Annotated in this window: 117 protein-coding genes, 1 pseudogene and 1 riboswitch (2 of these 119 running past the window's edge); of the genes and pseudogenes, 62 read left to right on the plus strand and 56 right to left on the minus strand. The window is 64.0% G+C overall.

Annotated elements, in window-relative coordinates:
* On the plus strand, positions 1-1,276 hold the 3' portion of the coding sequence (locus FJ951_RS22470; RefSeq protein ID WP_140493152.1) for an ABC transporter transmembrane domain-containing protein. The gene continues 524 nt to the left of window position 1, outside the view; the window shows 1,276 of its 1,800 coding nt (coding positions 525-1,800); the start codon falls outside the window, past its left edge; its stop codon occupies positions 1,274-1,276.
* 18 nt (positions 1,277-1,294) lie between these two features.
* Here FJ951_RS22470 and FJ951_RS22475 read toward each other — a convergent pair whose 3' ends face one another.
* On the minus strand, positions 1,295-2,782 hold the full coding sequence (locus tag FJ951_RS22475) for a carboxypeptidase M32 (protein WP_140517545.1): 1,488 nt from the start codon (positions 2,780-2,782) through the stop codon (positions 1,295-1,297).
* 142 nt (positions 2,783-2,924) lie between these two features.
* Between FJ951_RS22475 and FJ951_RS22480 the strand changes: the two genes are divergently transcribed.
* Positions 2,925-3,278 carry a DUF1304 domain-containing protein gene (locus FJ951_RS22480; RefSeq protein WP_140493158.1) on the plus strand — a complete coding sequence of 118 codons (354 nt, stop codon included), beginning with the start codon at positions 2,925-2,927 and terminating at the stop codon, positions 3,276-3,278.
* A 77-nt stretch (positions 3,279-3,355) separates the two neighbouring features.
* On the opposite strand, the gene FJ951_RS22485 is transcribed toward FJ951_RS22480, so the two are convergent.
* The 11 genes from FJ951_RS22485 to FJ951_RS22530 all read right to left on the minus strand — a co-directional run bounded on the left by FJ951_RS22485 (position 3,356) and on the right by FJ951_RS22530 (position 11,878).
* Positions 3,356-3,781 carry a hypothetical protein gene (locus tag FJ951_RS22485; RefSeq protein ID WP_140493161.1) on the minus strand — a complete coding sequence of 142 codons (426 nt, stop codon included), beginning with the start codon at positions 3,779-3,781 and terminating at the stop codon, positions 3,356-3,358.
* Between the two features lie 250 nt (positions 3,782-4,031).
* Entirely contained in the window at positions 4,032-5,063 is a 1,032-nt protein-coding gene (locus FJ951_RS22490) for a peptidoglycan -binding protein (RefSeq protein WP_140493164.1), read from the minus strand.
* A 1-nt stretch (position 5,064) separates the two neighbouring features.
* Positions 5,065-6,090 (minus strand): MotA/TolQ/ExbB proton channel family protein, encoded by a 1,026-nt coding sequence (locus FJ951_RS22495; RefSeq protein WP_140493167.1) that lies wholly within the window; start codon positions 6,088-6,090, stop codon positions 5,065-5,067.
* 105 nt (positions 6,091-6,195) lie between these two features.
* On the minus strand, positions 6,196-6,882 hold the full coding sequence (locus tag FJ951_RS22500) for a hemolysin III family protein (RefSeq protein WP_181172271.1): 687 nt from the start codon (positions 6,880-6,882) through the stop codon (positions 6,196-6,198).
* A gap of 171 nt (positions 6,883-7,053) precedes the next feature.
* Entirely contained in the window at positions 7,054-7,854 is an 801-nt protein-coding gene (locus tag FJ951_RS22505; RefSeq protein ID WP_140493170.1) for an inositol monophosphatase family protein, read from the minus strand.
* Between the two features lie 87 nt (positions 7,855-7,941).
* The gene (gene efp, locus FJ951_RS22510; protein ID WP_140493174.1) at positions 7,942-8,508 is read right to left on the minus strand and encodes an elongation factor P; all 567 of its coding nucleotides are present in this window, start codon (positions 8,506-8,508) and stop codon (positions 7,942-7,944) included.
* Between the two features lie 112 nt (positions 8,509-8,620).
* Entirely contained in the window at positions 8,621-8,938 is a 318-nt protein-coding gene (locus FJ951_RS22515; RefSeq protein WP_140517547.1) for a UBP-type zinc finger domain-containing protein, read from the minus strand.
* 1 nt (position 8,939) lies between these two features.
* Positions 8,940-9,113, minus strand: a complete 174-nt coding sequence (locus FJ951_RS28520; RefSeq protein ID WP_181165380.1) for a hypothetical protein — start codon at positions 9,111-9,113, stop codon at positions 8,940-8,942.
* Positions 9,114-9,151: 38 nt separating this feature from the next.
* On the minus strand, positions 9,152-10,192 hold the full coding sequence (locus tag FJ951_RS22520) for a tetratricopeptide repeat protein (protein WP_140517548.1): 1,041 nt from the start codon (positions 10,190-10,192) through the stop codon (positions 9,152-9,154).
* Between the two features lies 1 nt (position 10,193).
* Positions 10,194-10,841, minus strand: a complete 648-nt coding sequence (locus tag FJ951_RS22525) for a thiamine phosphate synthase (protein WP_140517549.1) — start codon at positions 10,839-10,841, stop codon at positions 10,194-10,196.
* A 131-nt stretch (positions 10,842-10,972) separates the two neighbouring features.
* Complete coding sequence (locus tag FJ951_RS22530; protein ID WP_140517550.1) at positions 10,973-11,878, minus strand: DMT family transporter; 906 nt, start codon at positions 11,876-11,878, stop codon at positions 10,973-10,975.
* Positions 11,879-12,008: 130 nt separating this feature from the next.
* Between FJ951_RS22530 and FJ951_RS22535 the strand changes: the two genes are divergently transcribed.
* The 3 genes from FJ951_RS22535 (at position 12,009) to FJ951_RS22545 (ending at position 14,152) form a co-directional block, all read left to right on the plus strand.
* Positions 12,009-12,449: an Lrp/AsnC family transcriptional regulator gene (locus tag FJ951_RS22535; RefSeq protein WP_140517551.1), complete on the plus strand. Its 441-nt coding sequence runs from the start codon at positions 12,009-12,011 to the stop codon at positions 12,447-12,449.
* Positions 12,450-12,536: 87 nt separating this feature from the next.
* Positions 12,537-13,265, plus strand: coding sequence for a class I SAM-dependent methyltransferase (locus FJ951_RS22540; RefSeq protein WP_140517552.1), 729 nt, complete (start codon positions 12,537-12,539; stop codon positions 13,263-13,265).
* Positions 13,266-13,381: 116 nt separating this feature from the next.
* On the plus strand, positions 13,382-14,152 hold the full coding sequence (locus FJ951_RS22545; protein ID WP_140493196.1) for a sulfite exporter TauE/SafE family protein: 771 nt from the start codon (positions 13,382-13,384) through the stop codon (positions 14,150-14,152).
* A 21-nt stretch (positions 14,153-14,173) separates the two neighbouring features.
* On the opposite strand, the gene FJ951_RS22550 is transcribed toward FJ951_RS22545, so the two are convergent.
* On the minus strand, positions 14,174-14,725 hold the full coding sequence (locus FJ951_RS22550) for a DUF2269 family protein (RefSeq protein WP_140517553.1): 552 nt from the start codon (positions 14,723-14,725) through the stop codon (positions 14,174-14,176).
* A 321-nt stretch (positions 14,726-15,046) separates the two neighbouring features.
* Between FJ951_RS22550 and FJ951_RS22555 the strand changes: the two genes are divergently transcribed.
* The 7 genes from FJ951_RS22555 to ruvB all read left to right on the plus strand — a co-directional run bounded on the left by FJ951_RS22555 (position 15,047) and on the right by ruvB (position 19,397).
* Entirely contained in the window at positions 15,047-15,427 is a 381-nt protein-coding gene (locus FJ951_RS22555) for a cbb3-type cytochrome c oxidase subunit I (RefSeq protein ID WP_140493202.1), read from the plus strand.
* Positions 15,428-15,810: 383 nt separating this feature from the next.
* Positions 15,811-16,344, plus strand: a complete 534-nt coding sequence (locus tag FJ951_RS22560) for a DUF1465 family protein (RefSeq protein WP_140493205.1) — start codon at positions 15,811-15,813, stop codon at positions 16,342-16,344.
* A 92-nt stretch (positions 16,345-16,436) separates the two neighbouring features.
* Positions 16,437-16,946: a crossover junction endodeoxyribonuclease RuvC gene (gene ruvC / locus FJ951_RS22565; protein WP_140517554.1), complete on the plus strand. Its 510-nt coding sequence runs from the start codon at positions 16,437-16,439 to the stop codon at positions 16,944-16,946.
* 55 nt (positions 16,947-17,001) lie between these two features.
* On the plus strand, positions 17,002-17,271 hold the full coding sequence (locus FJ951_RS22570) for an AbrB/MazE/SpoVT family DNA-binding domain-containing protein (protein ID WP_140493211.1): 270 nt from the start codon (positions 17,002-17,004) through the stop codon (positions 17,269-17,271).
* Positions 17,249-17,668, plus strand: coding sequence for a type II toxin-antitoxin system VapC family toxin (locus FJ951_RS22575; protein WP_140493214.1), 420 nt, complete (start codon positions 17,249-17,251; stop codon positions 17,666-17,668). The genes FJ951_RS22570 and FJ951_RS22575 overlap by 23 nt, the downstream gene beginning before the upstream one ends.
* A 27-nt stretch (positions 17,669-17,695) precedes the next feature.
* Positions 17,696-18,316 carry a Holliday junction branch migration protein RuvA gene (ruvA, locus tag FJ951_RS22580; protein WP_140517555.1) on the plus strand — a complete coding sequence of 207 codons (621 nt, stop codon included), beginning with the start codon at positions 17,696-17,698 and terminating at the stop codon, positions 18,314-18,316.
* A 43-nt stretch (positions 18,317-18,359) separates the two neighbouring features.
* Positions 18,360-19,397: a Holliday junction branch migration DNA helicase RuvB gene (ruvB, locus tag FJ951_RS22585; protein ID WP_140493220.1), complete on the plus strand. Its 1,038-nt coding sequence runs from the start codon at positions 18,360-18,362 to the stop codon at positions 19,395-19,397.
* A 107-nt stretch (positions 19,398-19,504) separates the two neighbouring features.
* On the opposite strand, the gene FJ951_RS22590 is transcribed toward ruvB, so the two are convergent.
* Entirely contained in the window at positions 19,505-20,773 is a 1,269-nt protein-coding gene (locus FJ951_RS22590; RefSeq protein ID WP_140517556.1) for a cellulase family glycosylhydrolase, read from the minus strand.
* Between the two features lie 57 nt (positions 20,774-20,830).
* On the opposite strand from FJ951_RS22590, the gene ybgC reads away from it, so the two are divergent.
* The 10 genes from ybgC to ftsH all read left to right on the plus strand — a co-directional run bounded on the left by ybgC (position 20,831) and on the right by ftsH (position 31,201).
* A complete protein-coding gene (ybgC, locus tag FJ951_RS22595) occupies positions 20,831-21,301 on the plus strand; it encodes a tol-pal system-associated acyl-CoA thioesterase (protein WP_140517557.1) in 471 nt (156 codons plus the stop codon).
* A 267-nt stretch (positions 21,302-21,568) separates the two neighbouring features.
* Positions 21,569-22,279 (plus strand): protein TolQ, encoded by a 711-nt coding sequence (tolQ, locus tag FJ951_RS22600; protein ID WP_140493236.1) that lies wholly within the window; start codon positions 21,569-21,571, stop codon positions 22,277-22,279.
* A gap of 11 nt (positions 22,280-22,290) precedes the next feature.
* The gene (tolR, locus tag FJ951_RS22605) at positions 22,291-22,743 is read left to right on the plus strand and encodes a protein TolR (protein WP_140493239.1); all 453 of its coding nucleotides are present in this window, start codon (positions 22,291-22,293) and stop codon (positions 22,741-22,743) included.
* A 7-nt stretch (positions 22,744-22,750) separates the two neighbouring features.
* Positions 22,751-23,905: an energy transducer TonB gene (locus FJ951_RS22610; RefSeq protein WP_140493242.1), complete on the plus strand. Its 1,155-nt coding sequence runs from the start codon at positions 22,751-22,753 to the stop codon at positions 23,903-23,905.
* A gap of 41 nt (positions 23,906-23,946) precedes the next feature.
* A complete protein-coding gene (tolB, locus tag FJ951_RS22615) occupies positions 23,947-25,257 on the plus strand; it encodes a Tol-Pal system beta propeller repeat protein TolB (protein WP_140493245.1) in 1,311 nt (436 codons plus the stop codon).
* A gap of 37 nt (positions 25,258-25,294) precedes the next feature.
* Entirely contained in the window at positions 25,295-25,666 is a 372-nt protein-coding gene (locus FJ951_RS22620; RefSeq protein ID WP_246671772.1) for a four helix bundle protein, read from the plus strand.
* Positions 25,667-25,887: 221 nt separating this feature from the next.
* Positions 25,888-26,394: a peptidoglycan-associated lipoprotein Pal gene (gene pal / locus FJ951_RS22625; protein ID WP_140493251.1), complete on the plus strand. Its 507-nt coding sequence runs from the start codon at positions 25,888-25,890 to the stop codon at positions 26,392-26,394.
* Positions 26,395-26,606: 212 nt separating this feature from the next.
* A complete protein-coding gene (ybgF, locus tag FJ951_RS22630; RefSeq protein WP_140517558.1) occupies positions 26,607-27,725 on the plus strand; it encodes a tol-pal system protein YbgF in 1,119 nt (372 codons plus the stop codon).
* A 58-nt stretch (positions 27,726-27,783) separates the two neighbouring features.
* Positions 27,784-29,142 (plus strand): tRNA lysidine(34) synthetase TilS, encoded by a 1,359-nt coding sequence (gene tilS / locus FJ951_RS22635; protein ID WP_140517613.1) that lies wholly within the window; start codon positions 27,784-27,786, stop codon positions 29,140-29,142.
* 133 nt (positions 29,143-29,275) lie between these two features.
* Positions 29,276-31,201, plus strand: coding sequence for an ATP-dependent zinc metalloprotease FtsH (ftsH, locus tag FJ951_RS22640; protein ID WP_140493260.1), 1,926 nt, complete (start codon positions 29,276-29,278; stop codon positions 31,199-31,201).
* Positions 31,202-31,687: 486 nt separating this feature from the next.
* On the opposite strand, the gene FJ951_RS22645 is transcribed toward ftsH, so the two are convergent.
* A complete protein-coding gene (locus FJ951_RS22645; protein ID WP_140493263.1) occupies positions 31,688-32,554 on the minus strand; it encodes a hypothetical protein in 867 nt (288 codons plus the stop codon).
* Between the two features lie 368 nt (positions 32,555-32,922).
* Between FJ951_RS22645 and glmM the strand changes: the two genes are divergently transcribed.
* The 5 genes from glmM (at position 32,923) to serA (ending at position 39,438) form a co-directional block, all read left to right on the plus strand.
* Positions 32,923-34,275: a phosphoglucosamine mutase gene (gene glmM / locus FJ951_RS22650; protein WP_140493266.1), complete on the plus strand. Its 1,353-nt coding sequence runs from the start codon at positions 32,923-32,925 to the stop codon at positions 34,273-34,275.
* Between the two features lie 247 nt (positions 34,276-34,522).
* Positions 34,523-35,356 carry an outer membrane protein gene (locus FJ951_RS22655; RefSeq protein ID WP_140493269.1) on the plus strand — a complete coding sequence of 278 codons (834 nt, stop codon included), beginning with the start codon at positions 34,523-34,525 and terminating at the stop codon, positions 35,354-35,356.
* A gap of 184 nt (positions 35,357-35,540) precedes the next feature.
* Positions 35,541-36,305: an outer membrane protein gene (locus FJ951_RS22660; protein WP_140517559.1), complete on the plus strand. Its 765-nt coding sequence runs from the start codon at positions 35,541-35,543 to the stop codon at positions 36,303-36,305.
* 202 nt (positions 36,306-36,507) lie between these two features.
* Positions 36,508-37,683 carry a phosphoserine transaminase gene (locus FJ951_RS22665; protein ID WP_140517560.1) on the plus strand — a complete coding sequence of 392 codons (1,176 nt, stop codon included), beginning with the start codon at positions 36,508-36,510 and terminating at the stop codon, positions 37,681-37,683.
* Between the two features lie 156 nt (positions 37,684-37,839).
* Positions 37,840-39,438, plus strand: coding sequence for a phosphoglycerate dehydrogenase (gene serA / locus FJ951_RS22670; protein ID WP_140517561.1), 1,599 nt, complete (start codon positions 37,840-37,842; stop codon positions 39,436-39,438).
* Between the two features lie 141 nt (positions 39,439-39,579).
* Here serA and FJ951_RS22675 read toward each other — a convergent pair whose 3' ends face one another.
* On the minus strand, positions 39,580-40,482 hold the full coding sequence (locus FJ951_RS22675; protein WP_140517562.1) for a DMT family transporter: 903 nt from the start codon (positions 40,480-40,482) through the stop codon (positions 39,580-39,582).
* A gap of 213 nt (positions 40,483-40,695) precedes the next feature.
* Between FJ951_RS22675 and FJ951_RS22680 the strand changes: the two genes are divergently transcribed.
* Positions 40,696-41,994: an adenylosuccinate synthase gene (locus FJ951_RS22680; RefSeq protein ID WP_140493285.1), complete on the plus strand. Its 1,299-nt coding sequence runs from the start codon at positions 40,696-40,698 to the stop codon at positions 41,992-41,994.
* Positions 41,995-42,068: 74 nt separating this feature from the next.
* Complete coding sequence (locus FJ951_RS22685) at positions 42,069-43,739, plus strand: hypothetical protein (protein ID WP_140517563.1); 1,671 nt, start codon at positions 42,069-42,071, stop codon at positions 43,737-43,739.
* A gap of 106 nt (positions 43,740-43,845) precedes the next feature.
* Here the strand turns inward: FJ951_RS22685 and FJ951_RS22690 are convergent, their stop codons facing one another.
* From FJ951_RS22690 to FJ951_RS22705, 4 genes are read right to left on the minus strand one after another with little or no spacing between them, the layout of a single operon-like run.
* Entirely contained in the window at positions 43,846-44,007 is a 162-nt protein-coding gene (locus tag FJ951_RS22690) for a CcdB family protein (protein ID WP_318012521.1), read from the minus strand.
* Positions 44,007-44,249 (minus strand): type II toxin-antitoxin system CcdA family antitoxin, encoded by a 243-nt coding sequence (locus tag FJ951_RS22695; protein WP_140493291.1) that lies wholly within the window; start codon positions 44,247-44,249, stop codon positions 44,007-44,009. Before FJ951_RS22695 ends, FJ951_RS22690 begins: the two co-directional genes overlap by 1 nt.
* Positions 44,250-44,293: 44 nt before the next feature.
* Positions 44,294-46,111, minus strand: coding sequence for an ABC-F family ATP-binding cassette domain-containing protein (locus FJ951_RS22700; RefSeq protein WP_140517564.1), 1,818 nt, complete (start codon positions 46,109-46,111; stop codon positions 44,294-44,296).
* Between the two features lies 1 nt (position 46,112).
* Complete coding sequence (locus FJ951_RS22705) at positions 46,113-46,757, minus strand: thiamine diphosphokinase (RefSeq protein ID WP_140517565.1); 645 nt, start codon at positions 46,755-46,757, stop codon at positions 46,113-46,115.
* A gap of 88 nt (positions 46,758-46,845) precedes the next feature.
* Positions 46,846-46,961: riboswitch (TPP riboswitch) on the plus strand.
* Between the two features lie 42 nt (positions 46,962-47,003).
* Here FJ951_RS22705 and thiB point away from each other — a divergent pair.
* The 4 genes from thiB (at position 47,004) to FJ951_RS22730 (ending at position 52,356) form a co-directional block, all read left to right on the plus strand.
* Entirely contained in the window at positions 47,004-48,002 is a 999-nt protein-coding gene (gene thiB / locus FJ951_RS22710) for a thiamine ABC transporter substrate binding subunit (protein WP_140517566.1), read from the plus strand.
* A 237-nt stretch (positions 48,003-48,239) separates the two neighbouring features.
* Positions 48,240-49,853, plus strand: coding sequence for a thiamine/thiamine pyrophosphate ABC transporter permease (gene thiP / locus FJ951_RS22720; RefSeq protein ID WP_140517568.1), 1,614 nt, complete (start codon positions 48,240-48,242; stop codon positions 49,851-49,853).
* Entirely contained in the window at positions 49,853-50,635 is a 783-nt protein-coding gene (gene thiQ / locus FJ951_RS22725) for a thiamine ABC transporter ATP-binding protein (protein WP_140517569.1), read from the plus strand. Before thiP ends, thiQ begins: the two co-directional genes overlap by 1 nt.
* A 257-nt stretch (positions 50,636-50,892) precedes the next feature.
* Positions 50,893-52,356: a M48 family metalloprotease gene (locus FJ951_RS22730; RefSeq protein ID WP_140493312.1), complete on the plus strand. Its 1,464-nt coding sequence runs from the start codon at positions 50,893-50,895 to the stop codon at positions 52,354-52,356.
* Positions 52,357-52,428: 72 nt separating this feature from the next.
* On the opposite strand, the gene FJ951_RS22735 is transcribed toward FJ951_RS22730, so the two are convergent.
* Positions 52,429-53,295: an RNA polymerase factor sigma-32 gene (locus FJ951_RS22735; RefSeq protein WP_140517570.1), complete on the minus strand. Its 867-nt coding sequence runs from the start codon at positions 53,293-53,295 to the stop codon at positions 52,429-52,431.
* 322 nt (positions 53,296-53,617) lie between these two features.
* On the opposite strand from FJ951_RS22735, the gene FJ951_RS22740 reads away from it, so the two are divergent.
* The 4 genes and pseudogenes from FJ951_RS22740 to FJ951_RS22755 all read left to right on the plus strand — a co-directional run.
* A complete protein-coding gene (locus tag FJ951_RS22740) occupies positions 53,618-54,391 on the plus strand; it encodes an amino acid ABC transporter substrate-binding protein (RefSeq protein ID WP_140493318.1) in 774 nt (257 codons plus the stop codon).
* 106 nt (positions 54,392-54,497) lie between these two features.
* Positions 54,498-55,178, plus strand: coding sequence for an ABC transporter permease subunit (locus FJ951_RS22745; RefSeq protein WP_140517571.1), 681 nt, complete (start codon positions 54,498-54,500; stop codon positions 55,176-55,178).
* The gene (locus tag FJ951_RS22750; protein WP_140517572.1) at positions 55,175-55,966 is read left to right on the plus strand and encodes an amino acid ABC transporter ATP-binding protein; all 792 of its coding nucleotides are present in this window, start codon (positions 55,175-55,177) and stop codon (positions 55,964-55,966) included. Before FJ951_RS22745 ends, FJ951_RS22750 begins: the two co-directional genes overlap by 4 nt.
* 142 nt (positions 55,967-56,108) lie before the next feature.
* Positions 56,109-56,987, plus strand: a pseudogene (locus FJ951_RS22755) (patatin-like phospholipase family protein); the annotation flags it as partial.
* Positions 56,988-57,088: 101 nt separating this feature from the next.
* On the opposite strand, the gene FJ951_RS22760 reads toward FJ951_RS22755, so the two are convergent.
* The 6 genes from FJ951_RS22760 to FJ951_RS22785 form a co-directional block, all read right to left on the minus strand.
* Positions 57,089-57,670 carry a CarD family transcriptional regulator gene (locus FJ951_RS22760; RefSeq protein ID WP_006327799.1) on the minus strand — a complete coding sequence of 194 codons (582 nt, stop codon included), beginning with the start codon at positions 57,668-57,670 and terminating at the stop codon, positions 57,089-57,091.
* 368 nt (positions 57,671-58,038) lie between these two features.
* The gene (gene fdxA, locus FJ951_RS22765; protein ID WP_140493333.1) at positions 58,039-58,377 is read right to left on the minus strand and encodes a ferredoxin FdxA; all 339 of its coding nucleotides are present in this window, start codon (positions 58,375-58,377) and stop codon (positions 58,039-58,041) included.
* A gap of 204 nt (positions 58,378-58,581) precedes the next feature.
* Positions 58,582-58,965: an RNA-binding S4 domain-containing protein gene (locus FJ951_RS22770; RefSeq protein ID WP_140517614.1), complete on the minus strand. Its 384-nt coding sequence runs from the start codon at positions 58,963-58,965 to the stop codon at positions 58,582-58,584.
* 26 nt (positions 58,966-58,991) lie between these two features.
* Complete coding sequence (locus tag FJ951_RS22775; protein WP_140517574.1) at positions 58,992-62,324, minus strand: helicase-related protein; 3,333 nt, start codon at positions 62,322-62,324, stop codon at positions 58,992-58,994.
* 718 nt (positions 62,325-63,042) lie between these two features.
* Entirely contained in the window at positions 63,043-63,768 is a 726-nt protein-coding gene (phbB, locus tag FJ951_RS22780; protein ID WP_140493339.1) for an acetoacetyl-CoA reductase, read from the minus strand.
* A gap of 119 nt (positions 63,769-63,887) precedes the next feature.
* A complete protein-coding gene (locus FJ951_RS22785) occupies positions 63,888-65,072 on the minus strand; it encodes an acetyl-CoA C-acetyltransferase (protein ID WP_140493342.1) in 1,185 nt (394 codons plus the stop codon).
* On the opposite strand from FJ951_RS22785, the gene FJ951_RS22790 reads away from it, so the two are divergent.
* Together FJ951_RS22790 and phaR are read left to right on the plus strand one after the other, a co-directional pair.
* Positions 65,053-65,250, plus strand: coding sequence for a hypothetical protein (locus FJ951_RS22790; RefSeq protein ID WP_140493345.1), 198 nt, complete (start codon positions 65,053-65,055; stop codon positions 65,248-65,250). The two genes, FJ951_RS22785 and FJ951_RS22790, sit on opposite strands and share 20 nt — an antisense overlap.
* A 117-nt stretch (positions 65,251-65,367) precedes the next feature.
* Positions 65,368-65,976 carry a polyhydroxyalkanoate synthesis repressor PhaR gene (phaR, locus tag FJ951_RS22795; protein ID WP_140493348.1) on the plus strand — a complete coding sequence of 203 codons (609 nt, stop codon included), beginning with the start codon at positions 65,368-65,370 and terminating at the stop codon, positions 65,974-65,976.
* Between the two features lie 24 nt (positions 65,977-66,000).
* Here the strand turns inward: phaR and FJ951_RS22800 are convergent, their stop codons facing one another.
* Positions 66,001-67,143, minus strand: coding sequence for a citrate synthase (locus tag FJ951_RS22800; RefSeq protein WP_140517575.1), 1,143 nt, complete (start codon positions 67,141-67,143; stop codon positions 66,001-66,003).
* 91 nt (positions 67,144-67,234) lie between these two features.
* Between FJ951_RS22800 and FJ951_RS22805 the strand changes: the two genes are divergently transcribed.
* The 6 genes from FJ951_RS22805 to FJ951_RS22830 all read left to right on the plus strand — a co-directional run bounded on the left by FJ951_RS22805 (position 67,235) and on the right by FJ951_RS22830 (position 75,123).
* A complete protein-coding gene (locus FJ951_RS22805) occupies positions 67,235-68,323 on the plus strand; it encodes a citrate synthase/methylcitrate synthase (protein ID WP_140517576.1) in 1,089 nt (362 codons plus the stop codon).
* Between the two features lie 212 nt (positions 68,324-68,535).
* On the plus strand, positions 68,536-69,666 hold the full coding sequence (locus FJ951_RS22810) for a patatin-like phospholipase family protein (RefSeq protein ID WP_140517577.1): 1,131 nt from the start codon (positions 68,536-68,538) through the stop codon (positions 69,664-69,666).
* A 373-nt stretch (positions 69,667-70,039) separates the two neighbouring features.
* Entirely contained in the window at positions 70,040-70,318 is a 279-nt protein-coding gene (locus FJ951_RS22815; RefSeq protein WP_140517578.1) for a hypothetical protein, read from the plus strand.
* A 121-nt stretch (positions 70,319-70,439) separates the two neighbouring features.
* Entirely contained in the window at positions 70,440-71,615 is a 1,176-nt protein-coding gene (locus FJ951_RS22820) for an efflux RND transporter periplasmic adaptor subunit (protein WP_140517579.1), read from the plus strand.
* Positions 71,616-71,690: 75 nt separating this feature from the next.
* The gene (locus FJ951_RS22825; protein ID WP_140517580.1) at positions 71,691-74,867 is read left to right on the plus strand and encodes an efflux RND transporter permease subunit; all 3,177 of its coding nucleotides are present in this window, start codon (positions 71,691-71,693) and stop codon (positions 74,865-74,867) included.
* Positions 74,868-74,964: 97 nt separating this feature from the next.
* On the plus strand, positions 74,965-75,123 hold the full coding sequence (locus FJ951_RS22830; protein ID WP_140493366.1) for a DUF3309 family protein: 159 nt from the start codon (positions 74,965-74,967) through the stop codon (positions 75,121-75,123).
* 56 nt (positions 75,124-75,179) lie between these two features.
* On the opposite strand, the gene FJ951_RS22835 is transcribed toward FJ951_RS22830, so the two are convergent.
* A complete protein-coding gene (locus tag FJ951_RS22835; RefSeq protein WP_140517581.1) occupies positions 75,180-76,136 on the minus strand; it encodes an SDR family oxidoreductase in 957 nt (318 codons plus the stop codon).
* A 68-nt stretch (positions 76,137-76,204) separates the two neighbouring features.
* Positions 76,205-76,414 carry a DUF680 domain-containing protein gene (locus FJ951_RS22840; protein ID WP_140517582.1) on the minus strand — a complete coding sequence of 70 codons (210 nt, stop codon included), beginning with the start codon at positions 76,412-76,414 and terminating at the stop codon, positions 76,205-76,207.
* Between the two features lie 116 nt (positions 76,415-76,530).
* Here FJ951_RS22840 and FJ951_RS22845 point away from each other — a divergent pair, with 116 nt between their 5' ends.
* A complete protein-coding gene (locus tag FJ951_RS22845) occupies positions 76,531-77,445 on the plus strand; it encodes a LysR family transcriptional regulator (protein WP_140517583.1) in 915 nt (304 codons plus the stop codon).
* Here FJ951_RS22845 and FJ951_RS22850 read toward each other — a convergent pair.
* From FJ951_RS22850 to FJ951_RS22860, 3 genes are all read right to left on the minus strand, one after another.
* Entirely contained in the window at positions 77,403-78,584 is a 1,182-nt protein-coding gene (locus FJ951_RS22850; protein WP_140517584.1) for an MFS transporter, read from the minus strand. The two genes, FJ951_RS22845 and FJ951_RS22850, sit on opposite strands and share 43 nt — an antisense overlap.
* 128 nt (positions 78,585-78,712) lie before the next feature.
* Entirely contained in the window at positions 78,713-79,021 is a 309-nt protein-coding gene (locus FJ951_RS22855) for a DUF1244 domain-containing protein (protein WP_140517585.1), read from the minus strand.
* A 10-nt stretch (positions 79,022-79,031) separates the two neighbouring features.
* Complete coding sequence (locus FJ951_RS22860) at positions 79,032-79,829, minus strand: N-formylglutamate amidohydrolase (protein WP_140517586.1); 798 nt, start codon at positions 79,827-79,829, stop codon at positions 79,032-79,034.
* A 288-nt stretch (positions 79,830-80,117) separates the two neighbouring features.
* Between FJ951_RS22860 and FJ951_RS22865 the strand changes: the two genes are divergently transcribed.
* Both FJ951_RS22865 and pyk read left to right on the plus strand, forming a co-directional pair.
* The gene (locus FJ951_RS22865) at positions 80,118-80,564 is read left to right on the plus strand and encodes a DUF1036 domain-containing protein (protein ID WP_246671773.1); all 447 of its coding nucleotides are present in this window, start codon (positions 80,118-80,120) and stop codon (positions 80,562-80,564) included.
* Complete coding sequence (gene pyk / locus FJ951_RS22870; RefSeq protein WP_140493391.1) at positions 80,561-81,994, plus strand: pyruvate kinase; 1,434 nt, start codon at positions 80,561-80,563, stop codon at positions 81,992-81,994. Before FJ951_RS22865 ends, pyk begins: the two co-directional genes overlap by 4 nt.
* Before the next feature lie 15 nt (positions 81,995-82,009).
* Here the strand turns inward: pyk and FJ951_RS22875 are convergent, their stop codons facing one another.
* From FJ951_RS22875 to FJ951_RS22940, 14 genes are all read right to left on the minus strand, one after another.
* Positions 82,010-82,474, minus strand: a complete 465-nt coding sequence (locus FJ951_RS22875) for a hypothetical protein (RefSeq protein ID WP_140517587.1) — start codon at positions 82,472-82,474, stop codon at positions 82,010-82,012.
* 52 nt (positions 82,475-82,526) lie between these two features.
* Positions 82,527-83,594, minus strand: a complete 1,068-nt coding sequence (locus FJ951_RS22880; protein ID WP_140517588.1) for an alpha/beta hydrolase — start codon at positions 83,592-83,594, stop codon at positions 82,527-82,529.
* A gap of 113 nt (positions 83,595-83,707) precedes the next feature.
* A complete protein-coding gene (locus FJ951_RS22885; RefSeq protein ID WP_140517589.1) occupies positions 83,708-84,346 on the minus strand; it encodes a hypothetical protein in 639 nt (212 codons plus the stop codon).
* A gap of 108 nt (positions 84,347-84,454) precedes the next feature.
* Positions 84,455-84,580 carry a type B 50S ribosomal protein L36 gene (gene ykgO / locus FJ951_RS22890; protein WP_125004464.1) on the minus strand — a complete coding sequence of 42 codons (126 nt, stop codon included), beginning with the start codon at positions 84,578-84,580 and terminating at the stop codon, positions 84,455-84,457.
* A gap of 274 nt (positions 84,581-84,854) precedes the next feature.
* Positions 84,855-85,931 carry a 5-(carboxyamino)imidazole ribonucleotide synthase gene (locus tag FJ951_RS22895; protein ID WP_140500470.1) on the minus strand — a complete coding sequence of 359 codons (1,077 nt, stop codon included), beginning with the start codon at positions 85,929-85,931 and terminating at the stop codon, positions 84,855-84,857.
* Positions 85,928-86,425 carry a 5-(carboxyamino)imidazole ribonucleotide mutase gene (gene purE, locus FJ951_RS22900; protein ID WP_140517590.1) on the minus strand — a complete coding sequence of 166 codons (498 nt, stop codon included), beginning with the start codon at positions 86,423-86,425 and terminating at the stop codon, positions 85,928-85,930. Before purE ends, FJ951_RS22895 begins: the two co-directional genes overlap by 4 nt.
* A 94-nt stretch (positions 86,426-86,519) precedes the next feature.
* Positions 86,520-87,416, minus strand: a complete 897-nt coding sequence (locus FJ951_RS22905; protein WP_140517591.1) for an anti-sigma factor — start codon at positions 87,414-87,416, stop codon at positions 86,520-86,522.
* Positions 87,413-87,952, minus strand: a complete 540-nt coding sequence (locus FJ951_RS22910) for a sigma-70 family RNA polymerase sigma factor (RefSeq protein WP_140500476.1) — start codon at positions 87,950-87,952, stop codon at positions 87,413-87,415. Before FJ951_RS22910 ends, FJ951_RS22905 begins: the two co-directional genes overlap by 4 nt.
* 405 nt (positions 87,953-88,357) lie before the next feature.
* Positions 88,358-89,563, minus strand: coding sequence for an aminotransferase class V-fold PLP-dependent enzyme (locus FJ951_RS22915; RefSeq protein WP_140517592.1), 1,206 nt, complete (start codon positions 89,561-89,563; stop codon positions 88,358-88,360).
* Between the two features lie 24 nt (positions 89,564-89,587).
* Complete coding sequence (locus FJ951_RS22920) at positions 89,588-90,049, minus strand: RidA family protein (protein WP_140517593.1); 462 nt, start codon at positions 90,047-90,049, stop codon at positions 89,588-89,590.
* A 38-nt stretch (positions 90,050-90,087) separates the two neighbouring features.
* Positions 90,088-90,882: an amino acid ABC transporter ATP-binding protein gene (locus tag FJ951_RS22925; RefSeq protein WP_140517594.1), complete on the minus strand. Its 795-nt coding sequence runs from the start codon at positions 90,880-90,882 to the stop codon at positions 90,088-90,090.
* A gap of 2 nt (positions 90,883-90,884) precedes the next feature.
* A complete protein-coding gene (locus tag FJ951_RS22930) occupies positions 90,885-91,535 on the minus strand; it encodes an amino acid ABC transporter permease (protein ID WP_140500483.1) in 651 nt (216 codons plus the stop codon).
* A 1-nt stretch (position 91,536) separates the two neighbouring features.
* Complete coding sequence (locus FJ951_RS22935) at positions 91,537-92,202, minus strand: amino acid ABC transporter permease (RefSeq protein WP_140500485.1); 666 nt, start codon at positions 92,200-92,202, stop codon at positions 91,537-91,539.
* A gap of 90 nt (positions 92,203-92,292) precedes the next feature.
* Positions 92,293-93,174 (minus strand): transporter substrate-binding domain-containing protein, encoded by an 882-nt coding sequence (locus tag FJ951_RS22940; protein WP_140500486.1) that lies wholly within the window; start codon positions 93,172-93,174, stop codon positions 92,293-92,295.
* Positions 93,175-93,303: 129 nt separating this feature from the next.
* Here FJ951_RS22940 and FJ951_RS22945 point away from each other — a divergent pair, with 129 nt between their 5' ends.
* Entirely contained in the window at positions 93,304-94,098 is a 795-nt protein-coding gene (locus tag FJ951_RS22945; protein ID WP_140517595.1) for an IclR family transcriptional regulator, read from the plus strand.
* A gap of 2 nt (positions 94,099-94,100) precedes the next feature.
* Here FJ951_RS22945 and FJ951_RS22950 read toward each other — a convergent pair whose 3' ends face one another.
* Positions 94,101-94,304, minus strand: coding sequence for a YdcH family protein (locus FJ951_RS22950; RefSeq protein WP_140500489.1), 204 nt, complete (start codon positions 94,302-94,304; stop codon positions 94,101-94,103).
* A 240-nt stretch (positions 94,305-94,544) separates the two neighbouring features.
* Here FJ951_RS22950 and FJ951_RS22955 point away from each other — a divergent pair, with 240 nt between their 5' ends.
* From FJ951_RS22955 to FJ951_RS22970, 4 genes are all read left to right on the plus strand, one after another.
* The gene (locus FJ951_RS22955) at positions 94,545-94,724 is read left to right on the plus strand and encodes a YdcH family protein (protein WP_097571999.1); all 180 of its coding nucleotides are present in this window, start codon (positions 94,545-94,547) and stop codon (positions 94,722-94,724) included.
* A 557-nt stretch (positions 94,725-95,281) separates the two neighbouring features.
* Positions 95,282-96,532 carry a flavodoxin-dependent (E)-4-hydroxy-3-methylbut-2-enyl-diphosphate synthase gene (gene ispG / locus FJ951_RS22960; RefSeq protein ID WP_140517596.1) on the plus strand — a complete coding sequence of 417 codons (1,251 nt, stop codon included), beginning with the start codon at positions 95,282-95,284 and terminating at the stop codon, positions 96,530-96,532.
* Positions 96,533-96,537: 5 nt separating this feature from the next.
* Positions 96,538-97,386 carry a lytic transglycosylase domain-containing protein gene (locus FJ951_RS22965; RefSeq protein ID WP_140517597.1) on the plus strand — a complete coding sequence of 283 codons (849 nt, stop codon included), beginning with the start codon at positions 96,538-96,540 and terminating at the stop codon, positions 97,384-97,386.
* Positions 97,387-97,450: 64 nt separating this feature from the next.
* On the plus strand, positions 97,451-98,263 hold the full coding sequence (locus FJ951_RS22970) for a Stf0 family sulfotransferase (protein ID WP_224619784.1): 813 nt from the start codon (positions 97,451-97,453) through the stop codon (positions 98,261-98,263).
* On the opposite strand, the gene FJ951_RS22975 is transcribed toward FJ951_RS22970, so the two are convergent.
* The 5 genes from FJ951_RS22975 to FJ951_RS22995 form a co-directional block, all read right to left on the minus strand.
* Complete coding sequence (locus tag FJ951_RS22975) at positions 98,264-100,603, minus strand: response regulator (RefSeq protein WP_140500494.1); 2,340 nt, start codon at positions 100,601-100,603, stop codon at positions 98,264-98,266.
* A gap of 177 nt (positions 100,604-100,780) precedes the next feature.
* On the minus strand, positions 100,781-101,023 hold the full coding sequence (locus FJ951_RS22980) for a hypothetical protein (protein WP_140500496.1): 243 nt from the start codon (positions 101,021-101,023) through the stop codon (positions 100,781-100,783).
* A gap of 13 nt (positions 101,024-101,036) precedes the next feature.
* The gene (locus FJ951_RS22985; RefSeq protein WP_140517598.1) at positions 101,037-101,255 is read right to left on the minus strand and encodes a hypothetical protein; all 219 of its coding nucleotides are present in this window, start codon (positions 101,253-101,255) and stop codon (positions 101,037-101,039) included.
* A 207-nt stretch (positions 101,256-101,462) separates the two neighbouring features.
* The gene (locus tag FJ951_RS22990; RefSeq protein WP_140500499.1) at positions 101,463-102,218 is read right to left on the minus strand and encodes an SDR family oxidoreductase; all 756 of its coding nucleotides are present in this window, start codon (positions 102,216-102,218) and stop codon (positions 101,463-101,465) included.
* A 70-nt stretch (positions 102,219-102,288) separates the two neighbouring features.
* The gene (locus FJ951_RS22995; protein WP_140517599.1) at positions 102,289-103,206 is read right to left on the minus strand and encodes a polyprenyl synthetase family protein; all 918 of its coding nucleotides are present in this window, start codon (positions 103,204-103,206) and stop codon (positions 102,289-102,291) included.
* A 78-nt stretch (positions 103,207-103,284) separates the two neighbouring features.
* On the opposite strand from FJ951_RS22995, the gene FJ951_RS23000 reads away from it, so the two are divergent.
* The 8 genes from FJ951_RS23000 to FJ951_RS23035 all read left to right on the plus strand — a co-directional run bounded on the left by FJ951_RS23000 (position 103,285) and on the right by FJ951_RS23035 (position 109,071).
* Entirely contained in the window at positions 103,285-104,046 is a 762-nt protein-coding gene (locus tag FJ951_RS23000; RefSeq protein ID WP_140500502.1) for a transglycosylase domain-containing protein, read from the plus strand.
* A 142-nt stretch (positions 104,047-104,188) separates the two neighbouring features.
* Complete coding sequence (gene rpmF / locus FJ951_RS23005; RefSeq protein ID WP_008834724.1) at positions 104,189-104,371, plus strand: 50S ribosomal protein L32; 183 nt, start codon at positions 104,189-104,191, stop codon at positions 104,369-104,371.
* 346 nt (positions 104,372-104,717) lie between these two features.
* Positions 104,718-105,212 (plus strand): Lrp/AsnC family transcriptional regulator, encoded by a 495-nt coding sequence (locus FJ951_RS23010; RefSeq protein ID WP_140500504.1) that lies wholly within the window; start codon positions 104,718-104,720, stop codon positions 105,210-105,212.
* Between the two features lie 2 nt (positions 105,213-105,214).
* Positions 105,215-106,072 (plus strand): transporter substrate-binding domain-containing protein, encoded by an 858-nt coding sequence (locus tag FJ951_RS23015; protein WP_140517600.1) that lies wholly within the window; start codon positions 105,215-105,217, stop codon positions 106,070-106,072.
* A 101-nt stretch (positions 106,073-106,173) separates the two neighbouring features.
* Complete coding sequence (locus FJ951_RS23020; RefSeq protein ID WP_140500507.1) at positions 106,174-106,833, plus strand: amino acid ABC transporter permease; 660 nt, start codon at positions 106,174-106,176, stop codon at positions 106,831-106,833.
* A complete protein-coding gene (locus tag FJ951_RS23025) occupies positions 106,830-107,504 on the plus strand; it encodes an amino acid ABC transporter permease (RefSeq protein ID WP_140500508.1) in 675 nt (224 codons plus the stop codon). Before FJ951_RS23020 ends, FJ951_RS23025 begins: the two co-directional genes overlap by 4 nt.
* A 31-nt stretch (positions 107,505-107,535) precedes the next feature.
* Positions 107,536-108,489 carry an agmatinase gene (locus FJ951_RS23030; RefSeq protein WP_140517601.1) on the plus strand — a complete coding sequence of 318 codons (954 nt, stop codon included), beginning with the start codon at positions 107,536-107,538 and terminating at the stop codon, positions 108,487-108,489.
* A 180-nt stretch (positions 108,490-108,669) separates the two neighbouring features.
* The gene (locus FJ951_RS23035) at positions 108,670-109,071 is read left to right on the plus strand and encodes a hypothetical protein (protein ID WP_140500511.1); all 402 of its coding nucleotides are present in this window, start codon (positions 108,670-108,672) and stop codon (positions 109,069-109,071) included.
* Between the two features lie 2 nt (positions 109,072-109,073).
* On the opposite strand, the gene FJ951_RS23040 is transcribed toward FJ951_RS23035, so the two are convergent.
* The 3 genes from FJ951_RS23040 to FJ951_RS23050 all read right to left on the minus strand — a co-directional run bounded on the left by FJ951_RS23040 (position 109,074) and on the right by FJ951_RS23050 (position 110,526).
* On the minus strand, positions 109,074-109,505 hold the full coding sequence (locus tag FJ951_RS23040; protein ID WP_140500513.1) for a heme-binding protein: 432 nt from the start codon (positions 109,503-109,505) through the stop codon (positions 109,074-109,076).
* 189 nt (positions 109,506-109,694) lie between these two features.
* Positions 109,695-109,928 (minus strand): hypothetical protein, encoded by a 234-nt coding sequence (locus FJ951_RS23045; RefSeq protein WP_140517602.1) that lies wholly within the window; start codon positions 109,926-109,928, stop codon positions 109,695-109,697.
* Positions 109,929-110,004: 76 nt separating this feature from the next.
* Positions 110,005-110,526, minus strand: a complete 522-nt coding sequence (locus FJ951_RS23050) for a helix-turn-helix domain-containing protein (protein WP_140517603.1) — start codon at positions 110,524-110,526, stop codon at positions 110,005-110,007.
* 89 nt (positions 110,527-110,615) lie between these two features.
* Between FJ951_RS23050 and FJ951_RS23055 the strand changes: the two genes are divergently transcribed.
* Positions 110,616-110,686, plus strand: partial view of an alpha/beta hydrolase gene (locus FJ951_RS23055; RefSeq protein ID WP_140517604.1) — the 5' end (the start) only. Its footprint extends 814 nt past the window's final position; only the first 71 of its 885 coding nucleotides appear in the window; it begins with the start codon at positions 110,616-110,618; the stop codon falls past the right edge of the window.

A 110,686-nucleotide genomic window follows, 5' to 3' on the forward strand; every position in this document is an offset into this window, starting at 1 on the left:
CATCGCAGCCATTCCAATCATCGTGCTGCCGCTGGTCGCCTTCGGCCGCTCGGTGCGGCGCAAGTCAAGGCAGGCGCAGGACACGCTGGCCGATGCCACCGCCTATGCCAGCGAGCAGATCGGCGCGGTGCGCACATTGCAGGCCTTCACCAATGAGACGCTGGTCACCGGGCGTTTTTCGGGTGCCGTCGAGGCCGCCTTCGAGGCCGCGCGCGCCTCGATCTTCGCGCGCTCGTTCCTCACCTTCTTCGCCATCTTCACGATTTTCTCCTCGGTCGTGGCGGTGCTGTGGTTCGGCTCGCGCGACGTGCTCGACGGCAATCTGTCGCCGGGCACGCTAGGCCAGTTCCTGCTCTATTCGGTATTCGCCGCCGGTGCGCTCGGCGCGCTATCGGAGGTCTGGGGCGAATTGGCCCAGGCAGCAGGTGCCGCCGAACGGCTGACCGAAATCCTCGCCGAGGAGCCGGCGATCGTGGCGCCTGCCAATCCCAGGCCGCTGCCGGTGGCGAGCAAGGGAGCGATCAGCTTCGAGGCCGTGTCCTTTTCCTACCCGGCCCGGCCCGACCGCGCCGCCGTCCACGGCCTGAGCTTCTCGGTCAAGCCTGGCGAGACGGTGGCGATCGTCGGTCCCTCGGGAGCGGGCAAGAGCACGGTGTTCTCGCTGATCCTGCGCTTCTACGATCCGGAGACCGGCAGGATCCTGATCGACGGCGTCGACATCCGCGAAGCCGACCCCCTTTCGATACGGCAGCGCATCGCCATCGTGCCGCAGGACGTCACCATCTTCGCGGCCAGCGCGCGCGACAATATCGGCTTCGGCCGGCCGGGCGCCAGCGAGTCAGAGATCGAAGCGGCGGCAAAGGACGCGCTGGCCGACGAATTCATCCTCAAGCTCGAGAAGGGCTATGACAGCCAGGTCGGCGAGCGCGGCGTGACGCTGTCGGGCGGGCAACGCCAGCGGGTGGCGATCGCCCGCGCCATCCTGCGCGACGCGCCGATTCTGTTGCTCGACGAGGCGACCTCGGCACTCGACGCCGAAAGCGAGACGCTGGTGCAAATGGCGCTGGAGCGGCTGATGCGGGGCCGCACCACGATCGTCATCGCGCACCGCCTGGCGACGGTGCTGAAGGCCGACCGCATCCTGGTGATGGATGGCGGCCGCATCGTCGAGGAAGGCACGCATCAGAGCCTGGTGACCAAGGGCGGCATCTATGCCCGGCTGGCCAAGCTGCAGTTCGAGACCGGCGCCAGCGCCTTCAGGGGCGCGGCTGAGTAGCGGCGACGCTGGGCGTGCTCACGCGGCTCCATACCGTTTGCGCAGGTGGTCGGTGAAATAGACGGCATTGAGCTTTTCACCGGTGGCGCGTTCGAGCAGGTCGGGCGTCGACCAGCGCGATCCGTGCGACCATATGTTCTTGCGGCGCCAATCGTTGATGGCACCGAAATTCCCCATGGCAAGATCGTCATCGGCCGACGGATGCTCCCGCGTCAGCGCCGCCCATTGCTGCGCCGCCATTATCGCGCCCAGCGTGTAGGAGGGAAAGTAGCCAAAGGCGGCAGCAGGCCAATGCACGTCCTGCATCGGCCCGTCCGCGGGGTTGTCGATGGTTGAGAGGCCGAGATAGTCGCGCATCCTGGCGTTCCAGGCCTCGGGCAGTTCGGCCACCTCGAGCCTGCCGGAGACGAGCTCCTGCTCCAGTTCATAGCGCAGGATGACATGCAGCGGATACGTCACCTCGTCGGCATCGACACGGATCAGGCCGCGCTCGACATGGTGGACATGCGGCAGGATGTCGTCGAGCGACCAGATTTCGCCGAGATGCTTTTCCACGACCGGCAATGCCCAACGCCAGAAGGCGGGGTTGCGCCCGATCTGCTTTTCAACGAACAGACTCTGGCTTTCATGCACGGCCATGCCGCGCGCCTTGCCGAGCGGCCAGTGCGACCAGGCCTTCGGCAGGTTCTGCTCGTAGAGTGCGTGGCCGGTCTCGTGCAGCACGCCCATCAGCGCCGACAAGAAATCGGAAGTCTTGTAGCGGGTGGTGATGCGCACGTCGCTCGGCACACCGCCACAGAACGGATGGTGCGACACCGACAGCGAGCCGTGCGTCAGGTCGAAGCCGACCGCCGCCATCATGGCAAGGCCGAGTTCACGCTGCCTGTCGATCGCGTAGCTGCCCGCAAGCGGCTTCAGCGGATGCTTGCGCAGCCGCGCTTCCTGCGCCGCCAGCGCTTCCGGCACGAACCCCTTGAGGAAAGCCTTCAAGTCGGCGAACACCGGGGTGATGTCGGCGGTGCGGTTGCCGGGGTCGTATTGCTCCATCAGCGCGTCGTAGGGGGCGAGGCCGAGGATGTCGGCGCGCAGGGCCGCCTCTTCGCGCACCAGCGCCACCACGCCTTCAAGCGCCGGCAGGAAGCCCGCCCAGTCGTTCTTGGCCCGCAGGTCGCGCCACAGCTGCTCGCAGCGCATGCGGGCGGTCGTCTGGCGTTCGACGAATTCGACCGGCAGGCAGGTCAGGTTGGTGTATTGCCGCCACAGTTCGGCCAGCGCCGCCCGCTGTTCATCGTCAAGCGCCTCGCCTTCGGCGGCGGCGATCCAGTCCGCTATTTCCGGCGCGGTCGCCCTGGTGTGGTACATGCCGGCAAGTGCCGCCATGGCCTCGGCGCGCTTCTCGCCGCCACCGACGGCCATGTGGGTCGCTTCATCGGCGCCGAGGATGGCCAGCGCGTGCTCCAGGGCTTCGAGCTTGTGGCCGAGGTCATCGAGTTTTTGAAAGGACATGGCGGCTTCCGTGATTGGGAAGGGCGAAAAAGATACCAACGCCGGCGCGTTTGCAACCCTCACGCGCCGTCCGGCAGATGCGCCTTGCGCTGGCGAGCCGACGCGTGAAATGCTGCCCGACGATACATCACGAGGGAATACGATGATCGGCAACATCCTGGTCGGGCTGGTGGCTTTGATCCATGTCTATATCGTCTATCTGGAGATGGTGCTCTGGGATACGCCGCGCGGGCACAAGGCATTCCGGCTGACGCCGGAATTCGCCAGCGCCTCGAAGGTGCTTGCCGCCAATCAGGGTCTCTATAACGGCTTTCTCGCCGCCGGCCTGATCTGGGCCCTCTACCTCGGCACGGCCGGTTTCCAGGTCAAGGTTTTCTTCCTGCTCTGCGTGGCCGTTGCCGGGCTCTACGGGGCGGCAACGGTCGGTCGCAAGATCCTGTTCGTGCAGGCCGCGCCGGCAGCGGCTGCCTTGGTAGCGGTCTGGCTCGGCTGGTGAGGAAAAGAGGCGCCTGCGGGATTGGGTCCCGTAGACGCCAGGTGGTCCCTTCCTTTTGGGCCGCGATCAGAATGGCCTCAGCCGTTCGGATAGTTCCCGCCGTCGGCGCCGTCGCCCATCAGGAAACCGCTACCGATGTCGACCCTCAGCCGCTGGTCGACATTGTCGAGACGGCGCAGCAGGTCATGATATTGTGCGGCCGGTATCCTGCCGTGATCCGACGAGGCTATCTTCTCCGCCGCCTGACCTATGCGAGCGGTGCGCATCTCCAGGCGCTCCGCCGCGGCCGGGGTGATGTTGTTGGCCTGTCTGGCGGTGATTATGCCCTGATGCACGCCTTGAACCTGTTCAATGAGAGCCTCGACACGCGGGCCGGTCATGTCGGTTGGGTCGGTCGCGTCGAGCGCGCCCTTGTGGTGACCCGCGGCGTAGGCGCCGGCAAGCGGGGCGGCGACAAGAATCGCGGCAAGGGTTGCAGTCTTGAGAGATGCTGAAGAGCGCATGACGGCGCCTCCTTTTGCTGCGGAAAAGAACGGCTCTGCCGTTCCGCTTCCGGACGATGCGGGCCGTCCAGTTCCGTCGCGTCGCGATGGGAGGCATCGCCGGCGGTTCTCGGCCCTGCGCAGCACGCTAGGAGCGCTTTGCGGCGAAGTGTAATTAAAAAAAGATAATCTTTTCAGGCCTTGCCGGTGCACAACTGCGCCCTAGAGTTGAGCCGGCGAACAAATTCGCGTGAGATCGCGTGATGATGGATCACCGTTCGGTGAGCTTCAGTTCGATCCGGCGGTTCTTGTTGCGCGCCTCTTCGGTGTCGGCGGGATCGAGCGGCTGGAACTCGCCGAAGCCGGCGGCGACCAGCCGGTTGGCCGGCACGCCGTTCTCGATCAGGAACTTCACCACGGAAGTGGAGCGCGCCGTCGACAGCTCCCAATTGTCGCGATACCGACCGGTGCCGGACAGCGGCTTGTTGTCGGTATGGCCGTCGACGCGCAGCACCCAGTTGATCTCCGGGGGAATCTCCTTCTGCAACTCGATGATGGCGTCGGCAAGTTTCTTCATCTCGACCTTGCCGGCATCGTTGATCACCTCCGAGCCGGTCGGAAACAACACTTCCGACTGGAAGACGAAGCGGTCGCCGACTATGCGGATGTTCTCGCGGTCGGCGAGGATTTCGCGCAGGCGGCCGAAGAAGTCGGAGCGGTAGCGGTTGAGTTCCTGCACGCGCTGCGCCAGCGCCACGTTGAGGCGGCGGCCAAGGTCGGCGATCTTGGTGTTGGAATCCCGGTCGCGGGCCTCGGAGACGTTGAGCGCGTCCTCGAGCGCGCCGATCTGCTTGCGCAAGGCCGCGATCTGCTGATTGAGGATCTCGACCTGGCTCAGCGCCTGCTGGCTGATCTGGCGCTGGCTGTCGAGCTCGCCCGTCAGCGCCGCCGCGCGCTGGTTGGCCGCATCACCGGCGCCCGCACCTTGCGCCAGCAGCTGCTGGAGCCGGCTCTTCTCCGCTTCGGCCGCCGACAGCGATGCCTGCAGATTGGCGAGCGAATCCTCCTTGTCCTGTGTCGTGGAACGCTCCAGCGCCAGAAGCTGCGTCAGTTCGTTGATCTGCGAATTGAGACGCGACAGCACGGCGTCCTTGCCGGAGATTTCGCGGCCGAGCAGGAACTGCGCCAGCACGAAGACGGTGAGCAGGAACATGATGGCCAGAAGCAGCGTCGACAACGCGTCGACGAAGCCCGGCCAATAGTCGATGCGGCGGTCGGCGCGCCGGCTCCTGGCGAGCGCCATGCTAGTGCACCCCGGTCTTCTTCAGGGCGTCGGCGATCTTTTCCAGCGTGTTGCGCATCGCCTTTTGTTCATCCGACTGTGCTTCGACCCAGTCGCGCATGATCTGCTGCTCGGAGCGCATGTTCTTGACCAGGCCGGAAATGCCGTCGGCGAGATTGGCCATGGCGGTGGCGACGCGCGGATTGGAGCCGCCGCCATTCTCCTGCATGCTGCGCAGCCGCTCCGACAGCAGGCGGATTTCATCGGAAGGCTCGGTCCGGACCGCGTCGGAGACGACGATGTCGGACGACAGGTCGGTGACCGAGGAGAGCCAGTTCTCCAGTTCGGTGTAGAAGCGCGTCTGCGCGCGGCCGGCCTGCAGGTCGAGGAAACCGAGAACGAGCGAGCCGGACAGGCCGAACAGCGAGGACGAGAAGGCCGTGCCCATGCCGGCGAGCGGCGCCGACAGCCCTTGCTTCAGCGAATCCAGCACAGCGGCGGCATCGCCGGTGCCGGGATCGAGCGACTCGATGGTCTCGCGGATGGAGCCGATCGTGTTCAGCAGGCCCCAGAAGGTGCCGAGCAGGCCAAGGAACACCAGGAGGCCGACGAGGTAGCGCGAGGTGTCGCGGCTTTCATCGAGCCGCGTGGCGATGGAGTCGAGCATGGTGCGCATCGAGCTGGTCGAAAACGCCATGCTCGACGAGCGGCCGATCATCGCCTTCATCGGCGCCAGCAGCACCGGTTCGGTGATCTCGGAACCGGCGCGGAAGGAGTTGACCCAGCGCACTTCGCGAAACAGCCGCCCGACCTGGACGAAGGCCAAAAGGATGCCGACGGCAAGCACGCCGATGATCAGGCCGTTGAGCCCCGGATTGGTGACGAAGGCGGTCGAGATCTGCCGTGTCAGGATCGCTGCGATGAAGGCGACGATGGCCAGGAAGATGACCATGGTCAGGAGAAAGACCTGCGGGCTCGACAATTTGTGTGGGTCGTAGATCAGCACGTCGGAGCGCCTGCCCATGCCGAAGGATCTGAGAAAAGCCATCCGTGCCCCGTTTCCGATGCCGCTGCCGCCGATCACGTCGTCGGCGACTCTAAACGGAATTGTGACCAAATTGAATGGTGCTTGGCAATATTGCCGCCAGCAGTTTCAGAGACGGTTGATGACCAGGCAATCGACCATCGCCGCCAGATGCAGGCCTGCGCCGGTGACCACGAAACCATGCCACAGCGCGTTGTGGAAGCGCAGCCCCTTCCAGGCGAAGAAGATCACGCCGCAGGAATAGACGACGCCGCCGGCGACGATGAGCACGATCGCCGTCGTCGGCAAGGTAGCGACGAGCGGCTCGACCAGGACGATGCCGCTCCAGCCGATGGCGAGATAGAAGACGATCGCCAGCCGGTCGAAGCGGCCGGCGAAAAACACCTTTATGGCGATGCCGATAATGGCCGCGGTCCAGACCAGGACGATCATCCAGCCGGCCAGCGCCGAGCCGTCGAGCTGCGCGAGAAAGGGCGTGTAGGTGGCGGCGATGAGCAGATAGATCGCAGCGTGGTCGAAACGCCGCAAAATCCATTTCACCGGCGAAGTCACCGGCCATAGATTGTAGGTCAGCGACACCGAGAGCACGGTGAGCAGCGACACGACATAGAAGGCGGCGGCGATGTATTCGCCCGGTCCGACCCGAAAGGCGGCCAGCGCCAGCAGCGCCGAACCGGCCGCGATCGCCAGCACGATGCCGACGGCATGGACGATGCCGTCGGCGATCATCTCGGCACGCGAATAGTGCCATCGTCCGACAAAGGGGATCTCGATCTGCGGCGGCGTCTTGATCATCATCATCCTGCGTCAACCCTATCTGGGCAAGCGCCGGACAGTATTTCAAGCTTTGTTTGCGGTTTTGCGACTGCGGCGCTTCAGCGCGGCGGGGATTTGTCCTTGCCCAATTCTCCGGGAAAAGCTGCGCGCGTTCCCGGAAAGCCGCTCCGCACTTCTCCCGGAATTGCTTCAGCGGGCAGCGAGCGGCTTTTTCACGGCCTTCAGGAGGGCGCGCTGGATGATCTCGTTGCCGGCGACGACCGAACCGTTGTCGAGCATGTCCTGGCCGCCGTCCATGTCGGAGGCGAACCCTCCTGCTTCACGGATCAGCAACAGGCCGGCTGCGATGTCCCAGGGCGACAGGCCGACTTCCCAGAATCCGTCCATGCGGCCGGCGGCGACGTAAGCGAGATCGAGCGAGGCCGAACCCAGGCGCCGGACGCCGGAAACCTCGGCCATGACATTGCGTAATTCGATCAGGAAATTGCCATGCTGGCCACGCCCCAGATGCGGCACCCCACAGCCGATGACGGTGTCGATGAGCTTGGTGCGGCCGGCGACACGCAGGCGGCGGTCGTTCATGAAGGCGCCGCCGCCGCGCTCGGTCGTATAGAGCTCGTCCATGGCCGGATTGTAGATCACGCCGGCCACGATCTGGCCCTGGCGCTCGAGCGCGATCGAGACAGCGAAAAGCGGAATGCCGTGCAGGAAATTGGTGGTGCCGTCGAGCGGATCGACGATCCAGCGGTGCTGGCTGTCATCGCCGGCGATCGTGCCGCGCTCTTCCATCAGGAAGCCGTAACCGGGCCGCGCCTTCGACAGTTCGGCAAAGACAATATCCTCGGCCTTGCGGTCGGCCTGGCTGACATAGTCGCCCGGTCCCTTCATCGAGACCTGCAGGTTCTGGACCTCGCCGAAATCGCGCGACAGCGAGCGGCCGGCCTTCATTGCGGCCTGGACCATGACGTTGAGAAGGGCTGAGCGTGCCATCGTAACTCTTCCTGCTGCCCGCGCTTTAACCTTTGTCCTGATGCATGTCGGTGACCCGAAACCTGGGCCACCTCTGGGCGACATGCATCAGTCGGCGCGGCGCATATAAGTGATTTCATTGGTGTCGACGACGATGCGTTCCCCCGCGCCGATGAAGGGCGGCACCAGCACGCGAATGCCGTTTTCCAGCACCGCGGGCTTGTAGGAAGAGGCCGCCGTCTGGCCCCTTACCACCGGGTCCGCTTCGGTGATGGTCAGCGTTACCTGGTCGGGGAGCGAAATGCCGATAGGCCTTTCCTCGTAGAGCTGGACCGTCACCATCATGCCGTCCTGCAGGAAAGCGGCGCGGTCTCCGACGAAGTCCTTCGCCAGCTCGAGCTGCTCGTAGCTCTCGGTGTCCATGAACACCAGGGCGTCGCCCTGCTCGTAGAGGAAGGAAAAATCCTTGAGATCGAGCCGGATCTGCTCGACCGTCTCTGCCGAACGGAAGCGCTCGTTCAGCTTTGTGCCGTTGATGAGGTTCTTCAGTTCGACCTGGTTGTAGGCGCCGCCCTTGCCCGGCTTGACCGTGTTGGTCTTGACGGCCACCCACAGGCCGCCATCGTGCTCGATGACGTAGCCGGGACGGATTTCGTTGCCGTTGATCTTGGCCATGATGATGTGATCCGGGAATGAGATGTTCGCAAGACAGCGATTTCGGGCCTCCAAGACCACAAATCGCCCGAAGAGGCAAGCTGGCGCTGATCGGATGTCCCGTGGCGGCGGCTCAATCGAAGCGCACGATGGTGCCGAGTTGCGGCGTCTTGTCATGCGAGAAATCGAGCATGACCTCGTCGACATAGCACCAGCCCCACGTCTCGGGCGGGTCGTAGGCCTCGATGACCGGATGGCCGGTCGCCCGGTAGTGGCCGGTGGCGTGACGGTTCGGAGAACTGTCGCAGCAGCCGACATGACCACAGGTGCGGCACAGCCGCAGATGCACCCACCAGGAACCCGTCTTCAGGCACTCCTCGCAACCTTCGGCGCTTGGCGTTACCTCGAGGATGAAGCTGCCATGCGTGCATCGTTTGTCGGGCGAAGCCATTTCATTGCCTCCTTGGAGAAGCGATGCCGCGATATAAACCCTCAACCGCTCTCATCGAAACCGCGGCGACCGCTTCGGTAATGATATCGAAGACTTTTGCCAGCCGACGGATCTGCGACGACCGCATGATAGCCATCTGCATGGAAAGATCGAGGTCACTTGCCTCGACGAGCATCGCGCAATGACTTCCGCTGGATATCCGCTGATCGCGCGTCAGGGCAGGCGGTTTGCCTTCTGCAGTGCCTGCTTGGTCTGGTCGTCGCTCAATCCTTGCAGGAAATCGTCCATCTCGGGGTCGATGAGGCCGGCGCGGCGGGCGACGATGTACCAGGCGCCGGCAAGCACGAGGTCCGGCTCGGTGCCGATGCCTTGCATATAGAGTTTCGCCAGGCGGTTCTGGGCGGCGACATTGCCGCCTTCGGCGGCCTGCTTCATCCAGCCGAAGGCGGATTTCAAATCACGCCCGCCGCCGCGGCCCTCGATCATCCAGGTGGCGAGGTCGAGTTGCGCGGTGTCATAGTTTTGCCGCGCGGCCTGAGCCAGCAGGCGCCGGGCCTGAGCGTCGTCGCGCGATTTGCCGCCGACGCCGTTGGCATAGATCTGTGACATCGCATACTGGGCGTCGGCGAGGCCGGTCGCCGCGGCGCGCTCGTAATAGGTCACGGCCTTGGCGATGCCGGCGTCGCCGGGGTCCTGCTGGACCAGCATCTGCGCGAAATTGAATTGTGCCAGCCGGTTGCCCGCTTCGGCGGCGGCCTGCATCAGCGCATAGGCTTCCTTTTCGTCCTTTTTGACGTAGCGGCCGTCGAGCAGCATCAGCGCATATTGGAACTGCGATTCCGGCACCCCTTGCTCGGCGGCGGCTGCGTACCATTTCGCCGCTTCGGCCGCATTGAGGGGCACGCCCAGTCCGCGCGACAGGATCTCGGCCACCAGCGTCTGCGCCGCCGGGTCGCCGTTTTGCGCCCGCACCAGCGCGAGGTTGTAGGCGGTCTTGTAGAGTCCGCGCTGGAAAGCCCCGTAGGCCGCATCCGCCGGCTTGGCGCCGAAGCGGTCGGGATTGATCGCGTCGGCCGAAGGCAATGGCGCTGGCTCGGCGGTGGTGGCGGGCTGCGGCAACTGCTTTTCGATCGGCTTGTCGGTATGCACGCCGGCATCCGGCTTAGGGTGCGGCGAAGGAATCGTTTCGGCGGCAGCGGCCTGGATCATGACCGCAGCAAGCAGGGCCTGAAGGGGAAGCCTTGCCGAAGACACGTCAGTCCTCGAAACGCGGTGCGGTTTCATCGAGCAGCGCATTGGCCCGCGTGATCGCCGCCTTGGGATCGACGCCGTCGGCGAACACCGCACTCGACAGGGCGACGAACTCGGCGCCCGTATCTGCGACGGTTTCGATCGAAGCGAGCTCCGATCCGGCCATGACAATGCAGGGGATCTGAATCATCTGCGCCCACCATTGTCCCAGCGCCAGGTTGCGCGGATGCGGATCGGGCTTGTTGTCGTAGCCGAAGCGGCCGAAGAAAATATAGTCGGGCCTGACTTCGCCGAGTTCGAGCGCGTCATCACGTGTCTTGGCGCCGCCGGCGCCGACCATCATTTTTGCCTGGAAATGCTCGACCGTCTCGGCGAGCTCGGCCTTGGAGACCTCGACATGAATGCCGTCGGCCTGGACACGCCCGGCGATGCGCGTATCGCCGGCAATGACGACCGCGATGCCGGCCGCCTGTGCCGCCGGTACGATTTCGGCGGCGAAGGCCTGGAAGGAAGCTTCGTCCATGTCGTTCTGCGGCAGGATGAGCGAGGCGACGTCGCCGCCCTCGAAGGCCGAGACGATACGGGCGGCCGGCACGCCAGATGGCGCGATCAGCACGATGCGGCAGCGATTGGGGGGCGTTGCGTCGTTCATGGTCTTCGATCCCGGGTTTCGCCTATGCCGGGCGAAGATGGTTGGATTGCGGCATAGAGCAAAGTGCCCGCTTTGAACAGGCGGGCAGGCGGGATCGCTATTTTTGACCGCCGAAGCGCCGGCGATTGGCGTTACTCGATCGGTTGCGCACCTGCCGCGGCAGGCCTTGGCTTCCACAATTTCCAGCCGAGATTCATGCCGGCGGCCGCGATCAGGATGGCGGCGGCGCCGACGAGTTGGCTGAGATGCAGGCGATGGCCGAATGCCGTGACGTCGACCAGGATCGCAACGATCGGGTAGATGAAGGACAGCGACCCCTGCAGGTGCGTCGGCAGCTTCTGGATGGCGCCGTACATCAGGATGTACATCAGACCGGTGTGGACGATGCCGAGCGTCGCCAGCATGGCCCAGCTCCTTGCGTCGGTCGGAAGATGCGAGAGATTGGCGAAGGGCGCCAGCATCAACACGCCGACGCAGACCTGGACGAGCGCGATGAGATGCGGCGGCGTGCCCTTGAGCTTCTTGGTGACGATGGCGGCGACGGCCCAGAAGAAGGCAGCGGCCAGCGCCATGACGATGCCGGCGAAATAGTTGGTGCCGATATCGCCGGCGTCAGGGGCGGCCTCGACGATCAGCACCATGCCGGCGAAGGCGATTGCCAGCCAAGTCAATTTCGTCAGGGTCAGCCGCTCGCCGAAGAAGAGCGCGCCGAAGCCGACCAGCATGAAAGGCTGGGTATTGTAGACAGCGGTGGCGATCGAGATCGACGCGCGCGAGAATGCACTAAACAGCAGCAGCCAGTTGACGACGATAGCGGCGCCACCGAGGGCCGCGATGGCGAAAACGCGAAGCGACAGCCTGTTGCGCAACAGGCCGAGGCCGACGCAGATGAAGAGCAGCGTCACCGCGCCGAAAGCGCAGCGCCAGAACACCACATCCATGATAGGCTGGCCGGACAGGACGACGAACCATCCGATCGTTCCCAGGATCGCCATTGCGGTGGACATTTCGATCGTCCCACGTGCTGTATCGCTCACGGCAAATCTCCAGATCATTGAGCGTGCATAATCTCATGCTGATCCTGGGCTTTCCATCCAGCGAGAAAGGTGACATGCTGGTTTTGCCTATTAAAAATAGGTAAATACCCGGAAATCCTGAGAATGTGAAATGCTTGACGATCTCGACCGACGTCTCCTCGAAATCCTGGTGAAGGATGCGCGGACTTCACTGAAGGAGCTGGCCGGCCAGGTCGGGCTGTCATCGCCGAGCGTTTCGGAGCGGCTGCGGCGGCTCGAGGAGCGCGGCGTGATCAGGGCTTTCACCGTCGAGATAGACCCGCTGGCGCTCGGCTATACATTGCAGGCGATCGTGCGCATCAAGCCGCTGCCGGGCAAGCTGCACATCGTCCAGAAGCTGATCGAGGAGATCGCCGAATTCGGCGAATGCGACAAGGTGACGGGGGACGACTGCTTCGTCGCCAGGCTGTTCGTGCGTTCGATCGGCGACCTCGACGGCATCCTCGATCGGATCGCCGACAAGGCCGAGACCAGCACCGCCATCATCAAGGCGCAGCCGATCCGGCGGCGGCCGCCACCGCTCGGCGCATGACCGGTCCGCGTTTCTTGACTCTGCTTGGCGGTGGTGGAAATGCGTGGCGGCTCCGCCAGTCAGGCATATGAACAACGAGGAAAGAACATGGCGCAGAATGTCTATGATCAGCCGGACTTCTTCGCAGGCTACAGCCAACTCGGCCGGTCCGTCGAAGGGCTGGAGGGCGCCGCCGAATGGCCGGCGTTGCGCGCGATGCTTCCCGACGTCAGCGGCTTGCGAATCGTCGATCTCGGTTGCGGCTTCGGCTGGTTCTGCCGCTGGGCTCTTGAACACGGGGCCAAGGAGGTTCTGGGTCTCGACCTGTCGGAAAAGATGCTCGCCCGGGCGCGTGCCGCCGGCCCGGACGCCGGCATCGTCTACGAACGCGCCGATCTCGATGAACTCAGCCTGCCGCCGACGGCTTTCGATCTCGCCTACAGCTCGCTTGCCCTGCACTATGTCAGCGATGCCGCGCGGCTGTTCCAGACCGTGCACCGGTGCCTGGTCCCCGGCGGGCATTTCGTCTTTTCGACGGAGCATCCGATCTATATGGCTCCGACGCATCCCGGTTGGTCTGTCGATGCCGAAGGCCGCAAGACATGGCCCGTCGACCGGTATCTGGTGGAGGGACCGCGCAAGACGGACTGGCTGGCCAAGGGAGTTGTGAAACATCACCGCACCATCGGCACCACGCTCAACACGCTGATCCGGTGCGGCTTCACCATCGAGCATGTCGAGGAATTCCGTCCGACCGACGCGCAGATCGCGGCCAAGCCCGAACTGGCGGAAGAGCTCGAGCGGCCGATGTTCCTGCTGGTCTCGGCCCGGCGATAGGCAGAGCAGAATGGGCCGGCCTTGCTGTGGCGACGCCCACATTTGCTGTCGCTCCGCTCGGGAATCTGGGCTATTCAGGCGTTGACTCGCTTTCCCTCCAGACCAGTCCCTCCTCCATGTCAGGCCTGCTTTCCGATCCGTGGTTCTATGCGGCCGCCGTCCCGGCGGTCATTCTGGTCGGCCTGTCCAAGGGCGGATTTGGCGGCGCGGTCGGTTTCGTCGGCGTGCCGCTGATGGCGCTGACCATGCCGCCGGTGCAAGCGGCGGCCATCCTGCTGCCCATCCTATGCCTGATGGACATCGTTTCGGTATGGACATGGTGGGGCGTCTATAACAGGAAGATGCTGGTCGACATGATGCCCGGCGCGGTGATCGGTATCGGTCTCGGTTGGCTGACGGCCGCACTGGTCACCGAGGAGGCCGTGCGGCTGATCGTCGGCGCCGTCGCCATCATTTTCGTGCTGCGCTGGCTCTATCTGAAGTACCGCCACGGCGCCGACCATGCGGCGCAGCCCAACCGCGTCGCCGCGGCCCTCTGGGGCACGGTCGCCGGCTTCACCAGCTTCGTCGCCCATGTCGGCGGCCCGCCCTTTCAGGTCTACGCGCTGCCGATCCGGCTCGACCCGAAGGTGTTGTCCGGCACGGCGGCGATCTTCTTTGCCGCCACCAACGCGCTGAAGCTCGTTCCCTATTTCGCGCTCGGCCAGTTCGACAGCACCAATCTGACCGCGTCGGCGGTGCTGATGCCGCTGGCGCCGCTATCCACCATCGCCGGCGCCTGGCTGGTGCGCCGCATGCGTCCGGAGATCTTCTATCCCTTCACCTATGCGACGGTGGCCGTCGTCGCGGTGAAGCTTCTGTGGGACGGGATCGCCGGCCTGATGTAGCCGGGACCGTTTTCGCCTGCCTCAGGCGACGCTCGGCACCATGCGCCTTGGTCCGCCGAGCGCCAGGGTGGCGCCAGCCGCCAACACAAGCCCCATGGCGGCAAGGACCGTGAAGTCGTCGATGGTCGGCTTCAGCACCATGTCGGCGATGATGATCAGCATTACCGCATAGTCGAAGCGCGCCGCCCGCAAGATGCGCTGGCCAGAGGCAAGGGCGGCCGGCGTCACGCCATCCCTGGCGATCATCGCGCCCATGTGGTCGGCGCTCGGCTTGAAGACGAACATGCCGATTGAAAAGGTGGTGGCGTAGCCGGCAAGGCCGATCAGGATCCACAGTTGCGAGAAGCCGACCCAGAACCAGCACATGATTAGCCCGAAGGCCAATGTCAGCATCGACATCGGCGCGAAGAAGCGGTTTCCCAATTCGCCCGTAGCCCGCATTGCCTGCAGCGTTCCCTGGATGTTTCCCGACCGATCGGCGAGCGTCGCCAGCACCATCAGCGCGAAACCGCCGCCGACCCATAGGGTCGCCGAAAGAATGTGCAGCAATTTAACGATCGAATACCAGTCCATGCTTCTCCCCGGCGCCTGATGTAGCGGAAGGAGCGAATCCTCGCCTGCCGCTTCGATGGCCAAGCGTTTATCGCCGCGCCTGTTTCGGAACGATGTCGTGAAAAAACCAGTTCTGTTTCAAGTGCCGGCTAACGTAAGGAGCCACTGATATTGCGAGCGCGCCATTCGGTTTTCTGCTATTATGAGGGGCGTCCGGGGGCGCGACATCGTCCAGAAACAGTGCCGATGCTAGTGCGCCCGCGCCGGGAGCCCGGTGGCGAGAGCAATCGCCTGACGATCAACCCTTTCCCGAACACGGGAAAGGCAACTCGGGGGAAAGATATGCAAGGGGTAGCACGGAATTTCTTCACGCTGGCCGTTATCTATGCGCTGTGCGGCATGGCGCTCGGCCTGTACATGGCGATCAGCCAGGACCATGGCCAGATGCCGACCCACGCCCATACGATGGTCGCTGGCTGGCTGATGTCGGCGGTCTTCGCCTTCTTCTATCACCTGTTTCCGGCGGTCGGACAGAAGACGGTTGCCGTCGTTCACTTCTGGCTGACCGCAATCAGCGGCATCGGCCTTTTGATCGGGCTCTACTTCCTGCTTGGCGGCGATGCCGCGATCGAACCGCTGGTGGCGGCGTCTTCGATGGGTTTCTACGCGGCCTTGCTGCTGTTTGCCTTCATTGCCTTGCCGGCGGTTTGGAAAACGGCCTGAGCCGAGGCTCGGCACATCCTTCAGGAACTGTGCTGTTACGGCACAGTGGCGCGGGGTTCGCTCAAAAAACATCGGCGCCGTTAAGGGTTCATTAAGCTTTACAGGCGTTTACTATGCGCATCCAGTGATCTGGATTCTTACCGAGTGGTTGGAGCCACTTTGTTTGACGCCTCCCTGTTAAACTCCTGAGAGCCGCCTTATCCGCGGCTCTTTTTTTGTCCGCTTTCCAGCGACACGGTCCGCACCGGATCACGTTAACCTTCTGTTAAACATGTGCTTGCCTTCACCCCGGACGAGGCGCATTTTCAAGCTTCAGTTATGTAGGGTTCCGGGTGTATCGGCAGTAAGCCGAATCGGCCGGTTGCAAGTGCAGGGGCGTATCGATGAACGAGCCTTCGAAGGGCAGCGCGAAAACCGTCAAGCTGGCGGAACGTCGGGTCTTTTCGCACTCCTTCAAACCGCTCTACCAGGAAGGCATGGGGCTAGTCGAACAGGCGGCGGAGTATCTCGACGGCAAGGGCCGGGCCGAGGCCAAGAAGCTGTCGCGGCTGGCGGCCACGCTCTATGCGGCCGAATCGATGCGGCTGACCACCAGGCTGATGCAGGTCGCCTCGTGGCTGCTTCTGCAGCGCGCCGCGAATTCCGGCGAGATGACCCGCGACCAGGTCGCATCGGAAAAGTCCAAGGTGCGCCTCGACACCGCCTCCGCCCATGACGAGGCGGCCGGCTGGGCCGAACTGCCCAAGGATTTCCTCGACCTCGTCAACCGGTCGCTGCGCCTGCAGGCACTGGTGCGCCGCATGGACGAGGAGATCTACGGCGCCGGCGCGGTGGTCGACATGCAGCCCATGAGCCGCCGGCCCAATCCGGTCTCGGACCAGATCAGCCTGCTCAACACGGCTTTCGCCCGAAACTGAACTATTCTGGAACGTTCCCGGTCAGCGCGTTACTGTTTCCGGTTTGTTCACATTTCGCTGGCATCGCTGTCTCCGGGAGATAGAGTAACCGGATGAGGGACGCGATTCGCATCATCGGTATCGATCCGGGGCTCAGGCGCACCGGCTGGGGCATTGTCGAAAGCCTCGGCAACTCGCTGCGCTTCGTCGCGTCCGGCACGGTACGTTCCGAAGACAAGGCGGCGCTGGCGACGCGGCTGTGCCAGCTGCATGACGGGTTGGCTGAAATCCTGCATTCCGCCATGCCGCATGAGGCGGCCGTCGAACAGACCTTCGTCAACAAGGATGCGGTGGCGACGCTGAAGCTTGGCCAGGCGCGCGGGATCGCCATGCTGGTGCCGGCGCGAGCCGGCCTGGTCGTTGCCGAATATGCACCCAATGCCGTCAAGAAGGCGGTGATCGGCGTCGGCCATGGCGACAAGAAGCAGATCCACATGATGGTGAAGGTGCTGCTGCCGAAAGCGACCTTCGACACCGAACATGCCGCCGACGCGCTCGCCATAGCCATTTGCCACGCGCATCACCGGCAAAGCGTCGCCTATCGGATGGCACTTGCCGGTTGACGATGTTCTTGACTTGTTCCCTTGTCTGTCGTAGGTAATACTTTGAGGTATTACCATGCGCGTCACCACCAAAGGCCAAGTCACGATCCCCAAACAGATAAGGGATCACCTGGGTATCCGCCCGGGCTCCGAGGTGGAATTCGTGGCCACCGATGAGGGTGCTCGGCTTGTGGCCGTCAACGAGAATCTCCCCGAGGAGGAGAAATTGCGCAGGTTCAGTAATGTCCTTGACCGGATGGAGGGGACGTTGGATCTGGGTGGCATGACGACCGACGAGTATATGGAGTGGCTGAGGGGGCCGCGTGAAGATCTCGACGTTGATTGACACAAATGTCCTGATCGACGTTTGGGGGCCGGCCGGACCGCTGACAAAATGGTCGGCGTCTGCAATCGCCTCATGCCGCCGCGACGGCGACTTGGTGGTCAATACGATCATCTGGTCTGAACTGGCGCCGCTGATCGCCTCGGAGGCAGCGCTTCGAAAAGCGGTCGACATGCTCGAGATCGATCGCGAGTTTCTGCCCTGGGATGCGGCCTTCCTTGCAGGTGTGACGCATTCCCGTTATCGCCGTGCTGGTGGAATCCGCGAACGAACCTTGCCGGACTTCTTTATTGGCGCTCATGCGACCGTTGCCGGACATCGTCTTTTGACGCGCGACGCCGCGCGTTATCGCAGTTATTTCCCGGACCTTGACATCATTTCTCCTGAAACGCACCCATGAGGGCCTATCTTCCATGAAAGATTTGGCATGATCGGCAAGCTCAAGGGTACGCTCGACGAGATCGACGAGGACCACTGCCTCGTCGACGTGCATGGCGTCGGCTACGTCGCCTACTGCTCGGCGCGGACGCTGGCTGCGCTGCCTTCGCCCGGCGAAGTGGTGGTGCTGTTCATCGAGACCTATGTGCGCGAGGACATGATCCGGCTCTACGGCTTCCAGTCGGTGCTGGAGCGCGAATGGTTCCGGCTGTTGATGAGCAATGTGCAGGGCGTCGGCGCCAAGGTGGCGCTGGCAATCCTGTCGACGCTGGCGCCGGCCGACCTTGCCAACGCGATCGCGTTGCGCGACATCGCCATGGTTTCCCGGGCGCCGGGCGTCGGCAAGAAGGTGGCCGAGCGCATCGTTACCGAATTGAAAAACAAGGCGCCGGCCTATGCCGGTGCCGCGTCGGGCACGATCGGCTTGAAGCAGGAGCTCGGCGAAGGCGTGGCAGCCGCGCCGATCACAGACGCGGTCTCGGCCCTAGTCAATCTCGGCTATTCCCGCGACACCGCCGCCAATGCGGTGGCGGCGGCACTGAAGACGGCGGGCGAGGAGGCGGACGCGTCGAAGCTGATTCGCTTCGGGCTCAAGGAACTGGCGCGGTGAGCGCACGCTTGTCCGGTTCCCGGCCATATGCAAGGAAGGCGGCATGAGCCTTTCCCCCCGTCTGATCGCTCCGGAAAAACGCGGCGAGGATGCCGACCAGAGTTTGCGGCCCCAGACGCTTGACGATTTCGTCGGCCAGGCGGCGGTGCGGGCCAACCTCAAAGTGTTCATCGAGGCCGCCAAGGGGCGCAAGGAAGCGCTCGATCATGTGCTGTTCGTCGGGCCGCCAGGTCTAGGCAAGACGACGCTGGCGCAGATCATGGCGCGCGAGCTCGGCGTCAACTTCCGCTCAACCTCCGGACCGGTCATCGCAAAGGCCGGCGATCTCGCTGCACTCTTGACCAATCTCGAGGAAGGCGACGTCCTGTTCATCGATGAGATCCACAGGCTGAACCCGGCGGTGGAAGAGATCCTCTATCCGGCGATGGAGGATTTCCAGCTCGACCTGATCATCGGCGAGGGGCCGGCGGCGCGCTCGGTCAAGATCGATCTTGCCCGTTTCACCCTGGTGGCCGCCACCACGCGGCTCGGCCTGCTCACCAATCCGCTGCGCGACCGCTTCGGCATCCCGGTGCGGCTCAACTTCTACACGGTCGAGGAACTGGAGCAGATCGTGCGGCGCGGCGCACGCATCCTGCAAATGCCGCTCGGCGATGACGGCGCGCTGGAGATCGCGCGGCGCGCGCGAGGCACGCCGCGCATCGCCGGCCGGCTGTTGCGGCGCGTGCGCGATTTCGCTTCGGTCGCCGGCGATGGTCATGTGAACCGCTTGATCGCCGACGAGGCCTTGACCCGGCTGGAGGTCGACGCGCTCGGCCTCGATGCGCTCGACCGCCGGTATCTTTCGATGATCGCGCGCAATTTCGGCGGCGGGCCGGTCGGCATCGAGACGATCGCCGCCGGCCTGTCCGAGCCGCGCGATGCCATCGAGGACATCATCGAGCCCTATCTCATCCAGCAGGGTTTCATCCAGCGCACGCCGCGCGGCCGTGTGCTGACGGCCAATGCCTGGCGCCACCTCGGCCTCGACGCGCCGAAGGACCTGGCGCAACAGCAGATCAATTTATTCCAGGAAGAATAGCGGCCCCCGGCGGCGGCGTTCGGGCCGGCGATCAAGCGTCGCAACCGCTTTGCGGTGTGCGACCGGAGATCTTGCTGATCGATCCCGGCGGTGTGGAGCAACGGCGCTCAGTGAAGCGACCGGATCACGTCCAGCACATCGTGCTCGGCCTTTTCGCCGTTGAAAGCATCGACGATGCCGAAAGCGCCGCCGTAACTCCAGACCGACCAGGAGAAGCCATGCGCCTCGGCGCGCGCGATCATGTCCCGGACATAGGCGGCACGATAGCCGGCCGGCATCACATAGGGATTGCCGTATTCCTGGCGGATCATGCCGAACTCGCCCAGCGTGACGTTTTCCGGCCTGATGCGGTTGGCCTTCGCCCAGGCGTCGACGGCCTTGAATGGGGCGTCCATGAGACCAAGCAGCTTGGCGTCGGTGTCCATGCTGGCTACCTGCTCGTCGAGATAGGCAAGCAGCCCGCCCTGCCGCGCCCAAGGTGCCTCGGTCTTGATCCTGGCGCGGATGGCGTCGAGCGTGACGTCGAGCTCAGCCGGCGGCACCGCGGTCAGCGGGTAGGGCAGGTCGGTCACATAGGGAATGAAATCGCCGGCCCAGGTCGCGCCCTGATGGGTAAGCAGGAACGGATCGTAGGAATGGAAGGTCCAGATGACGTTGTCGTCCGGGATCGCCATCGGATCGATTTTTTCCAGCGACGACGCCGCGGAATAGCAGGCCCCGGTCAGCACAAGCGTCAATCTCGTCGCCGAAGAACGCGCCGCGGCGAACAACCTCTGCTGGCGTTGCGGCCACAGGCTGGTGCCGTCGGCGTCGCAGTCGACGATCGGTTCGTTCATCGGTTCGAAGGCCACTTGCCCCGGATCTTCCCCGGCGAGCGTGTGCGCCATCTTGCGCACCACCTCGACATAGGCATCGAATGTCACCGGGTTGTTCATCACCTCGGCCATGCCGATCTTGCGCCCACTGCCGGCGGGGATCAGATGCATGTCGACGACAACCTTCAGGCCGGCGCGGTTGATCATGCGGACAGAGTCCAGCACGCTGGCATAGAGATCCTCGCGCAAGGCCATCGTATTTTCGGAAAGGAAGGGCGAAGGATCGACCGGCATGCGCAGGAAATCGAAGCCTGCATGCTTCAGAGCCTCGAGATCGTCGTCCTTGAGAAATTTGCGCCATTCCGGGTAGGGCAGGATGGCCTTGGCGTTGCCCCATTGGTCTTCGCCCGGCCAGGTCACCCACTGGTCGAGATTGAGCCCGCGCTTCATGGAGAAGGTCGCGGCTTGGCCCGGCCGGGCCAGAGCCATAACGACGAACAGAGCCATCACCACGAACAGCGCCGTCGCCAAGGTCTTGATCATCGCCGTCAACAGTGCCATCCGATGCCATGTCACGCGCGGCACAGGTGCCTTGCCGCGACTGAAAAAGGAAGCGCAATGGACGATCATGGTGAATCCGCGACCTTGCTGGCGGGGATTTCCGGTGCGCTGACGGCGTTCGGCCATCGGCTGATGGCGCGGGTCTATTATGCCGACACCGATTTCTCCGGCGTCGTCTACCACGCCCGCTATCTCGAATTCCTCGAGCGCGGCCGCTCCGACTATCTGAGGCTGAGCGGCGTCCACCACACCGAACTTGCCGATGGCAAGCATGGCGAAAGAATAGTCTGGGTGGTGCGTCGCATGGAGATCGACTTCCGCATGCCGGCCCGCATGGACGACATCCTGACGATCGACACCCGGACCGAGGAAATCTCCGGCGCGCGCATCTTCATGGCCCAGCAGCTCAGGCGCGGCGACGAGATGCTGGTCGAGGCCAGGGTGGAGGCGGCGATCATCGGCGAGAATGGCCGGCCACGCCGCTTCCCCAGGGAGTGGATAGCAGCGTTCATACCCAAGGCAGGCTAAAAGGTCGGCCTCGTAGGTATCGCCGGTGCCGGCTTGAAGCGCGGCAATGCGCCGCGCCTGATCGACTAACCCATCCTTAACCATAACGGTTCATGAAGAGATTGGTGAAGATTGGCGCTATCCAGCGCCTTCCTTTCACCAACATTTGCCCCGAAAAGGCCGCGAAAGGCACGTTTTGGGGTTGTTCCGGTAGCTTCGCGCGAACCGACCACAAGGGATGCCAGGGGCCAGCCGCCAGCTTCGCCCGGAAATCTTAAGGACGTTACGATGGAAAATATCGCACTCGCCGAACCGGGCGCGCAATTGTCGATTTGGGCGCTGTTCATGCAGGCCAGCTGGGTGGTCAAGCTGGTCATGATCGGGCTGCTCTGCGCCTCGGTCTGGACCTGGGCGATTATCGTCGACAAGCTCGTATCCTATGCCCGCATGCGGCTGGCGCTGAACCGGTTCGAGCAGGTGTTCTGGTCGGGGCAGTCGCTGGAGGAGCTTTACCGAACGTTGGCCGACCGCAAGACATCGGGCATGGGCGCCATCTTCGTCGCCGCCATGCGCGAGTGGAAGAAGAGTTTCGAAAAAGGCGCCAAGACGCCGCTCGGCTTGCAAACCCGCATCGATAAGGCGATGGACCTGGCGCTGACCCGCGAGATGGAGAAGCTCGAAGGCCGCCTCGGCTTCCTCGCAACCACGGGCTCGGCGGCCCCGTTTATCGGCCTGTTCGGCACCGTCATTGGCATCATGACGTCGTTCCAGGCGATCGCCGGCTCCAAGAACACCAGCCTGTCGGTGGTCGCGCCCGGCATCGCCGAGGCGCTGCTGGCGACCGCCATCGGCCTGCTCGCCGCCATTCCGGCCGTCATCGCCTACAACAAGCTGTCATCGGATGCGAGCAAGATCGCGGTGCGCATGGAAGGGTTCTCCGACGAGTTCTCCGCCATACTCTCGCGCCAAATCGATGAAAAAGTAGCGCCGAAGGCCTGAGGAGTAAGCCGATGGGAATGTCCGTAGGCATGGCTGGACGCGGCGGACGCGGCCATAGGCGGCGCGGCCGCCATCATGGCCTCATCGCCGAGATCAACGTTACGCCGATGGTCGACGTGATGCTGGTGCTGTTGATCATCTTCATGGTCGCCGCGCCGCTTTTGACGGTCGGCGTGCCGATCGATCTGCCGGATACGCAGGCCAAGGCGATGAATGCCGACACCCAGCCGATCACCGTTTCGATCAATGCCGCCGGCCAGATCTATCTCCAGGAAACCGAAATCCCGATCGAGGAATTGGTGGCGAAGCTGCAGGCGATCTCGAAGACCGGCTATGACGAGCGCATCTTCATCCGCGGCGACAAGTCCACCGACTACGGCACGGCGATGAAGGTGATGGCCCGCATTTCGGCCGCCGGCTACAAGAATATCGGCCTGGTTTCACTGCAGGAACAGGATCAATAGACCCACTATGAGGACCGGCCTCACCACATCGGTGATCATGCATGCGGCGCTGATTGGCTTCGGCCTGTTCACGCTGTCGGCACCGGCCGCGCTTCCGTCGGCCGACGTCGAGTCGGTCGCTGTCGACATCGTGCCGATCGAAGCCACTGCCCAGGTGCTGCAGGGCGACAAGAAATCGGTGGTGCATGAAAAGCCGGCGCCCTTGCCCACGCAGCGTCCCGATGTGGTGCCGGACGCGCAGAAGGTCGGCGAGAACAGCGTCGATACCGACAAGCCGATAACGCCCGAGGCCAAGCCGAAGCCGGTCGACATGACGTCGGCTCCGCCGCCGGCGCCAACGCCGATCGAAAAGCCGAAGACCGAGGACGTGCCGAAGCCGCAGGAAAAGCCCAAGCCGACGCCGGCCACGGAAGTGGCTCCCGCGCCGCAGCCCAAGGAAGAGGTCAAGCCCGAGCCGGTCAAGCAGACCGAGCCGAAGCCGGCGCCGGCCAAGGAGCCGACGCCCGCACCGCCACAGGACAAGACCGCGGCCATCGAGCCGACGCCCGAGGTGAAGCCGGACGCGGTCGCCCAGGCGATCGCCAAGGACCAGCCTGACGATGCCCAACTGCCGGACTCCGCGCCCGCGCCTCAGGCGCGGCCGAAGCCGCAGCCGGCACAGGCCGAAAGCGCCAAGGCGCCGGAGCGCAAGGACGCCGACAAACCGGTCAAGGAGGCTTCATCCAAGCCGAAATCGGAGGACAAGCAGTTCAATTCCGACGAGATCTCGGCCCTGCTGGACAAGCAGAAGCCCTCCGGCGGCGGCGCCAAGCGTTCGACACAGCAGGCTTCGCTCGGCGGCGAGAAGGACCAGGGCCAGAAGCTGTCGAGATCAGAACTGGGCGCCCTGTCGGATCAGCTTGGCGGTTGCTGGACATTGCCGGCGGGGCTGGAGGGCTCGGAGAATTTCGTCGCCGTGGTCATGTTCAACCTCGACCCCTCGGGCAAGCTGGATGGCCGGCCCACCGTCGAGAAATCGAGCGGGAATCGCCAATTCGATGAAAGCGCCGTGCGTGCGGTTCAGAAATGCAACATGGCCGGCCTTCAGGTTCCGGCGGGCAAACAGGACATCTGGGCCCAGGTCCGTGTCACTTTCGATCCGAGGGAAATGCTTGGCCTTTGAGGCCTGCCCTCCGCAGAATCAGTGAAGAGAAGCGAGAAGACATGAAATTCATCCTCAAGCCGCTCCTGATGGTCGCGACAATGGCGCTGGGCTCGATGGCCGGCGCCGTCATGCCTGCGTGGGCGCTCGTCGAGATCAACGTCAACAAGGGCAATGTCGAGCCGCTGCCGATCGCTATCACCGATTTCCAGTCGGGCGATGGGCTTGGCGCGCAGATTTCCGGCATCGTCACCGCCGACCTGAAGCGCTCGGGCCTGTTCGCACCGATCGACAAAAGCGCCTTCATCGAGAAGATCGCCAATCCTGACGCAGCGCCTCGCTTCGACGACTGGAAGGTGATCAATGCCCAGGCTCTGGTCACCGGCAGCGTCAGCAAGGAGGCCGACGGGCGCATCCGCGCGCAGTATCGGCTGTGGGACACGTTCGCTGGACAGCAGATGTCGGGCGAACAATTCTTCGCCAACGACGCCAATCAACGACGCGTCGCTCACATCATCGCCGACGCCATCTACGAGCGGCTGACCGGCGAGAAGGGCTATTTCGACACGCGCGTCGTTTTCATCGACGAGTCCGGCGCCAAGAACGCGCGCAAGAAGCGCCTCGCCATCATGGACCAGGACGGCGCCAATGTGCGCTATCTCTCGGACGGCAGGGCGATCGTCTTGACGCCGCGCTTCTCGCCGAACCGGCAGGAAATCACCTACATGTCCTATGAGAGCGGCCAGCCGCGGGTGTATCTCCTGCAGATCGAGACCGGCCAGCGCGAACTGGTCGGCAATTTTCCGGGCATGACGTTTGCGCCGCGCTTCTCGCCGGATGGCCAGAAGGTGATCATGAGCCTGCTGCGCGACGACGGCAATTCCAACATCTTCGCCATGGACCTCAGGAGCCGCTCGACGACCCGGCTCACCAACTCGACCGCCATCGACACTTCGCCTTCCTATTCGCCCGACGGCAGCAAGGTGGTGTTCACCTCCGACCGCGGCGGCCGCGCGCAGATCTATGTGATGGGCGCCGACGGTTCGGGCCAGACCCGCATCTCCTTCGGCGACGGGGTCTATTCGACGCCGGTGTGGTCGCCGCGCGGCGATCTCATCGCCTTCACCAAGCAGACCGGCGGCGAATTCCAGATCGGCGTTATGAAGACCGACGGTTCGGGCGAGCGCATCCTGTCATCCGGCTTCCAGCAGGAAGGACCGACCTGGGCGCCGAACGGCCGCGTGCTGATGTTCTTCCGCGATTCCGCCGGCGGCCCGAAACTGGTTTCTGTCGATCTCACCGGCCGCAACGAGCAGTCGATCCCGACCGCGAACTTTGCCTCCGATCCGGCCTGGTCGCCGCTGCTGGAGTGAGAGGAATTGGAGAAATGAAGAAATGAAGAATTGAGGGATGGAGAGAGAAGCGGGCTACATCAAGCGCGCGAAGGATTTGGATGTCTATAGGCACGCTTATGGGGTTTCCCTCGACGTCCACAAGGCCACGCTTGTTTTTCCGAAAAACAATACGCGTTGGCTGACCAAATGCGGCGATCCAGCAAGGCGATCTGTGCCAATCTGGCTGAAGGATTTGCCAAACAGACCCATTCCAGGCCCGATTTGCGCGTTCATTTCGATGGCCATGGGATCATGCAGCGAAGTAGAGACGTGGATTTCGTATGCGTTCGACCTTGGCTACATCACCCACGCGCAGCGCGATGAATGGCTGCAATCCTATGTCCATATCTATGGAATGCTGGTGAATCTCAGGAAGAAGTTGAAATGACCCTTTTCCTCATTTCTTCAATTCCTCAATTCTCCATTTCCACCTCTTTGTCGCGTTTTGGCCGCATTTCCGCCTAGGGTCCGCGCCAACTGTGGCCCGGATCAAAGGGCTGCGGACGGGCGGCCTAAACCAAATTTTAACCGTGTTTCTTGAATGCCGGTTAACCCAAACGTGGTTACTGGGTGATCAACGAAATCACTCGAATGCGAAGGAGAGGCGGCATGAGCCGTATCGCAGCACTTACCAGAAATCCCGTCATGATCGCGCTGGTGGCGATGCTCGCCATTGCCGGTTGCGCTTCGAAGAAGACGCCCAACAGCGCCGCCGATCTCGGCCTCAACGGCGCCGGTGCCGCAACGCCCGGATCGGCGCAGGACTTCACCGTCAATATCGGCGACCGCATCTTCTTCGACACGGACTCCTCCTCGATCCGCGCCGACGCCCAGACGACGCTGTCGCGCCAGGCGCAGTGGCTGAACCAGTACAAGCAGTATGCGATCGTCGTTGAAGGCCATGCCGACGAACGCGGCACGCGCGAATACAATTTGGCGCTCGGTGCCCGCCGCGCCGCCGCCACGCGCGACTTCCTGGTCTCCAAGGGCGTCTCCGCCAACCGCCTGAAGACCATTTCCTACGGCAAGGAACGGCCGGTCGCGGTTTGCGACGACATCTCCTGCTGGTCGCAGAACCGCCGCGCGGTCACCACGCTCAGCGGCGCCGGTTCCTGACATTTTTCGCGCGTCGAGCGACGCGCGAAAAACACGACGACAAAAATGCAACACAGGTTTGCGAAAGGCGGCTGAAAGGCCGCCTTTTTCATGTTTGGTCCCTTCAAACAAAATTTGGCCGAAGTCTCGCGTCCTGCTATGAGCCGAGGGCGCTTGGCTGGTCCCATACCGATTGGAAGGCGCGAACAAGCTAACGACACGGCGAGAGGCATATGCATTTGAGATCAGTTCTGAGCGGCACGCTTGCGCTGCTGCTCCTTTCAGGCGTCACCGCGATGGCGGGTGGCTTAGGGACTGATGGCACGGGACAGCCAGCCGACAGCGGCTTCTCGTTCCATCTGCCCAGCATCGAGCTGCCTGGCGTTTTCGGCGAAAAGAAGAAGTCGGACCAGGTTCAGTTCGCGCAGCAGTCGACTGGCACAGGCGCCACCGGGCTCGAGGACCAACTGCGCCAGATGAACGGCAAGATCGAGGAACTGAACTTCCAGATCCTGCAAATGCAGGAGCAGATCCGCAAACAGCAGGAAGACAACGAGTTCCGCTTCCAGCAGCTCGAAGGCGGTACGCAGGGTGCGCAGCAGCCGGCCGGGCAGAAGTCACAGGCCGCGCCCGCCGACAGCGATGACAGCGTGGCCGAGGCGCCGGCCACGCAACCGCCTGCGAAGGCCGACAATCGGGCAGCGGCCGGCCAGTCGGCTGGCGGCGGCCAGAGCGTCGAGGACGTCATCGTCGAATCCTCTGACGGTGATCCGGGCAAGGTGATCCCCGGAACGGGAGCGCCCGAAAAGACCTTCGGCAGCATCACCGTCGACAAGAACGGCAATGTGGTCGATGCCGGCGGCAGCACGCAGGCGACCGCACCGGCGCAGGATGTCGCTCCAGCCACCGGCGCTCCGGCCAAGAGCGGCAAGTCCGACGGCACGGTGGTTGCGGCGCTGCCTTCCACGAACGATCCCGAGGAGCTCTACCGCAACTCCTACCAGTTCATCCTTTCGGGCGACTACGGCACCGCCGAACAGGGCTTTCGCGACCACATCGCGCGTTTTCCCCGTGACGCGAAAACGGCGGATGCGCACTATTGGCTGGGCGAATCGCTGCTTGGCCAGCAGAAATACCGCGATGCCGCGGAGGTCTTCCTCGCCGCCAGCAAGGACTATCCCAAGGCCAAGAAGGCCCCCGACATGCTGCTGAAGCTCGGCGTGTCGCTGGTCGGCCTGAAGCAGCACGACGTGGCCTGCGCCACCTTCAGCGAGGTCGGCAAGCGCTACCCCGACATTTCCAACACGCTCAAGGAGCGCGTGAAGCAGGAAAAGGCCCTGGCGGCGTGCTAGCCCTTCTCCTGCCTGCCGTTGCCTTGCCGTCGGAGCCGTGTTCGGGCGACATGCATTGATGCTCGACACGGAGCCTGATCTTTCGAAAGACCTTTTTTCGCACATCGACTTTACCAGCGGCGCCGTTGCGGCCGTATCCGGCGGCAGCGACTCGACCGCCCTACTTCTCCTTCTCAAACGACATCTCGACCGAACCGCGCCGTCCGCGAAGCTGCTGGCGGTGACGATCGACCACGGTTTGCGGCAGGGCGCGGCGGCCGAAGCGGAAGCGGTGGCCAGGCTTTGCGCCGCGCACGCCATCGCGCACCGCATCGTCGCCTGGTCCGGACGCAAGCCGTCGACCGGGCTGCCGGCCGCCGCGCGGGAGGCTCGCTACCGGCTGCTGGCCGAGGCGGCGCGGGAGGAAGGCCTCGGTCTGATCGTGACCGGTCATACGGCGGACGACCAGGCCGAGACGGTGCTGATGCGGCTAGTCCGAGGCAAGGGCGCCCGCGAGGACGGGCGCGGCCTCGCCGGCATGGCACCGGTCACCTTGCACGACTGGCACGAATGGATCGTGCGGCCGCTCCTTGGCATTCGACGCTCGGCTTTGCGCAACTTCCTGCGGCGCGAGCATGTCGGCTGGGCCGAGGACCCGACCAATGCCGACGCGGCCTTCGAGCGACCGCGCATGCGCGCGGCACTGGCCGGCGCTGACGGTGCGCAGCGCATCGATGACGCATTGACGCTGGCGGCGCGCGAGAGCGAGGCGCGCAGCCGGCTTGGCATCCGCGCCGCGGATTTAATCGCGCGCTTCGCCAGCCAGCCGGCGCCGGGTCTTGTCCGCCTCGATCCGACCCTGCTTTCGGCCGGCGACGATCCGGCGGCCGTCTATGCGCTGCGCATCCTCCTCGCCATAAGCGGGGGCGTTGCGTTTCTGCCGGACCAGGCGCGATGCGAGGCGCTGTTCGGTAGGCTGAAGGCTGGATTTCTTTGCGCCACATTGTCGCGGACGGTGGTCGATTCCAGGCGCGCCGGCATCTTTCTGCGCCGCGAGACGCGAGGCTTGCCGCCTGTAGTCGCGGCCACCGGCGGGCTGCTCTGGGACGACCGCCGGAACATCACGTTGGACGACGGCGGCAGTGCATTGTTGATCGCGCCGTTCGGGGCAGCGGCGGCGAAGCGTCTGGCAATCGCGGAAGGCGAGACGCCGCGCAGCCTCGTGCGCGCCGCCCTGGCCTGCGAGCCGGCATCGCGGCAAGCCGTTGAAAACCCTGGCCTGCCTCAGGGTGGGCAGGCGTCGCCGGGGTTCACGGCACAGGCCGTCGTCGCCCCCTTTGTCCGTTTCCTGCCGTCCTTCGACCTGGCGCCGGCGCGGGTCGTCGCCGAATTGATCGGCGCACCGTTGCTTCCCGCGCCGCCTTTCAAGCGGCCATAGCGCCGGTCGGTCATGGGCGAAAGCTTAACCCACACGTGCTGTTCTGCTTGGCAAGGGGGGGCGCTCTCCCTATGTTAGGCTCAAGTTTCCTCTCACGACGCGTGTCCGCCCGCGGACGCCAACGGGACAATTGATGAATCCGAACTATCGCAACCTCGCGCTCTGGGCGATCATAGCGGTCCTGCTCATCGCCCTCTTCAATCTGTTCCAGACGCCGCAGACGCGTGGGGCTTCGAGCGATGTACCTTATTCGCAGTTCCTGCAGGATGTCGCGGCGGGCCGGGTCAAGACGGTGACCATCGCCGGCGCCCGCATCTCCGGCACCTACACCGACAATTCGAGCGGCTTCCAGACCTATTCGCCCGGCGATCCGTCGCTGGTCTCGCGGCTGCAGGACAAGAACGTTACCATCAATGCGCGGCCGGAGACCGACGGTTCAAACTCGCTGTTCGGTTACCTGATCTCGTGGCTGCCGATGATCCTGATCCTCGGCGTATGGATATTCTTCATGCGCCAGATGCAGTCCGGCTCCGGTCGTGCCATGGGCTTTGGCAAGTCGAAGGCCAAGCTTCTGACCGAGGCGCATGGCCGCGTCACCTTCCAGGACGTCGCCGGCGTCGACGAGGCCAAGGAAGACCTGGAGGAGATCGTCGAGTTCCTGCGCGATCCGCAGAAATTCCAGCGGCTCGGCGGCAAGATCCCGCGCGGCGTGCTCTTGGTCGGCCCTCCGGGAACCGGCAAGACGCTGCTCGCCCGCTCGGTCGCCGGCGAGGCCAACGTGCCGTTCTTCACCATTTCGGGTTCGGACTTCGTCGAGATGTTCGTCGGCGTCGGCGCCAGCCGCGTGCGCGACATGTTCGACCAGGCCAAGAAGAACGCGCCCTGCATCATCTTCATCGACGAAATCGACGCGGTCGGCCGTCACCGCGGCGCGGGTCTCGGCGGCGGTAATGATGAGCGCGAGCAGACGCTAAATCAGCTGCTGGTCGAGATGGACGGCTTCGAGTCCAACGAAAGCATCATCCTGATCGCCGCCACCAACCGGCCCGACGTGCTCGACCCGGCGCTGCTGAGGCCCGGCCGTTTCGACCGCCAGGTGGTGGTGCCGAACCCCGACATCGTCGGACGCGAGAAGATCCTGAAAGTGCATGTGCGCAACGTGCCGCTGGCGCCCAATGTCGACCTCAAGGTCGTCTCCCGCGGCACGCCGGGCTTCTCCGGCGCCGATCTGATGAACCTCGTCAACGAGGCCGCCCTGATGGCGGCGCGGCGTAACAAGCGCCTCGTGACCATGGCCGAGTTCGAGGACGCCAAGGACAAGATCATGATGGGCGCCGAGCGCCGCTCCTCGGCCATGACCCAGGCCGAGAAGGAGTTGACCGCCTATCACGAGGCCGGTCACGCCATACTGGCGCTCAACGTGCCGTCGGCCGATCCGCTGCACAAGGCGACAATCATTCCGCGCGGCCGCGCGCTCGGCATGGTCATGCAGTTGCCGGAAGGCGACCGCTATTCGATGAGCTACAAGTACATGATCTCACGGCTTGCCATCATGATGGGCGGCCGCGTCGCCGAGGAGTTCAAGTTCGGCAAGGAGAACATCACGTCGGGCGCTTCCTCCGATATCGAGCAGGCGACCAAGCTGGCGCGCGCCATGGTCACGCGCTGGGGCTTTTCCGACAAGCTCGGCCATGTCGCTTATGGCGACAACCAGGAGGAAGTGTTCCTCGGCCATTCGGTGGCGCGCACGCAGAACATCTCGGAAGAAACCGCGCAGATCATCGACGCCGAGGTGCGGCGCCTGATCGACGAGGCCTATTCGACCGCGAGGTCGGTGCTGACCAAGAAGAAGAAGGAATGGATCGCGCTGGCGCAGGGCCTGCTCGAATACGAGACGCTGTCGGGCGACGAGATCAAGCAGCTGATCGCCGGCGAGAAGCCCGCGCGCGATCTCGGCGACGACACGCCGCCGAGCCGTGGTTCGGCCGTGCCGAAGTCGGGCCGCCGCAAAAAGGGTCCCGAGCCCGAGGGCGGCATGGAACCGCAGCCGTCGAGCTGAACTCGGCCAAGAACAAATTGAGAAACGCCGCGGTTCGACCGCGGCGTTTTTGTTTGGGGCAGGCTGCTGAGTTTCTCCGTGGCCTGCGCCTGCAAGGTTGGTTAGGCGATTGGCGGAAGCCGGCGTGGCAGCAGCCAATCTTCCCACTTTGTGGAAGATGCCGGGCAGCTCAGCGGGGGCAGCGTCCGCCGACAAATCGAGTTAGGCCTTCCGGGCTGCGGGGGAGGATCTCTCTTGCCGTTCGACGATTCCTCGAGCCACCCTCGCCCAGCTTTTCGTGAGTGCGAGGCAACCTGGCCGGGAGCAGGCAACGATCCTTCGTGCCCCCCCCCTTCTGGCCTGCCGGCCATCTCCCCCACGAGGGGAGTTTGCAGCGTCGCCGGCAACGCGCCTCTCGTCAGCGGGGATTCCTGCTGAAGCCGCGGGCAAAAAAGCCCGCGAACCCTGCGGCTCGCGGGCCTTACTTTCCTCAAATAGTGCTGTCGCTCAGCTCTTCAGCTTGGCATTGCACAGGCTGTAGAAGCCGCCGCCCTTCTGGATCCACTTCAAGCCGCCAAGCGTGTTGGCGTCCTTGTTGGCATAGTACTGCTGGAGGCAGGTATGCATGCGGGCCTTGGCCGGGGTTTCGGTGGCGAATTTCGGCGAGATTGCGGTCGGGAAACTCACGCCCTTCGGCGCAGCGACAGTCGGCTTTGCCGGCTCCTTGGTGTAGGTCGCCTCTGTTGGAGCCGGGACGGTGTCATCGTCCGAGGCGCTGGCGCCGCATTCGGCCTTCCGGAAGTCGTTCCACTTCATGCCGTTGAGCGTATTGGCGGTCTTGGCAGCCTGGTACTTGCTGCTGCAGTCGGCCATGCTCAGGCCCTTGCCCGAGCTGTCGGTCGCCGCAGCCGTGGTCGCCGCCTTGGTGGTCGCCGGTTTGGTGGCGGCGGCAGCGGATGCGCCGGCGGCAGCGGACGCGCCGGTGGCGCATTCGCTCTTGCGGAAGTCGTTCCACTTCATGCCGTTGAGCGTGCCGGCGGCCTTGGCCGCCTGGTACTTGGTGCTGCATTCCTTTGCGGTCAGGCCTTTGGCTCCGTCGTCGGCGGCGGCCGCAGCCTTGGTCGCCTTGGCCGGCTTCGTATCGGCCGCCTTGGTGTCCGCTGCCTTGGCGTCGGGCTTGGCTGTCGCGGCGGCATCAGTGCCGCACTGCGCCTTGCGGAACTGGTTCCAGGTCTGGCCGGCAAGTGTCCCCGCGTCCTTGGCCGCGTTATACTTCGTGCTGCACTCGGCCATCGTCAGCGCGTTGGCTGGCGCGGCCAGGAATAACGTCGCGACCGCAAGGCCGGTCAAAGTGGCAAGTCGGTGGATGAGCATAGCGTTTCTCCGTTGCAGCAGCCCATTATACGTCCCAGCAAATCAATAACGCTCAACGGTCGGTTGCGCCAGATGCTAAGTGGCGTATACATCGCCGAAACCCGGCTTCTGCCGGCAAGGTGATGAAATCGTTGCCTGTTGCCGGCTGGAAGACAAGAATTTGTGGGTAAATCCATGTCGAATGGTCCACAGGCATGGTATATTGTGGCGAGGCAGCGCCATCACGCTAGGTTGCGCCAGTCTGTGTGCAATGCACAACAAGGGTTTTCTAAAGGATTGGTAACAGATAATCACGAAATGTGATCGTAGTGCGCCGGCCAATTATGGCATGACGTACCGGGCAAGAACCACCGGGGACACTGACTAGCATGGCAGGAAATTATTTCGGCACGGACGGTATTCGCGGGCGCGCCAACAAGTTTCCAATGACGGCGGAAATCGCGATGAGGGTCGGCATGGCGGCCGGCCTGTCCTTCCAGCGCGGGAGCCATCGTCACCGTGTGGTGCTCGGCAAGGACACCAGACTTTCCGGCTACATGATCGAGAACGCCATGGTGGCGGGCCTCTGCGCCGCCGGCATGGACGTGTTCCTGCTCGGCCCCATCCCGACGCCGGCGGTCGCCATGTTGGTGCGTTCGCTGCGCGCCGATATCGGCGTCATGATCTCGGCCTCGCACAATCCTTATTACGACAATGGCATCAAGCTATTCGGTCCCGACGGCTACAAGCTCTCCGACGAGATCGAAGAGCGCATCGAGAGCATGCTGGACAAGGATATCGAACTGGCACTCGCCGATTCCGACGGACTTGGTCGCGCCAAGCGCGTCGATGGCGTGCATGACCGCTACATCGAGTTTGCAAAGCGCACCTTGCCGCGTTCGATGTCGCTTTCAGGTTTGAGGATCGTCGTCGATTGCGCCAATGGCGCCGCCTACAAGGTTGCCCCCGAGGCGCTTTGGGAGCTGGGCGCCGAAGTGGTGGCCATCAATGTCGAGCCCAACGGCTTCAACATCAACAAGGAATGCGGCTCGACCCATCCGGCAGGCCTGCAGAAGAAAGTGCACGAGGTGCGCGCCGACATCGGCATCGCGCTCGACGGCGATGCCGACCGTGTCGTCATCGTTGACGAGAACGGCGCGATCGTCGACGGCGACCAGATCATGGCAATGATCGCCGAGTCCTGGCACCAGAGCGGGCGGCTTGCCGGCGGTGGCGTCGTTTCGACGGTCATGTCCAATCTCGGCCTCGAACGCTTCCTCGGCGACATGAAGCTGCAATTGCACCGCACCAAGGTCGGCGACCGCTATGTCGTCGAGCATATGCGCGCGCACGGGCTCAATGTCGGCGGCGAGCAGTCGGGCCACATCGTGCTGTCGGACTTCTCGACCACGGGCGACGGCCTGGTTTCGGCGCTGCAGGTGCTGGCCTGCATCAAGCGGCAGGGCCGGCCGGTCAGCGAATTGTCGAAGAAGTTCGAGCCGGTGCCGCAACTCCTCAAGAACGTCCGCATCGCCGGCGGCAAGCCGCTCGAGGAAGCTCCGGTCAAGGCTGCGATCGAGGACGCCCGTCAACGCCTCGGCAAGGCGGGGCGGCTCGTCATCCGGCCGTCCGGCACCGAGCCGCTGATCCGTGTCATGGCCGAGGGCGACGACCCGCAGCTGGTCGAGGCCGTCGTCAACGACATCGTCGAGGTCATCTCGGAAACACGCAGCGCCGCCTAATCTCAGGAGCATCCGGAGGGCCGACGCCGCTCTGATTGCTTCGAAGCCCGCCCGTCCGGCGGGCTTTTGTTTGCCTGCGGAACTGGCTCGAGACACATGGAACCATCCGAATTCCTCAAATGCTCGAGATTCGTGGTTAATAGACAGGGTTAAATGCCTTTTAACCTTTGCAATTCATTATCCACGCCTGAAAGCCAATCTCATTCGGACGCGACCGCTGTTCCGAGGGTTTCTAGGGGTGACAAGCATGTTCAATACAGCAAGAAAGGCCCTGTTCGCCGCGCTGTTCGCGGGCCTGGCATGGCCGGTGTTCGCGGCCGACCTTCCGGAGCCGGTGGTCGAAGAGGCGCCGCCGCCGGTATACGAGCAGCCAGTCGATGTCGGCGGCTGGTACATTCGCGGCGATCTCGACTACCACAAGTCGAAAGTGCGCGGCATCGATTACACGACCTACACCATCGATCCCTGTAATTGTAACGTCATTCCCGGCGACAGGAGCTTCGATTTCGGCAAGCTCAAGGGCGGCTTCTCGCTCGGCGCCGGCGTCGGCTACAAGATCAACGATCATTTTCGTACGGATTTGACCGCCGATTACTGGTTCAAGTCGAACTTCGACGGCGGAACCTCGGACGCTTTCTCGACGTCGACCGAAGTGTCGAAAATGAGCGCCTTGCTGCTGCTGGCCAACGCCTATGTCGATCTCGGCACCTATCACGGCATCACGCCCTATGTCGGCGCCGGCATCGGCGGCGCGCATGTCAGATGGGACGATGTCAGGGACCCGAACACCACCGAGTTCAACCCCGGTGCGAAAAGCTGGCGCTTTGCCTACGCGCTCATGGCCGGCGCTTCCTACTGCCTGACCGACAAGCTGATCCTGGACGCGGGCTATCGCTACAGCCACATCCAGGGTGGCCGCATGTTCGAGTGGGATATCAGCAGCGCCGGGCCGGGCTTCGACCGCGGCATCGACACGCATGAGGTGCGCGGCGGCCTGCGGTACCAGTTCGGCGGCAACAACGGTTGCGCCGCGCCGACGGTGGCCTATCAGCCCGAACCCGAGCCGATCTACACCAAGTAACATCCGACCATCCAACGGTCCGAAACCGCCCGGCATCAGCCGGGCGGTTTTCGCTTGTCTGGCTGCCCGAAAATCATTCGCTAACGCTCTGTTAGCCTTAACCCCGACTTAACCACTATGGTTAACAATGCTTCCTGAAACGATGGCTGCCGTCTGGTGGCGCCGAAATCGGGAGCAGGGGATCATGAAACTCACATCGCGTATGGCGCCGGTGCTTGCCACATTCGCCATCATGCCGCTGACGCCTGCGCTGGCCGCCGACTATGATCCCCCGGTCTATGTCGACCAGGCGCCCGACTACGTGCCGGTCGAGGTCGGCTCGGGCTGGTATCTGCGCGGCGATGTCTCCTACCTGGTAGAGAAGAGCTTCAAGAATGAGGATTTCGCCTTCACGCCGGCGAGCTTCGACAACGAGGAAGACCCGGTCTTCGCCAGCATCGGCTTCGGCTACCACTTCAACGATTATCTGCGTGCCGATCTCAATCTGGGTTACCTGCCCGGCAACAAGATCCGCATTGGCTATGACGATTCAGCGACCGCGGCAGAGGCGACCCTGGCGTCGGCGTCCCTGAAGAACTATGCCTTTTCAGGCATGCTCAACGGCTATGTCGACCTTGGAACCTATGTCGGCATAACACCCTATCTCGGCGCCGGCATCGGCATCGTCAGGAGCACGCACAAGCTCTCGGCGAGCTATTTCACCGACAATGGCGATCCAACCGACGACTTCGGACTGAGTGACGACAAGACCAAGTATTCCTTCGCTTACACGCTGAATGCCGGCCTTGCCTATCAGGTGTCGAAGAATGTTTCCGTCGATCTCGGCTATCAGTATTTCTCGGCGCCCGACGCCGAATATGTGACGGCCGAGAGCCTGACCTCGTTTCCGGTCCACAAGGGAATCAGCAATCATCAGGTTAAGCTCGGGCTACGCTACGATCTCTGGTAGTAGGCTGGCATACATGAACCCTGGCGGCGGATCTCTTCGGTCCGCCGTTTGCGTTTGAAGCTCACGAGATCCTGATCGCGGGTCGCCAGTATCCTGCCCGCGACAAAAACTTTCCCCTTGACGCCCGAAGCCCGAGCGCATATCGCCGTCCGTGGGCCACCCCTCCCCAACGAGGGGCCACTATCTGGAAGGATAGACCACCATGACGACGCATACGAAGCCCGGACTCCGTCCGGCAAACCCCAATTTTTCCTCAGGTCCCTGCGCGAAACGCCCCGGCTGGTCGGTCGAGGCGCTGAAAGCTGCCGCGCTCGGCCGTTCCCATCGCGCCAAGATCGGCAAGACCAAGCTCGAACAGGCGATCGCGCTGACGCGCGAAATTCTCCAGGTTCCTGCCGACTACCGCATCGGCATCGTGCCGGCGTCCGATACAGGCGCCGTCGAGATGGCACTCTGGTCGCTGCTGGGTGAGCGCGGCGTCGACATGGTCGCCTGGGAGAGTTTCGGCTCCGGCTGGATCACCGACGTGGTCAAGCAGTTGAAGCTTGCCGGTGTGCGCAAGCTCGAGGCCGGTTACGGCGAACTGCCGGATCTCGGCAAGATCGATTTCGACCGCGACGTGGTCTTCACCTGGAACGGCACGACCTCGGGCGTGCGCGTGCCGAACGGCGATTTCATCCCGGCCGATCGCAAGGGTCTGACCATCTGCGACGCGACATCGGCCGCCTTCGCGCAGAAGCTCGACTTCGAGAAACTCGATGTCGTGACCTTCTCCTGGCAGAAGGTGCTGGGCGGCGAAGGCGCGCATGGCATGCTGATCCTGTCGCCCCGCGCCGTCGAGCGGCTGGAGAGCTATAAGCCTGCATGGCCGCTGCCGAAGATCTTCCGCCTGACCTCGGGCGGCAAATTGATCGAAGGCATCTTCAAGGGCGAAACCATCAACACGCCGTCGATGCTGTGCGTCGAGGACTATCTCGACGCGCTCAGCTGGGCGAAATCGATCGGCGGCCTCGATGCGCTGGTCGCCAGGGCCGACGCCAACGCGGCCGTGCTCGACCGTTTCGTCGCGAAATCCTCCTGGCTTGGCCATCTCGCCGTAGAGCCGGCGACGCGGTCGAACACGTCCGTCTGCCTGTCCTTCACCGACGGACAAGTCGCTGCACTCGACGCCGACGCACAGGCGGCCTTCGCCAAGGGTCTGGTTTCAGCGCTCGACAAGGAAGGTGTCGCCTATGACATCGGTTCCTATCGCGACGCGCCGCCTGGCCTGCGCATCTGGTGCGGCGCAACGGTCGAGACCTCCGATCTCGAAGCTCTGCTGCCCTGGCTCGACTGGGCCTTCGCCGGCCAGAAGGCGTCGCTGAAAGCGGCAGCCTGAAACTCAATAGCTATTTTCTGGAACAGCCCTCATCCGGCCGCTTCGCGGCCACCTTCTCCCACAAGGGGAGAAAGATCGGCGCCTGACCTTCTCCCCCGTGGAGAAGATGCCTGAGCGAAGCGAAGGCGGGTGGGGTAAGCAACAAGGACCAATCCCATGCCTCGCGTTCTCGTCTCGGATAAACTTTCCACCACCGCTGTTCAGATCTTTAGGGATCGCGGCATCGAGGTCGACTATCTTCCAGATCTCGGCAAGGACAAGGAGAAGCTGCTTGAAGTGATTGACCAGTATGACGGCCTCGCCATCCGCTCGGCGACCAAGGTTACCGAGAAGCTGATCAATGCCGCCACCAGGCTCAAGGTCGTCGGCCGGGCCGGTATCGGCGTCGACAATGTCGACATACCGGCGGCCAGCCGCAAGGGCATTATCGTGATGAACACGCCGTTCGGCAATTCGATCACGACAGCCGAGCATGCGGTAGCGATGATCTTCGCGCTCGCCCGCCAGATCCCGGAAGCCAACGCCTCGACGCATGCAGGCAAATGGGAAAAGAACCGCTTCATGGGCGTCGAGATCACCGGCAAGACGCTCGGCGTCATCGGCTGCGGCAATATCGGCTCGATCGTCGCCACGCGCGGCGTCGGCCTGAAGATGCATGTCGTCGCCTTCGATCCGTTCCTGTCGGACAAACGCGCCGAGGAACTCGGCGTCGACAAGGTTGAACTGGACGAGCTCTTCGCCCGCGCGGACTTCATCACGCTGCACACGCCGTTGACCGACAAGACGCGCAACATCATCGATGCCGCCGCGATCGCCAAAATGAAGGACGGCGTGCGCATCATCAACTGCGCCCGTGGCGGGCTGGTCGTCGAAGCCGACCTGGTGGCGGCGCTGAAGAGCGGCAAGGTGGCCGGCGCCGGCATCGACGTGTTCGAGGCCGAGCCGGCCGAACAGAACGCATTGTTCGGCATGGAGAATGTGGTGGCCACCCCCCATCTCGGCGCCTCGACGGCGGAGGCGCAAGAGAACGTCGCGCTGCAGGTCGCCGAACAGATGGCCGACTACCTGATCAAGGGCGCCGTCTCCAACGCCATCAACATGCCGTCGATCACCGCGGAGGAAGCGCCGCGGCTCAAACCCTTCGTCAAGCTCGCCGAAGTGCTTGGCGCCTTTGTCGGCCAGGTCACCGAGGACCCGATCAAGGAGGTGGAAATCCTGTTCGACGGCTCGACCGCGACGATGAATACGCGCGCGCTGATCAGCGCGGCCCTTGCCGGGCTGATCAGGCCGCAGGTAGCCGACGTCAACATGGTGTCGGCGCCGATCATGGTGAAGGAGCGCGGCATCATCGTCGCCGAGGTCAAGCGCGACAAATCGGGCGTGTTCGACGGCTATATCAAGCTGACGGTCAAGACCGAGCATATGACGCGCTCGATCGCCGGCACCTGTTTTTCCGACGGCAAGCCGCGCTTCATACAGATCAAGGGCATCAATCTCGATGCCGAGGTCGGCCAGCACATGCTCTACACGACCAATGCCGACGCGCCGGGCATTATCGGCCTGCTCGGCACGGTGTGCGGCGAGAACGGCGTCAACATCGCCAACTTCCAGCTCGGCCGCAACCGGCCGGGGGGCGATGCCATCGCGCTGCTCTATCTCGACGCACCGTTCCCGGAAAAAGTGCTGGAGCAGGTGCGGGCGCACAAATCGATCGATTCGGCCAAGCGGCTGCAGTTCGACGTCGGCAGCGTGTAGGGCTTGTCTGCTGGGGCAATGCCGCCCCGGCAGTCTCGTCCGACGACGTGGCGGCGGTGCGCAAGGAATTGCAGTAGTCCTGCGAATTGCCGGGCGAGCCGACGCTCTCCTTGAAGCTGACGATCGGGGCGCGAAGCGAGTTTACCGGGGCCTCGGCATGGCTGCCTTGCGGCCGCTATATTCGGCAAGCGCGATGCCGCCCAGCACGAGGACGAGCGCCAACGCCTGGTAGAGCTGGAATGTCTCGCCGACGATCAGCACCGATAGCAGGGTGCCGAAGATCGGCACCAGGTTGATGAACAGGCCGGCCCGGTTGGCGCCGATCAGCTCATTGCCCCTGATGTAGAATATCTGCGAGACGACCGAGGCGCCGATCGCGGTATAGACGATTACCGCCCAGCCGCGCGCGTCGGGAACGATGACCTTGCCGGCCGCGATTTCCCATAGGAAGAACGGCAGCGAGGTGACGAGCGCGGCGAGCGACATGGCCAGCATCAGGCTCTGCCATTGCATGGCAGGCTTCAGCCGCAACCCGACCGAATAGCCGCTGTAGAGGATGACCGCGACCAGCATGATGGCGTCGCCGAAATTGAGTTCCAATGTCAGCAGCCGGCGCGGATCGCCGTGGCAGGCGGTCAGGATGACGCCGAAGATCGTCAGCACCACGCCCGCGATCTGCGCCCAGTTCACGCGAAGGCGGAAGAAGATGAAATTGGCTACGATGATCAGGATAGGCATCGCCGCCTGCTCGATCGAAACGTTGATCGCGGTCGTGTAATTGAGCGCCGTATAGAAAATAGTGTTGAACAAGGTGAAGCCGCTGGCGCCAAGCGCGGCGAGCACGAACCAGTGCCTGCGCACGACGGGCCAATCTCTTTTCAGCGCATTCCAGCCGATCGGCAGCAGGATTGCTACTGCCAACACCCAGCGCAGGAAGACCAGCGTCATCGGTGAGACGTGATCGACCGCCAGCTTGCCGGCCACCGAGTTGCCGCCCCACAGCAAGGTGGTGAGCAGCAGGAACATGTAGGCGCTTCGGTGCATGGCGGGTCGCAGCGGGAAGAGGTGAATGGGGCGTGCCCGCCGGCCTATTGCCCGCGCCTGGACAAGTAAATGATGTCAAAGCTGAAAATTGTTGTGCCTCAGCCCATTTTCGGCGGCAAAGAAAGGTCGCATCGGCCTGCTCTTGACGTTATAGAGGCCTGTCGTTTCGAACCGTATCCAAGCCGCGCGGCGGCGCCTCGAAGGAAAAGAAACATGGCCAATGTGGTGGTCGTCGGCTCGCAATGGGGTGACGAAGGCAAGGGCAAGATCGTCGACTGGCTGTCGGAGCGCGCCGATGTCGTGGTGCGTTTCCAGGGCGGCCACAATGCCGGCCACACGCTGGTCGTCGACGGCAAGGTCTACAAGCTGTCGCTGTTGCCGTCGGGCGTCGTGCGGCAGGGCAAGCTGTCCATCATCGGCAATGGCGTCGTCTTCGATCCGCACGCATTCGTCGCCGAAGTGGCGAAGCTCAAGGGGCAGGGCGTCGAGGTAACGCCGGAGCGCCTGAAAATAGCCGAAAACACAGCGCTTATCCTGTCCCTGCACCGGGAACTGGACGGCTTCCGCGAGGACGCCGCTTCAAATTCCGGAACCAAGATTGGCACGACCCGCCGCGGTATCGGCCCCGCCTATGAGGACAAGGTGGGCCGGCGCGCGGTGCGGGTGATGGATCTGGCGGATTTGGAAACACTACCCTTGAAGGTCGACAGGCTGTTGACGCATCACAATGCACTGCGTCGCGGCCTTGGCCATGCCGAAGCCACGCATGACGCGGTCATGCAAGAGCTGACCTCGGTCGCCGGCGAAATCCTGCCCTACATGGACCGGGTCTGGAAGGTGCTCGACGACAAGCGCCGGGCCGGCGAGCGCATCCTGTTCGAGGGCGCGCAAGGCACGCTGCTCGACATCGATCATGGCACCTATCCGTTTGTCACCTCGTCCAACACCGTCGCCGGCCAGGCGGCAGCCGGTGCCGGCGTGGGCCCGGGCGCCATCGGCTATGTGCTTGGCATCACCAAGGCCTATACGACGCGCGTAGGCGAAGGTCCGTTCCCGACCGAGCAGCAGAACGAGATCGGTGAATTCCTCGGCACGCGCGGCCATGAATTCGGCGTCGTCACCGGCCGCAAGCGCCGCTGCGGCTGGTTCGACGCGGTGCTGGTGCGCCAGGCCGTCGCCGTCAACGGCATCAAGGGCATCGCCCTGACCAAGCTCGATGTGCTTGACGGGCTGGACGAGATCAAGGTCTGTACCGGCTACCGCCTCGACGGCGAGACGATCGACTATTTACCCGCCAGCCAGGGCGCGCAGGCCCGCGTCGAGCCAATCTACGAGACGCTGGAGGGGTGGAAAGGCACCACCGCCGGCGCGCGCAGCTGGAACGACCTTCCGGCCCAGGCCGTCAAATATGTCCGCCATATCGAGGAGTTGATCGGCGCGCCGGTCGCGCTCCTCTCCACCAGCCCGGAACGGGACGACACGATACTTGTGACCGATCCGTTTCAAGACTAGTTTCTCAAGCCTTTCCGGGCGTTGCGGCTGATTTGCGGAGGCCGGCCCGGAGCACAATACAGGTCGACTGACGCATGGCGAAAGATTTCGTTTCTGCTCTGAGGGATACGATAAACAATTTTGGCGATCCTACGCCGGAGCTGCGGGCCAAAGTCTACGACAAAGCGCGCTCGACGATTGCAAAGAAGATTGCCGAGCGCGAGCCGCCGCTTTCGCCGTCGGAAGCCGAAAGGCAGAAGCGCGGCCTGGAAGACGCCATATCGAGGCTCGAGCGCGAATATGCCAAAAGCGTGCCGGAGACCGATCCGCTTGCCGAACTGGAGCACATATTTTCCTCCATCGATCGCAACAAGAACCAGTCGAACCATACCAAACAGCCGGTAAAGGCGGAGCCGGCCTGGCCGGCAGCGCCTGCCTCGAAGGCTGAACCCTACAAGCCGCCGCCCCCCGCTCCGGAGCCCGACATCTCCAGGCCTGCATCGCCCGCCGCCGAGGTCGAGCCGAACTGGCAAAAGCCCGTACCGGTGCAGCCGGCCACGGAGTTCGACGACAGGGCTCAGCCTGGCATGGATGTGGGTCAGGACGACGAGCATGCCGATGTCTTTGCGAGCGACGAAGAGGCTGCGGCCGCCGACACTTTCCAGCGCTTGCGTCCGGCTGAACGCAAGCGCAGCTATGGCGGGCTGATTGCCGCTGCCGTTGCGTTGCTGGTCATTGCCGGCGGCGGCTATGGCATCTGGCTGAACAAGGATGCCTTCGGCAAGATGCTGGGTCTGGGCGGCGGCAGCAAGGTCGCGACGACCGAGCCGGTCAAATCGACACCCGCCAAGCCGGCGAGCGATGCGGCGGCAACGCCCCCGGCACCTGCGGCTAGCGGTGCCGAGCCCGAAGGGACACCGAAGTTCACTCAAAGACTGACACCGCAAGGAAGCGAGGTCGATCCTGGCCCGGCCGGCGGACAAAGCGGCGTGGGCGAGGGCGAGTCCGTCGCGGCGCTGACGACGCCGCCTTCAGCCACGACCACCCCGGCCTTGTCGGCTCCGGCAGGAGGCACGCCGGCCGCAGGCGCGCCCGCCGGGACCACGCCCCCTGCACCGGGCGCTGCGCCGGCGGCGACCGCACCCGCGGCGCCGGCTGACAACGCCGCCACGCCGCCCTCGCCTGCCGGTGCGCCGACGCAAACCTCTCTGCCGGTCGGCCAGAAGGCGATCTTCTATGAGGAGCGCACCAGCACCGCGCAGGGTTCGGCCGAGCCGGGCAACATCGTCTGGTCGCTGGTGCAGGAATCGCCCGGCGGCGACCTGCCGCCTGAGCCGGCGATCCGCGCCGAGGCGACCATTCCCGGCAAGGACATCCAGTTGCGCATGACCATCCGCCGCAACACTGACCAGACGCTGCCGGCCAGCCACATCATCGAGATGATCTTCCTGACGCCCGACGGTTTCGAAGGCGGCGGCGTCGACAACATCCTGCGCGTGGCCATGAAGAGTTCCGAGCAGGATGCCGGCAGCCCGCTGATCGGCATTCCGGCCAAGATCGCCGACGGCTTCTTCCTCGTCGCGCTCAACGACACCAAGGCCGACGAGGACGCCAACCTGACCTTGCTTCGGGGACAGGACTGGATCGACGTGCCGGTCGTCTACAAGACCGGACGACGAGCGTTGCTGACGATGGAAAAAGGCATTCCCGGCGAGAAGGTGTTCGACGAGGCGATCAAGGCTTGGCAGGCGAAGACGGCGGGCTGAGCCGACGGCAACGGTCGGCTCCGGTCAGAAGCCTTGGAACAGCATGTCGAGCGCGGCGACGATGTCGTCGTGGTGCTTGGAGAGATTTCCCTCGGCATCCGGCAATTCAGTGGCCATCAAGGCAGAGCCGGGGGCCAGGAACGGGGGCTGTGTCGGGCGGCATCAACGGAATGACGACTCTCGTGTTCAGCCTCTCAAGAAGGTCGGACTGAACATCGACAAGGTAACCACTGCCTCCGGCATTCCGATAGAGATCGTAACGGGCCATCAAAACAGCGGGCGTGTGGCCAATGGCAACCCGTTCCGCTCGACATAGGCGTTGGAGCTCACAATCGCCTCAAAGTTCTCCTCTTGCCACCGACGCGTTTTTTCCGCCGCGATGGCCTTCGCAATACCTGCCTCGGCGGCGCGCGAGAGATTGATACCCGACGCTTTGGCGTCTTTGATCAGCTGAGCGTCAATGGATGTATTGACAGACTTTCGCTGAGGTTTTGTCGTCGATTGAAGCACGGAGACAGCCCTCTTTTAAGCGCATAACGTAGCGTATACCATCCTCACCCCTCCATCTCCTCGCGCAACATCTCCAGTTCGAGCCACTCTTCCTCCAGTGCCGCCAGTGTCGCGCGCTCCTTGTCGAGGGCGGCGATGGTCTTCTGGAACGAGGCCGGATCGCGCTCGTAATAGGCCGGATCGGCGATGTTGTTCTCCAGCCGCGAGATCGAGGCTGTCACCGCCTCGATCTTCTTGGGCAGCGATTCCAGCGCGAATTTCTGCTTGAACGAGAGTTTTTTTGCCGGGGCTTTGGCGGTGGCGCTGTCCGCCTTCGCCGTCGGTACGTCGCTTGCATCCGCCTTCGCGCGCGCCTTGCGGTCGTCGAGCCTGGTACCGCCGCGCTGCGCCAGCATGTCGGAATAGCCGCCGGCATATTCGACCCAGCGACCGCCGCCGTCCGGCGCGATCACGCTGGTCACGGTGCGGTCGAGGAAATCGCGGTCGTGGCTGACCAGGATGACCGTACCGGCAAAGCCGGCGACCAGTTCCTGCAGCAACTCCAGCGTTTCCATGTCGAGATCGTTGGTCGGCTCATCGAGCACCAGCAAGTTCGCCGGCCGGGCCAGCACGCGCGCAAGGATCAGCCGTGCCCGCTCGCCGCCCGACAGCTCGCGCACCGGCGTGCGTGCCTGCTCCGGCTTGAACAGGAAGTCCTTCATGTAGGAGACGACGTGGCGCTGCTCGCCATTGATGACAAGGTTCTCGCCGCGCCCGTCGGTGAGATACTGAGCCAGCGTCTCCTGCGGATCGACCGCCTCGCGCTTCTGGTCGAGCGTGGCGATCTCCAGATTTGTGCCGAGCCGCACCGAACCGGCATCCGGCTGCAACTCCCCGGTCAGCATCTTCAGAAGCGTCGTCTTGCCGGCGCCGTTCGGCCCGACGAGGCCGATGCGGTCGCCGCGCTGGATGCGGGTCGAGAACCCCTTGACCACGGTGAGGTCGCCAAAGCTCTTCTCGATGTTCCTGGCCTCGATCACCAGCTTGCCGGATTCGGCGGCGTCGCTGGCCACCATGGTCGCGGTGCCTTCGGCGCCGCGATGGCCGCGAAAACGCTGGCGCATGGTCTGCAATTCGCCCAGGCGGCGCATGTTGCGCTTGCGCCGCGCCGTCACGCCATAGCGCAGCCAGTGTTCCTCGCGCACGATCTGGCGGCCGAGCTTGTGCTGTTCGCGCTCTTCTTCCTCAAGCACCTGGTCGCGCCATTCCTCGAAATGGCCGAAGCCCTTATCCAGCCGGCGCGTCTGGCCCCGGTCGAGCCACACGGTGGCGCGCGATACGCGCTCAAGGAAACGGCGGTCGTGCGAGATGACGATGAGGGCCGAGGAGGTGCGGACGAGTTCCTCTTCCAGCCATTCGATCACCGAGAGATCGAGGTGGTTGGTCGGCTCATCGAGCAGCAGGATATCAGGCTCGGGCGCCATGACGCGGGCAAGGGCGGCGCGCCTGGCCTCGCCGCCGGAGAGGTCGCCCGGCTGCTCCTCGCCCGAGAGGCCGAGGTGCTCCATCAGGTAGCTGGCGCGATAAGGATCGTCGGCGGGACCGAGGCCGGCCTCGACATAGGCGCGCACGGTTGCGAAGCCGTCCATGTCGGGCATTTGCGGCAGATAGCGGACGGTCGCCGATGGCTGGCGGAACACCTCGCCGTCCTGCGGCTCGATCAGGCCGGCGGCGATCTTGAGCAGCGTCGACTTGCCGGACCCGTTGCGGCCGACCAGCGCGATCTTGTCGCCGGCCGACGCAGCCAAGTCGGCGCCGTCGAGCAGGGGCGTGCCGCCGAAGGTCAGTTTTATTCCGTCGAGATTGAGAAGAGGCGGCGCCATGTCAGCTTTCTGGCAAGGGATAGGGATGGGCGAGCAGCAGCGCGCGGCCCGCTCCCAGCGCGATCTCGAGCCTGCCCTTGACCTCGTTGGAGATGGTCAGCGACGAGCCGAACGCGACCTTGACGCGGTCAAGCGGCCATTTCGCACCAGCGACGGTCAGCCCTGCAAGCTCGGAAAAACCCAGGATCGAGAACAGGGTGCCGTCGGCATAGTCGAAGCGGGCCGTGCCGTGCGCCAGGGGCACGGCTTCCTGCGCGCCGCTGGTCAACAGCACCTTTGTCCCGGCCCCGGCCAGCCGCAGGGCGAGCGCCATGTGCAGGAAGGCATGGTCGGCGCGCTTGCCGCCGAAGGCGCCGGCGAGCACGAGGCTGGTAGCGCCGCGCTCCAGGGCGGCCGATATCGCGAGTTCTCCATCGGTGGCGTCTTTCTCTGCCGGAAAGGTCCGGCGCGGCACGGCGGCCAACTCATCCGGCAGGCCGGCGGGCACGGAGTCGAAATCGCCGACCCACAGTTCCGGCACAAGGCCGAGCGTGCTTGCATGGCCGATGCCGGCATCGGCGGCGATGACGCGGGTTCCCTCGACCTGACGGTCGAGCCGTGGCGTGCGGACGAGATCGCCGCCAAGCAGGATGGTGAATGTGCTCATATCGTGTGGCCCTTACCAGCCCGACAGCGGAAACGGAAGGCCGGCAAACAGCCACTTGCGCGGTTCACCGGCCGGGCCTATGTGTCGAGGCGCTCTAACGGGGTGCCGGACGCGATATTTCGCGGACCGGCTGAGAGGCAGTCTCGCCAACCCGCTGAACCTGATCCGGTTTGTACCGGCGGAGGGATTAGACGTTTCGGACAGTCCGACGCCTCAATTCCTTTAACCCGAACGAAGGAGGCGCCGATGCGCACGCTTTTATACGCCCTTGTCTCTGCAATGGTCGTGGTTCTGTCCGGGCCGGCCTTAGCCAAGGACAAGCTCACCGTCTACACTTATGAGAGCTTTACCGCCGACTGGGGCCCCGGCCCGGTGGTGAAGAAGGAATTCGAGGCCGAATGCGGCTGCGATGTCGACTTCGTCTCGGTTGCCGACGGCGTCGCGCTGCTCAACCGCGTCAAGCTGGAAGGGGCCGCGACCAAGGCCGACATCGTGCTTGGCCTCGACACCAATCTCACCGCCGATGCCAAGGCCACTGGCCTGTTTGCGCCGCATGGCGCCGTGACCGGGCTCAATGTGCCGGGCGGCTGGAACGACGACATCTTTGTCCCGTACGACTATGGCTATTTCGCCGTCGTCTATGACACGCAGAAGCTGAAGACGCCGCCCAAGAGCCTGAAGGAATTGGTCGAGGGCAGTGCCGACGACAAGATCGTTATCCAGGATCCGCGCACCTCGACGCCGGGCCTCGGCCTGCTGTTGTGGGTGAAGTCGGTCTATGGCGACAAGGCGCCGGAGGCCTGGGCCAAGCTCAAGGCGAAGGTCTTGACCGTGACGCCGGGCTGGAGCGAGGCCTACGGCCTGTTCACCAAGGGCGAGGCGCCGATGGTGCTGTCCTACACGACCTCGCCCGCCTACCACATGGTTGCCGAGAACACCGAGCGCTACCAGGCCGCTTCCTTGGAGGAGGGCGAGTATCTGCAGATCGAGGTCGCCGGCATCACCACGACGGGAGCCAAAAATCCGCTGGCGGAAAAGTTCATCGCCTTCATGACCGGGCCGAAATTCCAGGATGCCATCCCCGAGACCAACTGGATGTTCCCGGCCGGCAAGACCGACAAGCCGCTCAATCCGGCCTTCGACAGACTGGTCAAACCGACCAAAACCTTGCTGTTCAGTCCCGAGGAGGTCGCGGCCAACCGCAAGGCATGGGTGGATGAATGGCTGGCGGTGATGAGCAAGTAGTTTGGTCGTATGATCGGATGATGAGTGCTCTACAGCGCCCCCCACTGTCCTGCCGGACATCTCCCCCACGAGGGGGGAGATTGGCCGTCACGACGGCTTTCGCCAATTGGCGACGTCACAGGAGAGGGTGGAGCGCTGAAGCAGCCAATCTCTCCCCAAGTGGGGGAGATGTCCGGCAGGACAGAGGGGGGCGCGAAGGAACGCGACGCTCGCTAAAGGTCCTTTGGGTGGCGCAGCGTGCAGCGCGCGTCTGACCCCCGCATCTCCGCCGGTATCCTCGCGCTTGCGGCGATCGGGCTCCTGATCGGCGGCGCGTTTGCGGGTCTTCTTTTCGAAGGCGCGAACGATTTCTCCGGAGCCTGGGCAGCCTTCGATCCTTATCTCCTGCGCGTCGTGCGCTTTACGTTGTGGCAGGCGGCGCTTTCGACGCTGTTGTCGGTGGCGCCGGCCCTGTTCGTGGCTCGCGCGCTGTCGCGGCATCCGCGCTTTCCCGGCCGCGGCTTCATCCTCCAGCTCTTCGCCCTGCCGTTGGCGCTGCCGGCGATCGTGGCGGCGCTCGGCATCCTGGCGCTCTATGGCCGCGCCGGCTATTTCGCCGGCTTTCTTGGTGCCGTCGGCGGTTACAATTGGCCGGGCATCTATGGCCTCTCCGGCATCCTCGTTGCTCATGTCTTCTTCAACCTGCCGCTGGCCACGCGGCTGTTCCTCGAAGCGCTGCAAACCATCCAAGCCGACCAATGGCGGCTGGCGAGCCAGCTCGGCATGGGTGCCGCACCGGCTTTCCGGCTGATCGAGTGGCCGACACTGCGCGCCGCTCTGCCGGGCGTCGCCGGCCTGGTGTTCATGCTCTGCATCACATCCTTCACGATCGTGCTGACGCTGGGCGGTGGCCCCGGCGCGACGACGCTGGAGGTCGGCATCTACCAGGCTCTGCGTTTCGATTTCGATCCCGCGCGGGCGGTGGCGCTGACGCTGCTGCAGATCGCGCTGACCTTTGTCGTGGTGCTGGCGTTGACGCGGCTCGGCGCCAACACCACCGGTGACGCCAATCTGCCGGTGGCGCCGCGCCGCTACGTCTCGGCCGGCAGGACCGAGACCGCGCTGAATGCCGCGCTCGTCGTGCTGGCCCTTTTGTTTGTCGGCGGGCCGATGACGGCGACGCTGATGTCAGGCCTCGGCGCCGACCTTGGCCGTCTCGCCGGCGAGGCGGCGGTGCGGCAGGCGACGCTGACCAGCGCCGTGCTGGCCTTCCTGTCGGCGCTGCTGTCGGTTGCGCTGTCGCTTTCGCTCACCATGGCGCGCCGCGTGCTGGCCCTGAAGCGCCGCTCCGGTCCGCGGACCGTGCTCGAACACGCCACCGACACCGGCGCCGGCTTCGTCCTGGTCGTGCCGCCCATCGTCATCGGCGCCGGCTGGTTCCTTCTGCTGCGCCATGTCGGCGATGTCTTTGCCATAGCCCCGGTCATGGTCGTCACCGTCAATGCAGTCATGGCGATGCCTTTCGCCATCCGTGCCATCCGCCCCGCCTATGATGCGGCGAGCGAGCGCCATGAGCGGCTCTGCGCGCTTCTGGCAATAGCGGGCTGGGCCCGGTTGCGGCTGGTCGACTGGCCGTCGCTGCGACGGCCGCTGGCCACCGCCTTCGCGTTTGCCATGGCGCTGTCGCTTGGCGATCTCGGTGTCATCGCACTGTTCGGCAGTGATTCCGTGCAGACTTTGCCCTACCTTCTCCTGGCGCGCATGGGCAGCTACCGTACCGAGGACGCCGCCGGCCTGGCGCTGCTGCTCGGTCTGGTCTGCCTTGCGCTTGTGGTGGCGGCGAGCTGGCTGGGAAGGGGGGAACGAGACTGATGGCTGCGGGCGCCACCAATGGTGCGACAAGGGGGGCCGAGGTGCGGCTGGACACGGTCTCGTTCAGCTACGGCGACGCGCCGCTCGTTTTCGATGTCGATTTCGCCGCGTCGAAAATTACCGCCATCATGGGGCCGAGCGGCTCGGGCAAGTCGACGCTGCTCAATCTGCTGGCGGGCTTCGAGACGCCGCAAGCTGGCCGCGTGCTGATCGGCGGCGCCGATGTCGGCGCGGCGCCGCCTTCGGCGCGGCCCGTGTCGATGGTGTTCCAGGAAAACAATCTTTTTGCCCATCTTTCGGTCGAAGAGAATGTCGGGCTCGGCCGCTCGCCCTCGCTGCGGCTGACCGAGGCCGACCGCGCTGACATCGCGGAGGCGATCGCGCGCACCGGCCTCGCGGGCAAGGAAAGACGCCTGCCGCGCGAACTTTCGGGAGGCGAACGCCAGCGTGTCGCATTGGCGCGCGTGCTGGTTCGCAACCGCCCGGTGCTTCTTCTGGACGAGCCTTTCGCTTCACTCGGACCGGCCTTGCGCGACGACATGCTCGATCTTGTCGCCGACGTGCATGCCGAGCGGGGCATGACGCTGCTGTTCGTTACGCACCAGCCACAGGACGCACGCCGTATTTGTGAGGAGGTGGTGTTCCTCGACAACGGCATGGTTGCCGCCAAGGGCAAGGCGGATGATTTCTTTGCCGGGGCTGGTCCTGAAGTTTTCCGGCGCTATGTTGGCACAAGCGCCTGGGAGGCTGGATCACGAGATATTGCCCGGAAGCGGACATAATTTACGCTCAAACCGGCTCCTGGCGACGGGGCGATTGCTTGCCATGACAGAGGTAGTGTGGCTAGGTCCGCCCCGTACCGGTCCGGTGCAGGCCGTGATTTGCCTGCAGCATCCGCCGCGCGTTGGTATGGCGTGGATGCTGTAATGCTTTGATTTGCGCATGAGCCCTTGCGAGGATCGCCCCGATTTTCGCGGGCATGCGCCAGACCCGAAAGGAAGCCGTTCTGCCGACCGGCACGGAAAGACCAAGAGGGAAAATGCTGGCGCGCTTTCTGGCGCTGGCCGGCTTTGTAGTGGCCCTGGCAAGCTGCCAGATGTTCACACCTCCGGAAGTCCAGGAATCCGGCTTCCAGCCTTCCGACAAACCGATCACGGTCGACAATGTCGCGGCCAATAACAAATTGGCCGAACTCGCCAAGGCGCAGCATCCACGCATACTGGCGACCTATGGCGGCGAATATTCCGATCCCAAGCTCGAGCGCATGGTCGCCAAGGTCGTCGGCAGCCTGACGGTGGTGTCGGCCAATCCGACCCAGACCTATCGCATCACCATCCTCAATTCGCCCAACGTCAATGCCTTCGCGCTGCCGGGCGGCTATCTCTACGTCACGCGCGGCCTGCTGGCGCTGGCCAATGATTCGGCCGAGCTCGCCGCCGTCATCGCGCATGAGATGGGCCACGTCACCGCTAACCACGGCCTGCAGCGCCAGCAGCTCGAGGCCGAGGAGGGGCTCGCCACCAAGGTTGTTTCCGACGTGCTCGGCGACAGCCCGACCGCCAAGGCGGCGCTGATCCGCGGCAAGCTGAGACTGGCGCAGTTTTCGCGCAACCAGGAACTGGAGGCCGACGCGATCGGCATCAAGTCGATCGGCGAAGCCGGCTACGATCCTTACGCCGCCGGCCGCTTCTTGCAGTCCATGTCGGCCTACACCGATTTCCGCTCGATCAGCGGCGCCACCGACGCCAGCCTCGATTTCCTGGCAACGCATCCCAATACGCCGCAGCGTATCGACCTTGCGCAACGCCATGCCCGCCAGTTCGGCCCGCCGGGCGTCGGCACCCGCGATCGCGACGCCTTCCTCGCCGGGATAGACGGCCTGCTCTACGGCGACACGCCGGAAGAAGGGTATGTGCGCGGCGAGACCTTTCTGCATCCGGGCCTGGGCGTGTCCTTCTCGGTGCCGGAGGGCTTCATCATCGACAATTCGGCCGCCGCCGTGACGGCGACCGGGCCGGGCGACATTGCGATCCGCTTCGACGGCGTGTCGATCGACAAGAACCGTGCGCTGACCGATTATATCAGGAGCGGCTGGGTGGCCGGTCTCGACGACGCGAGCGTCAGGCAGGAAACGATCAACGGCAACGAGGCGGCGACGGCGCATGCAGGCGCCGAAGGCTGGCAGTTCGATATCGCGGTAATCCGCGCCGGCGGCCAGGTCTACCGGCTGCTGACGGCGGCACCATCCGCCAGCACGTCGCTCGACACCGTGGCGCGTTCCGTCAGCGGCTCGTTCCGCATTCTGAGTGCCGCCGAAAAGGCGGCGCTGAAGCCGCTGCATATCCGCGTGGTCACCGTCCAGCCGGGGCAGACGATGGGTTCGCTTTCGGCGCAGATGGTCGGCGTCGACCGCAAACTCGACCTGTTCCGGGTGCTCAACGCGCTGTCGCCGGGGGCTGCGGTTTCGGCCGGCGACAAGGTCAAGATCGTCACCGACAAATAGCCGATAGTCGGCGCTGACCCGCTCTCTCGTTTTTGGGACGAGAAACTTCTAGGTAGTTTTCCTGGAATGGATTTAGGCGGCGGTGGCGAGGAATTCCGGGTTCTGCTTCACCAGCGCCACTTTCAGCTTTTCCATGGCGCGGGCCTCGATCTGGCGCACGCGTTCCTTGGAAATGCCAAGCGTCTCGCCGAGCGCTTCGAGCGTCGCGCCCTCGTCGCTCAGCCGACGCTCCTCGATGATGCGCAGCTCACGCGCGTTGAGTGCGGCAAGCGCCGCCTTCAGCCACATCGAGCGGCGTTCGATATCGATGGTGTCGCTGACGACCTCGTCGGGCAAGGGATCGTCCGACACGAGGAAGTCCATCCGCTCGGTCGCGCCCCCATCGTCGGCAAGCGGGACATTGAGGGAGGAGTCGGGCGCCGAGAGCCGCGAATCCATCAGCGCGACATCGGCTTCGGAGACGCCGAGGGCCGCTGAAACCTCGCGGTACAACGTCCTGTTCGACAGCGGCTCCGCGGCGCCGTTCGCCAGCCGGGCGCGCAGGCGCCGCAGGTTGAAGAACAGAGCCTTTTGCGCCGAGCTGGTGCCGCCGCGCACGATCGACCAGTTGCGCAGGATGTAGTCCTGCATCGAGGCCCGGATCCACCAGGTCGCATAGGTCGAAAACCGCACTTCGCGCTCCGGCTCGAAACGGGCCGCGGCCTCGAGCAGGCCGACATGGCCCTCCTGGACCAGATCGCCAAGCGGCAGGCCGTAATGACGGAATTTGGAGGCCATGGAAATGACCAGGCGCATATGCGCCACGGTGATGCTGTGCAGCGCGTTCTGGTCGTTGTCCTTTTTCCAGCGCAGCGCCAGCCGCAACTCCTCGTCGCGTTCGAGATAGGGAGCCCTCATTGCCGCGCGGACCATGATCCGTCCTGCCGTGTCTTCCATCATGAGGCACTCCCTGGCTCTGGCGATACGGATGTCATTTCGAAACCCGGCAGCCGCTCGACTTGAAATGACGGCGTCCTGCCCTACAACGAACGCAAAACGTGCCATGCGCGGGAAAGGTTCCGCCGCCGGCGGCGCGGCGTGGAGGCTGCGCGAAAAAACTCCGGGCGGGTTCGAGGCACCGCCAGAAACGTCAGTGGTAGAATCCGATTCCGAATAATGGATGTTTTTGAAATCTCATTCCTTATTTTTTCAACTCACATCTGTCAATTTCCAGCGCTCACACACCATGCCGGATATCAGGCCAGGACGGGATCACAGAAAAATGAAATGGCTCAAGTCGCTCATCGTCGCCGGAACTTTGCAGGTTCTGGCTGTTACCGCAGGCTATGCCGGCGCCAATCTCGACCAGATCAAGCAGGCCGGCGTCATCAAGGTCGGCACGGAGGGCACCTACGCACCCTTTACCTATCATGATGCCGGCGGAGCGCTGGTCGGCTTCGATGTCGAAATCGCCAAGGCGATCGGAGACAAGCTCGGCGTGAAGGTAGAGTTCCTCGAGGGCAAATGGGACGGGCTGATCGCGGGCCTCGATGCCAATCGCTATGACGCGGTCATCAACGAAGTCGGCATCACCGACGCCCGCAAGGCGAAATACGATTTCTCCGACCCCTACATCGCCTCCAAGGCAGTGCTGATCGTGCGCGGCGACAATACCGACATCAAGAGCTTCGCCGATCTCAAGGGCAAGAAGTCGGCGCAGTCGCTGACTTCGAATTTCGGCAAGCTGGCCGAGGCCAACGGCGCCGAACTGGTCGGTACCGACGGGTTCGACCAGTCGATCCAGCTGCTTTTGACCGGCCGCGCCGACGCAACCATCAATGACAGCCTGTCCTTCCTCGATTTCAAGAAGCACAAGCCGGATGCCAATGTGAAGATCGCGGCCCAGGAAGAGAACGCCGACTATTCCGGCGTCATCGTTCGCAAGGGCGATCCGGAACTGGTTGCCGCGATCAACAAGGCGCTGGCCGACATCAAGGCGGACGGCACCTATCAGAAGATCGCAGACAAGTATTTCGGACAGGACGTTTCGAAGTAATTTACGGCCGGGCCGTTGGCCCGCGCGACATCGCCCGGCGGCGGACCGTTTTGACGGCCCGCCGCCTTTCGCGTGATATACGGCAGTCGCAAGAAGGAGCCCTTTCGTGCCGCACTGGCTGCAACTCATGCTGGAATCGCTGCCTTCGCTGCTGTGGGCCGCGTTGATCTTCACCGTACCGCTGACGCTCCTGTCCTTTGTGCTTGGCTTGAGCGTCGGTCTTGGAACCGCGCTGATCCGGCTCTTCGGGCCAATGCCCCTGGTCGCGGTGGCGCGCTTCTACGTGTGGATATTTCGCGGCACGCCGCTCTTGGTGCAGCTGTTCCTGATCTTCTACGGCCTGCCCTCGGTCGGCATCCTGCTTGACGCTTTCCCCGCGGCGTTGATCGGCTTCACGCTCAATATCGGCGCCTATTCGTCGGAAATCATTCGCGCGGCGATAGGCGCGGTGCCAAAGGGGCAATGGGAGGCGGCCTATTCGATCGGCATGACCTGGAGCCAGGCGATGCGCCGCACCATCTTGCCGCAGGCTGGGCGCGTGGCGGTGCCGCCGCTCTCCAACACCTTCATCTCGCTGGTCAAGGACACGTCGCTGGCCGCCGCCATCACCGTGCCGGAAATGTTCCAGGCCGCGCAGCGCATCGTCGCCACCACCTATGAGCCGCTGATCCTCTATGTCGAGGCGGCGATCCTCTATCTGGCGATGAGTTCGGTGCTGTCGGCCTTGCAGACGCGGCTGGAGGCGCGGCTCAATCGCTATGGCGGGTTCCTGGAGGCGCGCTCGTGATCGACCTTGCCAACATCGAAAAGCGCTTCGGCGACAATCTCGTGCTGAAGGGCGTGACGGTTGCCATTGCCGAAGGCAGCGTCACCGCGCTGGTCGGTCCTTCGGGTGGTGGCAAAAGTACGCTGCTGCGCTGCATCAACCTGCTTGAGATCCCAACTTCGGGCACAGTGCGTATCGGCGATCAGGCGCTGGAGTTCCATCCGGGAGCGAAGGTGGCGGCCCGGGACATTCAGCGGCTGCGGCTGCAGACCGGCATGGTGTTCCAGAACTTCCAACTGTTCCCGCATCGCACCGCGATCGAGAACGTCATGGAAGGGCTGGTGACGGTGCTGAAGTGGCCCCAGGCACGGGCGCGCGAACGGGCGCTCGCGCTGCTGGAAAAGGTCGGCATGGCGCACAAGGTCGATGCCTGGCCGGCAACGCTGTCGGGCGGCCAGCAGCAGCGGGTAGCGATCGCCCGGGCGCTGGCGCCGTCGCCAAAGGTGCTTTTGTGCGACGAGCCGACCTCCGCGCTCGACCCGGAACTGGCGCAGGAAGTCGTCGACGTGCTCGGCCGGCTCGCCAGCGAGGGGACGACGATGGTGATGGCCACGCACGATCTGCGGCTTGCTTCAAAGATCGCTCGCGAGGTGGTGTTCCTCGAGGCCGGCATTGTCGTCGAAAAGGGCCCCGCGGCGGTGCTGTTCGGCAATCCGGAGCGCGAACGGACAAGACGGTTCATCGCGACGCTAAAGCAGGAAATGGCGGAGAAGGAGGGTGGGGGAGAAGGCGGCAATTTCTCGTCCTAGGCCTGCGCTGCGCTTGCTCCCTGCCGGGCATTTATCCTCGTGAGCCGCCGTCAGGCACGGTGTTTCTATTTCGATGGACGGGCGTGTCCATGCGCTGCAATAGTGGGGCCGATGGGTTCGCAACGTTGCTCTTGTTCTCGGTGGTGGCGGGGCCGCCGGAAATGCCTGGCTGATCGGCATCATCGCGGGCCTCGCCGACACTGGTGTCGATCTGACCGAGGCCGCCGATCTGGTGATCGGAACCTCGGCAGGCGCCAATGCGGCAGTGCAGGTGCGCAGCGGCATACCGCCGGGCGAGCTGCTGGCCGCGGTGCTGTCCCCGCTGCCGGTTCAACCGGCCGGACCGAGCCGTCAACCGCCGTTGCCGCCGATGGATAGTGTATTCGAGCGGATGCGTTCCATTTCCGCCGCCGCTACCTCGGCAGCCGATCTGCAACGGGCGATGGGCGCATTCGGTTTGGAGAGCGATGTCAAATTCGGACCGGAAGTGGCCAAACAGCGGCGCGCGCTGGTCGCCGCCAGATTGCCTCGCCATGAATGGCCGGAAAGGCCGATGATCGTGGTGGCCATCGACGCGCTTACCGGTGAACTGGCTGCGTTCGACCGCGATTCCGGCGTCGATCTGGTTGACGCGGCCACCGCGAGCACCGCGCTGCCCGGTGCGGGGCCCACGCACAGCATCAATGGCGTCCGCTACATCTCCGGTGGCGTGCGCTCCGCCGATAATGCCGACCTTGCCTCGGGCTATGCGAACGTGATCGTGCTCTCGCCGTTCAGCGGACGGAGCGGGCCGCTACCGGAAGGCCAGTTCGAGGGCCTGCGCAGACCGCCGGGCGCGGACCTTGCAAGCGAGGTCGAAGCCCTGCGCCAGCAGGGCAGCGAGGTGGTGGTGATCACGCCTGACGTCGATTCCCGCGCCGCAATGGGCACCAACCAGATGGATCTGGCGACCCGCATCCCCGCGGCCCGTGCCGGTTTCGCCCAAGGCAAGAAGGAAGCGACCCGCGTAACGTTCCTGTGACGATTGCACGCCGAGGGCGTGCACCAACTTTCCAAATATTGCCTGCAACAAAAAACCCGGCGCAAGACCGGGTTTTTCAAAAACTCAAAAGGCGCAAGGCCTCAAGCAGCTTCTTCCTGCTCGGCTTCCTCATTGTCGGCCTTGGCGCCGCGCTTAGGGCCCTTGTTGAGATTGACCTCGATCAAACGCACGGCTTCGGTTTCCGACATGCGGTTGACAGCGGCGATCTCGCGGGCCATGCGGTCGAGCGCGGCTTCGTAGAGCTGGCGTTCGGAATAGGACTGCTCCGGCTGGTTGTCGGCGCGGTAGAGGTCGCGAACAACTTCCGAGATCGAGATCAGGTCGCCGGAATTGATCTTGGCATCATATTCCTGCGCGCGACGCGACCACATGGTGCGCTTGACGCGGGCGCGGCCTTGCACGACCTTCAGTGCGCGTTCGACATAATCCTCTTCCGACAGCTTGCGCATGCCGATCGAGGTTGCCTTGGCGACCGGCACCTTGAGGCGCATCTTGTCCTTCTGGAAATCGATGACGAACAGTTCCAGCTTGTGCCCGGCCACTTCCTGCTCGTCGATCGAGACGATCTGGCCGACACCATGCGCCGGATAGACGATGTACTCGCCGGTCTTGAAACCGTGACGTGCAGCGGTGGACTTCTTCTGCGGGGTGATCGTTGCCATTACGCCCTGAACTCCTTGTTGTGGGCCGGCGGCGGTGCCGGCTGAACTCGCGCGATCGGGTTACCGATCATTAGCCGCACAACAGATGAACCCACCGGAAAAGCCGGGACCGGCAAACCGCACGATTGCGATCGCCTGGCCCAGATCGCTCTGGTCCGATATGGGATTTTTCACCTTTCAGTGATTTGGGGCGTTAGCGCCATAAATCGACGTTGTGTCACCGGCATGTTTCGCTCATGTAACACAAAAAGTCGGAAGAATCAAGGTTTTGCTGCATAAGCGAAGGCCACAGGTTCACGCCGCCTGTCAAGGCGGTTAATAGGCCGTACCTCTTACGCCGCGTCATGCCGGTTGAAACGGCAGCGCTGTCAGTCGCCTTCTCCGGGTTCAGCCGAGAAATATTTCTCGAACTTGCCGGCCTCGCCATCGAAGGCCTTGGCGTCGGCCGGCGGCTCCTTCTTGGCGGTGATATTAGGCCATTTCTCAGCGTATTCGGTGTTTATCTGCAGCCATTTGTCGAGGCCCGACTCAGTATCGGGCTTGATCGCGTCGGCGGGGCATTCCGGTTCGCAGACACCGCAGTCAATACACTCGTCGGGATGGATGACGAGCATGTTCTCGCCCTCGTAGAAACAGTCGACCGGACAGACCTCGATGCAGTCCATATATTTGCATTTGATGCAATTGTCGGTCACGACATAGGTCATCGATCTGCTCCGGGACGTCCCGTTTTTGTTGGCTTTTTCCGTGAGGTAACGCCTTTGGCGCTCGCTTGCAAGGGCGGCCATTCCGGCCATGTCCGCATTGCCGGAATGGAATTCCAACGGGTCGGCAATGGCGGGCATCGGTCATGTGCTCGGACCGTTGTGTCGGCGGCGTGGAAGAACATACATGCCTCCGTGCACCGGCGGTCAGTCGTCGCCAAGCAAGCGGTCGGTCTCGCGGCGCTCCTTCTTCGTCGGGCGGCCGCTTCCGGCCTCGCGCAGCCCTGGGATCGCGTCGGGAGGCGCCTCGCCCGTCGGTGCGGCAGGCGGCGACATGTCTTCGTAGAGCGTGCGTGCCTCCACGGCGGGGCCGCGCCGGCTTCCCGCATCGAGCACCTTCCAGATGAAGATGCGCCGCTCCAGCGTGATGGTCAGGACGTCGCCAGGCTTGACCAGGTCGGAGGCCTGCGCTGCTTTGTCGCGATTGATGCGCACCCGGCCGGCCACGACCAGTTTGGCGGCCAGCGAGCGCGATTTCACCGCGCGCGAGAAGAACAGCCATTTGTCGATACGCTGGCGGTCGGTGGCCATCGGGGCGACCATCGGATCCTGTGCGGCTATTTCTTCAGCTGGTCGCGCAACGCGGCGAGCTTGGCGAAGGGAGAGTCGGGATCGAAGCGCGCCGGGCGCTCCTCGCGCGGTTTTGCCTGAAACGAGGGTTTGCCGCCTTGCGGGCCGCCCTTGCCTTCCGGCCTGCCGCCCGGCCGGCCCTCACGGCGGTCAGAACGCTCGCCCTGCGGCTTTCCCTCCCGCCGTTCCCCGCCTTCGCCTTGCGGCCTGGGCTTGAACTTCGAGCGATCGAAACGCGGCTTGCCGGCGCCATCGCGGCGCCCTTCATGGGCGGGCCGGGTGCCGGGCTGGCCGACAGCGGCATCCGCCGGGGCATCGGAGCGCGCCGCTTGGCCGTTGCGCGGCCGGGCGCGGTTCTCGTGGTGACGGTGACGAGGCCGCTGGTCGAAGCGGCCCTGCCGCCACAACAGGATCGGCTTAGGCTCTTCGGCTTCCGCAGCGGGCACGCCGGCTTCATCCTGTCCCTGTTGGGGAGCGTCGGCGCTGTCCCCCTCCTCGCCTCGCTCCGCGATCTCCCCCGTCGAGGGGGAAGTGAGAGCGTCGGCGCTTTCGGCGGCAGAAGTCTCAGGCACGGCTTCTGCTACAGGCGCAACCTCTTGCGTAGCTTCGGCTGGAACTTCGGGTTGTTCTTCCGCAACAGTCTCGGCCGCTTCCGCAATGGGTTCAGCAGGAATTTCGACGGCGGTCTGGGCAGTCGCAGTTTGCGGATCTTCCGCCGATGTCTCCTCAGGCGTGTCCGTCGCTGCCGCCTCCGCCGCCTTGGCCTGCTCGGCGCGCGCGGCCTCTTCCGCTGCCAGCTTGGCCGCCACGGCTTCCCGGGCGGCATTGTCCTGCGCTTCCAGCCGTGCCTTGACTTCGGCCGCCGGCTTCGGCTCGGCACGGTAGCCAAGACCTTTCAGGATTTCTTCCATGTCATCGGCCGTGGCGCCGAGAATCGACATCATCGGCGGCGTCACCATGAAAGACTGGCCGTCATAGGCGCCATCCGGACGCTGGCCGAGGCCGGGCTTCCAGTTGGTCGCCGGGCGGATCAGGTCGGCCAGCCGTTCCAGAATGTCGATGCGCACGGCGCGGCGGCCGAGATTTCGGTAGCCGGCAAGCTTGTAGAAGGCCTTGTCGAAAGCCGGATCGATGACCACCGAGGTGCGGCCCGATGCCAGCGCATGGACGACGTCGCCGAAGCCGAGCTTGTCCTTGCCGTCGTTTTTCAGCGCCCACAGCAACGTCACCAATCCCGCGGGCGCCGGCTTGATCAGCGCCGGCACGAAGACATGATAGGCGCCGAAGCGCACGCCCAGCCGGCGCAATGCCGCGCGGCCTTCCTGGTCGAGCGACTTCATCTCCTCGGCGATGTCGCGACGATTGATAAGGCCGAAATTCTCGACCAGCTGGAAGGCAATGCCGCGGCCGATACCCGATATCTGCTCGGCATTCTTCAAATCGACCAGCGGCTTCAGCAGGGATTCGATCTGGAAATTGACGAAGCGCTCGGCGCGCGCGGCGACCTTGTCACGCGCCGGGCCGGTCAGCTGTTCGTCGGCCAAAAGCACCAGACGCGGCTTCAGCGCGTCTTCACCGGCAACCAGAGTGCCGATCGGCGCGCCGATCCAGCGCAGCGTGCCGTCGGAACCGAGCGCGATGTCGCCATTGGCGCAGGCGCCGAAGCGTTCGGCGCGTGCCTCGAACTCCGCCGCCAGCGCCTTCTGGGCGGCCGCGCGCACGGCCTTGGCGTCTTCGCCGCCAGCGCTCTGATCGGCGGTGAAACGGAACCCCTGCAACTCGCCGACATGGTGGCCTTCGACGAGGACGGTTCCGGTTGGGCTTATTTCGGCTTCAGGCATGGTATTTTCTCTAAGGCGCCGCATGAGGACGGAAGTCCTGCGGTCTACGAAGCGTTTCGTCAACCGCTCATGCAGCGCATCCGACAATCTGTCTTCGATTTCGCGCGTCTTTTCCTGCCAGTGTGCCTGATCGGCCAGCCAGCCGGGCCGGTTCGACACGAATGTCCAGGTGCGGATCTGGGCGATGCGATGCGACAGCGTATCGATGTCGCCCTCGGTGGTGTCGGCGCGGCGCACCTGCTCGGCCATGTAATTCTCGTCGACATGGCCATGCCTGGCGAGGTCCATGTAGATCGACGCAATGAGGTCGGCGTGCTGGGCCGGCGCTATCTTGCGGTAGTCGGGGAGCGCGCAGGCCTCCCACAGCAGCGCGACGCGCCTTGCGTCGGTGGCGAGCGCCCTGATGTCCTCGTCACGCGACAGGTGCTCAAGCGCCTGCGCATCGACTGCCGGCAGCGCACGGGTCAGGCCCTCCACCGGGGCATTGGTCTCGATCGAGCGCTTCAGCGCGTCGAGGCTGGCGAAATTGAAACGCGCTGCGCGCCACTGCAGAACCTTCACGGGGTCGAAGTCGTGGCTTTCGATCTTCTTGACCAATTCCTCGTCCAGCGGGTCGACCTGGCCGGTGACGCCAAAGGTGCCGTCGCGCAGGTGCCGGCCGGCGCGCCCGGCGATCTGGCCAAGTTCGGCCGCCGTCAGGTTGCGATACTGATAGCCGTCGAACTTGCGGTTCTGGGCGAAGGCGACATGGTCGAGATCGAGGTTAAGGCCCATGCCGATGGCATCGGTGGCGACGAGATAGTCGACGTCGCCCGACTGAAACAGCGCCACCTGGGCGTTGCGGGTGCGGGGCGAGAGCGCGCCAAGCACGACGGCCGCACCGCCCTGCTGGCGGCGGATCAGTTCGGCGATGGCATAGACCTCGTCGGCGGAGAAGGCGACGATCGCTGTGCGCCGGGGCAAGCGGGTCAGCTTCTTCGAACCGGCATAGGCCAGATGTGACAGCCGCGGTCGTGTCACCACCGAGACGCCTTTCAACAGGCGCTGCAAGATGCCGTGCATGGTGGCGGCGCCGAGCAGCAGCGTCTCCTGGCGGCCGCGCAGATGCAGGATGCGGTCGGTGAAGATGTGGCCGCGCTCGAGGTCCCCGGCAAGCTGCACCTCGTCGATGGCGACGAAGGCGGCATCGGTCTCGCGCGGCATGGCTTCGACGGTACAGACCGAATATCTGGCGCCTGGCGGCTGGATCTTCTCCTCGCCGGTGATGAGCGCCACCTTGTGGGCACCGACCTTTTCGCAGACGCGGGTGTAGACCTCTCGCGCCAAGAGCCTGAGCGGCAGGCCGATGATGCCGCTTTCATGCGCCACCATGCGCTCGATGGCGAGATGGGTCTTGCCTGTGTTGGTCGGCCCAAGCACGGCAGTCACGTCGCGACCCGATAGGATCAGCGGCTCGGTGGGTTTCGGATGGATGTTCATCGGCTCGGAAATAAGGCTTTCTGGCCTCTCATTGTCGGGAGCACGCCTCGGGTGGCGCGTATGACAGGCGACACATAGGGATTTCAGGCGCGAAGCGAAAGCGGAATGTTCCGCTGGCGGTTCGAAGTCACCTCCGTCGAGCTTCGGTTCGGCTGCTGATTAAGGGTTGGAACGAGTCTGGAACGAATCGGCGACGAATCGCTGACTCGCCCGGATTCAGGTTTTGTTCACGGCTAGATGTGGAGTTTTGGCTGATGATCCTTACCACATGCTGAATCACGGAATTGGCCCGTTTCATGCTAGGCGAGAGCCGCCGTTAACTTTCGCTGGCAAAGCCGTGTGGCAGCCCGCCTTGCTTCATCCAAGCTTATGAAATTGTTGAACTTTCTTAATAGAAATTAACAGTTTGATAGGCGATTGCAACTGCTCTCGTTAACATTGCGGCCAAACATGGAACGAAAGGGCGACGAATCGGCGATGTCGGGATTTTCCCTGTTTGTTCACGACAAGATGTAGTGTTGCGCACAGGTTTTCCACCGACAATGCACAGCTTATCCAGGCAGTTTTGCACAATACCCGCTGCCGCGATTAACCTTTGCGTGCCGGATTGGAACAGCAGGCCGACAGCCGTCATCGGACGGCGTCACGGACATCCGAAGCGGATGGCGAACGAGCCCTCCTTCAATCGGCACCGGGAAGCCGGCAGCCCGGCGAGACCTCAGGCGAAGTACTGGCCGCCATTGGCGGTGATGGTCGATCCCGTGATGAAGCCGGCGTCCTCGGAGGCGAGGAAGACGACGCAGCGCGCGATCTCCTCCGGCTCGCCGAGGCGCCCGACCGGGATTAGCGGGATGATGCGTTCGTTGAGCACCTTCTCATCGATCGCCCGGACCATTTCGGTGGCGATATAGCCTGGGCAGATGATGTTGACGGTGATGCCCGCGCGGGCTCCTTCCTGGGCCAGAGCCTTCGAGAAACCGATGTCGCCGGCCTTGGCCGCGGAGTAGTTGACCTGGCCGGCCTGGCCCTTCTGGCCATTGATGGAGGAGATGGTGATGACGCGGCCGAACTTGCGGTCGCGCATGCCGCTCCACAGCGGATGCGTCATGTTGAAAACGCCGGAGAGATTGGTGTCGATGACCTCCTTCCACTGCTCACGCGTCAGCTTGTGGAACATGGCGTCGCGCGTGATGCCGGCATTGTTGACCAGCACCGCGACCGGGCCCAGATCGGCCTCGACCTGCTTGATGCCGGCGGCGCAGGCGTCGTAGTCGGCGACCGACCATTTGTAGGTCTTGATGCCGGTTGTGGCCGTGAACTTGCTCGCCGCCTCATCATTGCCGGCGTAGTTGGCGGCAACCGAATAGCCGGCTTCCTTCAGCGCCATCGATATTGCCGCGCCGATGCCGCGCGATCCGCCCGTGACGATTGCAACCTTGGTCATGCGCTCCCTCCCTTTGGTTGGGAGAGTGAACAGGGAGTAGCGAATGACGAGTAGGGATCAGATATCCCATTGCGCCGACGCCGTTCTTCCCTATTCGCTACTCCCCATTCACTTCTCTTTTAGAGCGCTTCGACGCACATGGCGACGCCCATGCCGCCGCCGATGCACAGGGTGGAGAGACCCTTCTTGGCACCTCTTCGGCGCATCTCGTGGACCAGCGTGTTGAAAATGCGCGCGCCAGAGGCGCCGATCGGATGACCGATGGCGATGGCGCCACCATTGACGTTGACGATCGAGGGATCCCAGCCCATGTCCTTGTTGACCGCGCAGGCCTGCGCGGCGAAAGCCTCGTTGGCCTCGATCAGGTCGAGATCGCCGACCGACCAGCCGGCCTTTTCCAGCGCTTTTCGCGAGGCGGGAATCGGACCGGTGCCCATGATCGCCGGGTCAACGCCCGCGGTCGCCCAGGAGACGATGCGCGCCAGCGGGGTGATGCCCCGCCTGGCAGCTTCCGCTTCGCTCATCAAAAGCGCGCCGGCGGCGCCGTCGTTGATGCCGGAGGCATTGGCGGCGGTCACAGTGCCGTCCTTGTCGAAGGCCGGCTTCAGTTTGGTCATGGCATCCAGCGTCGCGCCATGGCGGATGTATTCGTCCTGGTCGACAATTGTATCGCCCTTCTTGCCCTTGATGGTGAAGGCGACGATCTCGTCCTTGAACCGGCCGGCCTTCTGCGCGGCCTCGGCCTTGTTCTGCGAGGCCAGCGCGAACTGGTCCTGGTCCTCGCGGGTGATCTGGAACTGGCGGGCGACGTTCTCGGCCGTGTTGCCCATGTGATAGCCATTAAAGGCATCCCACAGTCCATCCTTGATCATGGTGTCGATCATCTTGTAGTCGCCCATCTTGACGCCAGCGCGCAGATGCTGGGCGTGCGGCGACATCGACATCGATTCCTGGCCGCCGGCGACAACCACCTTGGCATCGCCGGTGGCGATCTGCTGCATGCCGAGCGCGATGGCGCGCAGGCCCGAGCCGCACACCTGGTTGAGGCCCCAGGCGGTGGTCTCCCTGGGCAGCCCGGCGAGGATCGAAGCCTGGCGGGCAGGGTTCTGCCCTTGGGCCGCGGTCAGCACCTGGCCAAGAATGACCTCGTCGACTTCGGCCGCCTCGACGCCGGCGCGCGACAACAATTCCCTTACGACGACGGCGCCAAGCTCGTGAGCCGGGGTGGCGGCGAAAGCGCCGTTGAAGGAACCGACCGGTGTGCGCGCCGCGCTGGCGACGACGATGGCATTGGAAGCGGGCATTCTGTTCTCCAAACTTCAAGCTGATGTTCTGTCATTGAAGACTTTTCTTGCCCTTTCCCAACCCCGAGTCAAACCGGAAATCGGCAGGGCACCCATGCGTCGCAAGCAAGCTGCGCATGGCCGCGACATCAAGCTGTCCGCTGCTGCGCAGCATATTTCACCGGCCATGCAGCGATAATTAATCCCGCACTGCACAAACTGCTTGGAATTGTGACGCTTTTGCGCATATCCTTTGAACGGGCGCAATCGTTACCGGCGGCTTACTCAGGCGCGCCGGTGTCCGGGGAGGATGCAGATGGCTGCGAAAGACGATCCGATCGTCATCAAGAAATATGCCAATCGCCGGCTCTACAACACCGGCACCAGCACCTATGTGACGCTCGAGGACCTGGCCGAAATGGTCAAGAAGGGCGAAGAGTTCACGGTGCAGGACGCCAAGACCGGCGACGACATCACGCATCCGGTTCTGACCCAGATCATCTTCGAATTGGAGAACAAGGACGGGCAGAACATGCTGCCGATCCCGTTCCTGCGCCAGTTGATCGCCTTCTACGGCGACCAGATGCAGATGATCGTGCCGAGCTTCCTCGAACAGTCGATGATCGCCTTCTCCAAGGAACAGGAGCGCTTCCGCGAGCAGATGAAGGGCGCTATCGGCAAGTCACCACTCGACATGATGAAGATGGCCACGCCGATCAAGGCGCTGGAGGAGCAGACGCGCCGCAACATGGAAATGTTCCAGAATGCCATGCGGCTGTTCACGCCTTTCCCGCCGGCAGGCTCGGCACCTGCGGCGGCCCCCGCCGAACCGGCCAGGAAGGAAACGCCGGAAAAACCCGACGATCTGCAGCAGTTGAAGGACCAGATCGCGGCCATGCAGCGCAAGCTCGACACCATGTCGTGAGCGCGCAGCGCTTTTCTTCCGATCCTACGGCAATAATCCCTCATAGCGACCGCGCGGCCTGATGCTGCCGCCGCTCATTGCCTGTTCGACCATGTGGGCGGCCCAGCCAACGCTGCGCCCAAGCGCGAACAGTTGGAACGGCGCATCGCGCGGCAGGTCGAGGCTGCGCGTCAGAACGGCCAGGGCAAAGTCGACGTTCGGGCGGGCGCCGGTCGCGGCAATGGCGGCGATTTCCAGCGATCGCAATGTTCTGTCGGTGTTGTCGATGGCCGCCAAAAGCGCCGTGGCGCGGGGATCGCCTTCGGGATAGAGCGGATGGCCGAACGCTGGCAAAGGCCTGTCATGGCCGAGCCAGCGCCGGATCGCCGCATCGGCGCCGTGCCGCGCCGCATCGTCCGCGAGTTGCATCACCGCCTCGCCGGCGCCACCGTGCCGCGGACCGGAAAGTGTCGCCAGACCCGCGAGCAGGCAGGCGGCGGGCGAGGCTCCGGTCGAGGCCGCGACGCGCGCCGCGAAGGTCGATGCGTTGAGTTCGTGATCGGCAAGCAGCACAAGGGCGCGCCGGATAGCCTGCGCCCCGCCTTCATCCACCGACCAGCCTCGCGCCAACCGCATGTGCACCGGATCTGATCCCGCCGAGGCGCCAAGAGCGCCGGCCAGCACGCCGATCGCGCGCGCGGCGTCGGCGCACAGCGAGGCGGCGCCGCGCCCTAGTGAAGGCCGCCCCTGGCCGGCGAGCATGGCAAGTTGCATGAAGGCCGGGGCTCGGCCGAGTTGTTGGGATTGATCCGAGGCCGGAGCCTCGAAACTCACCGGCTCAGGCAGGGCCCACAGCACGGCGGCGGTCTCTTCGAGCGTGGCATGTTCGGACAGCGCAACGGCGTCGCGGCCCCGATAGACAAGGTGGCCGTGCGAAACGGTCGAGATCGAGGTGACGAGCGAGGGTTCGCCCCAGGCGATGGCGCTTTCGGCGATGGCCGATGGGCTGCGTCCGCGCTCTCTTCGCATCATCAGGGCCGCGATATCGTCGGCGCGATATTGGCTGCGGCGTGGATCGGCACTGTCCGGGCGCATGCCGATGCGCCCGCGACTGACATAGGCGTAGAGCGTCTGCGGCCGCACCTTGAGCCGTTCCAGTGCCTCGTCCCGCGACAGCCATTCGGACATGTCGGTCCCATGTTGATTCTATTGATCAAGATTGATGCGCGTGTTGCCCATCCTTATCCTTGATGTCGAAAAAGCTCAAGGAGACTAAGCCATGGCGAACGGGCTCGATGATGTGGTGGCGGCGGAAACGGTGCTGTCCGACGTGGATGGGCTGGGCGGCCGCTTGACGATCCGGGGGTGCTCCCTGCCGGAACTGGCCGGGCGATGGAACTATCCGCAGGTCGTTCGCCTGCTTCTCGACGGCTTCTTCGACGACGTTCCCGGAGACGCGGAACTGGCCGCGAGACTGGGCCAGGCGCGCGTCGAGGTGTTCGACCGGCTCTTGCCTTGCCTGCCCCTGCTGGCGCCGCTCGACGTCTATAGCGCCATGCGCGCCGGCATGGCGCTGCTGCCGGACGGCGAGACGCTGACGGACGCGCTTGGGCTGATCGCGGCGCCCGCCGTGCTGACGCCGGCGCTCTTGCGCCTGCAGCACGGCGAGCAGCCGGTCGCGCCGGATGGGAAGGCCGATCATGCCGCCGATATGCTGAGGATGCTCGACGGTTCCGTGCCGACGCCGGTTCTGGCAAAGGCACTCGACACTTACCTCGTGACCGTCTGCGACCACGGCCTCAATGCCTCGACCTTCGCCACGCGCATCGTCGCTTCGACGCAGGCCGGGCTGACATCGTCGGTGCTGGCTGGCCTCGGGGCGCTCAAGGGCCCACTGCATGGCGGCGCGCCCGGCCCTGTCATCGAGATGCTCGACGCCATCCAGGCGCATGGCGACACCGCCGGCTGGCTGCGCGGCGAGATCGCGCGTGGTGAACGCATCATGGGCTTCGGCCACCGCATCTACCGCGTGCGCGATCCGCGCGCCGATGTGCTGAAGGCGGTGGTGCGGCAACTCGGCGGGGAGGGCGAGACCGGTCGCCGGCTGGCCTTCGCCGAGACAGTCGAACAGGCTGCGCTCGATGTGCTTCGGATTGCCAAGCCGCAGCGCTCGCTGCAGACCAATGTCGAGTTCTACACCGCGTTGGTGCTGGAAGCGGCGGGTTTTCCCAGCCAAGCCTTCAGCAATGTCTTCGCGGCCGGGCGCGTCGCCGGTTGGGTCGCGCATGCGCGCGAGCAGCAGACGACGGGACGGCTGATCCGGCCGCTGTCGCGCTATGTCGGACCGATGCCGGACCTCGTCGCCTGAGCATCAAACCTGTTTGGAAGATACACCGCGCCCTCCGCCACAAGGCGGAGGGCGTTTCCGCATGATCGAAATTTCATGCCATCACGCGACCGTGCTCGTGTTCTTGCCTTGGTGCGTCCTTATATGCTGCACTGCAACATAGGTCTGCCGTGACGCTGACGTCCCGATTCCCGGGCACGCAATAAGTCAGGCACCGGGATCGACAGGAACGCATGACGAAGAACGGCAAGGCGGAGGAAGTAAAGAAGATCAACATCGCGCTTCAGGGCGGCGGTTCCCACGGGGCTTTTTCCTGGGGCGTGCTCGACCGGCTTCTGGAGGATGGCCGGCTGGAGATCGCAGCGGTGTCCGGCACAAGCGCGGGCGCGATGAACGCGGTGGCGCTGGCCGACGGCTTCGTTCGCGGCGGCGTCGAAGGCGCGCGCAAGAAGCTCGACGACTTCTGGCATGCGGTGGCGGCGAAGGGCCGGTTCAGCCCGGTGCAGCGCATGCCGTGGGACGTCGCCTGGGGCAATTGGTCGATCGAGAACACGCCGGGTTATGTCTTCTTCGACACCATGTCGCGCGTGTTCTCGCCCTATGTCGCCAACCCGCTCGGCCTCAATCCGCTGCGCGACGTGGTCGCGCAGGGGATCGATTTCGACAATGTACGCGCCTGCAAGTCGATGGAACTGTTCATCTCGGCCACCAATGTCGAGACAGGGCAGTTGCGGGTGTTTTCCGATGGCGAGATCGACCTCGACACAGTGATGGCCTCGGCCTGCCTGCCGCAACTGTTCCGCGCCGTCGAGATCAAGGGCGTGCCCTATTGGGATGGCGGTTATGGCGGCAATCCGGCGCTCTATCCGTTCTTCAAGACGGCTGCCACCGAGGACGTGCTTTTGGTGCAGATCAATCCGGTCGTGCGCGAGGGAACGCCCAAAAGCGCCAATGAGATCCAGAACCGCATCGACGAGATCACCTTCAACGCCGGGCTGCTGCGCGAATTCCGTTCGATCGCCTTCGTCAAGGAACTGATCGCCGCCGGCCGCCTGCCGCGGGGCGAGTACCGGGACATCCGCATGCACCGCATCGACGCCGATGAGGCCTTCAAGGACCTGTCGGCATCATCGAAGGTCAATGCCGAATGGGCATTCCTGGCCTATCTGCGCGATCTTGGCCGCACCGCCGCCAGCGACTGGCTGGAGGAGAACTACGATGCCGTCGGCAAGCGGCCGACGCTCGACCTCTCCGGCGAGCTCGACGACGGCTTCAAGCCGGTGCGGGGTCCGGCACCTGGCCGACGGGTGAAGGAATTCCTGGCCGCGCGCAAGAACCCCGAAGCGGAGCGTCGCCGGGCCTGAACCCGCATCCGTCACACGGGCGTGATCTGCCGCGCGGTGCCAGCAAGTTCCTTCCGGCGCCAGCAACAACCATCGCGTGTGAGGCGCGCATCATCATGCTGACGCCTGCTGCCAGTGTCGTGCGGGCGCCGCTGTTGGGCGCCATCCCTCGACCGTATCCGGAACGGTGACTGGCGGGCGAGGAATACTGCCACGAACAGCACCAGCAGGCGTTTTGTTCGAGGCTATATCATGTCTCAAGCCTAGACGGCGGAACGCGATGGAGCAGACGCATCGAGGCGACCCGTCCTCGCTCCTGGAGCATCCGGCTTGACCAGGGAACGACGCTCTGGATCAGAGTTGAACGGTCCGTTCTTCAAGCAATTCCAGTGTGTTGCGTGAAATGTCGCACGCCGGGATGGTCCGTCAGGCCGAGGTTATCATCGTGCTCGAAACCCGCGTGGGGTTGAAAATCGCCTCGCGCCGGCGTCGTGCCTCCGAGAGCAGACGCAGGCCCGGCGGCACCGGGCCTTCAACGGCCGATCATCGGTCGCCAACGAGCCCCGCTAAAGCCGCACCCTATTTGGGCAAAAAAATGCTTCGCGACGGCTATACTCTGTCCAGCTTCGCAATGCTGCTGCAACTTTCCGACTATGTTGCGTTGCAAACTTGATGTAGAAGCGCGCTTCGCCGATCACGGCAATTTGAACACGGCCTGGCGCGCACCCATATCGGCGACGCGCTCCTCGAGGAGGACGCAGTCCCGGCCAAACCCCGCAGTGGAAAAAACGACGATGCCGAAAATCAGGTTTCACAAGCTTGCTGCCATTGTTGTGCTCATCGGTTTCGCCGCCTGGATGGCGACGGGCGAGTTTTCATCCGTTGGCAGTGCCGCCGCCGACGCCCAGAGGGCGGCAGAGGCCGAAAAGGCCAAGACGCCGGAGGCCGGCAAGCCGAACACGGCGCAAGCCGAGCCGAAAGCCGCGCCGCGCACCGTCGCGGTGGTGACGCCGCCGCGCAAGACCTATGCGCGCGCTATCCGCATTTCGGGGTTGACCGAGGCCGACAAGCGGGCGGTGCTGGCAACGCGCGTAGCCGGTGTCATCGACAAACTGCCGGTCAGCCAAGGCCAGCACGTCAAGACGGGCGATCTGGTTCTGATGCTGGCGGCCGAAGAGAAAATCTCGAATGTCGACAACGCCAAGCAGTTGCTGGCGCAACGCAAGGCCGAGCTCGACGCCGCCGAACGGCTGGCCAAGACCGGCAATCTGCCGAAGCTGCAGCTCGACACGGCGCGCTCGAATTTGACCTCGGCGCAATCGATGCTGGAGACCGCGCAGGCCGAGCTCGACCGCAACGAGGTCAAGGCGCCGTTCGACGGCGTCATCGACAGGGTGCCGGTGGAACTCGGCAGCTCGGTCATGCAAGGCGGCGAGGTGGCGACCATCCTCAAGCTCGATCCGGTGATCGCCCGCGGCGAAATCAGCGAACGCGACCTGCGCTACATCAAGATCGGCGAAGAGGCCAATGTGCGCCTGGTCAACGACCAGAAGGTCACCGGCACCGTGCGGTATATCAGCCGCGACGCCTCCTCCCAGACCCGCACCTTCCGTGTCGAAGTGGCGATCCCAAATGCGGATGGCAGCATCCCCGCCGGTATGACGGCCGAGATCACGCTCAGCGCCGAGCCGACCGACGCGGTTCTGCTGCCGCGTTCGGTGGTGACGCTGGGTGACAAGGGCGATCTCGGCATCCGCGCCGTCGGCAGCGACGACAAGGTGGCCTTCTACCCGATCGACCTGGTGGACGACACGCCGAACGGTCTCGTGCTCGGCGGAATTCCGAAAGATGCGCGCATCATTGTCGCCGGCCAGGAACTGGTGAAGGAAGGCGATATCGTCAAGCCCGTCGAGGCCGACCAGGCGACCATCAACAAGCTGGTCGGCGAAGCCACCGCCGGTACGCAGTAGCGCAAAGCCCGGCGTCGGGATCTCCGGCGCCTCCCGCCAGTTCGCCGCTTCCGAAGAAACAGCAGGCATCAAGTCATGGATATCGTCAGACTCGCAATCCACAACGCCCGCCTCACAATATCCGCCCTGCTGTTCCTGCTGGCGGCGGGCTGGGTCGCCTATCAGTCGACGCCCAAGGAAGCGGAACCCGACGTTCCGATCCCGATGATGTATATCAGCCTGATCTACCAGGGCATTTCGCCGGAGGATTCGGAACGCCTTCTCCTGCGGCCGATGGAAAGCAAGCTGAAGAGCCTAAAGGGCCTCAAGGAGATGCGCTCGGCCGCCTTCCAGGGCGGCGGCTACGTGCTTGTCGAGTTCCAGCCGCAGACCAATCTGGCCACGGCGCTCCAGGACACGCGCAGCAAGGTGCAGGACGCCAAGGCCGACCTGCCGCAGGCGGCCGAGGAGCCGACGGTCAACGAGGTCAACGTTTCCGAGTTTCCGGTCCTCGTCGTCACTCTGTCGGGCGACGTGCCGGAGCGCGTGCTGACGGCGGCTGCGCGCGAACTGCGCGACCGTATCGAAGAGGTACCGGGCGTGCTGGAAGGCTCGCTGCAGGGCGCGCGCGACGATCTGGTCGAAGTGGTCATCGATCCGGTGAAGCTGTCCTCCTACGGGCTGCAGCTCGACCAGCTGATGCAAGGCGTCGGCGCCTCCAACAGCCTGGTCGCCGCCGGCAATCTCGAAGGCTCGGAAGGCAAATACGCGGTCAAGGTGCCGTCGCTGATCGAGACGCCCGAGGACGTGGCCAACCTGCCGGTCGTCGCCACACCCAACGCCGTGGTGCAGGCCAAGGACATCGCCACCATACGCTCGACCTTCAAGGACGCCGAGACGGTCACTCGCCTCGACGGCAAGCCGGCCATCGCCATCGAGGTGAAGAAGCGCATCGGCGCCAACCTGATCGACACGCTGAACCATGTCAGGGAGGTGTCCGACACCTTCATCAAGACGATGCCCGAAGGCATGCATGTCACCTACACGCAGGACAAGTCGGTCTTCGTCAACCAGCTCTTGGGTGACCTCCAGAACCACGTCATGATCGCCGTGATCCTGGTGTTCATCGTCATTCTCTACGCGCTGTCGGGCCGCGCCTCGCTGCTCATCGGGCTGGCCATACCATCGTCCTTCCTGATCGGCATATTGCTGCTTGCCATGATGGGCTACACGATCAACATGATCGTGCTGTTCAGCCTCATCCTGGCTGTCGGCATGCTGGTCGACGACGCCATCATCGTCACCGAGTTCGCCGAGCGGCGCATGAGCGAAGGCATGCCGAAGGCGGATGCCTTCGCGCTCGCCGCCAAGCGCATGGCCGGCCCGGTCATCGCGGCGACGATGACGCGCATCGCCGCGTTCTCGCCGCTGCTGTTCTGGCCCGGCATCATCGGCGACTTCATGAAATACATGCCGATCACGCTGATCGTCACGCTGTCGGCCTCGATGCTCTATGCGCTGGTGTTCGCGCCGACGCTGGGCGCGATCTTCGCCAAGGCGCCGAAGCATCACGAGGACGACAACCGCGACGGCTGGTACATGGCCATCGTCAAGCAGGCGGTGCGCTTCCCGATCACCGTCCTGGTGCTCACCGTGGCGCTGCTGTTCGGCGTCGGCTACGCCTATTCGAAATACGGCGCCGGCGTCGAGTTCTTCCCCAGCGTCGAGCCGGACTACGGCCTGCTCTACGTGCATGCGCGCGGCAATCTTTCGCTGGCCGAGATGGATGCCGCCACCAGGACGGCGGAGAACAGGCTGCTCGGCTGGCCGGGCGTAAAATCGGTCTATACACGCGCCGGCAAGACTCAGGGCGGCGGCCAGGACATTCCCGAGGACGTCGTCGGCGTGATCCAGTACGAGTTCGTCGACTGGCGCGAGCGCAAATCCGCCAACCAGATCCTCAGCGACCTGCGCGGCGTCATGGCCGGCATTCCCGGCGTCGACGTCGAGGTGCGCGTGCCGGAGGCCGGCCCGCCGACCGGCAAGCCGATCCAGATCAGGCTTTCGGCCGCCGATCCCGCCGGGCTCGACGACAAGGCGCGCGAAGTGGCGGCGCGGATCGCCAAGGTGCCCAACGTCATCGACATTTCGGACGGCCTGCCGCCGCCCGGCGTCGACTGGGCGCTCGAGGTCGACCGCGCCAAGGCCGCCCAATACGGCATCAGCCCGACCTCGGTCGGCACCGTGGTGCAGCTGGTGACCAACGGCTTGAAGCTGTCGGAATACCGGCCGGCGGGCGCGGACGATGCCGTCGACATCCGCCTGCGCCTTCCGGAAGACCGGCGCACGCTGTCGACGCTCGACGAACTCAGGGTGCAGACGTCGCAAGGGTCGGTGCCGATCTCGAACTTCGTCGTGCGCAAGCCCGAGCCGACGGTCGGCATCCTCAACCGCATCGACGGCGCGCGCACCGTCGTGGTGCAGGCCAATGTCGCCGCCGGAGCGCAGGTCGCCGCCGTACAGGAGCAGGTGACCAAGGCGGTCTCGGACATGGATCTCGGCAGCGGCATCCGCTGGAAGCTCGCCGGCTCCAACGAGGACAGCGCGGAAGCGAGCGCCTTCCTCAGCAAGGCCTTCGGCGCGGCGATCTTCCTGATCTTCCTGGTGCTGCTGGCGCAGTTCAACAAGTTCACCAGCGTCTGGCTGGTGCTGTCCTGCGTGGTCATGGCGACGATCGGCGTGTTCCTGGGCCTGCTTCTGACAGGCGAAGCGTTCGGCATCGTCATGTCGGGCATCGGCGTCATCGCGCTGGCCGGCGTGGTGGTCAACAACAATATCGTGCTGATCGACACCTATGACCGGCTGCGCGAGGAGGGCTGGGACAAGATGGAAGCGGTGCTGCAGACCTGCCGCGAGCGTGCCCGCCCGGTGGTGCTGACGGCGGTTTCGGCTATCCTCGGCGTGCTGCCGATCGCCTTCGGCCTCGGCCTCGAGATCTTCCATCATGAGACGACGATCAACGCGCCTTCGACGCAATGGTGGATTTCGCTGTCCTCGGCGATCGTGTTCGGCCTGTCCTTCGCCACCGTGCTGACGCTGGTGGTGACGCCGTCGATGCTGATGGTGTTCACCCGCGCCAAGGTCAAGCCAGGCGCGCGGCGAGGGTGGTTCAGCCGGCTGTTGCGACGCGGCAAGGGAGAGATCTCGCCGCAGGAGCCAGCAGCCGATGGCGACGCCGAGCCGGCAATCGCCTTCCCGAAGGCCGCCGAATAGAGCGGTTTCGCAAGCCAGGTCAAAAGGCAGCCCGGGAACTACCGGGCGGCCTTTTGCATTGTTCCCTCGGATTCAACCAGACGGCGAGGGCTCTAAAATGACGATCAGCACGATTCTCATCATCATCCTGATCCTGATCCTGATTGGCGCGGTGCCGGCTTGGCCGCATTCGCGCTCCTGGGGTTACGGGCCGTCGGGCATCGTCGGCGTCGTCCTCGTCGTGGTGCTTATCCTGCTTCTGATGGGCCGGATCTGACCGGCACCGATTTGCGGCCGAGCACGCCGTTGCCGTCTTTTCGGCACGCTCGGCAGTCACGCTGCTTGGTGGGCCGGCCCGACGGCGACGCCGATATCCTGCAACGCTTCATGCACCGCCTGGTCCAGGTGTGTATGCGGGATTTCGCCGATGACCTCGTTCAGTCGCGCCGAGACCAGCCGGTGCGCTTCGAAGCGCAGATAGGACATCGAGACGATCTCGCGCCACATCGCCACGAACGGGCTGCCGGCGCGCAGCACCCACCACGGCATGAAGCTTAGTTTAAGCTTGCGTCCGAGCGCCTTTTCGGCGGCCGCCTTGATCTCGATGTCGGTGACGGCATGGCCCGGAAAATTCAGCGCCTCGTAAGAGCCGAGTTTGTCGAGATTGCGCGCCAGCGCAACGAAACCGACTGCGAAATCCGGCAGATAGGCCCATTCATGCACCAGATCGGCCGGGCCGGGCGCGGTGTAGATGCCCTTGCTCATCTTGGCGGCGACGACGAGGTCGAACCAGGAGCCGCTGCCGGTGCCGCCGAAGAAATCGCCGGCGCGCAGAATGATCGTGCGCACCCGACCCGCCTCAGCTTCACGGCGGAACAGCTCCTCCATGGCGCAGCGGATCCGCCCTTTCTCGGTCGTCGGATGGAACGGCGTGTCTTCCGTGATCACCGCCGGCATCGGCGAGCCATAATTGTAGACGGTGCCGGGGAAGAGATGCAGCGTGCCGTTGGCTCGGCAGGCGGTCATGACATTCTCGGCCATCGGCAGGCACTTGCCCCAGTCGGTGTAGATCGGGTTCAGACCGTTGAAAATGATGTCGACGCCCTGCGTGGCGCGGATCAGAGACTCGCCGTCCAGCGCATCGCCGGCGACGGCCGTCGCGCCTGCAAGCTCAGCCGGCACCTTGCCGGTGCGGGTGATGGCGCGGACATCATAGCCCGCATCGATGAAGGCCTTGGCGACCACGCGGCCGAGCCGGCCATTGGCGCCGAGGATTGCAATCTTGGTCATTCTTCGTCTCCTGTTTGCTGTGAAGCGACGGGACAAGCCCACCGCCTTGGGGATATCTCGGCGTCTGTTCAGCGGTTGCCGAAGAGGTCGCGGTTGCTGCCTGGGACGACCGGCTTCCGGATGATTGCATTCGACTTCTCGATCGATGTGGTGATCGTCTTGTCTCTGCTGGCGACAGGCGTCTGGCTGGCATTGTTCGAGCCGAACTTGTCGCTGCTTGCGAAAGCGGCGTTGGCGGCGATGAGGAGGGCAGCGGCGGTGAGTGCAATCCTGGTCATTTGGGTTACTCCTGATTGGCTTGTTGCAGGGCGTATCGATGTTTGCAGGCCGAATATGATTGCCTCACCAATGAATTGAAATTGACCATGTGTGCAGTTCTGATATTCATTTTTGAATGGCCGATATCGACTGGAACCTGATCAAGAGCTTCGTCACGGTCGCTGAGACCGGCAGCCTGTCGGCCGCGGCGAGAAAGCTATCGGCAAGCCAGCCGACGCTTGGCCGCCACATCTCGGAACTAGAACAAGCGCTCGGCGTCATCCTGTTCCGGCGCGGGCGAAGCGGCTACGCGCTGACCGAAGCCGGGGCCACTCTGTTCGAGCGCGGCAAGGCGGTGAGCGAGCAGGCGAGCGCTTTTTCACGGCTGGCGCTGGGTTCGGTCGAGGCTATCGAAGGCACTGTGCGCATCGCCGCCAGCGAGGTGGTGGCGGCCTATGTGCTGCCGGACATGACGGCGCGGCTCGGCATCGAGGAGCCTGGCATCGAGGTCGAGATCGTCGCTTCAAACCAGGTCGAGAACCTGCTGCGCCGGGATGCCGACATCGCCATCCGCATGGTCAAGCCGACACAGAACGAGTTGGTGGCGCGCAAGGTCTGCGATATCGCGCTCTGCGCCTGTGCTTCCCTAGCCTATCTCGACCGGTGCGGCCGCCCGCGCGAGCCGGCCGACCTGCTCGACCACGCGCTGATCGGCTTCGACCGGAGCGACGAGATGATCCGAGGCTTTACGCATTTCGGCATATCGGTCACGCGGAACAGTTTTCGCTTCCGGGCCGACAACCAGATCGTGCTTTGGGAGGCGGTGCGGGCGGGAATCGGCATCGGCCTCGGCCAGGAGCCGCTGGCCAAGCGGGACCCCCTGGTGGAGGATGTGCTGCCGGGCCTGCCGCTGCCCAAGCTGCCGGTGTGGCTGGCCATGCATCGCGACGTGCGCACCAGCGTGCGCATCCGACGCGTGGCGGATTTCCTTCACGAGGAACTGAAACGCTATTCGGCCGGCGCCGCGTCGGGAGCGAATTCGGCGCGATGAGCCAATCCGGCCATCAGCAGTACGACGATCAGCAGACCCGACATGGCGATGAAGATCGGGCCGAAGCTGGAATGCTCGGCGACGAAGCCGATCGCCGAGGGCGCCACGAGGATGCCGGAATAGCCCATCGTGGTGACCACGCTCATGCCGGTGCCCGATGACATGCCTTCCTGGTTGCCGCCGGCCGAAAAGATGATCGGCACCATATTGGCGATGCCGAAGCCGCACAGAGCGAAGGCGGAGATGGCAAGCCAGGGTGAGGGCGACAGGCCTGCGATCAGCATGCCGGCGGCAGCGATGATCGCCGAACCGCGCAACGTCGTCACGGCCCCGAAACGATTGCGCACGCCATCGCCGAAGAAACGCATGATCGCCATGACACCGGAAAAGGCGGCGTAGGCGAGACCGGCAATGGCGAGATCGGCGCCGAGTTCCTGCCTGAGATAAAGCGCTGCCCAGTCGAGTACCGCGCCTTCGGAGACCATCGTCAGCAGCGCCATCAGGCCCACGAGGTAGACCAGCGGGTTGCCCGGCAAGGTGAATTTATGATGCTCGGCAGCCTGCGGCCTGCCCTCGGCGACGATATAGGGCACCGCCGCCGCGATCGCCGCGAAGGCAAGCGCCGTCACCACCGCGGCGTGGGCGAGGTGGCCGTAATTCTGGATGGCAAAGCCGCCAAGGGCACCGCCGGCGAAACCGCCGAGGCTCCAGAAGCCATGCGAGGAGGACATGATCGCGCGCGACAGCCGCCGCTCGACCACCACCGCATTGGCGTTCATGGCGACATCCATGCCGCCGATGGAGCCGCCAAAGATGAACATGGCGACGGCAGCCAGCGGCACGTTGGGCGCCAGCGCCACGACCAGCAGGCCGAGGCTGCCGCAGAGGCCAAACCAGCGCAGCACGGTGCGCGAGCCGTGTTTCGAAATCAGGTGACCGCACCAGGTCATGGCGGTGACGGCGCCGGCGCCGAACAGCAGGATCAAAAGCCCCAGAGTGAACTTGGAAATGTCCAGGCGGGTCAGGAACACCGGGATCTGCGGCGCCCAGCTGCCGGTCAGGAAGCCGTTGGCGAGGAAGATGGCCGCCACGGCCCAGCGGCCGCGAATGGCGGTCTGCATTGCATTCGACGCGTTCATAGGCGAATCCGGTTAGAAAGTGACTTTGCGCGGCAAATTAGATCGATTCAATTTCCAGTCAAGCGCTGCGCTCGGGAAGCATTTGGGCCAAACCGACGCTTAAGGTAATCGAGGACGTGAGAGACCATCTAGTGGTCTCTGGGTCGCCTGGCCTCGAATTCGGCCTTCTTGGCGTCGGACGCTTCGGTCTGGTGCAGCGCCTGCCACTGCGCGTAAGGCATGCCGTAGACGATCTCGCGCGACTGGTCCTTGCTGAGATCGACGCCTTCGGCTTCCGCGGCCTCGCGATACCAGTTCGACAGGCAGTTGCGGCAGAAGCCGGCGAGATTCATCAAATCGATGTTCTGCACGTCGCCGCGCTCACGCAAATGCGCCACCAGCCTGCGAAAGGCGGCGGCCTCGAAGTCGCGTTTCTGTTCGTCGCTGAGTTCGGTCATCGAAACCTCCTCATAACGGCCCGGTGCGTGAGCCGAACATCTTCACTTGGTGTATATCGGGACGGCGATCGATCGCGTCAACGATCGGCGCCAGACGCTCAGCCCACGAAAGCGCATCCCCGCTGGTCGCGATCAGGTCCTGGCGGATTTCGATCAGCGCGTGGGCATAGCCGTTGACGATGGCGTGCCTGAACATGGTGTCGCCCCGCAGCGCGCCGTCATAGGGCTCGTTGTCGCCGACAACGAGGTTTTTGTCAGCGGCCAGCATGTCGATCAGCGGCCGCGCCACGCGGTCGTCGCGGTCCCACAGCACGCCGACATGCCACGGCCGCTGCCTGCCCTGCATGACCGGCGTGAAGGAATGCACGGAGAAGATGAAGGGTGCCTTGCCGGAAGCCTGCGCGACCGAGGCGATCATGGCGCCGACGGCGTCGTGATAGGGCCGGTAGAAGCGGTCAAGCCGCCTTTTGCGCTCCTCCGGGGCGAGGGGATAGTTTCCCGTCACGACGGTGCCGTCATAGAGCTGACGGATCAGCGTCGGATCATCCTCGCCGCGATTGGGATCGATCAGCAGCCGCGAAAAATTGGCGAGCACCGCTGGCACATCGAGCAACGCAGCGAGTTCGCGCGTCACCGCCTCGACGCCGATGTCATAGGCGATGTGGCGGTCGAATGCGGCCGCCGGCAGGCCAAGGCTGCCATAGTCTTCAGGCAGGTCGCGGCGGGCATGGTCGGCCAACAGCACCACGCCCCGCTTGCGGTCGCCCTCGACGACATCGAAAGGCGCGAAAACTGTGGATCGGGTCATTGGCGGGAAATGGTCTGTTCGCTGGCTTCCGGGGAGGATGCTATCGTCTTTCCACGAAGACGACGCGGGCGCAATGCCGTTGTTTGGCCAAGGTTTCCGCTGAAATCTGGCAAGGGGCGACGGATCGCGCGCCGGGAGCCTTCTTAAATCGATTGGAATTGGACAAAACGGCGCGTTGACATGCGCCCGGACTTTTCCGAAAAGGGGCGCAGAGAGATGCTGATGTGGTTCTTGAGGGGTTTCAGGATGAGTTCCGCGGGCGGGCGGCGCGTGCGCTTCGCCTTCGCCATGCCGCTCCTGCCGCTCGCCGTGGGTTTGTCCGCGATGGTTGCGGCCTCGCCCGCCCGCGCTGATTTCCGCGTCTGCAACGCGACGCAAAACCTGGTCGGCGTCGGCATCGGCTATCGTGCCAAGGCCGGCTGGATCACCGAGGGCTGGTGGCACATCGAAGGATCGAGTTGCAAGACGCTGATCGAAGGGCCGCTGTCATCAAGGTTTTACTATCTTTATGCAGAAGACGCCGAACGCGGCGGACGCTGGGACGGCCCGATCAACATGTGCGTGGCTGAAAAAGAGTTCAAGATCGCCGGCGTCACCGATTGCGTCGCCCGGGGCTTCCAGCGCGCCGGATTCCAGGAATACGACACGGGCGAGCAGGCAAGCTGGATGGTCCAGCTAACCGACGACCCCGCAACGGGAGGCGCGCCAGCCGCCCCGGGAACAAACAGTCAATGAGACGCAGCCGCAAGGTCAAGATCCTAGCCACCATCGGTCCGGCCTCCTCTTCCGAGGAAATGCTGAAGAAGCTGTTCGAAGCGGGCGCCGATGTGTTCCGTATCAACATGAGCCATACCGATCACGAGTTGATGCGCACGCTCGTCGGACGCATCCGCGCCGTCGAGGAGACGGTCGGAAGGCCGATCGGCATCCTTGCCGACCTGCAAGGACCCAAGCTGCGCGTCGGCAAGTTCGCCAACGGCAAGGAGGTGCTGACCGTCGGCCAGACCTTCACGCTCGACGACAATCCCGAGCCCGGCACCGCGGCCAGGGTCTATCTGCCGCATCCCGAAATCCTGAGTTCGGTCGAGGCCGGTCACCGGCTGCTGATCGACGACGGAAAGCTGGAGCTGAAAGCGGTGAAGGCCAATGGCAAGGCGATCGTCTGCACCGTCGTTGCCGGCACGACGATTTCCGACAGAAAGGGCGTCAGCCTGCCCGATACCGACCTGCCGGTCGGCGCGCTGACCGAGAAGGACCGCAGGGATCTCGACGCGGTGCTCGCCACCGGCGTCGACTGGATAGCGCTGTCCTTCGTGCAGCGGCCGGAGGACCTGGCCGAAGCGCGCAAGATCGCACGCGGCCGGGCGCTGATCATGGCCAAGATCGAGAAGCCGCAGGCGGTTGCCCGTCTGGCCGAAATCATTGAACTCTCAGACGCGCTGATGGTCGCGCGCGGCGATCTCGGCGTCGAGATGCCGCTGGAAGCCGTGCCCGGGATCCAGAAGCAGATCACGCGCGCAGCGCGCCGCGCCGGCAAGCCGGTGGTGGTCGCCACGCAGATGCTGGAATCGATGATCACCGCGCCCGTGCCGACCCGCGCGGAAGTCTCCGACGTTTCGATCGCCGTCTTCGAAGGCGCCGACGCCATCATGCTTTCGGCCGAATCGGCCGCGGGCGCCTATCCGGTGGAAGCGGTGGCGATGATGAACCGCATCGCCACCAAGGTGGAAACCGATCCGACCTATGCAGGCATCATCAACGCCCAGCGTTCCGAGCCTGAAGCAACCGGCGCCGATGCGATCTCGCTGGCGGCCCGCGAAATCGCCGAGACGCTGAAACTGTCGGCGATCATCACCTACACGGCTTCCGGCACCACGGGCCTGCGCGCCGCGCGCGAGCGCCCGCAGGTGCCGATCGTGGCCCTGTCGCCGATCGTCAACACGGCGCGGCGGCTGTCGCTGCTGTGGGGCACGCACTGCGTCGTCTCCCCCGATGCCACCGATCTCGACGACATGGTCGATCGCGCCTGCCGCATCGCGCTTGAAGAGGAATTCGGCAAGCCCGGCGACCGCGTCATCATCACCGCCGGCGTGCCGCTAAGGACGCCCGGTTCGACCAATATGCTGCGCATCGCCTATGTCGGTTCGGACTTGGGCACCCGATAAGCCCGCCCCAGGGCTTCACCGCGTTGCGATCTTGAGAGCTCTTGTTGCCGCTGCGGCGTGGTCAATGCGCTGAAGGAAGCGACGCGCGCGGGGTATGGGATCTTGCAGATATTGATCCGGTCCCCGCATCTTTCGCCGATTAAGTTCGGCAGTGTCGAGCAGATCGAAATCGACCTTTTCCAGCGTGCAGTGCCAGTCGGCGCTATGCGAAGCCCATCCTCGTTTGTGGTGTTCCAGAAGCCGTTCGCGGCTGGAATAGCCATGGTGGTCGAAGGCGATCACGCCGTTGGTCACATAGATATGGTTTCCGTAGTGGTTCCCGCTTGGAATGATCCGCTCGCCGTAAAATCCGTCCAGGGGAGGATAGCTGAGAAAGACGCCCGCAAGGATGGGGCAGGCGCCGTAACCGAAGAAGATGCGGTCCGGCAGCGCCCAGAATTTTTCGGGATTTTTCTTTATGCCGTGTTTCAGGACGTACATGCCGCTCTGGCCCCGATACCGTTTTTCGACGACCGTTGTCGGAAGACGCACATCAGGTCGGCGCCAACTCCGCTTCGGGTTCCTTGAGGTCGGCGCATTTTCCGGCGCCATAGGCATCGCCGGCGATCCGCGCTTCCACCGCCCTTGCCATCGCCTCCAGATCCACGCTCCTGCCGGCGGCCTTCTCGATAGCGCCAACGACCAGATCAGACGCGATCCAGTCCGGCTTGTGGCCGAGATTGCGCACCCAGACCAGTTTGGCGCCGGCAATGTTGCGCTCGAGGCCGACCGAATGGATATGGGCGTAGACGACCTTGTCTCGATTGCCCGAGATGACCACGGTCGGCGCCTTGATCTCGGCGTAGCGCGGCGCGGCCCCAAGCGCATAGCGGTAGAGGCCGGCGACATCGCTGGCATTTGCGCGGAAGGCCGACGGTCTCAGCACCAGCGGGATCGAGGCCTCGGCGACATAATTGTCCGGCACTTTGTTGGGCGAGAAGACGCAGGTCGTAGCGTCGGCGATCCGCAGCATTCCTGCCGGATAGCTCAGCGTTTCGGAGAACAGCCGGCCGATCACCGGAATGGTGGTCAGGTCGTAGTACCAGGCGGTTGCGCCGCCGGGCCACGGATGGGTTGCCGGTGCCAGGAATACCAGCCCGAGCGTCTTGTCGGCATGCTCGCGGCCGAAGGCGGTCGTCACCGCGCCACCGAAGGAATGGCCGACGATGATAGCCTGCTTCATACCGAGATGGTCCATCAGCGCGGCGACGGTGTCGGCCTGCGACCACGGATCCTCGTTGTTGCCGGGCCCGCGTCCCGACCAACCGAATCCCGGCCGGTCGAAGAACAGCAATTCGGCGCGCCCTTCAAGCAACGGCCTGAGCGGCAGCATCTGATCCCTGAGATTGGCGCTGGCGCCGTGGATGAAGACAACAGGCGGCAGGTCGGCCTTGGCGGGGCCAGGAACGTGGACATAGTGGATGCGCGCGCCATCGATGTCGACGAATTCGCCGACGGCCGGGTTGCGGCGCTCGATCAGCCAGGAGCCGACGCGGGTGATGCCGACAAATCCAAAGACAAGTGCCAGAAGGAAGGCAAAGGCGGCATAGAGCAGGTTCATGTGGGATATACGAGAAGGAATAGGGGAATAGGGGAATAGGGGAATAGGGGGAGTATTTCCGGGCGATCTCTTTCCTACTGCCTTACTGCCTTATTCCCCTACTGCCTTAAATATCAAATGCCTTCGCCGGCGAGTTCTTCCGAAAGCGTACCGACTTGATCCTGGGCGCTGCGCAGCATCGGATAGATGGCAAGGACCTTCTGCCAAGCCTCGAGCGCCGATTGCTTGCGTCCGGTCACGGTCATGATCTGTGCCAGGCCCGACAGCGCGCCGAAATGGCGTGGTTCGAGTTGCAGCGTATGGTCGATGTCGGACATCGACTTGCCGTAGTTCTTCATTATGAAATGCACCGTGGCGCGCCGGTTCCAGCCCTCGGCATAGGCCGGCTGCAAGGTGACCACCTGGTCGAGGAAATCGAGCGCGACGTCGAACTTCTGGTTCTCGATCGCCTTCTGCGACCATTGCATCATCAGGTCGATCGAGGCGCTGCCCGACTGGGACCATTCGCTCCAGATGATGCCGGCGATACGCTCTGCCGCCTTTTCGTTGCGCTCGCGCTTGAGATCGGCAAACAGCTTGTCGAGCCGGGCCTCCCTGTTCATTGCGGGAGGCGGGGCTTGCGGCACTGGCTGGGCATCCGGAGGCGCCGGCTCCGGGGCCGCTTGCACAGCGGCCCGGTCATCGGCCCGAGCCGGCAACGAGACGGCGCTGCAAAAAAGAAGGACCGTCAAAAATGCAAAAAGAATCCGCATCGCCCGAATCTAGTCCCGGGCGGCGGAACGTCAAACTGATTTTAGCGTGAACGGCCGGCGGACCGACGATAAACACCAACTGCGGAGGCAAAAGCCTCGCGACGAAGCTCAGCCCTGGCGCGCCTTATAGCGGGGGGCGGTCTTGTTGATGATGTAGACGCGGCCCTTGCGGCGAACCAGACGGTTGTCGCGATGACGCGCCTTCAGCGCCTTGAGCGAATTCTTGATCTTCATGGTCTTGCCTGTCGGTGTGGACCCGGTCCGGGTCGAAATTTTAAGGCGCGCCAGAAGACGCGCCTTTGAACTGTGGGTGGCTCATAAACGAGGAGCCTTGTCCGTGTCAACCGCAAGCATGCCCGGTAGCGGAGATGAATGCCCGGTGTCGTCAAATATCCGCAATCGGCCAATGGCTCGGCACCGGCTGGTATGATGTGGTGGTCGCCACGTGACTTGAGAACGCCATGCGCCGAGTTTTCCTGCCCGGTAGCTCGCGGCGTCGAGATTGCTGTCAGGCGCGGCGGCTGATCCGGGTGAAATGACCCATCTTGCGGCCGGGCCGCGCTGCGGCCTTGCCGTAGAGATGCAGCATCAGGTCGGGCTCCGCCAGCAATTCCGGAACGCGCGAGATATTGTCGCCGATCAGGTTCTCCATCACGCAGTCGGAATGGTGTCGCGGGTCGCCGAGCGGCAGCCCGGCCACGGCGCGGATATGCTGCTCGAACTGCGAAACGGTGCAGGCGGCTTCCGTCCAGTGGCCTGAATTGTGGACGCGCGGCGCGATCTCGTTGGCCAGCAGCGAGCCATCGGCCAGCACGAAGAACTCGACGCCGATGACGCCGACATAGTCGAGCGCCGACAGGATCTTCACCGCCGCTGTCCGGGCCGCCTCGGCTGTCCGGGGCGCGATCGCGGCCGGCACGGTCGATGTGTGGAGAATGCCGTTGCGGTGGACGTTCTCGGCCGGATCGTAGGCGGCGACGACGCCATCGATGCCGCGCGCGGCGATGACGGAGACTTCGCGCTCAAAGGAAACGAAGGCCTCGAGGACCAGCGGCACGCTGCCCATGGCCTCGCAGGTGCCGGCGAAGCCGCCGGCTTGCATGTCACGGAAGACGCGCTGGCCCTTGCCGTCATAGCCCATGCGCCGCGTCTTCAATATGCCGCTGCCGCCAAAGGATTTCAGCGCTGCGGTCAGCTCGCCGTCATTGTCGACCGCGCGGAAATCCGCCGTGGCAATGCCGATGCCGTTGAGAAATGTCTTTTCGGTCACCCGGTCCTGCGCCACATCAAGCGCGCGCGCAGGCGGATAGACCGGCACCTTTGCGGCGAGCGCCTCGGCGGCGGCAACCGGAACGTTCTCGAATTCATAGGTGACGACGGCACTTGCCTCGGCCAATTCGGCAAGCGCGGCGGGGTCATCGTAGGCGGCCGTGACCTGACGGTTGGCGACCTGTGCCGCGGGGCAATCCGGCTGCGGCTCCAGCACCACGGTGCGGTAGCCGAGGCGAGCGGCCGCCATTGCCAGCATGCGGCCGAGCTGGCCGCCGCCGATGATGCCGATGGTCGATCCGGCGGGCAGGCTCATTGCGTGTCCGTGGGTTCGGCCGCGACCTTGGCGGTCTGCGAGGCGCGCCAGGCATCGAGCCGCCCGGCAAGCTTGTCGTCGTTGAGCGCCAGCACGGCGGCGGCCAACAGAGCCGCATTGGCCGCACCGGCCTTGCCGATGGCCAGCGTTCCCACCGGAATGCCGGCCGGCATCTGGACGATGGACAGCAGCGAATCCTGTCCCGACAGGGCCTTGGATTCCACCGGCACGCCGAACACCGGCAGCGGTGTCATCGCCGCCGTCATGCCGGGCAGGTGCGCCGCACCGCCGGCACCGGCGATGATGACCTTGTAGCCGGCGGCCTTGGCGCCCTTGGCGAAGGCGTAGAGCCGGTCGGGAGTGCGGTGCGCCGAGACGATCAGCCGTTTGTGCGGGATGCCAAGCGCCTCCAGTGTCTCGGCGGCATGGCGCATGGTCGCCCAGTCGGACTGGCTGCCCATGATAATGGCGACGTCGGCGCGTTGATCGTCCAAGCTTCTGCTCCCGGCGACAAAGGCGCGCCTTAGCGGAATTCGGCGGCGGCGGCAAGGATGCGGGGCATTGCCGGGGTCCGGCCGGGAAATCAGCCTATGCCGCAGCCTTGCGGAAGCGGGCAACGAAATCGTCGAGTTCGGGCCGCTCCATGTCGGAGATCGCCCAGTAGGAGAAGGCGCCGTCGCTCCACTGCACCAGCGAAAAGCCGCCCGAGGAAAGATCGTCAGGCTCGCTGACCTTGCCGCCCTGCTGCGGTTCGGCGACCAGCGTGATCAGATGCTCGCGGTGGCGGTAGACAAGTGCCGGCACCGGGCGGCCGGAAATCACCTCGACCCGGCCGCCGATCAGCGCAAAACCGTCCTTGGCAAGATCCGGTGCCGGCGGCGACACGCCGATCCGGGCGTCGAGCCAGGGCTTTACCGTGTGGCGGTCCGACGAGACGATATCGATCGGGCTGGCGGCAAGCAGGCTGCGGCGATGGCCGCTGGCGACCGCCGCGGCGAAGCTGTCGGACGCGCCGTTGACCATCACCCATTGCGTTGCCCCGCTGGCCAGCACCGCGCTGATCATGATCGAGGCGGCAAGAGCGCGCCAGTCGAACGAACCGAAGCGGCGCGCTCGACTTGGCGACAGCCGCGTATCGGCGTTTCGCCTCTGGCCTCTCCCGCCCGGGGCAAGCACCCCCGGGAGCGCCGGCCGGCCCTGCTGCGGCTTGGCCGTTTCGCCTGACTCCGGCTGCGCGGTGGCCGCAGTGCCAATGGCCGCGATGCGCGCGCGAAAGGCGTCGCCGACATCTGGGCGCGGCAGGCGGCTGACCGCGCCCCGCAAGGCCACGATGCGGGCATGCTCCGAGGCAAGCCGCGGATCGGCCGCAATGCGCCGCTCCACCGCAAGCGCGGCCGCTGCATCAAGTTCGCCATCGACGAGGGCGTGGATCATCAGCCTGATGCCTTCCGGATCATTGGGCAGTCCATCGTCATGCATGGTCATGGCGCTCTCCCCAGGTCAGACATAAGCAGGCTCCGCGCGCGAGCCAGCCTGGACATCACCGTGCCCATCGGCACGCCGAGCATGGCCGCTATCTCGCGATAGCTGAGGCCGCTGATGTCGCGCAGCACAAGCGTCTCGCGAAACGGCTGCGGCAGGGCTGCTATCGCCGTTTCAAGCGCCACCGTGTCGGCCTTGGCGATCAGGCTTGCCTCCGGACCATATTCGTCCGGCACGCTGATGCCGTGTGCCGCCGCCATCTCGTCGAGATCGCCGAGATCACCGACGGCCAACATGCCGCGCGGCCGGTTGCGCGACATCCAGGTATAGGCGGTGTTGCGCACGATGGTCAGCAGCCAGGCGCGGGCATTGCCGCCGGCATAGCCTGATATGCCCGCATGCGCCTTTATGCAGGCGTCCTGCACGACGTCCTCGGCATCGGCGCCATTGCCGGTCAACCAGCGGGCAAGCGCCAGCGCGTCACCGAGATGAGGCAGCACCACCTCGCTGAAGCGCTCGGCTCCGGCCTTCTCGCTCAAAGCAGCACCATCCGATACTCCACGAGGAACAGGCCGTGCGCTTTCAAGCAATACCGGCGGTCTCGCCCCGCCCGTGCGGGCGAAACCCTCGGCAACAGGCAAAGCCGCCTGCCGTGGCGAAAGTGAATTCATCTGCGTCACCAGTGTCAAGCGCAATGGGAAAGCCGTGCATCATGGGAGAGAGGCCGGTTGAGGTCATGCGCTCCAGCACATGGCGGCCGCCGACGCCGCGGCCATGTTCGCTGTCGTGTTCATGATGACGGACATGCGGATCTCCTCAACGCCTGTAGCGGCCTATGTCGAGGAGACCCGTTGCGGCCGAGATTTATTCCCGCCGCGTACGCATCCGGCTGTTCACAGTCACGTGATCAGCCGGTGCTTTGGGTTCGTTGGTCCGCTTGGCGCTCAATCCGGCCAGCGTAAGGCGCCGGAAGAGTCCTTGCGAGCAATCTTCATGGCGTCGGCGGGCCGGTCCTTCGCGGTTAACAGGGCGCGCAGCCGTTCGGCGACGCTCTCCGCCTCTCCGGGATGAAGATTGCAGGGGTCGAGGAAGAAATGGCCGCGTTCGACCTCGTGATTGCGCACGATGATGGGCGGCGATCCACCGGCAAGCGCCGAGGCAAGGCCGGCGGCGGTGAAGCGGCTTTCCGGCAGCACGAAGACCTGCAGGCGGTCGAGCGGGTTGGAGGTCGGGTCGGGAATGATCTCCGCGCCAATGCCCGGGATACCCTGCAGAGCATCCTTCCAAAGGTTGAGGGCGGCCTCTTCGCGCCGGCGGATGCCGGCGTGGTCGCGCTTCTCCCAGGCTTCGAGCGCTGCCATGGTGCCGGCGATACTTTCCTTGCCGACCTTCATGGCGCGGGCGACGCCGCGGTTCTGCAGATAGGCGGCGCGCACCAGATCCTTGCGTCCGGTGACGATGCCGCTGGTCGGGCCGCTCAGGAATTTGTGGCCGCTGTAGATGACGATGTCGGCACCGCGCGCCAGGAAGCCGCGCAGGTCATATTCGGAAGCCGCGTCGACGATCACCGGCACGCCCCTGGCGTGGCAGATTTCACAGAACTCCTCCAGCGACAGCATGCCGTATTGCACCGTGTGATGCGCGACGACATAGAGCCCTGCCGCCGTGCGGTCGTTGATCGCGTCGCGCACATGATAGTCCTGCGTGACGCTGACCGTGCCGGCGGGCACCACCTTGGCGCCGGCAACGCGGACCGACTGGTCGATCGGGGCGCCGTAGTTGACGATGTGGCCAAGCTGGATGATCACCTCCGACTTGAGGTCGCCGGTGTCGTCCGGCAGGCGTTCGATGGCGAGCAGGTTGGTTTCCGTCATCGCGCCGGCGATCGCCATGGTGATGCCGCTGGCACAGCAGGCGGTGATGAAGCCGGCCTCGCCACCGGTGAGGCGCGCGACGACGGCGCTTGCGGCGCGCTGCAGATCGTCCATTTCCACCCATTGCGATGCCATTTCCGACATGGCGCTGATCGCTTCAGGCACGATGATCGACGCGCCGAGCGCCGTCATCGTGCCGGAGACGTTGATGATCGGGCGAAGGCCGAGCCGTTCGCGGATCGTGGTGTTGGAGCCGGTGTCTGAATATGTTTTCATGTGAGCAATCCCGTGGATGACAGATCAGGCAGCGATCTCGACGACCGCTTCGATTTCGACGGTGATGTTTCCGGGTAAGGAGCCGACGCCGATCGCCGAGCGGGCATGCCCGCCGATCGTGGCGAAAACGTCGGCGAAAAGATCGGAGCAGCCATTCACCACTTTGGGGTGGTCGCTGAAGGTCGGCGTGGCGTTGACGAAGCCGAGCAGCTTGACGACGCGCACGATGCGGCCGAGATCGCCGGCGGCAGCATGCATGACGGCAAGCAGGTTGAGGCCGGTGAGGCGGGCATGCTGATAAGCCTCCTCCACCGTCACATCCTCGCCCACCTTCCCGGTGCAGAGCGAGCCGTCGGCCCGCAGCGGTCCCTGGCCGGACAGGAAGATCAGCCGGCCGCTCTCGGCATGGGTAACGAAGTTGGCGATGGGCGTCGGCGGCTCGGGCAATGTGAGGCCGAGTTCGGTGAGCCTGGTGTAAGGCGTCATGGAAGAAGGCTCCTTGGGATGGTGTCAACCATCCAATGTCAGAAATGCGAGGCGCGGAAGCGCGCCAGGAAATTGCGCAGACGCTCATTCTCGGCGTCTGCTGCGAGAATCTCCTTCGGCGGGCCGACCGCGCCGACGCCGCCATCGGCCATGAAGACGATGCGGCTCGAGGCGTCGCGGGCAAAGGCCATCTCATGCGTGACCATCACCATCGTCATGCCGTCCTCGGCGAGGCTGCGCACCACTTCAAGCACCTCGCCGACGAGTTCCGGATCGAGGGCGGAGGTTATCTCGTCGAGCAGCAGGATTTTCGGCCCCATGGCCACGGCGCGCGCAATTCCGACGCGCTGCTGCTGGCCGCCGGAGAGCTCCGCCGGCAGGCTGTCGGCCTTATGGGCAAGACCGACGCGGCCGAGCCAGTGTTCGGCAATCGTGCGCGCCTCCACGGTGCTTTTGCCGCGCACCTTGGTGAGGCCGAGCATGATGTTGCCGGCGGCGGTGAGATGCGGAAACAGGTTGAAGCTCTGGAACACCATGCCGGTCTCGGCGCGCATCGCGGCAAGGTCGCGTTCGCTGCGGCGCTGGCGGGCTCCGGTTTCTCGGAAGCCGACCTCCTTGCCGTCGATGCGGATGGACCCGCTGTCATAGCTCTCCAGGAAGTTGACGCAGCGCAGCAGCGTGGTCTTGCCGCTGCCCGAGGGCCCGATGACCGTCACCACCTCGCCGCGCGCCACGCGCAGGCTGACCGAGCGCAGGACCTGGACGGCGCCAAAGGATTTGGACACATCGCGGATGTCGAGAAGGGCCGGGGCATCGTTCGAGCTTGTGGACATTGCTATTCCCGGATGAAGGAGAAACGCCGCTCCAGCCGCCTGCTGGCAAGCGAAAGCGCATAGTTGACGGCGAAGTAGATGAGGGCGCCAAGGATGTAGAGCGGCATGGCCTCATAGGTGCGGCCGATGACCTGGTTGATGGCCTGCATGAGATCGGTGATGCCGAGCAGCGAGACCAGCGCGCTGCCCTTGACCGCGTCGGTGACGCCATTGATCCAGGGCGGCAGGAAACGCCTGAACGCTTGCGGAAAGATGACATGGGCCAGCCGCTGGCGGAAGGTCAGGCCGATCGCCATTGCCGCCTCCGATTGTCCCTTCGGGATGGAGCCGACGGCGCCCCGGAGATATTCGACGACCTGGGCTGTCTTGAACAAGGTCAGCGCCAGCACGGCAGCCCAGAAGGACGGCAGGTGAAGCCCGACGGCCGGCATCCCGTAGTAGACGAAGAAGATGAGCACCAGGATCGGTATGCCGCGAATAGTGTCGCTGAAGATGCGCACCGCCCAGCGCGCCGGCGCCGGGCCATAGACCAGGCCGACGCCAAGGACGACACCGGCGACGAGCGAGAACGTCACGACCAGCAGCGACACCCAAAGCGTCAGCGCAAAACCCTGAGCCAGGAAAGGCAAGGCGTAGGCGATCTGGCCAAGCATGCTAGTGCACCACCTTGAACCATCGTTCGACGAGCCGGAGCGCGTAAAGCAGGGCGTAGCCGGTCAGCAGATACATCGCCGTCACGACGAGATAGACCTCGACGATGCGGAAGGTGTTGAAGTTGATCCATTGCGCGCCGAAGGTCAGTTCGGGCACCGAGATGACCGAAGCGACGGAGGTGTCCTTGAACAGCGATATGAAAGTGTTGGAAAGCGCCGGCAGCGTGATGCGCAGCATGGTCGGCAGGCGCACATGGAGCAGCCTTTGCCAGGGCGTCAGGCCGATCGCCTTGCCGGCGTCTAGCTGGCCGCGCGGCACCGCTTCGAGACCGGAGCGGAACACCTCGACCAGATAGGCGCCGCTGTAGAGCGCCAGCGTGGCGACGAACGAGGTTTGCGCGCTGTAGGCGATGTCGACCACGGTCGGCAGACCGTAGAAGACGAGATAGACGAGCAGGATCAGCGGCACGTTTCGGATGAATTCGACATAGGCGGCAATGATGCCGCGCACCATGCGTCCGGCCGACACGTACCAGACCGCCAGGACCAGGCCGATGACGATGCCGATGGCGATCGAGATGACGGCGAGCTCCAGGCTGAGCAGCAGACCGCCCCACAGCTTGTCGAAATGCCGCCAGATCAGGTTGAAATTGAGCGCATAACCCATGCGTCGGCCTCAGTGCTCCCGATGTGACGCAAAGCTGGCCGCGTCGCCAGGAAAAAAGGCGGAAGGGTCGGCGCCCTTCCGCCGATGACGTCAGATAACCGGGAAGCCGGGGTGGCGCGCCGGCGGCTCCTGCCCGAAATAGTCCTTGAACGCGGCGTCATAGAGCGCCGTTTCATGGCCGAACATGGCGATGGTGAAGGTCTGGTTGACGAAGGTCAGCCAATCGAGATCGCCTTGCCGGAGCGCCGCGCCATAAAGCATCGAGTACCAGCTCTTGCCGGCATCGAAGTATTTGTCCGGATTGCGCGAGGCGAGCCAGCGCACGGTGGAGAGGTCGACGGCAGCGGCATCGGCACGCTTGGATTCCAATGCCTGCAGCACGTTGGCCTGTGTATCGATCTGCATCACCTGCGCCTCCGGCAAGGCAAAATGCACCGAAGATTCGGCGTCGACATTCTGCAGGATGGAAACGCGCGTCGCGGAGCCTGCGGCAAGCAGCTTGTCGAAGGTCTTGTTCTCGGCGCCGGGCAAAGTCAGCAAGGCGACGCCCTCGACGTAGTAAGGCCTGGAGAAGTTGATCAGCTGCGAGCGCTGCGCGGTCATGGTCATGAACTGGATGGTGATGTCGACCTTGTTCGTCGTCACGTTCGGAATGCGCTGCGCCGGGTCCTGCATGACAAACTCGACCTTGGCCGGGTCATCGAACAAGCCCTTTGCCAGGATGCGCCCCATGGTGATGTCCATGCCGACGAGTTCGCCGGCATCGTTCTCGAAATGCCATGGCGCATTGGTGCTTCCGGTGCCGACAATCAATTTGCCGCGCTCCAGCACGGTGCGTAGCAAGCTATCGGGCGCAGCCTGCGCCGCCGCCTTCTGGACGTCGACCGTTGCCGCCGCGCTCATGACGCCGGCCGTTGCCAGTCCGGCCATGCCCAGTTTCAGAAAATCACGCCTTTTGGATGTGTCGTCCACAGCGACCTCCTTTCGTGTTGTGTTCCCCTACGCACAGGCAATACGCGCACCCGGATCGTTACAGAAATTGTCTCTTACAAGGGACGAGTGTATCCTGTACAAGACAGATACTAACATCAGGAATCGACAATGCAAGATGGCAGCGCCTTGGCGGTCTCAGCGGACGCAAAGATTTCGGTCTCTCGGGAGAAGGGCCTCAACCGGGTGCTCCAGATTCTGGAGTTCCTTCATTCGACGCAGCGCGCCATCGGTATCGGCGACCTCGCCAAGGGGGTCAACGCGCCGCGTTCGACCACCTACACACTGGTGCGATCGCTGGTCGATGCGGGCCTCCTGGAGATGGCCGGCGACGGCAACCGCGTCTATTTCGGTAAGAAGCTCTATCTCTATGGAATGGATTATGTGCGCGGCAACGACCTCTTGAGGCGAGGACGCCAGGAGGTCGACAACCTGTCGCGCGAGACCGGTGAGACCTCCGAACTGTGCATGCTGCAGAGCGGCCGCTACACGATCGTCCACTCGAGCCCGGGCACCCGGCCGTTCCGCATCAGCTCCGCCACCGGATTGCAGATTCCGCTGCCCTGGACCGCGTCAGGCAGGCTGCTGCTCGCCGGCCTCGAACAGGCCCGGATCGAAGCCATGATATCGGAAGACGACCTTATGCTGCCCGATGGCCGCAGATTGCGGCTGGACGATTTCATCGCCGACATAGCGACGGCGCGAGCCACCGGCTATTGCATCACTTCGGGGCTCGTCGACGCCTATACGAAATGCCTCGCCGCGCCGGTGTTTTCAGCACCCGGCACCGTCGAGGCGACGATGTGCCTAGTGGTGTCCATCGACACATCGCAGGAGAAGACAGGCGAACTCCTGGCCCTGTTGCGCGAACGCGCGGCGCGGCTTTCGATCGCGGCCTGGACCTGAAGTCAGGCGATGATGTCCGGGATGATCCTGTCTTCCAGCTTCATCAGCCGATCCTTCAGCGCAAGCTTCTTCTTCTTCATGCGCTGGATCTGCAGCGGGTCGCAGTTCATGGCGATCATCGCATTGATCGCGGCGTCGAAATCGGCGTGTTCCTGCTTCAGCCGGGAAAATTCGAGGCGAATATCGGCCTGTTCCTGATCGGACATTCTCTACCGTCTGCACGTCTGCGGCGCCCAAAGCTGGGCCTGATTGGGCGGGGGGTGGCACTCTCTGCCACCGGCGCGCAGCCCATATCACATTTCACGTTGTCGTGGAATGCTACCACGGATCATTCGACATCGCTGCGCGAAGGTGGCACACTGTCATTGTGCCGTCACAGAGCGAGCCTGCGGTGGACGCGCCTTTGGCGGCTGCAATCGAGGAAATCATGAAAGGGAGAACCAATCATGTCTCTTGCATCCCATCTTGATGAGTTGCAGCGGAAACACGGCGACATCGAACGCGAGCTCGATGACGCGATGAATCACCCGTCGGTGGACGACCTGGAAATCGTGAATCTCAAGCGACGCAAGCTGGCAATCAAGGACGAGATTGAAAAACTGAGGGCCAAACCCACGACGCATTGATGCCCCACTGACATAACCGCTCACCATTCGGGTCTTTCCTGCCGGCGGCAATTGCCGCCGGACTGGTGGTTTTGATCTTCGATTTCAGGTCGACCATCACAGATATTCGTACCAGGCAGAGGCCTTCCGACTTCCTAGTCCCAGGACGAGTAGGGGCGAAGCTCGTCGCGGCTCCCCTTTGCCATAACTGACCGAAGAGTGCAGCGGAGCAGAATTCCGCCTTGCCGCGGCGCTCTGAGGTCAGGGCTTGGATTCTGGGACTGCGCTGCGTCGCTCTTCTCCTTGCTCCTCCCCGAAATGACGGACTCGTTCCGGGAAAGACAAAGCGATGGGGCCTGCCAATCGCCAGGTAGCCGATTGGCCGACGCAAGCGAGCGATAAAAGTCGGGCGCCGAGCAACCGGCGGCGGCATCGATTGCGGCCAGTGGCGACCTGTCGCCATTGACAAGCCATCTTTGCTCCTCCACCTCATGCCCGGACTTCAGCGCATCGGCCCGGAGCGCGCTTTTGTGCGTCCAAGTGGACGCGCGGCGCTCCAGAGATTAAAGGCTGCCGGCATGACCGGATATTATTCCTTTCCCTTCCCGCGCCGCACCTCGGTTGGCGTCGATGTGGGCGGCGTGGTGGTTGGCGGCGGTGCTCCCGTCGTCGTGCAGTCGATGACCAATACGGATACCGCCGATGTCGACCAGACGGTCGCCCAGGTCGCGGCGCTGCATCGCGCCGGCTCCGAGATCGTGCGCATCACCGTAGACCGCGATGAAAGCGCCGCCGCCGTGCCGCGCATCCGGGAGCGGCTGGCGCGGCTCGGTATCAACGTGCCCATCGTCGGCGACTTCCACTATATTGGTCACAAGCTCCTGGCCGATCATCCGGCCTGCGCCGAGGCGCTGGCCAAATACCGCATCAATCCCGGCAATGTCGGCTTCAAGGACAAGAAGGACCGGCAGTTCGCGGCAATCGTCGAGATGGCGATCAAACATGACAAGCCGGTGCGCATCGGCGTCAACTGGGGCTCGCTCGACCAGGAACTCCTGACCCGGCTGATGGACGACAACCAGGCCCGCGGCTTTCCGTTGACCGCACAGCAAGTGACGCGCGAGGCGATCGTGCAGTCGGCGATCCTCTCGGCCGAGATGGCCGAGGAGATCGGCCTTGGCCGCGACAAGATCATCCTCTCGGCCAAGGTCAGCGGCGTGCAGGACCTGATAGCCGTTTACACCGAGCTCGCCAGCCGTTCCGACCATGCGCTGCATCTCGGCCTCACCGAAGCCGGCATGGGCTCGAAAGGCATCGTCGCCTCATCCGCCGCCATGGGCATACTGTTGCAGCAAGGCATCGGCGACACCATCCGCATATCGCTGACGCCGGAGCCGAACGGCGATCGCACGCGCGAGGTGCAGGTGTCGCAGGAATTGCTGCAGACCATGGGCTTCAGGCAATTCGTGCCGATCGTCGCCGCTTGCCCCGGCTGCGGCCGCACAACCTCGACCGTGTTCCAGGAACTGGCCCAGAACATCCAGGCCGATCTCAGGAAGAACATGCCGGCGTGGCGTGAGAAATACCCAGGGGTCGAGAACCTCAAGGTCGCCGTGATGGGCTGCATCGTCAACGGCCCGGGCGAGTCCAAACATGCCGATATCGGCATTTCGCTGCCAGGCACCGGCGAGACGCCGACGGCGCCCGTTTTCGTCGACGGCAAGAAGGCGGCGACGCTGCGCGGACCGTCGATCGCGCAGGATTTCGAAAAGATGGTCGCCGACTATATCGAACAACGATTTGGTCGCGGCAAGGCCGCGGCAGAGTAGGTCGAATGCTGCGCTTCCTCCCGGTGGCGCTGATCCTGCTGTGCGGGTGGCCCACCTTGGCCCAGGCCGATCCGCCGCAATCGGCCAAGCAGCGGCTGATCGACAAGGTCTGCAACCTGATCCAGGCCCATGCCGACCAGAACGGTCTGCCCAGGGATTTCTTCGCCCGGCTGATCTGGAAGGAAAGTCGGTTCGATCCCAACGCCGTCAGTCCGGTTGGCGCCGAAGGAATCGCCCAGTTCATGCCGGGGACCGCCAAGATGCGCGGGCTCGCCAATTCCTTCGACATCAACCAGGCGATCCCGGCCTCGGCGAAATACCTCGCCGAGATGAAGACCAGCTATGGCAATCTCGGCCTGGCGGCCGCCGCCTACAATGCCGGCGAAAACCGGGTCTCGCGCTGGCTGGGCTCGGGCGGCTTCCTGCCGATGGAAACCGAAAGCTATGTCTTCGACATTATGGGCGAGCCGGTCGATAAGTTCGCCGACCGCGCCTATGCCGGAAGCGTGCGACCGCTCGACGCGAAATCCGATTTCGTCGCGGCCTGCCGTAAGCTCCCGGTGATCATGTCGCGGACGGTGGCGATGGCTTCCATCAACATAAAGCCCTGGGGAATCCAGGTGGCCGGCAATTTCCGCCGCAGCGCCGCGATCAACCAGTGGCTCAGGGTGAGAGGCCGCTTCCCGGCCCTGCTAGGCGGGCATGATCCGGTGGTCAGCCGGGTGCGCACGCCGATCGGCCGGCGCGGCATCTACGCGGTCAGGATCGGGGTCGACGACCGTGCCGTCGCCGGCGCTATCTGCCAGAAATTGCAAAGTGTCGGCGGGGCATGCGTGGTGGTGCGCAACCGATAGCGGGTGTGTCGTTGCGGGTGAAGGGGCGATAAAAATGACGGCCGCGGCTATAGGCGACCCTGGATTGGCCGGCATTGCCCTGCCTTCAACGAGCAATGAGGGCCGCAGGATGGTCGACGCATATGTTATCTGCGGCACGCCCAGGACCGGAAGCACTTTGCTGTGCAAGCTCCTGGCCTCCACGAAGGCGGCGGGCGATCCTCATTCGTTCTATCGGCGGCAGGACGTGCCCGAATGGGCCGAAGAGTGGGGGCTGCCCGGCCGCGACACGATGGGCGAACTCGAATTCAATGCCGCCTATCTCAATGCGGCCATCGCCGCCGGCAAGGGTGGGACCGGCATTTTCGGCCTGCGCCTGATGCGAGAGAATCTGGATGAGCTTTCAGCGATACTCGACCGGATTTTCCCGGGGCTTGTCTCGGATAAAGCTCGTTTCGAGAGGGCTTTTGGCCGTGTTCTCTATATACATCTGTCACGCGAGGACAAGCTTGCGCAGGCCGTATCGCTGGTCAAGGCGCAGCAAACCGGCCTTTGGCATGTCGCTCCCGATGGCACCGAACTGGAAAGGGTGGGACCTCCCGGAGAACCTCGATATGATTTCGGGCGGATCAAGGATGAGGTTGCCGGGCTCGATGGTTATGACACTGCCTGGAACATGTGGTTCGCGGAGCAAGAGGTAATCCCGCTGCGGATCGGCTATGAGCGCCTGTCGAGCGATCCGGTTGCAACGTTGGCGTCCGTTTGCGACGCCTTGGGGGTTCAGGCACCGGATGCTGGGGATATAAGACCCGGCGTCGCAAGGCTTGCCGACGAGACAAGCCTCGACTGGATGCGCCGTTATCATCTGGATGCGGCGTCCGAGGCGTCGACGGTATAGCTATGCCGTCTTCGCCACCACCGTTTCGCTGAGCCAGGTGCCGATCTTGGCGCCGAGGCGGTCGGGTGAAACCGGCTTCGGCAGATAGTCGTCCATGCCGGCTTCGATGCACTTGTCGCGGTCGCCCTTCAGCGCATGCGCGGTGACGCCGATGATCGGAATGTGGCTGCCATCCGAGGCCTCCGTCGCCCGGATGGCGCGGGTCGCCTCGTAACCGTTCATCTCCGGCATGGAGACGTCCATCAGGATCAGCCTCGGGCGCAACGAGCGGTACATCTCGACCGCCGTGCGGCCGTTGCCGGCTATACGATAGCTCAAGCCCAACCCGTTGAGAATCTGGCCGAACACCAACTGGTTCACCTCGTTGTCCTCGGCGATGAGGATGTCGATCGGACCATTCGGCGCGACCGTCGGTTCCGGCACGGGGACGGCTGGCATTGCCGGGCCGCGGATGACGGTAAAGGCGGGCGGCGCCGCCTGCGGCAGCGCCGGTACGGGTTCGCGAACGAACTGCGCCCTGCCGACCTGCGAGCGGGCTTTCTGGACGACCGAGATGACGGTGCCGAGCAGGACCGCGGAGCGCGCCGGCTTGGTCAGGTGCGCGGCAATGCCGAAATCAATGATCATCTTGCCGAAATCGACCTGGTCGACCGAGGTCAGGAGCACGACCGGTATGGCCGACAGCCGGCTGTCGGCGGCGATGGCTTTCGCGACATCGGCGCCGTTCATACCGGGCATCTGGTAATCGAGGATGATGCAATCGACGGCGGCCCCCAGCTGGCAGGCGCGGTCGAGGAAAGCCAAGCCGACCGCACCGCTTTCGGCGGCGGCGCAGTCGAAGCTCCAGCTCCTGAGCTGTTCGAGCAGGATCTCGCGGTTGACCGGATTGTCGTCGATGACCAGAACGCGGGCGCCGGTGACGTCGACCGGCACGATCTCGTCGCGAGCCTCGGCACGATGCACGGGCAGGGGCACCGCGAACCAGAATACGGAGCCGCGGCCGATCTCGCTCTCGACGCCAATCTTGCCGGCCATCAGGTCGACGAGGCGGGCGGCGATGGCGAGACCAAGGCCGGTGCCCTCGTGACGGCGGGTCGAGGAGCCGTCGACCTGGGCGAATTTTTCGAACACGTTCTGCAACTTTTCGGCCGGGATGCCGATGCCGGTGTCCTCGACGCGCAACTTGAGCTGGACGACGTCATTGACGGTTTCGCCGCCGACGTCGATCAGCACATGGCCCTTCTCGGTGAACTTCACCGCGTTGCCGAGCAGGTTGGTGACAATCTGGCGGAACCGCCCGGCGTCGCCGACGACGTAGGCCGGCAGGCGCGGGTCGACGCGCACGATCAGTTCGAGGTTCTTTTCGGCGACATGGGCGGAGACGAGCGTGGCCACATCCTCGACCGCCTCGGCAAGGCGGAACGGCGCCGGGTCGAGCGTGAGCTGGCCGGCATTGATCTTGGAGAAATCGAGGATGTCGTTGATGATGGTGAGCAGCGCATTGCCGGATTTGACGATGACGTCGGTGAAGGTCTTCTGGCGCGCGGTCAGCTCAGTCTTGGCCAGCAGCTCGGCCATGCCGAGCACGCCGTTCATCGGCGTGCGGATTTCGTGGCTCATATTGGCGAGGAATTCCGATTTGGCGCGGTCGGCCGCCTCGGCCTTGAACAGCGACTCGGCGGATTCGGCGAAGGCGCGGCGGATGGCTTGCTCCATCGGCCGGAAGATCCAGAAAGCGGCGATGGAGAGCACCGCGAACAGCAATCCGCTCGCCCACAGCAGCAGCCGGTCACTGGAGGCATCGGCCAAATGGCGCTCGTCGTCCATGGCGGTGCGGACGCGGACCAGCATCGGCTGGGCAAACAGGTCGTTCTGGTTGCGGATTTCGCGATAGCTCCACTCATCGACCTTCTGCGCCACCGACATCAGGTTGAAGTTTCGAATCATGTCGCGCGGAGACCAGAAAAGGTCGCCATTGACCGAAGCGGATTCGAGCTCGTTGATCGTCTTTGTCGACAGGCGTGGACGCAATGCGGCGATCTGGGTCGCAAGCGTCCCAATCTCGCTGGTCAGGCGTTCCGAATGGCCGCGCGCCGACGCGGTCAGCGCATCGCGCGTCTCCGCTCGCCAGGCGGTTCCCGTCGTCTCGGCGAAGCTGGTCGCGTTGCGCAGATCGCGGGTAAAGATGACAAGGTTGCTGCTCAGGGCATCGATCTGGTGGCGGAAGGAATTGACGCGATCAAGTGCGAGCATGATCGCCAGCGAAGCCAACGCGAAGATCAGCAATCCTGAGAGATAACGGCTCCGGATGGACCGTATGAAGGAAGAATATTCCGGCATGCGCAACCCCAACACATACGCATTATTTTAACGGTCGGGATTACGCTTGATTTACATTAAGATTTCGTTCTGGCGACCGAGAATTTCGGATTCCCGCAGCCTCCCATGTAGCCTGCCGGCTGCGCCGAGATGAAGGGCCGCGCCACTTCAAGGGACGGTCAAGCTTCGGATATTATTTCAATCCGCGGGCCGTTTGTGATGCCGGGATTCCTGGTTCGAGCCGCGAAGCATTTCACGGTCATCGGCATCGACCAGATCGACGTCGCCGCCCCTGAGCGACTGGCCCTGCTGGCGAGCCGTTCTTTCCTGCTTCGACCGCTTCAGTTCGTCCTCGGCGTTGAAATTCTTGTCCGCATTCTTGGTGTTCACCCGCTCCTCGATGATTTGCACCTGCTGTTCGTGGGTCTTCTTGCCGGTCATGGGATATCTCCCTCTATTTGTTCGTCCGGCCGGTCTGGTCGGGGTTCACACCGCCTTGCGGGGTGGTGTCGTTCTCGACATCGCCCCGAAAAGTATTTTCGCCATCGAGTTCCTCGTCGTCGTCAAGAATGTCGCCACCCTTGATGGTGCCTTTGGATGCGCCGATGCCGGGATCGTTGCGCAAGTCGCGATCGCTTGGCCTCGGCTGTTTGCGATGCTTGTTGTCGTTCATGGGTTGCCTCCTGCTTCTGGTCCCGAACGTCGCGACGGGTGCAATTGTTCCCGAAACGCAAGGTCCCCAAACGCTCTGGCCGGGAGTGAGACCACCGCAGCCGCGTATCTTCGAACAGCGGAATGCTGCCACGAGTGATGTCAGCTCCGCGTCAACCGGTTATCGATCGGGCAGCATTTGGCGCGCCTGCCTGTTCGGCGCGGCGGATCAGATCGACGCTGTGATGCCGCCGTCCACATAGAGAATATGGCCGTTTACGAAAGAGGAGGCCTCGCTGGCCAGGAAGACGCAGGCGCCGACCAGTTCCTCGACCTTTCCCCAGCGGCCGGCTGGCGTGCGCTTTTCCAGCCAGGTGCTGAACGCAGGGTCGGCGACAAGGGCAGCGTTGAGCGGCGTATCGAAATAGCCGGGTGCAACGGCATTGCATTGCAGGCCATGTTTGGCCCAATCCGTAGCCATGCCCTTGGTCAGGTTGCCGACCGCGCCTTTCGTCGCCGTGTAGGGCGCGATGCCCGGACGGGCGAGCGCGGTCTGCACGCTGGCGATGTTGATGATCTTGCCGCGGCCGCGCCTGATCATATGGCGCGCCACGGCCTGGCCGACATGGAAGACGCTGGCGACGTTGGTCTGCAGCAGGCGCTCGAACGCATCGGCGGGAAACTCCTCGAGCGGCGCGCGGAATTGCATGCCGGCATTGTTCACCAAAATGTCGATCGCTCCGCCGTCCAGTTCGAAACCGTCGACCGCCGAGCGAACCGCTTCATGATCGGTAGCATCGAAGGCCAGCTTTTCCGCTCCGGGAATCTGCCTGATCGCGGTGGCGAGCCTTGCCTCGTCACGGCCGTTGAGGATCACCCTGGCGCCGGCTTCGGCCAAACCCTTGGCCAAGGCGAAGCCTATGCCTTGCGAGGAGCCGGTTACGAGGGCGGTGCGCCCGCTGAGATCGAACAATTTGGTCGACATCGAACCTGATCCTCCCGATTGGCCCGTTAAACAGAAACCTTCACGCCAAGCCTCGGGGTCTGCCCCGATCTCAATTGTTGCGCGTCGCCACGAAGGTCGCGGCTGCCTTCAGCAGGCCGGCCTGCTCGCCATAGGGTTCGAGCAGCGCATGCGCCTGATGGACAAGGCCATGCAACTGGGCGCGTGCCCATGCCTCCCCGTGCAGCGCCACCAGCGTTGCCTTGCCAGCGGCGGCGTCCTTGCCCGTCGCCTTGCCCATCTGTGCGGCATCCGCGGTCAAATCGAGAAGATCGTCGGCAAGCTGGAAGGCAAGCCCGATCGCCGAGCCGAACTCGGCCAGTCTTTCGCGATCCCCGGCAGGCACGCCGGCGACGACCGCGCCCGCCTCGCAGGCAAAGCGGATCAGCGCACCGGTCTTCATCGCCTGCAGCCGGATGATCCCGGCCTCGTCCGGGGCGATGCGCTCGGCCTCGAGGTCCAGCGTCTGGCCGCCGACCATGCCGCCGGTCCCGGCGGCGCGGGCGAGCGCCAGCACAAGGGCGGCCCGCCGCTCCGCCGGCAGCGCCGTGGTCTCGTCGGCGAGGATGTCGAAGGCAAGCGTCAGCAGGGCGTCGCCGGCCAGGATGGCGGTCGCCTCGTCGAAGGCCCTGTGCACGGTAGGCTGGCCGCGGCGCAGATCGTCGTCGTCCATCGCCGGCAGGTCGTCATGGATCAGCGAATAGCAGTGCACGCATTCCAGTGCGGCCGCCACGCGCAGTGCCGCTTCGCCGTCGGCGGAAAACAGGGCCGCGCTTTCCATCACCAGAAAGGGGCGCAGGCGCTTACCGCCGTTGAGCACGCCGTGCCGCATCGCCGCCATAAGGCGCTCGGGCCGCGCGATCTCGCCCGTGAGCGCGCGGTCGTCGAGCAATCGCCGCAGCAACGTCTCGACGGCGGCGGCCCGTGCGACGAGCGCCGTTTCGAACGCCATTTCATCGTCATTCGTCATGGCCCGGACCGGTAGCCGACACTCAGACGTTGCGCAAGAAGACAAGCGCCATTATGCCGGGGGAGGGAGAGACACGGGTTGGGCGACTTGGCGGAACCGATCGTCGATCATGAAACCGAAAAGCTGGACATGGCGACGAGATCCCGTGGCGTGAACCGTCGTGCTCTCAAACGCTGGGTCCGGCGCGGTATCGTCGTGGCTGCCGTGCTGGCGCTTATCCCTACGGTGCTGACCTTTCTCTATCTGCCGTCTTTCGTGCATCCGGTGTCGACGCTGATGCTGAAGGATCTTGCCACCTTCTCCGGCTATGACCGCCGCTGGGTGTCGATCGACGACGTGGCACCGGTGCTGGCCAATTCGGTGATCATGTCGGAGGACGGACAGTTCTGTTTCCATCGCGGCGTCGACCTCGGCGAATTGCGGGGTGTCGTCGACGACGCGCTGGCCGGCGAGGGGACGCGCGGCGCCTCGACCATCACCATGCAGACGGTGAAGAACCTGTTTTTGTGGTCTCGTCCGCTGGGCACGGTTCGTAAAGTGGTCGAGTTGCCGCTGGCCGTGTATCTCGACGCGGTGATGTCGAAGCGGCGCATCATGGAAATCTACCTCAACATCGCCGAGTGGGGGCCGGGCATATACGGCATCGAGGCGGCGGCGCGGCACCATTTCGGTATTTCGGCAAAACAGCTGTCGCGCCGTCAGGCCGCGCTGCTTGCCGTCAGCTTGCCAAATCCGATCGCCCGCAACCCGGCCAAGCCCGGGCCGGGGCTGAGGAGGCTGGCCAACCTGATCGAGCGGCGCGCCGGCCGATCCGGCGCTTATGTCGGCTGCCTCCAGTAGCCGACATAAAAAAATTCGCGGGCAGCGCTGGCCAAAACGGCACCGGGCGTGTATAGGCACCCGACTTTCTCAGATTCCGGCCCCTGACACGGCCCTTTCACGAGGGCGGGCGGGGCTTTTGACCATGTAGTGGAGCATATCCATGGCCGTTCCGAAACGAAAAACCTCTCCGTCCAAGCGCGGCATGCGCCGCTCGGCAGACGCCCTCAAGGCCCCGACCTATGTCGAGGACAAGAACTCCGGCGAAATGCGCCGCCCGCACCATATCGACCTGAAGACCGGCATGTATCGCGGCCGCCAGGTGCTGACGCCCAAGGAAAGCTGAGACCAGCTTTCCTGATGTTTGAGCTAAAAAGACCGGCCGCTGGCCGGTCTTTTTGCGTCTGGCGGGACCGACGACCGACAGCGTAGCTGCGTCTCCAGGCCTTGATCTCCGATCGGCCCGGACGCCGCCTCATCGCGCATCCTCGAGGCATGGCCGATTGCATACCTCACATCGCCTTCGACTCGGTCGACACGACTTTTCCCAATGATCGAACCGTGAGCCCGATGCGCGGCAATCGCCGGAGGCAGCGTCGCTGGTGTTTTTCGCAATCTGTGGGATTGCCATAGACGGTTTCTTATGCGATTTTTGAATTTATAGTCGGAAATCGACACAGATTGGGAATTCGATGTGGGATTTCGTCAGCACAAGTGATCTCGACGATACCGAGCAGGCCGTCCTTTCCCAACTCAAAGTCGATGGGCGGATGTCGAGTGTGGATATCGCCAAGCGCATCGGCGTCACCGAAGCGACGGTGCGGCGGAAAATGGCCCGTGTGCTCGAGGACCCGGATATCTGCATCCAGGCGGTCGTGCGCCCTTTGCGCAGCGATGTCGGCATTGCGGCCATTGTCGGGCTCGACGTCGACCGCGAGCACATCATCAGCGTTGCTCGAAAACTGTCGGAATACTCGTTCGTCGACAGCGTCTACGCCATGACCGGGCCGTTCGACATCATCATCCAGCTCACTTTGCCATCCACGACCAGCCTGCACGATTTCCTCGTCAGTGAACTGGCCAACGTTCCCGGGATCAAGGATTCCGAGAGCTACATGATCGGTCGCGTCTTCAAGCATAGCGGCCGGGCTTACCAGCACAGCAAAACCGAAGAAAAAAGAGGGTAACAATGGGTGAGTTTCTTTCCGCTTCGCGCCGCCGCGTCCTGACCCTTCTTGCCGCCGCGCCGCTCCTCCTGCCGTTCGCTGCCACCGCCCATGCCGATGGGCTGGTCGACCAAATCAAGCAGCGCGGCACCATCCTCGTCGGAACCGAGGCCGCGTTCGAGCCGTTCGAATTCGTCCGCGACGGCCAGATCGTCGGCTATAACAAGGACATTCTCGACTATGTGGTCAGCCAGCTCGGCGTGAAGCTCGACCAGCTCAACCTGCCTTTCCAAGGCTTGCTGCCAGGGCTGCTGGCCAAGAAGTTCGACCTGATGGCGACCTCGACCGGCATCAACGCCGAGCGGGCGGCGAAATACGCCTATACGCGGCCGACCGGTTCGTTCGAGAACGTCGTCGTCGTGCGCGTCGACGAGGAGCGCATCAAGAAGCCGGAGGACATCAACGGCATGGTGGTGGCCACGCAACTCGCCTCCTCCGTGCAGCCCATCATCGAGGCCTATGACAAGGAGCTCAAGGATAAAGGCGGCAAGGGTGTCGGCGAGATGAAGCTGTTCACCTCCTTCCCCGAGACCCATGTCGCTCTGGCCTCCGGCCAGGTCGACGCCATCGTCATCGCCTCGCCTTCGGCGGCCGTTCTGATGAAGAACGTTCCCGATACCTACAAGGTCGTCGGCTCGATCGGCGAATTCTCCTATCTCTCCTGGGTGGTGCGGCCGGAGGACAAGGATCTGCGCGCCTTCATCAACGCCAAAATCGGCGACTTGAAGGACAGCGGCAAGCTGAAGGAGCTTCAGCTCAAATGGTTCGGGTTCGAGATGAAGACGCCCGACGAGGGTTATCTGCCGCCTGGCGCGCTCTAAGCCCCCAACCAGGCGCCCGGCGCTGCCGGACCGGTGGTTCCAGTCATTGGACGCGCCGGTCTCGGATGGCCCGGACGTCCAGGGATCATTCGAGCTGAAAAATGTTCCATTTTTCAAAGACGCTGACCTTCCTGCCGGAATTCCTGGCCGGCGCCGGCATCACGCTGAGCGTCTCGGCGCTGGGGTTTCTGGTGGGCACATTGATCGGCTTCGGCCTGCTCGCATGTGGCAGGTCGCGCTGGCGCGTGATCCGCTGGATCGGCGCGGTCTACACCAGCTTCATCCGAGGCACGCCGCTGATCGTGCAGATCTTCATGGTCTACTACGTGCTGCCGGGCCTCGTCGGTATCGACCTGCCGCCGCTCCTGGCCGGCGTGCTGGCGCTCAGCTTCAACAGCGCGGCCTTCGTCGCCGAAATCCTGCGCGCCGGGCTGACGCGCATTCCCGCCGGCCAGTACGAGGCGGCCAAGGCGCTCGGGCTGAAGCCTGCCGTGACCTGGTTCAAGGTCATCCTGCCGCAGCTCTTCCGCGCCATTATCCCACCGATGGTCAACGAGTTCACCATGCTGGTGAAGGCATCCTCGATCCTGTCGGTGATCGCGGTGGTGGAACTGACCCGCACCGCGCAGAACATCATGAACGTCACCTACCGGCCGGTCGAGGCCTTCTGCATCGCGGCGGTGCTGTATTTCGTCGTGCTGCTATCATGCAGCCTGCTGACTAGGCATCTGGAACTCAAGGCGCGAGGCGCACGCGCATGAGCTTCGATTTTTCCGTCATAGCGGACAACTGGCAGATCCTCGCCAAGGGCTTCGGCAACACGGCGCTGATGTGCGCTGTCGCACTGCCGTTCGGCTTCGCGCTCGGTACCGTGCTGGCGCTGATCCGGCTGCGCGGCGGACGGGTGCCGACGGCGATCGTCTCGGCCTATGTCGAAATATTCCGCAATATCCCGTTCCTGATCCAGATCTTCCTTTTGTTCTACGCCTTGCCGATGTTCGGTGTCAGGCTCTCGCCCGTGGTCGTGTCGATCGGCGCGCTGTCGGCCTACGCCAGCGCCTATTCCGCCGAGATCATCAGGGGCGCGATCCAGTCGATTTCGTACGGCCAGGTCGAGGCCGGCTACGCGCTGGGACTGCGCTACCTGACCATCTTCCGCAAGATCCTGGTGCCGCAGGTGCTCGGCTACATCCTGCCCGCGGCCACCAATCTCACCATCACGCTGATCAAGGAATCGGCGATCCTGTCGGCGATCACCGTACCGGAACTCACCTACATGGCCCAGAACATCATTGGCCGCACCTTCTCGCCGGTGGAGATCTTCACCGCCATCGCATTGCTGTACTGGGGGCTGACGGCCTTCGTGGCAGCGATCTCGCGCAGCCTGGAGCATAGGCTGCAGCCCCATCTCGCAGCCCGCCGTGGCGCCTGATCCAAAAAAGCTTCAACGCAGAGGAGACCCCATGTCCAAACTCACCACCGCGCCGCGCGACGTCTTCCAGACATTCATGAACTTTCCGCTGGTCGATGACCTCGACACACTGAAGGCCGATGTCGCCATCATCGGCATGCCCTATGGCGATCCCTACACGATCGACGAGCTGATCAACGACCAGACCAATGCGCCGACCGCGGTGCGGCGCGCCTCGCAGCGGATCAGCCAGGCGCTCGACCGCTATGATTTCGACATCGGTGGGCCAGTCTTCGACGGCAAGGACATCAAGGTGGTAGACGTCGGCGACGTTCCCGGCGCGGCGGCCGATCATGTCGGGCACTATGGCAGAGCCGAAGCGGCGATCCGCAAGATCCGCGCCGCGGGCGCACTGCCGATCACAATCGGCGGCGACCACGGCATTCCGATCCCGATCTTCCGGGCGCTCGATGGCGAGGGTCCGATCACGCTGGTTCAGCTCGACGCACATCTCGACTGGCGTGACAACGTCAACGGGGTCAAGGAGGGCTATTCCAGCACCATCCGGCGGGCCTCGGAAATGGCGCATATCAAGGATATTTTTCAGGTCGGCGTTCGCGGCCAAGGCAGCGCGCGCACCGAGGAGGTCGAGGCCGCCCGCGCCTATGGCGCCAACATCATTACCACCAATGAATGGCAGGACATCGGCACCGCCGCGCTCCTGAAGCGAATTCCCGACGGCGGTCGCTACTATCTCACCATCGATGCCGACGGCCTCGATCCGGCGGTGATGCCGGCGGTCGAGGGGCCACAGCCGGGCGGCGTCAGCTACCGGCAGACGATTGAGCTCATCAAGGGGCTGGTCGGCAAAGGAAGGCTGGTCGGCATGGATATCGTCGAGATCGCGCCGGCGCGCGACGTCAACGAGATCACCTCGATGACGGCCGGCCATATCATCCTCAACGTCATCGGCGCGGCCGTGCGCGCCGGCTACTTCAAGCGCTGATCGCGAGCGGCGTGCGCGTTCACGCATCCCGCGGCTCGATTTCAAAGATGTCGGCCGGACAACCGGCTGACATCGTTGTTGCATTCGGTCTTCTAGCGTGTTTGGGGCGTGCTGCGAAAATTCTTGACGGCGTGCCGGTGGCGCACTCTACAAAGGGGTGCCCCCAAATGGAGACGCCAGATGTTCGGTGCCGTCCCGCTGCTGATCGTGCCCTTTGTCCTCTACAATCTCGGGCTGCTCGGAATATTCGGCAGCGGTGACGATCCCTGGGCAAGCGAGGTCTTTTCCGTCGGCATGATGTCCGGCGGGGTGTTCTCGATGACGCTCGGCGACCTTATGGTGCTGATCGGGCTCATCTTCCTCTTCGTCGAGATCGTGAAATCGGCGCGCACTACGAACGCCTCGATCATGGACCATCTGTTGTCGACGCTGGTCTTCGTGGCCTTCCTGGTCGAGTTCCTACTGGTCAAGGGCGCCGCCCATTCGGTCTTCTTCACGCTGATGATCATCGCGCTGTTCGACGTGCTCGCCGGCTTCTCGGTGTCGATGCGGTCGGCGAGCAGGGATATCAACCTGAATTAGCCTCAGCCCGGATCGGCGGTGAAGCCGGCGGCCTCGATGCCGGCGATGGCGGCGGCTTCGTCATTGTCCGAGCTGTCGCCGGAAATGCCGACGGCGCCTATGATGCTGCCTGCCTTGTCGCGGATCAGCACGCCGCCCACGACCGGCAACACGCGTCCGCCCGAGACGTCGGAGATGCCGGTCATGAGATGCGGGCGCTCCTTGGCGAAGGCCTCGACGCGGCGCGAGCCCATGCCGATGGCGAGCGCGCCATAGGCCTTGCCGGCGGACATTTGCGGGCGCAGGAACGAGGCGCCGTCCTGGCGCTGGAAGGCGACGAGATGGCCGCCGGCGTCGAGCACCGAGACGCCGAGCGGCCTGAGCTTGAGCTCCGCGCCCTTGGCGAAGGCGGCGTCGATGATCTCGAGGGCTTTGTCGAGCGGCAGTGCGGTCATGGCGATCTCCTGTTTGAAACGGATATCATCGGCAGCCAGCCGGACGAGGCAATCCAGGTTCCGGTTGAAATTGCTTCGTGGAAAGCGGGGTGAACGCGCCGATCCGGATCGCGCCTATGCCGCGATCCACCAAATGCGATCAATGGCCACCGGCTCAGGGCCGGCAACGAAGCAACCGGGAGCGGCGTGCTACTTCTTCTTGGCGCGGGCGGGCTTCTTGGCGGGCACTGCCGGCGCGTTGGCAAGGTCTTCGGCTTCCTTGGCCAGCCGCAGCGCCCGCAGCTTGTCGGTCTTGACCTTGCGGGCATCGCTCTCGGCGACATACTCGGCCATCGCCTTCTGTCGGACCGTGGCCGCTTCCTCGTGCTTCTTGAAGCGCAGATCGGCGCGCGCGCGGGCAGTATCCCTAGAGTTCTCAACCAAGAGTCTGTTCCAATCTCGTGACGTGATTTTCGGCCTCTTGTAGCAGAGCCGGCCATTCAACGGGGAAAATAGTTGGTCACGCGGTCGGGTTGGCGCCGAGAGCCTTGCTGGCGAGCACGGCCTCATAGGCGGCCTGCAGGGTCGCGCGTACAGAGGGGCCGGACGCTGCATCGAGGGGCGTGCCGAGATGCTCGTGGCGCAACTCATCCATGAATTTCTCCCATAGCGGCGGCCCGCCCTTTTCCAGAAGCTCGGCCCGGATCGACAATTCCTCGCTGACCGGCAGCCAGACGCGGCCCCAGGCGCCGAGATGGGCCAGGATCGGCACCAGGGTGATCGCCATTTCGGTCAGGCTGTAGATCGCCTTCTGCTTGTGCGAAGGATCGTCGGCCTTGGTCAGCATGCCCAGATCCATCAGCCGCTTCAGCCGGTCGGCCAGTATGTTGGAAGCAATGCCTTCCATCGACCCGTTGAGCAACTCGCGAAAATGGCGCCTGCCGCCAAAAATCATGTCGCGAAGGATGATCAGGCTCCAGCGGTCGCCGAACACTTCCAGCGAAAGATTGATCGGGCAACCCGAGCGGCGATCGATGTTCATTCGACTTCTCCAAAACCGGTTGCATTATTGTATCGGTTTTATTATGGTGCAACCGATTGCAAAATGCAAGCAGATGAGGAGGCGACGCGATGACGAAGACTGGACGCCCCACTATCATATCCGAAGCCTTTGGCGACCCCGCCGACCCCGCTCTGCTGCT

Source organism: Mesorhizobium sp. B2-2-3 (assembly GCF_006442405.1).
Classification (GTDB): domain Bacteria; phylum Pseudomonadota; class Alphaproteobacteria; order Rhizobiales; family Rhizobiaceae; genus Mesorhizobium.

Excerpts from the sequence above, each read along its gene's own strand:
- thiQ (WP_140517569.1), top strand. The coding sequence starts at position 49,853 with ATGGCTGCGGGCGCCACCAATGGTGCGACAAGGGGGGCCGAGGTGCGG.
- FJ951_RS22885 (WP_140517589.1), bottom strand. The coding sequence starts at position 84,346 with ATGCGGATTCTTTTTGCATTTTTGACGGTCCTTCTTTTTTGCAGCGCC.
- FJ951_RS22830 (WP_140493366.1), top strand. The coding sequence starts at position 74,965 with ATGACGATCAGCACGATTCTCATCATCATCCTGATCCTGATCCTGATT.
- FJ951_RS22775 (WP_140517574.1), bottom strand. The coding sequence starts at position 62,324 with ATGAACATCCATCCGAAACCCACCGAGCCGCTGATCCTATCGGGTCGC.
- FJ951_RS22950 (WP_140500489.1), bottom strand. The coding sequence starts at position 94,304 with ATGTCCGATCAGGAACAGGCCGATATTCGCCTCGAATTTTCCCGGCTG.
- FJ951_RS22535 (WP_140517551.1), top strand. The coding sequence starts at position 12,009 with ATGCTTGACGATCTCGACCGACGTCTCCTCGAAATCCTGGTGAAGGAT.
- ruvB (WP_140493220.1), top strand. The coding sequence starts at position 18,360 with ATGAGCCTTTCCCCCCGTCTGATCGCTCCGGAAAAACGCGGCGAGGAT.
- FJ951_RS22545 (WP_140493196.1), top strand. The coding sequence starts at position 13,382 with ATGTCAGGCCTGCTTTCCGATCCGTGGTTCTATGCGGCCGCCGTCCCG.
- FJ951_RS22905 (WP_140517591.1), bottom strand. The coding sequence starts at position 87,416 with ATGACCATGCATGACGATGGACTGCCCAATGATCCGGAAGGCATCAGG.
- FJ951_RS22850 (WP_140517584.1), bottom strand. The coding sequence starts at position 78,584 with ATGAACGCGTCGAATGCAATGCAGACCGCCATTCGCGGCCGCTGGGCC.
- phaR (WP_140493348.1), top strand. The coding sequence starts at position 65,368 with ATGGCTGCGAAAGACGATCCGATCGTCATCAAGAAATATGCCAATCGC.
- tolQ (WP_140493236.1), top strand. The coding sequence starts at position 21,569 with ATGGAAAATATCGCACTCGCCGAACCGGGCGCGCAATTGTCGATTTGG.
- FJ951_RS22980 (WP_140500496.1), bottom strand. The coding sequence starts at position 101,023 with ATGACCGGCAAGAAGACCCACGAACAGCAGGTGCAAATCATCGAGGAG.
- FJ951_RS22675 (WP_140517562.1), bottom strand. The coding sequence starts at position 40,482 with ATGCACCGAAGCGCCTACATGTTCCTGCTGCTCACCACCTTGCTGTGG.
- glmM (WP_140493266.1), top strand. The coding sequence starts at position 32,923 with ATGGCAGGAAATTATTTCGGCACGGACGGTATTCGCGGGCGCGCCAAC.
- FJ951_RS22945 (WP_140517595.1), top strand. The coding sequence starts at position 93,304 with ATGCAAGATGGCAGCGCCTTGGCGGTCTCAGCGGACGCAAAGATTTCG.
- FJ951_RS22660 (WP_140517559.1), top strand. The coding sequence starts at position 35,541 with ATGAAACTCACATCGCGTATGGCGCCGGTGCTTGCCACATTCGCCATC.
- FJ951_RS22735 (WP_140517570.1), bottom strand. The coding sequence starts at position 53,295 with ATGATGGAAGACACGGCAGGACGGATCATGGTCCGCGCGGCAATGAGG.
- FJ951_RS22875 (WP_140517587.1), bottom strand. The coding sequence starts at position 82,474 with ATGTACGTCCTGAAACACGGCATAAAGAAAAATCCCGAAAAATTCTGG.
- FJ951_RS22845 (WP_140517583.1), top strand. The coding sequence starts at position 76,531 with ATGGCCGATATCGACTGGAACCTGATCAAGAGCTTCGTCACGGTCGCT.
- thiB (WP_140517566.1), top strand. The coding sequence starts at position 47,004 with ATGCGCACGCTTTTATACGCCCTTGTCTCTGCAATGGTCGTGGTTCTG.
- FJ951_RS23040 (WP_140500513.1), bottom strand. The coding sequence starts at position 109,505 with ATGACCGCACTGCCGCTCGACAAAGCCCTCGAGATCATCGACGCCGCC.
- FJ951_RS22525 (WP_140517549.1), bottom strand. The coding sequence starts at position 10,841 with ATGAACGACGCAACGCCCCCCAATCGCTGCCGCATCGTGCTGATCGCG.
- ruvC (WP_140517554.1), top strand. The coding sequence starts at position 16,437 with ATGAGGGACGCGATTCGCATCATCGGTATCGATCCGGGGCTCAGGCGC.
- FJ951_RS22740 (WP_140493318.1), top strand. The coding sequence starts at position 53,618 with ATGAAATGGCTCAAGTCGCTCATCGTCGCCGGAACTTTGCAGGTTCTG.
- FJ951_RS22825 (WP_140517580.1), top strand. The coding sequence starts at position 71,691 with ATGGATATCGTCAGACTCGCAATCCACAACGCCCGCCTCACAATATCC.
- tilS (WP_140517613.1), top strand. The coding sequence starts at position 27,784 with ATGCTCGACACGGAGCCTGATCTTTCGAAAGACCTTTTTTCGCACATC.
- ruvA (WP_140517555.1), top strand. The coding sequence starts at position 17,696 with ATGATCGGCAAGCTCAAGGGTACGCTCGACGAGATCGACGAGGACCAC.
- FJ951_RS22500 (WP_181172271.1), bottom strand. The coding sequence starts at position 6,882 with ATGATCAAGACGCCGCCGCAGATCGAGATCCCCTTTGTCGGACGATGG.
- ybgF (WP_140517558.1), top strand. The coding sequence starts at position 26,607 with ATGCATTTGAGATCAGTTCTGAGCGGCACGCTTGCGCTGCTGCTCCTT.
- FJ951_RS22495 (WP_140493167.1), bottom strand. The coding sequence starts at position 6,090 with ATGGCTTTTCTCAGATCCTTCGGCATGGGCAGGCGCTCCGACGTGCTG.
- FJ951_RS22685 (WP_140517563.1), top strand. The coding sequence starts at position 42,069 with ATGGCGAAAGATTTCGTTTCTGCTCTGAGGGATACGATAAACAATTTT.
- FJ951_RS22490 (WP_140493164.1), bottom strand. The coding sequence starts at position 5,063 with ATGGCGCTCGCCAGGAGCCGGCGCGCCGACCGCCGCATCGACTATTGG.
- ftsH (WP_140493260.1), top strand. The coding sequence starts at position 29,276 with ATGAATCCGAACTATCGCAACCTCGCGCTCTGGGCGATCATAGCGGTC.
- FJ951_RS22995 (WP_140517599.1), bottom strand. The coding sequence starts at position 103,206 with ATGACGAATGACGATGAAATGGCGTTCGAAACGGCGCTCGTCGCACGG.
- FJ951_RS23035 (WP_140500511.1), top strand. The coding sequence starts at position 108,670 with ATGTTCGGTGCCGTCCCGCTGCTGATCGTGCCCTTTGTCCTCTACAAT.
- rpmF (WP_008834724.1), top strand. The coding sequence starts at position 104,189 with ATGGCCGTTCCGAAACGAAAAACCTCTCCGTCCAAGCGCGGCATGCGC.
- FJ951_RS22570 (WP_140493211.1), top strand. The coding sequence starts at position 17,002 with ATGCGCGTCACCACCAAAGGCCAAGTCACGATCCCCAAACAGATAAGG.
- FJ951_RS22620 (WP_246671772.1), top strand. The coding sequence starts at position 25,295 with ATGGAGAGAGAAGCGGGCTACATCAAGCGCGCGAAGGATTTGGATGTC.
- fdxA (WP_140493333.1), bottom strand. The coding sequence starts at position 58,377 with ATGACCTATGTCGTGACCGACAATTGCATCAAATGCAAATATATGGAC.
- ykgO (WP_125004464.1), bottom strand. The coding sequence starts at position 84,580 with ATGAAGATCAAGAATTCGCTCAAGGCGCTGAAGGCGCGTCATCGCGAC.
- FJ951_RS22480 (WP_140493158.1), top strand. The coding sequence starts at position 2,925 with ATGATCGGCAACATCCTGGTCGGGCTGGTGGCTTTGATCCATGTCTAT.
- FJ951_RS22690 (WP_318012521.1), bottom strand. The coding sequence starts at position 44,007 with ATGGCCCGTTACGATCTCTATCGGAATGCCGGAGGCAGTGGTTACCTT.
- ispG (WP_140517596.1), top strand. The coding sequence starts at position 95,282 with ATGACCGGATATTATTCCTTTCCCTTCCCGCGCCGCACCTCGGTTGGC.
- FJ951_RS22590 (WP_140517556.1), bottom strand. The coding sequence starts at position 20,773 with ATGGCACTGTTGACGGCGATGATCAAGACCTTGGCGACGGCGCTGTTC.
- FJ951_RS22895 (WP_140500470.1), bottom strand. The coding sequence starts at position 85,931 with ATGAGCCTGCCCGCCGGATCGACCATCGGCATCATCGGCGGCGGCCAG.
- FJ951_RS23010 (WP_140500504.1), top strand. The coding sequence starts at position 104,718 with ATGTGGGATTTCGTCAGCACAAGTGATCTCGACGATACCGAGCAGGCC.
- FJ951_RS22475 (WP_140517545.1), bottom strand. The coding sequence starts at position 2,782 with ATGTCCTTTCAAAAACTCGATGACCTCGGCCACAAGCTCGAAGCCCTG.
- FJ951_RS22805 (WP_140517576.1), top strand. The coding sequence starts at position 67,235 with ATGGCGAACGGGCTCGATGATGTGGTGGCGGCGGAAACGGTGCTGTCC.
- FJ951_RS22975 (WP_140500494.1), bottom strand. The coding sequence starts at position 100,603 with ATGCCGGAATATTCTTCCTTCATACGGTCCATCCGGAGCCGTTATCTC.
- tolR (WP_140493239.1), top strand. The coding sequence starts at position 22,291 with ATGGGAATGTCCGTAGGCATGGCTGGACGCGGCGGACGCGGCCATAGG.
- tolB (WP_140493245.1), top strand. The coding sequence starts at position 23,947 with ATGAAATTCATCCTCAAGCCGCTCCTGATGGTCGCGACAATGGCGCTG.
- ybgC (WP_140517557.1), top strand. The coding sequence starts at position 20,831 with ATGGACGATCATGGTGAATCCGCGACCTTGCTGGCGGGGATTTCCGGT.
- FJ951_RS22705 (WP_140517565.1), bottom strand. The coding sequence starts at position 46,757 with ATGAGCACATTCACCATCCTGCTTGGCGGCGATCTCGTCCGCACGCCA.
- pal (WP_140493251.1), top strand. The coding sequence starts at position 25,888 with ATGAGCCGTATCGCAGCACTTACCAGAAATCCCGTCATGATCGCGCTG.
- efp (WP_140493174.1), bottom strand. The coding sequence starts at position 8,508 with ATGGCCAAGATCAACGGCAACGAAATCCGTCCCGGCTACGTCATCGAG.
- FJ951_RS22665 (WP_140517560.1), top strand. The coding sequence starts at position 36,508 with ATGACGACGCATACGAAGCCCGGACTCCGTCCGGCAAACCCCAATTTT.
- FJ951_RS22835 (WP_140517581.1), bottom strand. The coding sequence starts at position 76,136 with ATGACCAAGATTGCAATCCTCGGCGCCAATGGCCGGCTCGGCCGCGTG.
- FJ951_RS23015 (WP_140517600.1), top strand. The coding sequence starts at position 105,215 with ATGGGTGAGTTTCTTTCCGCTTCGCGCCGCCGCGTCCTGACCCTTCTT.
- FJ951_RS22955 (WP_097571999.1), top strand. The coding sequence starts at position 94,545 with ATGTCTCTTGCATCCCATCTTGATGAGTTGCAGCGGAAACACGGCGAC.
- FJ951_RS22785 (WP_140493342.1), bottom strand. The coding sequence starts at position 65,072 with ATGCCCGCTTCCAATGCCATCGTCGTCGCCAGCGCGGCGCGCACACCG.
- serA (WP_140517561.1), top strand. The coding sequence starts at position 37,840 with ATGCCTCGCGTTCTCGTCTCGGATAAACTTTCCACCACCGCTGTTCAG.
- FJ951_RS22645 (WP_140493263.1), bottom strand. The coding sequence starts at position 32,554 with ATGCTCATCCACCGACTTGCCACTTTGACCGGCCTTGCGGTCGCGACG.
- FJ951_RS22560 (WP_140493205.1), top strand. The coding sequence starts at position 15,811 with ATGAACGAGCCTTCGAAGGGCAGCGCGAAAACCGTCAAGCTGGCGGAA.
- FJ951_RS22880 (WP_140517588.1), bottom strand. The coding sequence starts at position 83,594 with ATGAACCTGCTCTATGCCGCCTTTGCCTTCCTTCTGGCACTTGTCTTT.
- FJ951_RS23025 (WP_140500508.1), top strand. The coding sequence starts at position 106,830 with ATGAGCTTCGATTTTTCCGTCATAGCGGACAACTGGCAGATCCTCGCC.
- FJ951_RS23030 (WP_140517601.1), top strand. The coding sequence starts at position 107,536 with ATGTCCAAACTCACCACCGCGCCGCGCGACGTCTTCCAGACATTCATG.
- FJ951_RS22790 (WP_140493345.1), top strand. The coding sequence starts at position 65,053 with ATGGCATTGGAAGCGGGCATTCTGTTCTCCAAACTTCAAGCTGATGTT.
- FJ951_RS22700 (WP_140517564.1), bottom strand. The coding sequence starts at position 46,111 with ATGGCGCCGCCTCTTCTCAATCTCGACGGAATAAAACTGACCTTCGGC.
- FJ951_RS22965 (WP_140517597.1), top strand. The coding sequence starts at position 96,538 with ATGCTGCGCTTCCTCCCGGTGGCGCTGATCCTGCTGTGCGGGTGGCCC.
- FJ951_RS22925 (WP_140517594.1), bottom strand. The coding sequence starts at position 90,882 with ATGTCCACAAGCTCGAACGATGCCCCGGCCCTTCTCGACATCCGCGAT.
- phbB (WP_140493339.1), bottom strand. The coding sequence starts at position 63,768 with ATGACCAAGGTTGCAATCGTCACGGGCGGATCGCGCGGCATCGGCGCG.
- FJ951_RS22800 (WP_140517575.1), bottom strand. The coding sequence starts at position 67,143 with ATGTCCGAATGGCTGTCGCGGGACGAGGCACTGGAACGGCTCAAGGTG.
- FJ951_RS22760 (WP_006327799.1), bottom strand. The coding sequence starts at position 57,670 with ATGGCAACGATCACCCCGCAGAAGAAGTCCACCGCTGCACGTCACGGT.
- FJ951_RS22990 (WP_140500499.1), bottom strand. The coding sequence starts at position 102,218 with ATGTCGACCAAATTGTTCGATCTCAGCGGGCGCACCGCCCTCGTAACC.
- FJ951_RS22855 (WP_140517585.1), bottom strand. The coding sequence starts at position 79,021 with ATGACCGAACTCAGCGACGAACAGAAACGCGACTTCGAGGCCGCCGCC.
- FJ951_RS22920 (WP_140517593.1), bottom strand. The coding sequence starts at position 90,049 with ATGACGCCTTACACCAGGCTCACCGAACTCGGCCTCACATTGCCCGAG.
- FJ951_RS22505 (WP_140493170.1), bottom strand. The coding sequence starts at position 7,854 with ATGGCACGCTCAGCCCTTCTCAACGTCATGGTCCAGGCCGCAATGAAG.
- FJ951_RS22810 (WP_140517577.1), top strand. The coding sequence starts at position 68,536 with ATGACGAAGAACGGCAAGGCGGAGGAAGTAAAGAAGATCAACATCGCG.
- FJ951_RS22610 (WP_140493242.1), top strand. The coding sequence starts at position 22,751 with ATGAGGACCGGCCTCACCACATCGGTGATCATGCATGCGGCGCTGATT.
- FJ951_RS22550 (WP_140517553.1), bottom strand. The coding sequence starts at position 14,725 with ATGGACTGGTATTCGATCGTTAAATTGCTGCACATTCTTTCGGCGACC.
- FJ951_RS22485 (WP_140493161.1), bottom strand. The coding sequence starts at position 3,781 with ATGCGCTCTTCAGCATCTCTCAAGACTGCAACCCTTGCCGCGATTCTT.
- FJ951_RS28520 (WP_181165380.1), bottom strand. The coding sequence starts at position 9,113 with ATGCTCGTCGAGGCAAGTGACCTCGATCTTTCCATGCAGATGGCTATC.
- pyk (WP_140493391.1), top strand. The coding sequence starts at position 80,561 with ATGAGACGCAGCCGCAAGGTCAAGATCCTAGCCACCATCGGTCCGGCC.
- FJ951_RS22915 (WP_140517592.1), bottom strand. The coding sequence starts at position 89,563 with ATGAAAACATATTCAGACACCGGCTCCAACACCACGATCCGCGAACGG.
- FJ951_RS23050 (WP_140517603.1), bottom strand. The coding sequence starts at position 110,526 with ATGAACATCGATCGCCGCTCGGGTTGCCCGATCAATCTTTCGCTGGAA.
- FJ951_RS22985 (WP_140517598.1), bottom strand. The coding sequence starts at position 101,255 with ATGAACGACAACAAGCATCGCAAACAGCCGAGGCCAAGCGATCGCGAC.
- FJ951_RS22930 (WP_140500483.1), bottom strand. The coding sequence starts at position 91,535 with ATGCTTGGCCAGATCGCCTACGCCTTGCCTTTCCTGGCTCAGGGTTTT.
- FJ951_RS22655 (WP_140493269.1), top strand. The coding sequence starts at position 34,523 with ATGTTCAATACAGCAAGAAAGGCCCTGTTCGCCGCGCTGTTCGCGGGC.
- FJ951_RS22770 (WP_140517614.1), bottom strand. The coding sequence starts at position 58,965 with ATGGCCACCGACCGCCAGCGTATCGACAAATGGCTGTTCTTCTCGCGC.
- FJ951_RS22935 (WP_140500485.1), bottom strand. The coding sequence starts at position 92,202 with ATGGGTTATGCGCTCAATTTCAACCTGATCTGGCGGCATTTCGACAAG.
- FJ951_RS22860 (WP_140517586.1), bottom strand. The coding sequence starts at position 79,829 with ATGACCCGATCCACAGTTTTCGCGCCTTTCGATGTCGTCGAGGGCGAC.
- FJ951_RS22840 (WP_140517582.1), bottom strand. The coding sequence starts at position 76,414 with ATGACCAGGATTGCACTCACCGCCGCTGCCCTCCTCATCGCCGCCAAC.
- FJ951_RS22515 (WP_140517547.1), bottom strand. The coding sequence starts at position 8,938 with ATGGCTTCGCCCGACAAACGATGCACGCATGGCAGCTTCATCCTCGAG.
- FJ951_RS22680 (WP_140493285.1), top strand. The coding sequence starts at position 40,696 with ATGGCCAATGTGGTGGTCGTCGGCTCGCAATGGGGTGACGAAGGCAAG.
- FJ951_RS22555 (WP_140493202.1), top strand. The coding sequence starts at position 15,047 with ATGCAAGGGGTAGCACGGAATTTCTTCACGCTGGCCGTTATCTATGCG.
- FJ951_RS22730 (WP_140493312.1), top strand. The coding sequence starts at position 50,893 with ATGCTGGCGCGCTTTCTGGCGCTGGCCGGCTTTGTAGTGGCCCTGGCA.
- FJ951_RS22540 (WP_140517552.1), top strand. The coding sequence starts at position 12,537 with ATGGCGCAGAATGTCTATGATCAGCCGGACTTCTTCGCAGGCTACAGC.
- FJ951_RS22820 (WP_140517579.1), top strand. The coding sequence starts at position 70,440 with ATGCCGAAAATCAGGTTTCACAAGCTTGCTGCCATTGTTGTGCTCATC.
- FJ951_RS22865 (WP_246671773.1), top strand. The coding sequence starts at position 80,118 with ATGCCGCTCCTGCCGCTCGCCGTGGGTTTGTCCGCGATGGTTGCGGCC.
- FJ951_RS23020 (WP_140500507.1), top strand. The coding sequence starts at position 106,174 with ATGTTCCATTTTTCAAAGACGCTGACCTTCCTGCCGGAATTCCTGGCC.